74 protein-coding genes, 1 tRNA gene and 1 pseudogene are annotated in these 88,992 nt (G+C 65.9%); 29 read left to right on the plus strand and 47 right to left on the minus strand.

What is annotated here, in order from left to right; genetic code table 11:
- From FJ386_01770 to FJ386_01780, 3 genes are all read right to left on the minus strand, one after another.
- On the minus strand, window positions 1–216 hold a 216-nt coding region (locus FJ386_01770), incomplete at its 3' end, for a type II secretion system protein (GenBank protein ID MBM3875431.1).
- 242 nt (window positions 217–458) lie between these two features.
- Window positions 459–833, minus strand: coding sequence for a hypothetical protein (locus tag FJ386_01775; GenBank protein MBM3875432.1), 375 nt, complete (start codon window positions 831–833; stop codon window positions 459–461).
- Window positions 834–942: 109 nt separating this feature from the next.
- A complete protein-coding gene (locus FJ386_01780; protein ID MBM3875433.1) occupies window positions 943–1,344 on the minus strand; it encodes a hypothetical protein in 402 nt (133 codons plus the stop codon).
- 334 nt (window positions 1,345–1,678) lie between these two features.
- On the opposite strand from FJ386_01780, the pseudogene FJ386_01785 reads away from it, so the two are divergent.
- Window positions 1,679–1,750, plus strand: a pseudogene (locus FJ386_01785) (single-stranded DNA-binding protein).
- Window positions 1,751–2,892: 1,142 nt separating this feature from the next.
- Here FJ386_01785 and FJ386_01790 read toward each other — a convergent pair.
- The 9 genes from FJ386_01790 to FJ386_01830 all read right to left on the minus strand — a co-directional run bounded on the left by FJ386_01790 (window position 2,893) and on the right by FJ386_01830 (window position 12,460).
- The gene (locus FJ386_01790) at window positions 2,893–3,678 is read right to left on the minus strand and encodes a hypothetical protein (GenBank protein ID MBM3875434.1); all 786 of its coding nucleotides are present in this window, start codon (window positions 3,676–3,678) and stop codon (window positions 2,893–2,895) included.
- 118 nt (window positions 3,679–3,796) lie between these two features.
- Window positions 3,797–6,514 carry a hypothetical protein gene (locus FJ386_01795; GenBank protein MBM3875435.1) on the minus strand — a complete coding sequence of 906 codons (2,718 nt, stop codon included), beginning with the start codon at window positions 6,512–6,514 and terminating at the stop codon, window positions 3,797–3,799.
- A gap of 39 nt (window positions 6,515–6,553) precedes the next feature.
- The gene (locus tag FJ386_01800; GenBank protein ID MBM3875436.1) at window positions 6,554–7,966 is read right to left on the minus strand and encodes a 5-methyltetrahydropteroyltriglutamate--homocysteine methyltransferase; all 1,413 of its coding nucleotides are present in this window, start codon (window positions 7,964–7,966) and stop codon (window positions 6,554–6,556) included.
- A 104-nt stretch (window positions 7,967–8,070) separates the two neighbouring features.
- Window positions 8,071–8,430, minus strand: coding sequence for a sulfur reduction protein DsrE (locus FJ386_01805; protein ID MBM3875437.1), 360 nt, complete (start codon window positions 8,428–8,430; stop codon window positions 8,071–8,073).
- Window positions 8,431–8,476: 46 nt separating this feature from the next.
- Window positions 8,477–8,722 carry a sulfurtransferase TusA family protein gene (locus FJ386_01810; GenBank protein MBM3875438.1) on the minus strand — a complete coding sequence of 82 codons (246 nt, stop codon included), beginning with the start codon at window positions 8,720–8,722 and terminating at the stop codon, window positions 8,477–8,479.
- A gap of 388 nt (window positions 8,723–9,110) precedes the next feature.
- On the minus strand, window positions 9,111–10,190 hold the full coding sequence (locus FJ386_01815; GenBank protein ID MBM3875439.1) for a transglutaminase domain-containing protein: 1,080 nt from the start codon (window positions 10,188–10,190) through the stop codon (window positions 9,111–9,113).
- 30 nt (window positions 10,191–10,220) lie between these two features.
- Complete coding sequence (locus FJ386_01820; protein ID MBM3875440.1) at window positions 10,221–11,597, minus strand: hypothetical protein; 1,377 nt, start codon at window positions 11,595–11,597, stop codon at window positions 10,221–10,223.
- Between the two features lie 62 nt (window positions 11,598–11,659).
- Entirely contained in the window at window positions 11,660–11,875 is a 216-nt protein-coding gene (locus FJ386_01825) for a hypothetical protein (GenBank protein MBM3875441.1), read from the minus strand.
- A gap of 309 nt (window positions 11,876–12,184) precedes the next feature.
- Window positions 12,185–12,460 carry a hypothetical protein gene (locus FJ386_01830; protein MBM3875442.1) on the minus strand — a complete coding sequence of 92 codons (276 nt, stop codon included), beginning with the start codon at window positions 12,458–12,460 and terminating at the stop codon, window positions 12,185–12,187.
- Window positions 12,461–12,722: 262 nt separating this feature from the next.
- Here FJ386_01830 and dnaB point away from each other — a divergent pair, with 262 nt between their 5' ends.
- Window positions 12,723–14,156, plus strand: a complete 1,434-nt coding sequence (dnaB, locus tag FJ386_01835; protein ID MBM3875443.1) for a replicative DNA helicase — start codon at window positions 12,723–12,725, stop codon at window positions 14,154–14,156.
- 40 nt (window positions 14,157–14,196) lie between these two features.
- Here the strand turns inward: dnaB and FJ386_01840 are convergent, their stop codons facing one another.
- Window positions 14,197–14,931, minus strand: a complete 735-nt coding sequence (locus FJ386_01840; GenBank protein MBM3875444.1) for a prepilin-type N-terminal cleavage/methylation domain-containing protein — start codon at window positions 14,929–14,931, stop codon at window positions 14,197–14,199.
- A gap of 175 nt (window positions 14,932–15,106) precedes the next feature.
- On the opposite strand from FJ386_01840, the gene FJ386_01845 reads away from it, so the two are divergent.
- From FJ386_01845 to FJ386_01865, 5 genes are all read left to right on the plus strand, one after another.
- Complete coding sequence (locus FJ386_01845) at window positions 15,107–15,451, plus strand: NADH-quinone oxidoreductase subunit A (protein MBM3875445.1); 345 nt, start codon at window positions 15,107–15,109, stop codon at window positions 15,449–15,451.
- A gap of 85 nt (window positions 15,452–15,536) precedes the next feature.
- Window positions 15,537–16,967, plus strand: a complete 1,431-nt coding sequence (locus FJ386_01850; protein ID MBM3875446.1) for a phosphoglucomutase/phosphomannomutase family protein — start codon at window positions 15,537–15,539, stop codon at window positions 16,965–16,967.
- A 70-nt stretch (window positions 16,968–17,037) separates the two neighbouring features.
- Entirely contained in the window at window positions 17,038–18,927 is a 1,890-nt protein-coding gene (locus tag FJ386_01855) for a CocE/NonD family hydrolase (GenBank protein ID MBM3875447.1), read from the plus strand.
- A 142-nt stretch (window positions 18,928–19,069) separates the two neighbouring features.
- Window positions 19,070–19,861, plus strand: a complete 792-nt coding sequence (locus tag FJ386_01860) for an MBL fold metallo-hydrolase (protein ID MBM3875448.1) — start codon at window positions 19,070–19,072, stop codon at window positions 19,859–19,861.
- The gene (locus tag FJ386_01865) at window positions 19,825–21,576 is read left to right on the plus strand and encodes a TIGR03790 family protein (GenBank protein ID MBM3875449.1); all 1,752 of its coding nucleotides are present in this window, start codon (window positions 19,825–19,827) and stop codon (window positions 21,574–21,576) included. The genes FJ386_01860 and FJ386_01865 overlap by 37 nt, the downstream gene beginning before the upstream one ends.
- A 31-nt stretch (window positions 21,577–21,607) precedes the next feature.
- Here the strand turns inward: FJ386_01865 and glnD are convergent, their stop codons facing one another.
- Window positions 21,608–24,397: a [protein-PII] uridylyltransferase gene (gene glnD / locus FJ386_01870; GenBank protein ID MBM3875450.1), complete on the minus strand. Its 2,790-nt coding sequence runs from the start codon at window positions 24,395–24,397 to the stop codon at window positions 21,608–21,610.
- 267 nt (window positions 24,398–24,664) lie between these two features.
- Here glnD and FJ386_01875 point away from each other — a divergent pair, with 267 nt between their 5' ends.
- The gene (locus tag FJ386_01875; GenBank protein MBM3875451.1) at window positions 24,665–25,528 is read left to right on the plus strand and encodes an MBL fold metallo-hydrolase; all 864 of its coding nucleotides are present in this window, start codon (window positions 24,665–24,667) and stop codon (window positions 25,526–25,528) included.
- Window positions 25,529–25,609: 81 nt separating this feature from the next.
- Complete coding sequence (locus FJ386_01880; GenBank protein MBM3875452.1) at window positions 25,610–26,824, plus strand: mandelate racemase/muconate lactonizing enzyme family protein; 1,215 nt, start codon at window positions 25,610–25,612, stop codon at window positions 26,822–26,824.
- A gap of 99 nt (window positions 26,825–26,923) precedes the next feature.
- On the opposite strand, the gene FJ386_01885 is transcribed toward FJ386_01880, so the two are convergent.
- Window positions 26,924–28,264, minus strand: a complete 1,341-nt coding sequence (locus FJ386_01885) for a DUF1501 domain-containing protein (protein MBM3875453.1) — start codon at window positions 28,262–28,264, stop codon at window positions 26,924–26,926.
- Between the two features lie 152 nt (window positions 28,265–28,416).
- A complete protein-coding gene (locus FJ386_01890) occupies window positions 28,417–29,139 on the minus strand; it encodes a hypothetical protein (GenBank protein MBM3875454.1) in 723 nt (240 codons plus the stop codon).
- A gap of 126 nt (window positions 29,140–29,265) precedes the next feature.
- Here FJ386_01890 and FJ386_01895 point away from each other — a divergent pair, with 126 nt between their 5' ends.
- The gene (locus FJ386_01895; GenBank protein MBM3875455.1) at window positions 29,266–29,472 is read left to right on the plus strand and encodes a hypothetical protein; all 207 of its coding nucleotides are present in this window, start codon (window positions 29,266–29,268) and stop codon (window positions 29,470–29,472) included.
- A gap of 45 nt (window positions 29,473–29,517) precedes the next feature.
- On the opposite strand, the gene FJ386_01900 is transcribed toward FJ386_01895, so the two are convergent.
- Window positions 29,518–30,012, minus strand: a complete 495-nt coding sequence (locus FJ386_01900; GenBank protein ID MBM3875456.1) for a hypothetical protein — start codon at window positions 30,010–30,012, stop codon at window positions 29,518–29,520.
- A 122-nt stretch (window positions 30,013–30,134) separates the two neighbouring features.
- Here FJ386_01900 and FJ386_01905 point away from each other — a divergent pair, with 122 nt between their 5' ends.
- The 3 genes from FJ386_01905 (at window position 30,135) to FJ386_01915 (ending at window position 33,390) form a co-directional block, all read left to right on the plus strand.
- The gene (locus FJ386_01905) at window positions 30,135–31,244 is read left to right on the plus strand and encodes an aminopeptidase (GenBank protein MBM3875457.1); all 1,110 of its coding nucleotides are present in this window, start codon (window positions 30,135–30,137) and stop codon (window positions 31,242–31,244) included.
- A gap of 71 nt (window positions 31,245–31,315) precedes the next feature.
- On the plus strand, window positions 31,316–32,110 hold the full coding sequence (locus FJ386_01910) for a type II secretion system protein (protein MBM3875458.1): 795 nt from the start codon (window positions 31,316–31,318) through the stop codon (window positions 32,108–32,110).
- A 1,203-nt stretch (window positions 32,111–33,313) separates the two neighbouring features.
- Window positions 33,314–33,390 (plus strand) — tRNA-Arg (locus tag FJ386_01915).
- Window positions 33,391–33,448: 58 nt separating this feature from the next.
- Here FJ386_01915 and FJ386_01920 read toward each other — a convergent pair.
- Together FJ386_01920 and FJ386_01925 are read right to left on the minus strand one after the other, a co-directional pair.
- On the minus strand, window positions 33,449–37,126 hold the full coding sequence (locus FJ386_01920; GenBank protein ID MBM3875459.1) for a DUF1553 domain-containing protein: 3,678 nt from the start codon (window positions 37,124–37,126) through the stop codon (window positions 33,449–33,451).
- The gene (locus tag FJ386_01925; GenBank protein ID MBM3875460.1) at window positions 37,020–38,417 is read right to left on the minus strand and encodes a DUF1501 domain-containing protein; all 1,398 of its coding nucleotides are present in this window, start codon (window positions 38,415–38,417) and stop codon (window positions 37,020–37,022) included. The genes FJ386_01920 and FJ386_01925 overlap by 107 nt, the downstream gene beginning before the upstream one ends.
- Window positions 38,418–38,724: 307 nt before the next feature.
- Here FJ386_01925 and FJ386_01930 point away from each other — a divergent pair, with 307 nt between their 5' ends.
- Window positions 38,725–39,588, plus strand: coding sequence for a histone deacetylase family protein (locus tag FJ386_01930; protein ID MBM3875461.1), 864 nt, complete (start codon window positions 38,725–38,727; stop codon window positions 39,586–39,588).
- On the opposite strand, the gene FJ386_01935 is transcribed toward FJ386_01930, so the two are convergent.
- The 4 genes from FJ386_01935 to FJ386_01950 form a co-directional block, all read right to left on the minus strand.
- Window positions 39,566–40,495: an ROK family protein gene (locus FJ386_01935; GenBank protein ID MBM3875462.1), complete on the minus strand. Its 930-nt coding sequence runs from the start codon at window positions 40,493–40,495 to the stop codon at window positions 39,566–39,568. The two genes, FJ386_01930 and FJ386_01935, sit on opposite strands and share 23 nt — an antisense overlap.
- An 88-nt stretch (window positions 40,496–40,583) precedes the next feature.
- Window positions 40,584–41,234 carry a bifunctional 4-hydroxy-2-oxoglutarate aldolase/2-dehydro-3-deoxy-phosphogluconate aldolase gene (locus FJ386_01940; GenBank protein MBM3875463.1) on the minus strand — a complete coding sequence of 217 codons (651 nt, stop codon included), beginning with the start codon at window positions 41,232–41,234 and terminating at the stop codon, window positions 40,584–40,586.
- A gap of 307 nt (window positions 41,235–41,541) precedes the next feature.
- Complete coding sequence (locus FJ386_01945) at window positions 41,542–42,237, minus strand: tRNA (guanosine(46)-N7)-methyltransferase TrmB (protein ID MBM3875464.1); 696 nt, start codon at window positions 42,235–42,237, stop codon at window positions 41,542–41,544.
- Between the two features lie 44 nt (window positions 42,238–42,281).
- A complete protein-coding gene (locus FJ386_01950) occupies window positions 42,282–43,967 on the minus strand; it encodes a Gfo/Idh/MocA family oxidoreductase (GenBank protein MBM3875465.1) in 1,686 nt (561 codons plus the stop codon).
- Between FJ386_01950 and FJ386_01955 the strand changes: the two genes are divergently transcribed.
- On the plus strand, window positions 43,966–45,021 hold the full coding sequence (locus tag FJ386_01955; protein ID MBM3875466.1) for a hypothetical protein: 1,056 nt from the start codon (window positions 43,966–43,968) through the stop codon (window positions 45,019–45,021). The genes FJ386_01950 and FJ386_01955 overlap by 2 nt on opposite strands.
- 6 nt (window positions 45,022–45,027) lie before the next feature.
- Here the strand turns inward: FJ386_01955 and FJ386_01960 are convergent, their stop codons facing one another.
- Window positions 45,028–46,905, minus strand: a complete 1,878-nt coding sequence (locus FJ386_01960) for a hypothetical protein (protein ID MBM3875467.1) — start codon at window positions 46,903–46,905, stop codon at window positions 45,028–45,030.
- Window positions 46,906–46,951: 46 nt separating this feature from the next.
- Here FJ386_01960 and rsmB point away from each other — a divergent pair, with 46 nt between their 5' ends.
- On the plus strand, window positions 46,952–48,319 hold the full coding sequence (rsmB, locus tag FJ386_01965) for a 16S rRNA (cytosine(967)-C(5))-methyltransferase RsmB (protein MBM3875468.1): 1,368 nt from the start codon (window positions 46,952–46,954) through the stop codon (window positions 48,317–48,319).
- Window positions 48,320–48,407: 88 nt separating this feature from the next.
- Here rsmB and FJ386_01970 read toward each other — a convergent pair whose 3' ends face one another.
- Together FJ386_01970 and FJ386_01975 are read right to left on the minus strand one after the other, a co-directional pair.
- Complete coding sequence (locus tag FJ386_01970) at window positions 48,408–49,919, minus strand: hypothetical protein (GenBank protein ID MBM3875469.1); 1,512 nt, start codon at window positions 49,917–49,919, stop codon at window positions 48,408–48,410.
- Window positions 49,920–50,280: 361 nt separating this feature from the next.
- Window positions 50,281–51,120 (minus strand): radical SAM protein, encoded by an 840-nt coding sequence (locus FJ386_01975; protein ID MBM3875470.1) that lies wholly within the window; start codon window positions 51,118–51,120, stop codon window positions 50,281–50,283.
- A gap of 213 nt (window positions 51,121–51,333) precedes the next feature.
- Here FJ386_01975 and FJ386_01980 point away from each other — a divergent pair, with 213 nt between their 5' ends.
- Window positions 51,334–53,295 (plus strand): hypothetical protein, encoded by a 1,962-nt coding sequence (locus FJ386_01980; GenBank protein ID MBM3875471.1) that lies wholly within the window; start codon window positions 51,334–51,336, stop codon window positions 53,293–53,295.
- A gap of 136 nt (window positions 53,296–53,431) precedes the next feature.
- On the opposite strand, the gene FJ386_01985 is transcribed toward FJ386_01980, so the two are convergent.
- Window positions 53,432–55,024 carry a glucose-6-phosphate isomerase gene (locus FJ386_01985; protein MBM3875472.1) on the minus strand — a complete coding sequence of 531 codons (1,593 nt, stop codon included), beginning with the start codon at window positions 55,022–55,024 and terminating at the stop codon, window positions 53,432–53,434.
- 125 nt (window positions 55,025–55,149) lie between these two features.
- Between FJ386_01985 and FJ386_01990 the strand changes: the two genes are divergently transcribed.
- Entirely contained in the window at window positions 55,150–55,722 is a 573-nt protein-coding gene (locus tag FJ386_01990) for a LemA family protein (protein MBM3875473.1), read from the plus strand.
- 57 nt (window positions 55,723–55,779) lie between these two features.
- Here the strand turns inward: FJ386_01990 and FJ386_01995 are convergent, their stop codons facing one another.
- Together FJ386_01995 and FJ386_02000 are read right to left on the minus strand one after the other, a co-directional pair.
- Window positions 55,780–56,625: an ABC transporter substrate-binding protein gene (locus FJ386_01995; protein ID MBM3875474.1), complete on the minus strand. Its 846-nt coding sequence runs from the start codon at window positions 56,623–56,625 to the stop codon at window positions 55,780–55,782.
- 13 nt (window positions 56,626–56,638) lie between these two features.
- Entirely contained in the window at window positions 56,639–57,592 is a 954-nt protein-coding gene (locus tag FJ386_02000; GenBank protein MBM3875475.1) for a D-2-hydroxyacid dehydrogenase, read from the minus strand.
- A 132-nt stretch (window positions 57,593–57,724) separates the two neighbouring features.
- On the opposite strand from FJ386_02000, the gene FJ386_02005 reads away from it, so the two are divergent.
- Window positions 57,725–58,093, plus strand: a complete 369-nt coding sequence (locus tag FJ386_02005) for a hypothetical protein (GenBank protein MBM3875476.1) — start codon at window positions 57,725–57,727, stop codon at window positions 58,091–58,093.
- Window positions 58,094–58,106: 13 nt separating this feature from the next.
- Here FJ386_02005 and FJ386_02010 read toward each other — a convergent pair whose 3' ends face one another.
- The 7 genes from FJ386_02010 to FJ386_02040 form a co-directional block, all read right to left on the minus strand.
- Window positions 58,107–58,895: a prepilin-type N-terminal cleavage/methylation domain-containing protein gene (locus FJ386_02010; GenBank protein MBM3875477.1), complete on the minus strand. Its 789-nt coding sequence runs from the start codon at window positions 58,893–58,895 to the stop codon at window positions 58,107–58,109.
- Between the two features lie 64 nt (window positions 58,896–58,959).
- Window positions 58,960–59,403: an acyl-CoA thioesterase gene (locus FJ386_02015; GenBank protein ID MBM3875478.1), complete on the minus strand. Its 444-nt coding sequence runs from the start codon at window positions 59,401–59,403 to the stop codon at window positions 58,960–58,962.
- A gap of 37 nt (window positions 59,404–59,440) precedes the next feature.
- Window positions 59,441–60,709, minus strand: a complete 1,269-nt coding sequence (locus FJ386_02020; GenBank protein ID MBM3875479.1) for a glycosyltransferase family 4 protein — start codon at window positions 60,707–60,709, stop codon at window positions 59,441–59,443.
- A 101-nt stretch (window positions 60,710–60,810) separates the two neighbouring features.
- Window positions 60,811–62,076 (minus strand): NAD(P)/FAD-dependent oxidoreductase, encoded by a 1,266-nt coding sequence (locus FJ386_02025; GenBank protein MBM3875480.1) that lies wholly within the window; start codon window positions 62,074–62,076, stop codon window positions 60,811–60,813.
- Entirely contained in the window at window positions 62,073–62,651 is a 579-nt protein-coding gene (locus FJ386_02030; GenBank protein ID MBM3875481.1) for a hypothetical protein, read from the minus strand. Before FJ386_02030 ends, FJ386_02025 begins: the two co-directional genes overlap by 4 nt.
- Before the next feature lie 5 nt (window positions 62,652–62,656).
- Window positions 62,657–64,006, minus strand: coding sequence for a coproporphyrinogen III oxidase family protein (locus FJ386_02035; GenBank protein ID MBM3875482.1), 1,350 nt, complete (start codon window positions 64,004–64,006; stop codon window positions 62,657–62,659).
- A gap of 9 nt (window positions 64,007–64,015) precedes the next feature.
- Window positions 64,016–65,098 (minus strand): Pyrrolo-quinoline quinone, encoded by a 1,083-nt coding sequence (locus FJ386_02040; GenBank protein MBM3875483.1) that lies wholly within the window; start codon window positions 65,096–65,098, stop codon window positions 64,016–64,018.
- Between the two features lie 427 nt (window positions 65,099–65,525).
- On the opposite strand from FJ386_02040, the gene FJ386_02045 reads away from it, so the two are divergent.
- A complete protein-coding gene (locus FJ386_02045) occupies window positions 65,526–66,725 on the plus strand; it encodes a Gfo/Idh/MocA family oxidoreductase (GenBank protein MBM3875484.1) in 1,200 nt (399 codons plus the stop codon).
- A 102-nt stretch (window positions 66,726–66,827) separates the two neighbouring features.
- Here the strand turns inward: FJ386_02045 and FJ386_02050 are convergent, their stop codons facing one another.
- Window positions 66,828–67,673, minus strand: coding sequence for a sugar phosphate isomerase/epimerase (locus FJ386_02050; protein ID MBM3875485.1), 846 nt, complete (start codon window positions 67,671–67,673; stop codon window positions 66,828–66,830).
- Between the two features lie 195 nt (window positions 67,674–67,868).
- On the opposite strand from FJ386_02050, the gene FJ386_02055 reads away from it, so the two are divergent.
- From FJ386_02055 to FJ386_02075, 5 genes are all read left to right on the plus strand, one after another.
- Window positions 67,869–69,845, plus strand: coding sequence for a molecular chaperone DnaK (locus FJ386_02055; GenBank protein ID MBM3875486.1), 1,977 nt, complete (start codon window positions 67,869–67,871; stop codon window positions 69,843–69,845).
- A 71-nt stretch (window positions 69,846–69,916) separates the two neighbouring features.
- Window positions 69,917–71,239 carry a Gfo/Idh/MocA family oxidoreductase gene (locus FJ386_02060; GenBank protein ID MBM3875487.1) on the plus strand — a complete coding sequence of 441 codons (1,323 nt, stop codon included), beginning with the start codon at window positions 69,917–69,919 and terminating at the stop codon, window positions 71,237–71,239.
- Between the two features lie 93 nt (window positions 71,240–71,332).
- Window positions 71,333–72,088: a fumarylacetoacetate hydrolase family protein gene (locus FJ386_02065; GenBank protein ID MBM3875488.1), complete on the plus strand. Its 756-nt coding sequence runs from the start codon at window positions 71,333–71,335 to the stop codon at window positions 72,086–72,088.
- 89 nt (window positions 72,089–72,177) lie between these two features.
- The gene (locus tag FJ386_02070) at window positions 72,178–73,911 is read left to right on the plus strand and encodes a proline--tRNA ligase (GenBank protein MBM3875489.1); all 1,734 of its coding nucleotides are present in this window, start codon (window positions 72,178–72,180) and stop codon (window positions 73,909–73,911) included.
- Between the two features lie 48 nt (window positions 73,912–73,959).
- Window positions 73,960–74,781 carry an MBL fold metallo-hydrolase gene (locus FJ386_02075; protein MBM3875490.1) on the plus strand — a complete coding sequence of 274 codons (822 nt, stop codon included), beginning with the start codon at window positions 73,960–73,962 and terminating at the stop codon, window positions 74,779–74,781.
- Window positions 74,782–74,833: 52 nt separating this feature from the next.
- Here FJ386_02075 and FJ386_02080 read toward each other — a convergent pair whose 3' ends face one another.
- Genes FJ386_02080 through FJ386_02090 form a run of 3 tightly spaced genes read right to left on the minus strand, consistent with a single transcriptional unit; the run spans window position 74,834 to window position 77,688 of the window.
- Entirely contained in the window at window positions 74,834–75,826 is a 993-nt protein-coding gene (locus tag FJ386_02080) for a chitin deacetylase (GenBank protein ID MBM3875491.1), read from the minus strand.
- Window positions 75,823–76,884 (minus strand): isochorismatase family protein, encoded by a 1,062-nt coding sequence (locus FJ386_02085; GenBank protein MBM3875492.1) that lies wholly within the window; start codon window positions 76,882–76,884, stop codon window positions 75,823–75,825. The genes FJ386_02080 and FJ386_02085 overlap by 4 nt, the downstream gene beginning before the upstream one ends.
- A gap of 54 nt (window positions 76,885–76,938) precedes the next feature.
- Window positions 76,939–77,688: an SDR family oxidoreductase gene (locus FJ386_02090; protein ID MBM3875493.1), complete on the minus strand. Its 750-nt coding sequence runs from the start codon at window positions 77,686–77,688 to the stop codon at window positions 76,939–76,941.
- A gap of 109 nt (window positions 77,689–77,797) precedes the next feature.
- Here FJ386_02090 and FJ386_02095 point away from each other — a divergent pair, with 109 nt between their 5' ends.
- Window positions 77,798–79,375, plus strand: a complete 1,578-nt coding sequence (locus FJ386_02095; GenBank protein MBM3875494.1) for a methyltransferase domain-containing protein — start codon at window positions 77,798–77,800, stop codon at window positions 79,373–79,375.
- A gap of 140 nt (window positions 79,376–79,515) precedes the next feature.
- Window positions 79,516–80,790 (plus strand): DUF2088 domain-containing protein, encoded by a 1,275-nt coding sequence (locus FJ386_02100; protein ID MBM3875495.1) that lies wholly within the window; start codon window positions 79,516–79,518, stop codon window positions 80,788–80,790.
- Window positions 80,791–80,815: 25 nt separating this feature from the next.
- On the opposite strand, the gene FJ386_02105 is transcribed toward FJ386_02100, so the two are convergent.
- Both FJ386_02105 and FJ386_02110 read right to left on the minus strand, forming a co-directional pair.
- A complete protein-coding gene (locus tag FJ386_02105) occupies window positions 80,816–81,886 on the minus strand; it encodes a M42 family metallopeptidase (protein ID MBM3875496.1) in 1,071 nt (356 codons plus the stop codon).
- A gap of 71 nt (window positions 81,887–81,957) precedes the next feature.
- Window positions 81,958–83,214 carry a Glu/Leu/Phe/Val dehydrogenase gene (locus tag FJ386_02110; GenBank protein MBM3875497.1) on the minus strand — a complete coding sequence of 419 codons (1,257 nt, stop codon included), beginning with the start codon at window positions 83,212–83,214 and terminating at the stop codon, window positions 81,958–81,960.
- Window positions 83,215–83,322: 108 nt separating this feature from the next.
- On the opposite strand from FJ386_02110, the gene FJ386_02115 reads away from it, so the two are divergent.
- Window positions 83,323–84,621, plus strand: coding sequence for a sodium:proton antiporter (locus FJ386_02115; GenBank protein ID MBM3875498.1), 1,299 nt, complete (start codon window positions 83,323–83,325; stop codon window positions 84,619–84,621).
- 61 nt (window positions 84,622–84,682) lie between these two features.
- Here the strand turns inward: FJ386_02115 and FJ386_02120 are convergent, their stop codons facing one another.
- The 5 genes from FJ386_02120 to FJ386_02140 form a co-directional block, all read right to left on the minus strand.
- A complete protein-coding gene (locus tag FJ386_02120) occupies window positions 84,683–86,053 on the minus strand; it encodes an ascorbate-dependent monooxygenase (GenBank protein MBM3875499.1) in 1,371 nt (456 codons plus the stop codon).
- Window positions 86,050–86,619, minus strand: a complete 570-nt coding sequence (locus tag FJ386_02125) for a redoxin domain-containing protein (protein MBM3875500.1) — start codon at window positions 86,617–86,619, stop codon at window positions 86,050–86,052. The genes FJ386_02120 and FJ386_02125 overlap by 4 nt, the downstream gene beginning before the upstream one ends.
- 32 nt (window positions 86,620–86,651) lie before the next feature.
- Window positions 86,652–87,329 (minus strand): sigma-70 family RNA polymerase sigma factor, encoded by a 678-nt coding sequence (locus FJ386_02130; GenBank protein MBM3875501.1) that lies wholly within the window; start codon window positions 87,327–87,329, stop codon window positions 86,652–86,654.
- A 139-nt stretch (window positions 87,330–87,468) separates the two neighbouring features.
- The gene (gmd, locus tag FJ386_02135; protein MBM3875502.1) at window positions 87,469–88,485 is read right to left on the minus strand and encodes a GDP-mannose 4,6-dehydratase; all 1,017 of its coding nucleotides are present in this window, start codon (window positions 88,483–88,485) and stop codon (window positions 87,469–87,471) included.
- Between the two features lie 32 nt (window positions 88,486–88,517).
- Window positions 88,518–88,907, minus strand: coding sequence for a PAS domain-containing protein (locus FJ386_02140; protein MBM3875503.1), 390 nt, complete (start codon window positions 88,905–88,907; stop codon window positions 88,518–88,520).
- Here FJ386_02140 and FJ386_02145 point away from each other — a divergent pair.
- The coding region (locus tag FJ386_02145) for a 5-methyltetrahydrofolate--homocysteine methyltransferase (protein ID MBM3875504.1) at window positions 88,810–88,992 on the plus strand (183 nt) is incomplete at its 3' end. The two genes, FJ386_02140 and FJ386_02145, sit on opposite strands and share 98 nt — an antisense overlap.

The raw sequence follows: 88,992 nt of genomic DNA on the forward strand, positions 1-88,992 counted from the left end.
GGAGTAATCATCACCATACATCAGCCCGGCGTAGCTGATCTGGCGCGCATTGCCCAGGCACTTGATCGACTTGGCCCGCTCCTTGGCCTTGGTCAGTGCGGGCAGTAGAAGTCCCGCAAGGATGGCGATGATGGCAATGACGACGAGCAACTCGATCAAGGTGAACGCCGCAACGGAAACCGGACTTCTTCGCTTTGGAAATACCAACGGATTCATGGTGGTCTTTCTCGGAAACGGGATGCGGGCCGGCGGTGGTGCCAATGCGCGAAGAATCGGAAGCTGAGTCGAATCCCCGCGGCGGTTGCCGCCGGTCCCGCATCCCAGATTGTTCTCGCTTTGCGCCCGCCGTTCCCGTGGCTGGAATTTCAGCTCACTCTCGGAACATCCGCACACGCGGATCGCGGGACTTCGAAAATGCCACCGGGGCACACGCCGGCAGCCGACAATCGGGAGGCGATTCAGGCCGCGCGGGGAGGCGGCACCGGGGGGGAGAGACTGCGGGCTTGGAGGGCGCGAAGCGGGATCGGATACTGCGATTGGAATTCGGGAGGGAAGAGGATGACTTGCAGCGTCGCGGAGAGGCCATCCAGCGACGGACCGAGCTTCTCCACCTGCTTCTTTTGTTCGGCCTTGTGGGCTTCGAGGACGAGGTCGCAGATGGTGCAAGGGTGCTTGCCGTCAAAGGTCATCGCGATTGCCTCGCGAATCGGAACCTCGCGGGAGAATCGCACCGCCATGCCCGCCCACGCCACGGTTTGGAGGAACGCCCAGTGCAAGCCCAGCGACACCGCGAGCGCGGCGACGAGGCAAACTTTGGCGAGGCGATTCAGCACCGGCGAAAATGGAAAGTCACGGCCGCGATAATGTCAATGCGGCAGTGGGAAACCGCCGCTGGCGCCCGTCCCCCGCAGGAGGGGACAGGCGCGCAGCGACGGAGGAAAACTACTTCTTCTTGGCGGCGGGACGATGAACTTCGTGGCACGCCTTGCAGTTGACGGCGGCCTTGTATTTGTCGACCGCGCCGGCTTCTCCCTTGTCGAGCGCGGTGGCTGCGGCGACGAGCGCGGCGCACTTGTCGGCCCAGCTCTTTTCATCGCCCTGCGGCGGCTTGGCCTTCGCCATCGCCTGATACGCGGCGAGCATGCCCTTGATCTCGTCCTTGGAGGCGGCTCCATTGGAAGCCTTCTTGCAGACGGGGTCGGCGTCCTTTGTGGCGCCCTTGTGGTATTTCTGCATCGCCTCCTTGATGGGCGACTTGGCGTCGGCGGCGTAGTCGGACGTGACGAGCACGCCGAGGAACAAGGCAGCCGAAGCGGCTACGATGGGCAGGGTCTTCTTCTTCATGGGGTTTGTTTGGGTGTTGGGGTTTGCTGCGAGACCCGGCGCGCCGCACTGCGCGGTTGCCAGGCCAAAGGGTCAGCCGATTCGATCGTTCATGGTCCGCGGCTCAGGGTTGTCTTCCATGGCGTGATGTTGGCTCGATAGATACCCGGCGCGACGGAAAGGTTACGGCGCCAGGGAATCGATTCAACCACAAAGACACAAAGGACACGAAGAACGCGCGGACGAATGGCCTCTGCCCTCGCCGCCCTTTGTGTCCTTCGTGTCTTCGTGGTTTCACCAGCTTCCCTAGTCCAAGGTCTTCTTTGGCGGTGCAATGTTAATCTGTCCCGGCTTGGCCGGTTGCGGCGGTGGAGGCGGGGGCGGCTTGGCGCCGGGCGGGGGCGGCGGCGGGGGCGGGGGCGGTTCCTTGAGCCGGTTCACGACGAATTGCGGCAAGTTCTCCTGATACAACGCCGCGCCGTAAAACTCCCAGCCGGCGGGGATGCCGTAGCGGCTGCATTGCTCGCGCGCGGCGTGATACGCGGCGACGCCCGTCGGGTGCACCCAGAACCAGCACATCGCCTTCGGCCGCGACCGCAGCCGCACGAGTGTCTTCCGGAACTCCGAGTCCGCGTCGTCCACCTGCTCCGGGGTGTCGCCTCCGTCGGCGCGCGGCACCAGTTGCATCAACACGCGATCGCTCATGCTGTTCGTGTTGAGCGGGAATCGCACTTCGAGAAACTCGTCCGACAGCTTCTTCTCCGTGAGGAACGTGACCGTCTTGATGTGGTCGAAGACGGGTGTCATGCCCTTCTTGTCGGCGGTGGGAACGTTCGTGAGGATGAGGTCATACTTCGCCTTGTCCACCTCGGACCACGCGCGGGTGCGCCAGCCGAAGTCATTGATCCAATACACCTTGTTGCTCATGCACAGCACGCGGAACGTCTCCGCGCCCGCGGGTATGGGCTTGGCGACGGGCACGCGCACGTCCACGGGCGGCGGGCGGTTGGGCTGCGGGGTCTTGTCGAGCACGGCCTTGAGGTTGTCGCGCTCGGCGAAGAGCGTGTTGATCCTGGCCCGCTCCTCCTGCTCAGCCTTGCGCTGGTTGGTGAAGTCGTCCCGCAGCGTGTCGAGGTCACGGAGCTTGACGCCCTTTTGCTCAAGGGTGGTCTCGAACGCGCGCAGGTCATCGAGCTTGGACTTGGCCTCCTGGCGCAACTGCTCCTCGTTCGCGCCGGACTTTTGCGCGATGAGCTTGGTGGCTTCGAGTTGCTGCTTGGCCTGCTGAATCTGCTGCGGCGTGACCTTGGCGAGGCTTTCCTCGATCTGGCCGGCCTTCTCGTTGACCTGAAGCTGCACGATGATCAACACGAGCAGCAACGTGCCCACCACGTTGGTCATGTTATCCATCATGGAGTCCATGTTGACTCCCTCGTCCAGATTCTGTTGTTGCCGTTTGGCCATCGTCTTATCCCAAGTCCGTCGTCCACGGGTCTGGGGTCACACTTCTCCCAGCCACCCGCACCCTCACGGTCCCGATTACGCCCCACGCCGGACGCATTCGCAACCTCACTTCATGAACTTCTCGAACTCGCTCAAGTCCACCTTCCCCTGCCCGGGGATGGGCATCTTGCTGGTCGCCAGCTTGTATTGCTGCTCAGCCCAGCCCGCGCCGCGATTGTAGCTGTTCATCCCGTCCGTGCGGACCAGAAAGAGCACGAGATGAGTCTTCACGGCGGCGACCTCGGCGAGGAAGTCGTTGTAATCCTTGTCTGCGCCGATGGCCCCGGTGGCGATCCGAAACCGGTCATCCTTGCTGCGATGGATCACGATCGAGTCATTGTTGGCCTCGACCACGAACAGCCGCCGCCCCACCGCGAACCCGCTGCCGCCGCCCTGCACGCGCAGCGCGGGCCGGATATCCTCCGGCTTCATCTTCCGCTCCACGAGGTCTTCCTTCAGCCTCGCGATTTCCTTTTGCACCCTTGGCTGGTCGTCCTTCAGGTTCGCGATCACGATCCGCAGGTTTTCGATTTCCTTCTGCAGCCGCGTCCGCACGGCGTCCGTGGTTTCCGCGCCCTGCGCGACTTCCCGCAAGGCGAGCAGTCGTTTCTCAAGCTCCTCCACGCTCGAAAGCTGGTCCGTGATGCTGCGGAACTCCGCGAGTTGCGCCTGCACCTTCATCATCTCCTCGGCGAGCGGGTTTTTCTTGGCCGCTTTTGTCCCGGACGACGTCGCCTGAATGATCGTCAGGATGCAAATCATCACCACGAGCGCGCCGGACAGGCACGCGAGGATGCTCATGAACGGAAAGAGCGACATCGCGGGCGCTGAACTGGCTTTGATGCGGGCCATGGGGCGGCGGTGGGGCGTGGGCGAATGCGTCCGGATGGCGGCTCGCTACAGCCCTCGAACGATCATTGGGTCATTGGTTGTTCGGTGACTCAACTTTGAACCGTGAACGGCTGCCGCGCTAGCCCTTCCCCATCATGCGGCCGAAAAGACCGGCCTTGGGTTGCTGCTGCACGATGACTTGCTTGCCGTGCAGTTCGGCCAGCGTCTGGTTGAGCGCGGCGATGCCCTGCTGCAGGGACGCGAGGTGGCCGGCCACCGTCTTCATCGTGTCGTCCACGGCGCGCGTGGCGTCGCTGTGCAGCCGGTTCACGCCGGCCTCCATCGTGCGGGCGACGGAGGTCTGGTGTTCCTGCGCGTGCCGGTCGAGCGCGGCGACTTTGTCCGACGCGGCGCGCGCGGCCTCGCTGAGCGCGGAGAGTTGCGCGGCGGCGGGCTTCATCAACTCCTCGAGGGAGCGCGCGGTGTCGCGGCTGAGCTGGGTGACGGCCTCGTTCAACGCGCGCTGCGCGGCGGCCTGCTGCTCGCGTCCGGCGCGGTCCATGTTCTGAAGTTGCGTGATGGATTCCCGGACGGCCTCGGCGAGCGCGGCGACTTGCTGCGTCGCGGGCCGCGAGGTTTCCTCGACGGCGCGGGCGTTGTCGCGGCCAAGTTGCGTCACGGCTTCCTGCAGCAAGCGCTGCGCGTTCGCCTGCTGCTCGCGCGCCGCCTGATCGAGCGACTTGAGCTGGGCAAGCGAGTCCTTGACCGCATCGGCGAGCGCGCTGATCTGCTGCGTCGCGGGGCGGATGGTCTCCTCGAGCGAGCGGCTTGTGGCGCGCTGGAGCTGCTCCAACGAGGTGGTGAGGCTCTGCTGCGCCGCGCCCTGCTGGTCGCGCATCTGCCGCTGGAGGTCGGGCAGTTGCGCGGTCGCGGCCTTGAGGCTTTCGCCGAGCGAACCGACCTGCTGCGCAACGGGCCGGATGGCCTCCTCGACGGACTTGGCGAGGTCGCGCTGGAGCTTCGCCGTGGCATCGAGGAACGCCTGCTGCGCCGCGCTGTGCTGCTCGCGGGACTGGCGCTGAAGGTTGGTGGATTCGTGGACGGCGTTCTTCGCGGCCTCGCCGATGCCGGAGAGCTGGCTCACGGCGGGCTTCATCAGTTCCTCCATCGCCTTGGCGGAATGTTCGGCGGTGACCTTGATGGAATCGCCGAGCATCTTCGAGGCGTCCTGCTGGACGCGGGTGATGGATTCCTGCATGGCCTTGAGCACGCTGGCCTGATGCTCGCTGGACTGTTTTTCGAGCGCGGCGACGTGCACGGTCGCGGCCTTGACGGCGTCGCTGAGCGTGCTGACCTGCTGGACGGCCGGCTTGATGGTGCCCTCGATGGACTTGGCGGTCTCGGTGACGGCGACCTTGACGGCCTCGCCGACGACCTTGCTGGAGTCCTCGTGCAACTTGGCCAGGGATTGCTTCACGCTCGCGTCGATCTGCGCCTGCTGCGTCGCGGCGGCCTTCTCGAGCGAGGCGACCTGGTCGGCGGCCTTCTTGAGCACGTCGTGGAGCGAGTTCAAACTCTTGCCCGCGGACTGGCCGAGTTCGTCGAGCGTCTTGCTCGCGCTGTCGTTGAAGGCCTTGATCGACTTGTGGAACGTCTCCTGCACGGCCTTGGTGTTCTCCTCCGCGCGTTTCTCCAGCCCCTGCGATTGCTCGCGGATCAACTTCGACGCGCCGTCCAGGCCGGTGAGGAATTGCGTGTGCGCGCGCGTGAGCGAGGCCGTGAGCGTGTCCGCCAGCGCGCCCATGTCGCCGCCGGATGCGTTCGAGCCGTCGTTGAGCCGCGGCAGCAGGATTTCGTTACAGTAGGCGTCAATGTGGTTGAGGTTGTCCTCCTCCTGCTTCTGCATGGAGGACATCGGCAGGCTCAGAAACATCGCGTAAATCAGCGCGAGCAGCGTGGTGTCAAACGCCGTCGCCAGGCCGCTCGTCACGCCGCCCATGCTCGCCATCATGGCCTCGACGTCCTTGGCGCCGGACATGACGCCCTTGAAGTAGCCGATCGCCTGCGAGAGGCCGATGACCGTGCCGATGAAGCCGAGGATCGGGATCGCCCAGACGAAGACCTTGACCAGCGTGTAGCTGCCGCCGATGCGCGCGCCGTCGATGTTCGACTGGTTGCTCATCATCGTGGCGACCTCGGCGTTCACCGTGCGCACCTCGAACAGTTCGAGCGCCTTGCGGATGCGGTTCACCATCATGCTGTCCCGGAGCTTGAGGGGCAGTGAATACACGTGCGAGATGAACACGTGCAGGTTGGACTTGTTGATGTCCCGGCCCAGGTCCATCGGCAGCACGTCCAGCGTGAGCGCGCGCTGCTGGTGACGGAACTTGACGAACTTCAGAATCAGGAACGCCACGCCCCAGCCGAAGAGGAACGTCTCGGCAAAGTTCACCCAGCCGCGTTTCGCGAGGATCGCGTAGAAGAACGAATTCTGAAACGGCAGCGCGAGCAGGTAGAAGAACAAGAAAATCCCCGCGCCGATCCCGAGCGCGATCCACACGTTGGGGTTTGTCGGGTCGGTTTCCTTCCACGCCTCGCGTTGATTCGGCGAGCCCGCGGCGTCCGTGCCGCCCTCCGGCGCGGCGGGCACGGACAGGCTGGTGCCGCAACCGGGACAGCTCACGTTCGTGCCGGCAAATTCCGGCTCGACCATCAGCTTCATCGCGCACTTGGAACAATGGAATCGAATCATCGGGGGAAAGATAGTGAGGGTTGCTTTCGGAGACGATACTGCGCTGATCTTGTCGTCGCTCTTGCCAAGGGTGGGTTCGTGACTGCGGACATTGACACCCGGCATGGGGCGGAAATTCAACCCCAGAATCCCGCCCGGCTGTGATCAAGCTCCTCTCAAGGTGTCTCTCGCCGTCGCCACTGCCCGCAACTTTGCCTCCGCCACCTGCGCGCTGGCCACGGGGTTGTCGGCGAAGGTCGCGAAGCCGCAGTCGGGCGTGAACAGCACCCGCTCGCGGCCGAACAGGTCGAGCGCGCGCCTCATGTGCGCGGCGATGTGCGCGGCGGACTCCACCGAGTCGAGCTTCTGGTTCACCACGCCCACGCCGATGCGCCGGTCGGCGGGCAGTTCGCGAAGCACCTCCATCTCCCCCGCGCGCGGGGTGCAGAGTTCGAGGAACAGCGTGCCGACGTTCACCGACTTCAACAGGTCGAGCAGCGGACGATAATCACCGGTCAACGCCGCGGCTTCGTCACGCGTCCAGTTGCCGCGGCACATGTGAACCGCGACCCGCTCGCGAGGCAGTCCGGCCACGACGGCGTTCAACAGGTCGCGCGCGAAGGCGAGTTCCTCGCCCGCCGCCTTCTTCTCGCTGAGCGCGCCGCACATGAAGCTGCGCTGCGTCTTCGCGCCGGTGAACACCACCTCGGTCAGCACCGGCTCGTCGAATTGCACCAGCGAAGCGCCCGCAGCAAGCAGACCGTGCAGTTCCTCGCGCAGCACGCGGACGATGTCCGTCGCAAGCGCCTCGCGCGTCGCGTAAGGCCGGTCGGTCAGGCAATCCAGCCACATCGTGCGCGTGAGCAGATACGGACCGGGCAGCGCGACCTTCACCGGCTTGCCGGTGAGCTTCCGGACGAATTCGAGTTCGTGCACGGCGAACGGCCGGCTCCGGCCGAGCGGCCCGAACACGACCGGATGCCGCACGGCCGCCGCGGGCACGTCGAGCGCGCGCAGCTCCTTCTCGAACTTCTCCCGGTCGTCCACCATCGCCGTGAGGTCGGTGAGCGGGATGAGCTGGCAGTTGTCGAGCAACCCGCCGACAAAGCTGCTGTAGCTGTCGCGCCGCTGCTCGCCATCGGTCACAACATCCACGCCGGCGCGAAGCTGCGCCTCGACCGCGAGCCGCACCGAGTCGTCCGCCGTGGCCTGGTAGTCGGCCTCGGCGATGCGGCCTTCGAGCCGCTCGTGAATCGCCTGCAACATCCAGCGCGGCCGGGGCCAACTGCCGATGCCCATGATCGAGAGCGGCGCAATCGGCGGCGCAGGCGCGGCGGGAGGGAGGGACGCGGGAATGACTGGCCGGACGCGAAGCGACTTTGTGGAGGGGGGTTGCTGGATGGTGGATGGCGCGGCGGCGCGTTCGGCGAGCGCGCCTTTGCAGACGAGGTAGCTGCGCTGCCTGCCGGACTTGGTCCACGAGACGAGTTCGTTGCCCGTGAGCCGGCACCACGCGGGCAGGTCGCCCTCGACGGAGGTGTCGGTGGAGAGAATTTCCAGAAGCCCGCCGCGCGGCATCGGATCAATGTGGCGGCGGATGAGCAGCAGCAAGCCGCCGCCGCAATCCAAGTCGCCGCCGTCGAACGAGACATCGGGGCGCCGGGAGTGTGAGCCGGTCGCGTTCAATAGCTCACGCACGGACTCCCGCCCGCGAGGAATTCGACCAGCTTCGCCCCGCCGACGATGGCCGCGCCGGCGACGAGGTTGTTCTCGTCGAGCTTGCGCTTTTTGAAGCACGGCGAGCAGACGAAGATCTTCCCGCCCGCGCTGGCGAAGTTCGCCATCAGGTCCTTCAGCGGCGCAAAGCCCTCCTCGTGCACGCCGTCGGCGTAGCCTTTCTGGCTGAGGCGCACGCCCTCGATGCTCAGAAACACGAGCGTGTCCTGCCCGGAACCGAGCGCGGCGTTGGCGACGACGAAGGCGACGGTGGCGCGGTCACAGTTGTCCCTGGCGGCGGTGAGGGAGACGCAGAACTTAGACATGGTGGAGTGGGTGAATGCTGGGTGGTTGACTGATGGCAGGAGAACGTCACGGCTTGCGGCGAATCCAATAGACCGGATGCTGCGAGCGCAAGAGCGGATTGCCCGTCAACCCGCACCATGCCGGCAGGTCGGCCGGCGCGCCGGGGTCCCGGGCGGTGAGTTTGAAGATGGTTCCCGGCGCGGTTGCTTGCAGGCGGAGGCGCAATTCGAGCACGAGATCGCCGCAGCCCATGTCGCCGGCGTCCCACTCGGCCGTGAAAGGGGGCGCGTCACCGGAGACCGCAGGCGCCATGCACTGCGCCTGCGGCCCCGATGATGCCGAGTCCCGCGCAACACCCGCGGGGCTCGTGTGGGAGGAACAGCCGGGAAGTTCGTCCAAGCCCGCGCCTTCCTCGCGGCAGGCCCATTCCCAAGCCTCGCGAAAGCAGTCGTGGCGCTGGATGTAATCGTAAATCTGCGCGCCCAGCGCCGCGGATTCGCCGGTGAGCGCGGAGCCCAGGCACGGCAGGCAGCGTGGAGCGTCCTTGAATCCCATCGCGATGCTCATGAGGGATTCGCGAAGGCCGATCCCGCGGGAGGCGGGACACCCGGGGCACACCGCCGCGCGCAGCGCGCCGAGGTCGCGGATGAGCGACTCGGCGGTGCGCGGTTCGGCGGTGGGGGTCATTGGCTCGAGGCTTCTACTTCTTCTCCCTGAACGTGAGCTTCCGCGTCCAGACTTCTTTTTCCGCGCCGGGCTTGCCATCCACCTCGACATAGGCCTTCGCCAGCGCGTTGACCGGACCGGCGTCCTGCTTGGGGGAAAGCGTGAGATCGCGGCCGCGGCTCCACGTCACGCGGCGCTCGTCGAGGTTGCCGAAGTAGTAATCAATCTTCGACTTGTCGGCGTTGACCTTGCCGTCGCCGGTGGTGAGGCGCACGAGCTTGGCGTTCGCGTCGTTCACCGCGTAGCCGCCGGTGTAGAGGTCGGCCACGGCCACGTCATGCGGAACCCAGCCGACGCCCGGGGCGAAAAACTCCGGCCAGCAGTGATAGCTCTGGTCGGCGTCCTGCCCGTCGAGCTCGGCCTTGAAGAAGCTGCCGTAGATGATGCGTGTGGGAATCCCGCTGGCGCGGGCGAGCGACGCCCAGAGCGAGTGGAAGTCCGTGCAGTTCCCGGTCTTTGTCGTGAGGCAATAGTCGGTGCTGCCGACGGGCGACGCCTTCTTGGTGGCCGGGTCCTTCACCCAATACTCGATGTTGTCGAGCGTCCAGTCGTAGAGCTTGCGCGCGGCCAGCACGGGATTTTTCTCCGTGCCGACGATCTCAGCCGCGAGCTTCCTGATGCGGTCGTCGATGATCACGTTCGCGTTCGGCGCGAGCGACGCGGCGAACTTCGAGCGGTCGGCGGCGCTGATGGCCTTGGCCTTCTTCGCGTCCACGCCGCTGATTTGCTCGCGGCGCGTCACGCTGAAGGTCTCGACGATGGTGAACTCCTTGTTCAGGGGCGCGGCGACTTCGAGATAGACGGCCTTGTTGCCCTCGGAGTCGGTGGTGATGCGCGTGGGGAACGGGGCCTCGACCTTGAAGTCCGTGATTTGCTGGAGCGGGTCGTCCTGCGGCATGGTGAACCAGGCGCGGACCTTCTTCGCGCCGTCGGGAACCACGACCTTGAGCTCGTGGCGCGCCTCGAACGTCGCGGAACGCGGCGCGCTGGCGGCGAACACGGTGAACGACGCGGCGAGAACCGCGCCGATGCAGACGGACAGTGTGGTCTTCATGGCGGGAGTCAGTGGGTGTTGCGGTTCAGGTTAGAACTTGTAGCTCACGAAAGCTTGGAAGCGGTTGTTCTGCCCCTTGCCCTGCGGGCCGGTGATGTCCTTGAAGTAAGTGGTCCAGTTCACGTAATCCAGGCCCAGTTCCACGGGGTCCAGATACAACCGCGCGGCGAGATACCAGATGCTGTTGAGCTCGGGCGACGACACCGGCAGGTCGCTGCTGCGCGGGTTGTCAAAGAGATAGCCCGAGTGAAACGAATACCACTTCGCCGGCTTCAGCGTGAGCTCCGCCCAGCCGCCGGTGGCGTGGATCTCGCGCCCCGTGGCCACGTTCACGCCCTGCAGGATGCCGCCGCGCACGTCGTCGAGATTCTTCCCCGTCCAGCCTTCGCCGCGCAGGGTCACGATGTCCTTGTAGAGCGGCGTGGAGAAGTCAAACCCCCAGCCCTCGCTGTTGAAGTTGTTGCGACCGCCGATGGCGATGTCCACCTTCTCGCGCGCCTGATGCGTCCAGAGCGCGAGCTCGATGTTCTGCTTCTCCCAGATCGGGAAACGGTAGCCGATGCGCCCCTGCACGGTGGGCAGGCCCGACGCCTCGCCGTCGCGGATGCCGTTGGCGTCCAGGTCCCGGTTGTCATCGGCGCCCGTCAACCCCGCCATGCCCTGCACAAACGCAGTCCCGCCCCACAACTTCGGCGTCCACTCCGCGCGGAACTGCGGACGGCGGTCGCCCAGGTTGCCTGCGCCCCACATCACGAAGTCCGGGTTCACCGTGGGGAAATACTGCGAGATCAGGTCGCTCGTCTGCCCGGCGAGGAAGCTGGCGTTTTCCCACTTGAGCTGCCCGTAAGCGTGCCTCATGCGCAGGAACTCGCGCGACTCCGCGCCGCCGGCCACGACGTTGTAGAAATCAATCTCCAGCTTGCCGCCCGTCTTCGCGCCCCACAGTGTTTCCACTTCGGGCCCGGAGAAATCCACACCGAGCCGGGTCAGGCGCGGGTGAATGTCGAAGTTCTCGTGGTTCGGGCCGGGCGCGAGGTTGGCCGCGCCGCCGAGGCCGTTCTCCGAGAGGATGAACGCGGGCACCAGCGAGCTGTTGATGCCGTTCCCGCCGGGGCGCGAATCGTCGTAAATCATGTCCGCGCGCAGGTAGCCGTAGAGCTTGAAGCGCGACTTGCCGGTGATGAACTCGCTCCACTTCATCGAGTCGTCCGGTTTGAGCTTGTCGTCCCCCGCGACCGGGGCGGCGGGCGTGACGGGTCTCTCGGCGAGCTTCTTCTCAAGCTCGGCCATGCGGGCCTTGAGCGCCTGCAACTCGCGGAGCAGGTCGGCGTTGGACTGGGCCGGGGCAACGGTGGCACCGGCAAGGAATGCGGCGGCGACCGCCGCTGGGATGATGGGATGCTTCATGGTTTTGGTTTCGTTCGTGTTGATTGTTACCGAAGTGGTTTCTGCCAGTGGATTCGCCTAATTCAGATCTTTGAAACTCCAGTTCTCTCAGCCTGGACCGGTTTGCCGTCGGCCTCGGCGTGGGGGTTGAGGAAGTAGTTGATGGTTTGCACGGAGGAATCCTGCGGCACGGGCTTCAGGTAGTCGGGCGCGATGGATTGCTGCGCCGTCGCGCGCGCGGGCGCGGCGGACGCTGCGGACAGGTTCAGGTTTTTCATGGTGTCAGTGAGTCGTTGCATCAAAGTGATTTCTGGACCGCGCGCCGCACCGGAAACGCCGGGGCGGCGGATGAGGTGGATCTGGCGGGCAGAACGGCGCCTCAGGCGACCGTCACGGACTTGCAGCAGGGGTGGTTTGAAAGCAGCCGGGAGATGGACTCAGGCTGTTGAAGGAAACCCGTTACTGGGCGCCCGTGTGGAGAAATGGCCACGCCATCTCACACGCGTCGCACTCAGGTGAAGGGCTTGTTCGTGAAACGAACCCGGCGCACGAGGCAGGAGGGGTTGGCGCCGGACATGGGTGGAGGTAACGCCAAGCCGGGCGGGGCGTCAAGCGGGGATCTCGCCGGCAGGCGCAGGCTCATACTTCCAGTGCCCGCTCAACCCGACGGCGTGGGCGTCAAAGTGCTGGTGAGATTCGAAGCGGTAAGGCGGATGGACGGACCAGTGCCCGGGAAGTCCCCACTTGAGCCCGAGGGCCGCGCTCTGAAAGAGCCCCAAACCGATGAGGCCCTTGGTCAGCGATGCCGAGTTCTCATCCCCGGTGGAGTAGACCGCGCCGATCAAAGAGAGGCGGACGTGAGCCCGCCCTGCCACAAAGTGCATTGCGCCAGCTTGAAGCGCGGGCCGGTGCCGAGCGGGTTGCGGTCGCGCAGGACCTTCAGTTGGCGCAACGCGCCGGAGAGTTGCCCGCTGCGGGCGAGCCACCCGGCGCGAGGCGGTGTCGAGGTCGCCGTGTCCGTTCCGAGTCAGTAACTCCAAACAAGCAGTTTGAAACCCGGAACTGGGTCACGATCCCCCTGCCGTTGTCGGACCCCGGTGCGCACCATCAACGCCCGGTTCCGGAAACCACCAGCCCTCGCGCGCCATGCCCGACGACCTCTTCTCACCCACGCCGCGGCGCAATCCGCCGCCGCGCCCCGTCAACCTCGCCAGCATCGACCGCCACCCGCCGCACTCCATCGAGGCGGAGCAAGGCGTGCTCGGGTGCATCCTGCTCGCCGCGGATGATTGCGTGCCCCAGTGCCTGGAGATGCTTCACCACGACGCGGCGGCGTTCTACGATCTGCGCCACCAGACGCTCTACGACCAACTCCTCGCGATGCACGACGAGCATTTGCAACCCGTCGAGATGAGCCTCGTCGTCCAGCGGTTGCGCGATCGCGGCATGCTCGAGGGCGTCGGCGGCGTGGGCTACCTCGCCAACCTCGCCAACGCCGTCCCCTCGGCGGCGAACCTGCCCCACTACCTCGCCATCGTCCACGAGAAGCGCCTGCTCCGCCGCGTGCTCGCCGCGACCACGACGCTGGCGCAGCGCGTCCACGAAATGCAGGGCGACGTGAAGGCCTTCATGGACGACGTGGAGAAGGAATTCATGGCGCTGAGCGACGTGCGCATCACCACGGCGGCCTTCGTGATGAAGGACGTGGCGCACTCGGCCCTCGGCGAGATCGACGCGATCTACCAGCGGAACGGCGCGATCTCCGGGTTGCCATCGGGCTTCCCCATGCTCGACCGGATGACGGATGGCTTCCACGGCGGCGAGATGATCGTGATCGCGGCGCGGCCGAGCATGGGCAAGACCTCCCTCGCGATGAACATGGCCGAGCACGCGGCCATCGACCTGCGCATCCCCGTGGGCGTGTTCAGCCTCGAGATGACCAGCCTGTCGCTCGTGAAGCGGCTGCTCCTCTCCCGCGCGCGCATCAACCCGCGCGACCTGAGCCACCAGTTCGTGACCGACCGCGACTTTGAGCGGCTCAAACGTGCGAGCGAAACGCTGGCCGACGCGCCGCTGTTCATTGACGACGCGCCCGGCTTGACCGTGATGGAACTTCGCGGCAAGGCCCGCCGCATGGTGCTCCAGCATCAGGTCCGGATGCTGGTGATTGACTACCTGCAACTCCTTCGAAGCGACAACACGCGCGCCGAGAACCGCCAGCAGGAAATCGCCTACATCTCCTCCGGCATCAAGTCCCTCGCCAAGGAACTCAACATCCCCATCCTCGTCCTCAGCCAGCTCAACCGCGACCTCGAGCGCGAGAAGCGCAAGCCGCGACTCTCCGACCTCCGCGAGTCGGGCTCCATCGAGCAGGACGCCGACCTCGTCACCATCCTGTATCGCGAGAAGGAACCGGACAAGGAACCCGCCGCGACGACCGATCACGCGCCCGTGAACCTGCTCGTCGCCAAGCACCGCAACGGGCCGACCGGCGATGTTCCGCTCGTCTTCTTCAAATCGCACACGCGCTTCGAGTCCGGCACGCGCGTCGAGGCCGAGGACGTGCCGAAGGCGGCGTGAAACGCGACGTTGGGGGAGGCGAAGGCGCCGCGCCGCGAGATCACTTCTTGTCCCACAGCGCGAGCGGATGCCCCTCGGGAAACTGAAACCCGATGGCGCTGCTCTTCATCAACTCCGCGTGGCCGTCCACGTGCGCGGTCGCGGCGCGGCCCGTGTGCCGGTTCACCACGCGATACGGATCGGTGTTGTAGTCGGGCAGGTTGTTCGGCGTGCGGAAGACGATGCAATACGGGCTGGACGTCTGCTTGACGACCCAGAGGTCCGGATTCGGTTCGCTCGCGTTCGCCACATCCTGATCGTCCGCGAACGCCACGGTCGCGCCGGGAAACGCGACGTCCACCTCGCGAACGCGGTTCCGCGCGCCGTTCTTCTGGTCGCGCCAGACGCCGATCTCGATGTGGTTGATGCCGATGCCGAACAGGTTGGTGAGTCCGCCGCGGTTTGGGCAAAGCAGCGCCTTGGGCACGACGAGTGTCGGGCGCAGGATGTCCGGCCAGTAAGTGTAATTGGCGGCCGGCAACCACGCGCCCGGAGGCGCCGCGCCGTCGCGCGCCCACTGCACGAAGACGCCGTCGTGATCGTCCACGTAGAGCTTGGAGGCGAGCCCGATCTGGCGGACGTTGTTCAGGCACGTGATGCCCTTGGCGCGCTGCTTCGCGGACGCGAGCGCCGGGAGCAACAACGCCGCCAGGATCGCGATGATCGCGATCACCACCAGCAACTCGATGAGCGTGAACGCGCCCCGCGCTCGCGCAGAAATAGTGGAATGCCACATGGCGTGACGTGCTGTTGGCAGGCTCGGGCGACGCTAGGTCTGGCACGGCGGGGTGTCAAGATGCGCGCCCATCTCCACCCTTGCCAAAGCCGCGACCCATTCCTACCGTCGCCGCGTGGATTCGCAGTTGCCCCAGTATCTCCCCGTCCTGTTGCTTGGCGTCGTCGCCGTGCTCATGGCGGCGGGGATGATCGCCGGCTCGATCGTCGCCGGGCGGTTCTTCAACCGGAAGATCGCCGCGCGCACGACGCCCACGAAGGACGTCGCCTACGAGTGCGGGATGCTTCCCGTCGGCGACGGGACGGCGCGGCTGTCGGTGAAGTTCCACCTCGTGGCGATGCTGTTCATCCTGTTTGATATCGAGGTGGTGTTCCTCTACCCGTGGGCCGTGGTGTATCGCGAGTTGCTCGCGACGCCGCAAGCCGGGCTCGCGCTCGGCTCCATGCTCACGTTCATCGCCATCCTGTTCGTCGGCTACATTTACGCGGTCAAGAAGCGCGCCTTCGACTGGAAGGGTTGAGCCCGTGTGCCCGATGCGCGGCGCGTGAAGCCGCGTGTTCGCACCACCGGTTCACCCTCGACGCACCACCAATCACGCACCCCGGATGAGCATCAAGTTCGGCACGAGCGGATGGCGCGGCCTCATCGCGCGCGACTTCACCTTCGACAAGGTCCGCGTCGCCACGCAAGGCATCGCGGACTTCCTCAAAGCCGAACTCCTCAACCCGCAGTCCGCCATCTGCAACCGAAAGCCCGTCGTCATCATCGGCCACGACACGCGCTTTCTCGGCCGCGAATTCTCCCTCGCCGCCGCCGAGGTGCTCGCCGCCGCGGGACTGACCCCGCTGCTCTGCGAACGCGACGCGCCGACGCCCGTCATCGCGCACACCATCCGGCATCGCAAGGCCATCGGCGGCATCAACATGACCGCCAGCCACAACCCCGCCGAATATCAGGGGCTCAAATTCTCCACCAGCAACGGCGCGCCCGCGACGCCCGAGGTCACCAGGCAAATCGAAGCCGCGATCGCCCGGCGCCAGGCCGGGGGCTGGACGTTCAACGCCGCCATCGCCGGCACGTTCGCGTGCAAGACCATCGACCCGCGCCCCGATTATGTGAAGCAGTTGAGGAAGCTCGTGAACTTCGCGGCCATCCGCCGCGCCAAGCTCAAGCTCGCCGTCGAGCTCATGTATGGCACGGGCCGGGGCTATCTCGACACCTTGCTCGAGGAAGCCGGCGCGCGAGTGACCGTGTTTCACAACGAACTCAACCCGCTCTTCGGCGGCCATCATCCCGAACCGAACGCCGAGGGCATGGCGGGCGTGAGCCGGTTCGTCCGCAGCGGCAGGGCGCAGCTCGGCCTCGGGCTCGACGGCGACGCAGACCGGTTCGGCATCGTGGACAAGGACGGCGCGTGGCTCACGCCGAACCAGATTCTCGCGCTCGCGTTGTATCACCTGAAGAAGAACCGTGGCTGGACCGGTGCCGTCGTGCGGACCGTGCCGACGAGTCACCAGGTGGACGCCGTCGCGAACCTGCTCGGCGTGCGCCTGCACGAGACACCCGTGGGCTTCAAATACATCGGCGCGCTGATGGAGTCCGAGCCCATCATCGTCGGCGGCGAGGAAAGCGGCGGCTTGAGCGTCAAAGGCCACGTGCCCGAAAAGGACGGCATCCTCGCGTGCCTGCTCATGGCCGAACTCGTCGCCACCGAGCGCAAGTCGCTCGGGCAGATCCTCCGCTCGCTTGAGAAAGTCACCGGCGAATTCCACACCACACGCCTGAACCTCCGCATCGCGCCCGACAAGAAGGACGCCGTCGTCGCCAAGCTCGCCGCCGGGCTCGACAAGGTCGGCAGCGCCAAGGTGCAAAAGTTCATCATGACCGACGGCTTCAAATTCCTCCTGCCCGACGGCGAGTGGGTCGCGTTCCGCGCAAGCGGCACCGAGCCCGTCTTCCGCTGCTACATCGAGGCGAAGTCCGCGGCCCGGATGAAGAAGCACGAGGCGGCCTGTTCCAAACTGCTCGCGGCCTGACACCGGCTCCGTCACGCGCCGCGCGGAGAATGAGCTTGCGGCGCGGTGCCATTCGGCGACACCACTGGCCATGCACTCCCCACTGCGGCGGCTCGCGTCTGCGCTCCTCTTCCTGTCTTCCGTCGTCCTCGCCACGCATGCCCCGGCTGCCGGGCGCGAGGCGCCGTTCCAGGTCATCGTCCGCACGAACGTGATGGTCGCGCTGCGCGACGGCGTGAAGCTCGCCACGGACCTCTATCTCCCCGCGAAGGACGGCGCGCCCGTGGACGGCAGGTTCCCCGTCGTGCTCGTGCGCACGCCTTACAACAAGAACGGCGAGCGCGGCAACGCGACCTACTTCGCGTCGCGCGGCTACGTCTATGTCGCGCAGGACACGCGCGGCCGCTACGCGAGCGAGGGCGTGTGGCACTGGATGACCGACGACGGCCGCGACGGGTGGGATTGCGCGGCGTGGATCGGCCGGCAGCCGTGGTTCAACGGCCGCATCGGCATGATCGGCACGTCCTACGTCGGCGGCACGCAGCACGCGATGGCGATGGAAAAGGTGCCGCAACTCACCACGGTCATCCCCGTGGACGCCGTGTCGAACATGGGCCGGCAATCCATGCGCAATGCGGGCGCGTTCGAGATGCGCTTCTGGAACTGGATCATGCTCAACGCCGCCAACGGCAGCGCCGCGTCGCGCGATCCGGCCACGGCGGCGGTGCTGCGCGAGATGAGTTCCAACCGCCTCGATTATCTGAAACTTCTCCCCCACCGCCACGGCACCACGCCGCTCAAGCTCGCGCCCGATTACGAGGAATGGCTCCTCGAGGCGATGCGCCACGGCGCCAACGATTCCTTCTGGGAGCAGAACAACATCGTGGACCATCCGCACCGCTACAAGGACATGCCCGTGTATCTCGTCGGCGGCTGGTATGACTCGTGGGCCGGAAACACGACGGCAAACTTCGCCGCGCTCAACCGCACCATCCAAGGCCCGGTCCATCTCATCATGGGACCGTGGATTCACGGCGGGCAGGGCGCATCCGCGCACGGACAGGTGGACTTCGGCCGCGCCGCCGCCATCCCCGACCCGCTCGCGTGGCGCCTCGAATGGTATGACCGCTGGCTCAAGGACGCCGACAACTCCGTCGGCAAGTCCGCGCCGTTCGCGACCAAAGTCCGCATCTTCGTCATGGGCGCCGGCGACGGGCGCAAGACTGATGCGGGCCGCCTGAATCACGGCGGCTTCTGGCGCGACGAGCACGAATGGCCGCTCACGCGCACGCGACCCACGGCGTTTCACCTGCACGCGGGCGGCAAGCTCGCCACCGCGACGCCCGCGACCGGCAGATCCTCGACAAGCTACGAGTTCGACCCGCGCAACCCCGTGCCCACGCTCGGCGGGCAGACCTCGTCGCAAGTCGGCATCATGCATCAGGGCGCGTTCGACCAGCGTGGCGGCACCAACTTCTGGAACTGGCCCAAGCCCATCCCGCTCTCCGCGCGCAACGACGTGCTCGTCTTCCAGACCGACCCGCTGCCCGCCGACCTCGAAGTCACCGGCGAGATCGAGGTCAGGCTGTGGGCGTCATCGTCCGCCGTGGACACGGACTTCACCGCGAAGCTCATCGACGTGTATCCGCCAAGCGCGGACTTCGCGGGCGGGTTCGACCTGCTGCTCGGCGACGGCATCCTGCGCGCCCGGTTCCGCGAGACGCTCGCGAAGGAAAAACTGATGAAGCCCGGCACCGTGTATCCGATGACGATCAAGCTGTATCCGACCTCGAACATCTTCAAGAAGGGCCACCGCATCCGCGTGGACCTCTCGAGCAGCAACTTCCCGCGGTTCGACGTGAACCCGAACACCGGCGAACCGCTCGCGCAACACCGCCGGATGGAAACCGCCGTGAACACCATCTGGCACGACGCCTCGCGCCCGTCGCACATCGTGCTGCCGGTGATTCCGGCGAAGTGAAGGCGCAACGCGGGAAGGAGTTTCAGTGTCCCGTATTCAGATTTCAAATCGTCCGAGGGTTGGCACTCACTTCCGAACACTGAACACTGGTTGCCCTCCCCACTTTGACACCTGCGCCGCCGACGTGCGAAGCTGCGCGCGGATGTCCTTCGAACTGACCTTCCTCGGCACCGGCACGTCCGTCGGTTCGCCGCTGATCGGCAAGGATTACCCGCCCGGCTACCTCGACAATCCAAAGAACCATCGCACTCGCGCGTCCATTCACGTGGCGACGGACGCAGTCAAGCTGGTCGTGGACACCACGCCGGAATTCCGGATGCAATGCCTGCGCGAGAACCTCCGCCGGCTCGACGCCGTGCTCGTGACGCACGCGCACGCAGACCACGTGATGGGCATGGACGACTGCCGCCGCTTCTGCGACCTCGCAGACGGCAAGCCGCTGCCCATCTACGCGTCGGCGCCGACGATGGACGCGTTGCGCCGCGTGTTCCTGTATGCATTCCACGAGGGCCCGCATCCGAAGGGCTACTTCGCGCCCGACCCGCGGCTCATCGAGGGGCCGTTTGAACTGGGCGACCTGCGCGTCTCGCCGCTCGAAGTGCTCCACGGAAACATCCACACGCTGGGGTTCCTCTTCGAGCAGGACGGCCGCCGGCGGCTTGCCTACATTCCCGACGTGAAGGAAATCCCCGCGCCCGTGATCGAGGCCATCCGCGGCGTCGAGGTCGCGGTGCTCGACGGTTTGCGCAAGACGACGCACTGGACGCACATGAGCCTGGACGAGGCCCTCACCGCGGCGCGGCGCATCGGCGCGGGCCGGACCTTGCTCACGCATCTCACCGACTACTACGACCACGACCTCGACCAGGCCGAGCTGCCGCCGGGCGTCGAACTGGCATGGGACGGCTTGCGGGTGCGGGGAGGTTTGTTATGAGGCGGCGGCACAGAGACGCGGAGCCGCGGAGCCGCGGCAAGCGGGTGTTTTCACTGATGCTCCTGTGCCCCCGCGCCCCCGCGTCCCCGCGTCATTCCCCTGTCCCCTTTGCGCGTTCGCTCCTCGCCGCCCTCGTGTTCACCGCGGCATCGGCGTTCCCACTCGACGGCGCGGAGCCCGGCGAATCAGTCGTCGTCGTCTTCAATTCCAAGCAGCCCGAGTCGAAAGCCGTCGCGCAGCACTACGCCACGCGCCGCAAGGTGCCCGCAGCGCAAGTGATCGGCCTGCCGCTGCCGGCGGGAGACTCGATGTCGCGCGCTGACTTCAACGCGCAGTTGCAGACACCGCTGCTCCACGCGCTTGAATCGAAGAAACTCGTCACCTTCGGCGAAGGCAACAAGATCGTCGCGGCGAAGGCGCGGCACCTCGTGCTCTGTTTCGGTGTGCCGCTGAAGATCGCGCGCGATGCGACGCTCGTGGAGCCGGAGGTGGAGAAACTTCCCGAGCCGCTCCGGCGCAACGAGGCTTCAGTCGACGGCGAGCTCGCGCTGCTGCCGTTCGCCCGCGCGGGCTACATGCTCGCGGGGCCGCGGCAAAACCCGCACTTCGGCGCCACGAACGCCGCAGCGCTGCATCCGACCAACGGCCTCATGCTCGTCGCGCGGCTCGACGGCCCGACTGCGGACATCGCCCGCGGCCTCGTGGACAAGGCGATGCAGGCCGAGTCCGACGGCCTGTGGGGCCGGGCCTGGTTCGACGCGCGCGGCCTCACGAACGGCCCGTATGCCCCCGGCGACGCGTGGATTCGTGGCGCGGCGGCGGCGGCCGCGCGCCACGGATTCGAAACCGTGCTCGACGAACGGCCGGAGACGCTCCCGGCGGCGACGCCCCTGAGCCACGTGGCGCTCTACGCGGGCTGGTATGACGCGAACGCCTCCGGCCCGTTCGCGCGCGCGCAGGTCGAGTTCGTGCCCGGCGCGGTGGCGTATCACCTGCACTCGTTCAGCGCACAGACGCTGCGGACCGGCTCGGACCATTGGTGCGGTCCGCTCCTCGCGCGCGGCGCCACGGCCACGATGGGCAGCGTGAACGAACCCTATCTCGGCGGCACGCCGGACGTGCGGGTGTTCTTTGAGCGGTTCGTGGAGGCAGGCTTCTCCTTCGGCGAGGCGGCATCGGCGGCGCAAGGCTCGCTCTCGTGGCAGACGACCGTGATTGGCGACCCGTTGTATCGGCCGTTCGGAAAGTCACCGCGCGAGCAGCACGAGGCGCTCGCCGCGCGCAAGAGCCGCCTCATCGAGTGGTCGCACCTGATGGTCGTGAACCGCAACCTCGCGCGCGGCACCACGCCCGCCGAGATGGTGGGCTATCTCCGCGACGTGCCCGAATCGCAGTCGGGCGCGGTGCTGCTCGAAAAACTCGCGGACCTTCACGCGGCCGCGGCAAACGCGCCCGCGGCGTTGGAAGCGACCGCGCGCGCTCTCGAACTCCAGCCAAGCCCGCAGCAGAACATCCGGCTGCTGCTCGCGCTCGCGTCGCGCCGCGCCACGATGAGGGACGCCGCCGGCGAGCACGCCGCGCTGGAACGTCTGTTCACCGAGGCGCCCGATTACGCGGGCCGCCGCTCGTGCGTGGAGCGCCTGCTCGCGCTCGCGCAGCAACTCAACCGCCCCGCGGACTCGGCCCGGTGGAAGCTGGAGTTGGGAAAGTTCTAGGAACGGCATGACGCGGCGCGGCTCCACGCGTTCACGCCGCCGAGTCCAGGCTCAGGATGGCCGCGCGGAGCTTGCCTTCGATGGCGTGCTGGCGCTCGACGGAGGTGATTTTGCGCCCGTCATCTTCCGTCAGATAAAAACTGTCCACGGCCGCGCCCTTCTCCGTGTTGATCTTCGCGAGCGAGATGTCGAGACCGAGTTCGGACAGCACCTGCAAGATGACGAAGAGCAGCCCGACGCGGTCCTCGGCCTGGATGTCGAGCACGGTGCGCGTGTCGGAGCCGTCGTTGTCGAACCGCACCTCGGTGGGTAGGCGCTCGCCCTCGAAGGACTGGTAGAGCGGTGCGTTGACCTTCTGCCGCGCGATGAGCGGGCGGAAGTCCACGTGCCCGAGGAGTGACCGGACGAGGGCGGATTCAAACTTCTCCCGGCTCGCGGGCGAGGCGAGCGCGCCCGTCGCCGCGTCGTTCACGTGGAATGTGTCGAGGATGACGCCGTCGGCGCGCGTGAAGATGTGGGCACTGAGGATGTTGAGCCCCGCGGCGGTGAAGGAGCCCGCGACCTTGCTGAAGAGCCCCGCGCGGTCAAAGGTGCAAATCCGCATCGACGTGCAGCCGCGGTCCGGGTCGTTCGCCCAGCGCACGACGGGTTCGAGCGCCTTTTCCTCCTCCATGAGCTGGCGGGTCATGAACTGGTTGGCGAGCTCGAGGTCGGTGACGATGTCGGACGCCTTGTGAATCTGAAAATATCGCGGCGGCAGGTTGTCGAAGTGCGCGGCGACTTCCTCGTCGGGGATGGACTCCGGGGCGAGCTTGCGGACTTCGTCCGCGATCAACCCGCGCTGCCGCTCCTCGGCGCGCTGGAATTCCGCGCCTCCGGCGAGCGCCTCCCGCGCGCGGTGATGCAGCGTGAGCAGCAGCGTGTCCTTGAAGCCGTTCCACAGCTTGTCGCTCGTGCCCAGCGAGTCGGCGACGGTGTGCAGCGTGAGCATCGAGAGCGTCTCCGGCGATGGCACGAGCGCGGCGAAGTTGCGCGCGACCGCGGGATCGTCGAGGTCGCGCTGCTGCGAAACCTGGGCCATGTCGAGGTGATGGCCGATGAGCAGGCCGAGCGTGGCCGCGGTGATGCCGTCGAGGCCGAGCCGCCGTGAGACGCGCCGCGCGAGGCGGGCGCCAGCTGCCGAGTGGTCCTCGTTTTCGCCCGCTTTGCCGGCGTCGTGCAGGAGCAGCGCGAGGTAGAGCACCTCGGGATGCTCGATCTCGCGGAACAGTTCCGCGTAGGCGCTGAACGGCCGCACGGTCGCGTGGAAGAGCTGGTCGAGTTTCTCGATGCACACGAGCGTGTGCTCGTCGGCGGTGTATTGGTGGAAGAACTCGTGCTGCACGAGGCACGTGAGCTTGCCGAACTCCGGCAGGTAGCGCCCAAGGAAACCCGTCTCGTGCATGAGGCGGAGGATGGGCGCGACGTTCCCGCGCTGGCGCAACATCTCCAGGAAGGTGACGCGCACGTGCGGGTCGCGCAGGAATCCGGCGTTCACAAGCTCATCGAGGTCGCGGCGGACCCGCGCGGCGAGCTCGGGATGCAGCCGGAGGTTGCGCTGCTGGCAGAGGAAGAACACGCGCATGAGCCGCGCGGGCTGGTCCCTGAAGACGCGCGGCGACGACGCGTAGATGACGCCCTCGGCGATCTGGAAGCCGTCCGCCGACTGCTCCTTCATCCGGCGCCGGCCGGTGAGCAGGAGTTCGCGGAGGCTCGGGAGGCGGCGCGGCGCGGGCAGCAGCGCGAGGCGCTGCTCGACGGCGCGCGTGATGAGGTCGATCTGGCGCGTGTGCGCGTAGTAATCGCGCATGAGGCGCTCGAGGCGGCGGCTCGGCGAGCGCTCGTGGTGGCCGAGGTTGTGCGCGACCTGCGGCTGCACGCTCTTGGTGAGCACGTCCGCCGCGCGGCCGGTGTGGTAGTGGAGTTCGTTGCGCGTGCGCAGGAGGAAGTCGTAGGCCTCGTGCAGGTCGCGCGCGTCGCCGGGGCTGATGAGTTCGCGCGCCTCGAGGTCGGCGAGCGATCGTGTGCGATATTTCACAAACGCCATCCACAGCAGGTTTTGGTAGTCCCGCAAGCCGCCGCAGCCGCTCTTGATGTGCGGCTCCTGCATCAACGGCGAATTGCCGTGCTTCGCCCGGCGCGAGCACTGGTCCGCGATGCGCGCCGCGATGTAGGCGTCCTCGAAGCCGCGGATGCACTTGGTGAGCACGACGGCCTGCATGCGCTTGAAGAGCGCCTCATCGCCGGTGATCAGCCGCGCCTCGATGAGCGACGTCTTGGACTGCATGTCCTCGTTCGCGGCGCGCACGCAGTCATCCACCGTGCGCACGCTGGACCCGACCTTGAGCTTGAGATCGTAGAGTGAATAGATCAGCCCGCCCTGCCCCGAGAGCGCGGCAAGCAGCGCCGGCAGCTTGCCGCGCGCCGCCGAAAGCCCGTCGCTGTCGTGCAGCAACATGATGTCAATGTCGCTGTGGGGATTGAGTTCCGAGCGCCCGTAGCCGCCCGTGGCAACCACGGCGACACGCACCGCGCGTGCCGGGGCGGCGTGCGCGGCGCAAACCGCGTCAAAGATGTGACGCACGACGGCGTCGAGCACCGCGGCGCGCGCGCGGCATACGGCAAGGCCGCTGGAGCCGCCGCGGTGCAGCATCTTCAAGTGCTGCGTCTCGACTTTGAGGAATTTCTGGTAGCGGGCGAACTCGTCGGCCGGCAGCCGTCCCGCGGGCAGGGCAAGCTGCTTCGCGGCGTGCGCCGCAATCCGTTCTTCCAAGCTCGGCATCGTGAGTGCGGACGATAGGCGGTCCCGCGGGGGAGTTCAAAGTTCCAGTTTCAGCTTTCAGGCCGCGTCGGCCAGCAGGCCGGCTTGGCGACTTCCCGCTTCCATTCCGGGGCGGGCGGGTGTCCCATCCCCAGCCAGATACCCGGCTGACCGGTTGGACACGCTGCGCGACTCGGGCGGACGCGCCGGGGCTCAACTTCAAACTTTGAACTTCTAACAAACCCGCTACCGTCGCCCGCGAACTCCGACTCAGCACCAACCCGCGCCATGAAATTCACCGCACTCTTCGCCGTCACATTCGCCGCCGCCACCGCCGCGTTCGCGCAGCAGAACTTCGACGCCGTGCAGATCAAGGCCGCGCACGTCGCCGGCAGCGTCCACATGCTCGAGGGCTCGGGCGGCAACATCGGCGTCTCCGTCGGGCCCGAGGGACTGCTCATCGTGGACACGCAGTTCCTTCCGCTCGCGGGCAGGATCGATGCCGCGCTCGCCAAGCTCAACCCCGGCCCGCTCAAGTTCGTGCTCAACACCCACTGGCACGGCGACCACACCGGCGGCAACCCGCACTTCGGCAAGCGCGCCGCCGTCGTCGCGCACGACAACGTCCGCAAGCGCCTGCTCGCCGCGAGCACGCCCCTGCCCAAGGAAGCCCTGCCGCTCGTCACCTTCAACCAGTCCACCTCCGTTCACTTCAACGGCGAGGAAATCAAAATGATTTCGCTCGTGCCCGGCCACACGGATGGCGACGCGCTCATCCACTTCACCAAGTCGGGCGTGTTTCACACCGGCGACCAGTTTTTGAACCGCCGGTTCCCATTCATCGACGTCGGCAGCGGCGGCGACCTGCTCGGCTACATCCAGAACATCGACTTCATGGTCAAGACCATCCCGGCCGACGCGAAGATCATCCCCGGGCACGGCGCGCTCGCGACCAAGGCCGACCTCGAAGCCACGCAACAAATGCTCAGCGAGACCACCGCGCTTGTGAGGAAGGCCATCGCCGAGGGCAAGACGCAGGAGCAAGTCCGCGCCGCCGGCGTCCCCGAGAAATACAAGGACTGGGGCGCGGGCTTCATCAACGTCAACCGCTACCTCGACGCCGTCTACAACGCGCTCTCACCGAAGAAGTGAAGTGACGCCACACACCTCGGTGGCCCGCGGGCGCCTCGCAAGTCCGTGATTCACACAGCCCCCCACTCCAACCGGGAAGCCATGACCTCCGAAGCCGCAACCACCCGCCGGCGCGCACTCCTCACCGCCGCCGCAGCCGCCGGCGGCGCCGCGCTCATGCGCGAACTTTCCCGCGCCGCCGACAATCCCGCCGCCGCCGTCGCCGACAAAGCCTCCGCCATCAAGATCACCAGGCTTCGGGCCGTGCCCGTCGGCGGCTCCATCTTCATCCGCATTGACACCAATCAAGGCGTCTACGGCTGGGGCGAAACCGCCGGCATCGAGGGCAAGGTCGGCGCCGCGCTCGCCAACTCGCTCTTCGAGTTGCTCGACGGCGAGAACCCCACCCGCATCGAGCACCTCTGGCAGAAACTCTACCGCTCGCACCGCGACATCCGCGGCGGGCCCTTCATGGTCCACACCATCTCCGCGATCGACATCGCGCTGTGGGACATCACGGGCAAACTCCTCGGCGTGCCCGTCTATCGCCTGCTCGGCGGGCCCACCCGCGACAAGATCCGCGTCTACTCCACGCCCAAGGCGCAGAAAGTCCCGCCCCACGGCATCTACGAGCACAGCGGCGGCCCGGTGGACATCGAGCGCATGGTCAACGCCGTCGCCGAGGCCCGCAAACGCGTCGGGCCCGATGGCACCGTGATGTTCGATGCCCACTGCGCCGTGCCGCCCGCCACGCTCATCCAGTTCGCCAACGCCATCAAACCCTACGACGTGCTCTTCATCGAGGAAGTCGCCGTGCCCGGGAACATCGAGGTCTTCAAACGCCTCAAGCAATCCATCCACGTCCCGCTGGCCACCGGCGAACGCGACCGCACCATCTGGGAATTCATCCCCTACTTGCAGGAACGCTGCATCGACATCCTGCAACCCGACGTGACCCATTCCGGCGGCATCTCGCAGCTCAAGAAAATCGCCGCGCTCGCCGAGGCGTATCATGTGCCGCTCGCGCCGCACAACACCAACTCCCTGCTCGGCCTCGCCGCGGGACTGCACCTCGTCGCGAGCATCCCGCTCTTCCTCATCCACGAAGCCTACGGCTTCAACCCCAAGAACAAGGCCGGCCAGACCATCATCAAGGGCACGTGGGAAGTGGACAAGGACGGCTACGCGCCGCTCCCGCCCGGCCCCGGCATCGGCCTGGAGCCCGACGAGGCCGTGCTCGAGGAACTCTCGCGCGACACCAAGTTCAAGTGGCCCACCTACGGCCGCCTCAAGGACGGCAGCATCGCGGATTATTGAGACGCGAAGGGGTGAAGCAACCGCGATGAAGTGGGCCCGGTGGACGGGTTCGCGTTCCGTCGATTTTCGATTTGGAACTGCTCTCGCGACCGCGCAGGCTCACGCCAGCAACTTCTTCACCACGTTCCCGTGCACGTCGGTAAGGCGGAAGTCGCGGCCGTTGTAGCGGAAGGTGAGCTTCTCGTGGTCGAAGCCAAGCAGGTGCAGGAGCGTCGCGTGCAGGTCGTGGATGTGGACTTTGTCCTCGACGGCTCTTCCGCCGAGGTCGTCGGTTTTGCCGACAATGGTGCCAGCCTTGACGCCTGCGCCTGCGAGCCAGACGGAGAAGGCGCGGTGGTTGTGGTTGCGGCCGGGATTGCCCTGCGCGTTGCCGTCGGCGGCGGGTGTGCGGCCGAACTCGCCGCCCCAGACGATGAGCGTGTCGTTGAGCATTCCATTCTGCGCCATCTCGGTCAGCATCGCGGCGATGGGCGCGTCGCACTCGCCGGCCTTTTGCCGGAGCGCGGCGGCGATGTTGCTGTGGTGATCCCAGCCGCCGTGCCAGACTTGCACGAAGCGCACGCCCTTTTGCAGGAGGCGGCGCGCGATGAGGAGCTGCCGGCCGAAGGGGTTGTTCACGCCGTAGGCGTCGCGCACGGCTTGCGGCTCCTTGCTGATGTCGAACGCGTCCTGCGCCTCCATCTGCATCTGAAACGCGAGCTCGTAGGATTGCAGGCGCGCCTCGAGCTGGCCGTCTTTTCGGAGTTTCTGCGAGTTGAGTTCGTTGAGCTGGTGCAGCAGGTCGAGCTGGCGCCGCTGCTCGGGGATGGATGTGAAGTTGTTCTGGATGTTCTCAATGAGCCGCTCGACGCGCAGTTCGCGGGTGTTGACGGGCGTGCCCTGGAAGACACCGGGGAGGAACGCCGATCGGAGATTCTGCGCGTCCACGTTGCCGGGCGAAAGCGCGATGTAGCCAGGCAGGCTCAGGTTCTCGCTGCCGAGTCCATACACGACCCACGAGCCCACGCTCGGCCGCACGAAGCGCAACGAGCCGGTGTTCATGAAGATCGTCGCCTGATCGTGCGCGGGAATGTCCGTCATCATCGAGCGGATGATGGCAAGCTTGTCGGCGTGCTCGCCAAGGCGCGGGAAGACTTCGCTGATTTCGAGCCCGCTCTTGCCCTTCTTCTCGAACTTGAACGGCGAGGCGAATCCCGTGCCGCGCGCGTCGTCGGGCAGCGACCTGCCGTCGAACTCGGCGAGCCCGGGCTTCGGGTCGAACGTGTCGATGTGCGACGGCGCGCCTTGCGCGAAGAGGTGGAGGATGCGCTTCGCCTTGGCGGGGAAATGCGGCTGCCTGGGCGCGAGCGGCGAATAACTGTTCGCAGCGGCGCCACGGGCATCGCCACCGAGCAGGCCCATCGCGGAGAGCCCGAGCAGGCTCGTCATGCCGAAGCCCATGCCGGCGCGCTCGAGGAAGTCGCGGCGCGGGAGCGGCAGGCCGGGCCGTGCGGGGGACGGGGCGCGCGGCGGGAACATTGCGGGGCGCATGGGAGTCGGCGTTTGCGTTGATGGAACGTGGCACAGCGCTGCGCGCGTGACAAGGCTCCCGCTCAGTTGTCCTCGGTGATCTTCGCGAGCTTCGCGCTTGTGGCCCGGCGCTCGACCACGAGCGCCCGGAAGCGCCACGTCGCGCGCGGTTCCATGGACGCCGTGTAATCGGTTGCGGTCCCGACCTTCGCGCCCGCTGCGTCAAGGAGGTCAAGCTCCACTCGCACACCGTATCGCAGGAGGTCGGATTCATTTTTCACCGTGCCCGTGGCGTAAACGAGCCTGCTGCCCTTCGCGCCTTTCGGTTCCTCGACAGACACGGAGTCGCCAGCCCGCAAGTCGGCGATGGCCTTGGGCGGCTTCGCCTTCGGCGCAGGCGCGGGCGGTTTCGCCGGCTCGTCGGGCGACTTTGAATGGTGCGTCGCTGGCGGTTCCGCGCCCGGCAATTCCGGCGGCGCTGATTGCTTCCGGTGTTTTGCCAATCCCGCCGCGACGGCGAGCGCCGCCAGCAGCGCCACGCAACACGCACCGGCGCCGACGACCACGGCCACGCTCCGGCGCGCGGCCCGTTTCGGCGGCGTGGCGTGGACCTTGGGCGGAGGGACGCTGGGCGGCTTCGACGGGGGCGTTTGCGGAATGGGAGGCGCCGCGAAGGCCGCGGGCAGGCGGACCTGGTTGCCGCACTTCGGGCAGTTCATCACGCCGCCCACGGTGTAATCCGGATACTCGATCGGCCCGCCGCACTTCGGGCAGCCGCAGCGGAGATATACCTTCGGGGAGGACATGGCTCTGAGCGTCGGCCTGCAGGGTAGCAGGCCGCAGCCGGTGGCTCAAAAATTTTCCGGCTCAGACGGAGTATGTCCCAGCCCGCGGTGTAGGGTGTGGCGCAAAGAACAACTGAAAGGCAAACCATGATCCCGCGCCACCAAATGGAACTCGTGTTCGACAACAGCCACCTCCTGCCGAAGCCGGGGCACCGGGCGCGTCGGCTCCGGAGCGCCGCGTGGTGGTTTGAGCAGATGCACCGCGCCGTGGATCGCGCCACGCCGTGGGGCAAACCCGCATTCGTGCCGCGCCCGCATCAGGATTCCTTCAGCCTGCCGCCCGCGAACGAATGACGCCACCCCGCGGCTCCGGTCCTCCACTCTGCGGCGCGCGTGGAGTCAGAATTGAAGCCGGGCGTCAGACTTGAGCAAGTCGTCCAGCGCGGGCCACCTGATGTGGTTCATCGAGGCGAAGGCGTTGAGGTAGGCGGCAACCACGGCGGGCGGGTGCTTCGCAAGCGCGGCCTCGACCGCGGCGCGCACCTTCGCGTCGTCCATCGTCTCGGGAAGATGCTCGACCGCGCCGTCCTTGTGGGTGATGCCGAGGGCGTCGAGGAACTCCCTGAGCAGTGCCGCCTGGCGTTTGAGCAGCCAGCCTTGGAGCAGCGCCTGCGCGGCGGCGTCGAGGGCGGGCTTGGCGAGCGAGGCGGTCATGGTCGGGTGCCGCTGCGTGCGCGCCTGTTGTTGCAGGAAGACCGGGCGCACCTTGCGCGCTTGTGCGACAGCGGTGAGGGTGGCCTTGTAGAGCGGCTTGTCCTCGGCATAGGCGAATTCAAGGATTTCGCCGGACAACGCGGCGGGCATGAATCCAAACAGTTCGTGGGCGGTGAGCATGGTGGTTGAACCAACGGCGCGCGAGTGTAAGGACGGCCCGCGGATTGGCAAGGTGCATGCGCGGCGACGGGGGTGCGCCGGGGCTCGACTTTCACGGTTCGGCCGGTAACGTCGCCGCACCTATGACTGACCCACGGTTCACGAAACTCGCCAGCCTCCTTGTCAATTACTCGACCAAGCTCCGCAAGGGCGACGTCGTGTTGCTCGACATGATCGACGTGCCGGATGAGTTCAGCGTCGAGTTGATCCGCGCGGCGCGTGCCGCGGGCGCGATTCCGCTGGTCGAAGCGCGCCACACGCGCCTCATCCGCGAGATGCAGCGCGAAACCGACGAGGCGCACGCCACGATCGTCCGCGACATCGAGTTGTTCCGGATGAAGCGCTGCCAGTCCTACATCGCCATCCGAGGCTCGAACAACGCGAGCGAAACCTCCGACGTGCCCAGCTCCAAGCTCCAGCTCTACGCGCGCACACTCCGCCCCGTGCTGAACTATCGCGTCAACGAAACCCGCTGGTGCGTGTTGCGCTGGCCGTCGCCGAGCATGGCGCAGAGCGCGAACATGAGCACGGAGGCCTTCGAGAATCTCTACTTCGACGTCTGCACCATGGACTACGCGAAGATGGCCCGCGCACAAGTGCCCCTGTGGAAGCGCATGAAACGCGCCGACCGCGTGCACCTCAAGGCGCCGGGCACCGACCTGACCTTCAGCATCAAGCGTATCGGCGCGCAGATGTGCAAGGGCGACCGCAACATCCCCGACGGCGAAGTCTTCTCCTGCCCCGTGAAAACCAGTGTGAACGGCACGATTCAGTTCAACACGCCCACCCTTTACAGCGGGACGAAGTTTGAAAATGTGCGGCTCGAGTTCAAGGACGGCAGGATCGTCAACGCCACCTCGAGCAACACGAAAAAGCTCAACGAGATTCTCGACACCGACGCGGGCGCGCGCTACGTGGGCGAATTCAGCCTCGGCTTCAATCCGCACATCCTCTCGCCGATGTGCGACATCCTCTTCGACGAGAAGATCGCCGGCTCACTGCACTTCACGCCCGGCCAGGCCTATGAAGAGTGCGACAACGGCAACCGCAGCGCCGTCCACTGGGACATGGTGCTCATCCAGCGGCCCGAGTGGGGCGGCGGTGAGGTGTGGTTCGACGGCGAACTCATCCGCAAGGACGGCCTGTTCCTGCCCAAGGACCTTCAACCGTTGAATCCAAAGAATCTGAAGTAGCGGCCGCGCGTCGCCGAATGGCGGCTTGACACGCCCCCCACCCGTACGCACGGTGGAAATGCCCCAAGACCATGAAAGCGCCTTCGTGCCGTCACTCCCTGCGGGCTGGCTTCACTCTCATCGAACTGCTCGTCGTCATCGCCATCATCGAGATCCTCGCAGCGATGCTGCTGCCCGCCCTGAGCAAGGCCAAGGCGAAGGCCGCGCAAGCCAAGTGCATGTCCAACATGCGAAACTGGGCGTTCGCCAACCAGATGTATGCGGACGATTACGACAATTGCCTGCCGCCCTTCGGTTACGATTCGAACGACTACACCAAACCCTTCTGGCACATGGGCCTTGCGCCCTACGTCGCGCGGCAGACCCAAATGGGCGTGCTCTTCAGCAGCACCGAGGTCTACACAAACGACCTGCGCCGCTGTCCCGGAGGCAGCTTCGGCAACGCGCCGCTTTCGAACGTGTCCGGCCCGAACAACTGGAATTGCTGGATCGGCACCAACTTCGGCCGCTTCGGCAATCCGCTCAGCGGCCCCTACTACTACATCAACACCACGCGCCCGCTCCGCCTCGAGACCATCAACAAACCCGCCGACGCGATGACCTTCACCGACACCATCACGCACTACGTTTACTCGCCGGTGGACACGCAGTATTTCTTCACGCTCGACCTCGATCGCAACGGGCGCCTCGACACCATGCCCCAGTATCCGAACGTCGCCTACAACCACGCGCGCCCGACCGTCCACAACAACGGCGCCAACGTCACCCTCCTCGACAGCCACGTCGAGCGTGTGGACTTCCCGAAGCTGTGGGACATCGGCGCGAACAATCGCGTGACACACTCCTTCTGGTATTTGCTCGATTGAACCGCCCCGTGAAAGCCGGCCGCGCCGCCCTGTTCGCTGCACTCGCTGCGCTTCCCGCAGCCGCCCTCGCCGCCACGCCCGCCTCGCCCGGACAGACCACTCTCTGGACGGCAGGCCTCGACGGCTACCACACTTATCGCATCCCCGCGCTGCTCGTGACCGCGAGGGGCTCTGTGCTCGCCTTTTGCGAAGGCCGCAAGACCGGCTCCGGCGACCATGGCGACGTGGACCTTCTCATCAAACGCAGCACCGACGGTGGACACACGTGGTCTCCGCACAGCATCGTGCAAGAGGAAGGCGCCGACGCCCAAATCACCATCGGCAATCCGTGCCCCGTCGAAGACGCGAAGACCGGCACACTCTGGCTGCCGTTTACACGCGACAACAAAGCCGTGTTCGTCACCTCCAGCACTGACGACGGCAAGACGTGGTCCGCGCCTCGCGACCTGAGCGCGGCCACGATGAAGCCCGGCTGGACATGGGTCGCCACCGGACCCGGCACCGGCATCCAACTCACGCGCGGTCAACATCGCGGCCGGCTCGTCATCCCGTGCGACCACAAACGAACCCTTGCCGGCGGCGCACAGGAGATGAACTCGCACATGATGTTCAGCGACGACGGCGGCAAGTCATGGCAACTCAGCGCCCCGATCCAGACCGGCGGCAACGAGTGCCAGATCATCGAGCGCACCGACAGCTCGCTGCTCGTCAACGCCCGGATGCAAGGCGACTGGCAGGGCTCGCGCGGCGTGGCGACCAGCGCGGACGGCGGCTCCACTTGGAGCGCCCTCACGCACGACAAACAGCTCCCATGCCCCAAGTGCCAGGCCAGCATGATCCGCCTCGACGACCAACATCTGCTCTTCAGCAACCCACATCCGCCCGGGCCCAAGGACGGCAAACCCAGCGGCGCACGCGTGCGAATGACCGTCCGCGCCAGCACCGACGACGGCAAATCATGGCCCTTCGCACGCGAGCTGACCTCCGGTCCATCCGCCTATTCGACCTTGGCACGGCTCCCCGATGGCACCGTGCTTTGCCTCTACGAAACCGGCGCGCAACGCCCCTATGAAACGTTGCGACTCGCGCGCTTCAACCTCGAATGGCTCAAGGAATCCCAGCAGAAGTGATATCCGCGCGGGCAACCCGCGCTGCAGGCTTCCCAATCGGCGCGCGTTCGACTTCAATGCCGCCGCAGTGGCCGCGCTGGTAGCTCAATTGGATAGAGCTTCTGACTTCGGATCAGAAGGTTGCAGGTTCGAGTCCTGCCCGGCGCGCCATACTTGACTCCCACGAGGACGATGGACTGCCGTTGCTTGACGCCGCCGACGCCTTCGCCTAGTCGAGGAACGCCATCTCGTTCGCCAGCAGGAGGACCTGCGCGTATTTCTCCCAGGTGTTCAGCGGCTTCGCGGGGGCAGTGCTGCCGGCGCGGTTGAAGTCGGCGGAGGCGCGCCACTCGCTGGCGGCGGCGGGGTCGCCTGCCGCCATGTTGCCGGACATCATCGCCGGCGCACCCACGACGCGTATGGTCGGCGCCCATGTGAACGTGTCGCCCTGCCAGTTGCCGCGCGAGCCGGCGTCCACGATGAAGTCGATGGTGTCGCCTTTCTTGAGATCCACCTTCGCGACGGTGGTGGTGGCGGTTTTGGAGCGAACGTCGAGGTAGCGGCCGAGTTCGCCGCGACCCGAGGCTGCGATGTAGGCGTTGACGCCGTCGCCCTGCGCGTTGCGCATCAATTGATGGCCAACGGTGCCGTCGATTGCGACGCTCACATCGCGCGGGGCGGTCCAGCGGCGGATGACTGCGATCCCGCGCATCGTGCCGACGGTGCCGCCGGTGGCGTCGAGCTTGATCGGGCCGAGGGGCTTCGCGGTGTCCTTGGGGTCGCCCATCCACGCGCGCCCGTCGTAGACGGGGAGCGGGAAGAAGTTCACGACGCGGCGGTTGGCGGCGTCGTATTGGCCGTAGCCGTAACGCCAGACTTGCGCGCTGGCGGGGCCGGTGGACTTGATTCCTGATTGTTCCTCGAGGAAGCGGTGCCCGAGCTTGAGCTCGATGTCGGTGGGCGGCCGTTGGAACGCAATCTGGTAGATCTGCACGATGCGCTGGCGCTCATCCATGTCCTTCTTGAAGTCGGTGCGGTTGACGACTTCGCGTGCGAGTTGCGTGATGAAATCGCTGTTCATCATGTAGAGCGCCTGCTGGGGAACGGTGGAGTTGAAACGCTGGCCGGTGGTGATGTCGGGGTTTGCGAAATCGAATGTGCGGAACACCGTCGCAAGATTGCCGCGGTCCACCTTCGCATAGATCGTGCGCCGATACGGATCGAAGGTGTGAAGGGGGTCGTTGCGATTGGCGATGTTGACCGGCGGGCCGCCCATCTCGTCCTTGAGCTTGCCGCTGATCAGGAGCAGCGAGTCGCGGAAGGCTTCGAAGTCAAGGCGACGACGATTCATTTTCCAGACAAGCAGGTTCGCCGGGTCCACGGCCATGGCCTTGCCGCGGTCGTCGCTGCCCTGCTGGTAGACATTGGAGAGCATGATGAACTTGTGGAGCTTCTTGAGGGACCAGCCGTTCTCGATGAGGTAGGCGGACAGATAATCGAGGAGCTCGGGATGCGTGGGGTCTTCAGCGCGGACGCCAAAGTCGGTCGGGGTGCGCACGAGCGGCGCGCCGAAGTGGTTCATCCAAACGCGATTCACGGCGACCCGGGCGGTGAGCGGGTTCTTCTCGCTGGCGATGGCCTTGGCGAGTTCGAAGCGGCCGCTGCCGTCCTTGAACGGCTTGCGGTCGGGGCCGGAAAGGACTTCGAGGAAGCGCCGCGGAACCTCCGGGCCGAGGTTGCGCTGGTCGCCCTTGATCATGATCTTCGCGTTGACCGGACTGGGGCGATCCATGAGCGTCATGGCGCGTTTCGGGGCACCGGGGTGTTGGACCTCGAGTTTCTGGCGCTCGTCGTTGAAGCGGTTTTCGCCGTTCCGGATGCGGTTGTTGTTCAGGTTGGCGACCTCAATGTATCCATAAGCGGCTGGAGCGTTGCCCGTCAAATAGGTCTTGCGCAGCGCCTCCATCGCAGCGTCGGGCAGCGCCTTGAGGTCGTCCACCTTTTCGCCGTCCTTCGCGGTGGCCTTCTTCTTTTCGTTGAGCGTGACGGCCGCAGACCACGCCTTTTCCGCGTCGGCGAAGAGTTTGGCGTAGCGCTCGGCGACGACCTGCATGTTGGCCGCGGGCGTGGAGAAGGCGCGGGCGACGAGCGCGTTGAACTTCTTGCTCGCGTCGTTGCTCGGGGAGAATTTTGCGGCGATGTCCTTGCCCTTGGCCGCGAATTCCTTGTCGTCGAGCTTGTGATACGAAGCCCACGGTCCCCAGATGGGGTCGGCCTCCTGGGTCTTGCCGCGGAGGTAGGTGAACCAACGGTTCATGACGAACTGATCGAGCTTATACATGCGCTCGAATTCCTGCTGGTCGGCGCGGTTGCCAATCCGCTTTTCGGGATCCTTCTCCATGATGTGCGCGAGTTGCATGTAGCGCGCGGTGTTCGCGCGCGCGTCGCCGAGGTGCTTGGCGAGGTTTGAATTGCGGTATCCCTCGAGGTCGGCGTCGATCTTGGCCATCTGGCGGAGGAAGTCCTTGTATTCCGGGCTCTCAGTGTCGGCCTCGACGACGGGCCGCTCGCCGGGTTCGGCGCAGCTTTGGAACACGCCGTAAAGTGAGTAGTAATCTGCCGTGGGGATGGGATCGAACTTGTGGTCGTGGCAGCGCGCGCAGTAAACGCTGAAGGACATCATCCCGCGGGTGATGACGTCGATGCGGTCATCGATGGTCTCGATCGCATTCGCCTGACGGCTGAGCGTGAGCAGGCCCATCGCCGCAAGGTGTTTCTTCTCGGTCGTGGCCTTGTCGGCTGCGATCTGGTAGGTGAGGAAACGGTCGTAGGGGAGGTCGTCGTTGTGCGCATTCACCACCCAGTCGCGGTAGGTGTAGGCCTGGGTCATGACATTGCCCATGCGCTGGTTGTTGTTGTTTGCGCCGCGGGTGTCGGCGTAGCGGGCGACATCGAGCCAGTAACGGCCCCACCGTTCGCCGTAATGATTCGAGGCGAGCAGCTTGTCGATCACTTTGGACCATGCCTCCGGGGATTCGTCGTTGATAAACGCCTCGACTTCCTCGGGTGACGGCGGCAGGCCGATCAGGTCGAAATACGCGCGCCGGATCAGGGTCCACTTGTCTGCGGGAGGTGTGGGAAGGAGCCCTTTCCCTTCGAGCTTGGCGAGGACGAAGATGTCGATGTCATTTTGAATCCAAGACTTCAAGTGGCTCTTGGGCTTGGGAACCTCGGGCTTCTTGATAGGCCTGAAGGACCAGTGCTGCTTGGCCTTTTCCTTGTCGGCGTCGGACTTGAGGATGCCGACGGCCTTGCCGGTGCGCGGGTCGGGCGCCCCCATGCGGATCCAATTCTCGAAGTCGCTCACGATGTTGTCGGGGAGCTTTTCTTTCGGTGGCATTTGGAGGTTCGGATCCGTGTAGGTGACGGCCTTGTAGAGGAGGCTCTTCTGAGGGTTGCCGGGCACGACCGCGGCGCCGGAGGAACCGCCCTTGAGCAGTCCCGCCTTGGAGTCGAGCTGCAGGCCGCCCTTGATCTTGGCGTCCTTGTCGCCGCTGTGGCACTTGTGGCAGTGCTCGATGAGGGCGGGGCGAATCTTGGTCTCGAAGAACTCGAGTTCCTCGGGTGTGAGGGGTCGGTCCTGTGCGGGCGCGGTGCCGGCGGCGAGCGCGAGCGCGAGCGCTGCAGCGGGATGCAGAAGCAGTCGGGTCGTGGTCTTCATAGTCTTGGTCCCCGCTCGGTTGTCACAAGAAAAAGCCGCCGGGTGCGCGAGCACACACCCGGCGGCGTGAAATCCACCGTCAGGCGAACAGTCCCTTGACCGGCGTGGCGCCCGACACGTCGGTGAGCCGGAAGTCGCGCCCGCCATTGCGGAACGTGAGCTTCTCGGAGTCGAACCCGAGCGCATGCAAGATGGTTGAGTGCAGTTCGTGCACGTGCACCTTGTTCTCGGCGGCTTCGCTGCCGATTTCGTTGGTGGCCCCGTAAGCCTGGCCGCCCTTGATCCCGCCGCCTGCAAGCCACGACGCGAAGGCCTTTGCGTTGTGATTGCGGCCGCCGGGGGCGTCCTCGGTCGAGCTGCGGCCGAATTCCGTGCTGCACACAATGATGGTGTCCTTGAGCAGGCCGCGCTGCTTGAGGTCCTTGATGATCGCGGCGCTGGGTTGGTCGATCGCGCGGGCGTTGTTGGCCATGGCGGTGACGATGCCGCCGTGGTTGTCCCAACCGCCCTGCCAGACTTGAACGAAGCGGACGCCTCGCTCGAGCAGTCGGCGGGCGATCATGAATTGGCGGCCCTGCGGCGTCTCGCCGTAGAGCTTCTTCATCGTGTCGGGCTCCTTGTTGACGTCGAACGCCTCGACGGCGTCGGTCTGCATGCGGAACGCGAGCTCGAAGGACTGGATGCGGGCGTCGAGTTGCGACTCGGCGGCGCGCTTTTGCTTGTGCACCTCGTTCAGTTGATAGAGCAGGTCGAGCTGCTGCCGCTGCTCCTTCGAGGAGGTGACGTTGTTCTTGATGTTCTCGATGATCTCCTCGATGCGGGTGTTGCGGGAGTCAACGAACGTGCCCTGATACGCGCCCGGCATGAACGCAGACTGCCAGTTTTTCTGGCCGCCGGTCGGAAAACCGCCGGGGTTCATCGAGACGAAGGCGGGCAGGTTCTGGTTTTCCGTCCCGAGACCGTAAACCACCCACGAACCCATCGAGGGCTTCGGCAGGCGGAAGTCGCCCGTCGTGCCAATCAATGTGGCCTCCTCGTGCGCCGGGACATCCGTGTGCATCGAGCGCACGACGGCGATGTCGTCAATGATCGAGCCGAGTTCCTTCCAGATTTCGCTGACCTCAACGCCGCTCTTGCCCTGCTTGGCGAATTTGAATTGCGCCGGGAGGATCCTGCCGCCTCGCATTCCCTTGCCGCCCTCGACGGTTTTGCCCTCGTTGCTGGGATTGACGAGGTCGGGCGCGGGATTCCACGAATCCTGCGAAGCCTGGCCGCCGGAGAGCATGATATGCAGCACGCGCTTGGCGGTGGGCTTGAAGTGGGGTTCCTTGGGCGCAAGCAGGCCTGCGTTGCTCGACTGCGCGTGGCTGCTGCCGACGAGTTCGGGATACAGCATGCTGGCGAGGGCGAGCATGCCGAAGCCGGTGCCGGCCTTGTTCAAAAACTCTCGCCGTGTCGCGTATTGCTCGGGATACATCCCGGGGTGGTTCTTGCAGTTGAGGACCATAAGTAGATGCGTTGGATGGGCGTCAGTGGTGCTGGTTCTTCGCCGCTATCGAGTTGACGAACAGCCCGGGCATTAATTCAACCCGAAGGGCTTGAATCCGAGACTCGCGCGTCTTCACTGGCGCGAACCTAGCATCACCCGCCCGGCGCTCAAGCCAATAGTCCGCCCGCCGGGCTACGGAAGTTTACTTGCCCCGACCGCTCGGCTGGACCTCTGCCGCCGCGCGCGGTTGCATCGCGCCCGGGCTCGCGCCACACTGCGCGCCAGTCCGACCCTCATGAAGATCATCACCGACGAACGCTGCGCCGGTTACGCTTCCGCCGGGCATCCGGAACGGCCCGCACGCATCACGCGCACCCTCGAGCGGCTCCGCTCCCAAAAGGACCTCGCGCTCGAGTGGGTCACGCCGCTGCCCGTCGAGCAAGCCTCGCTCCTGCGCGCCCACTCGCCCGAGCATCTCAAACGCCTCGCCGTCCCCGTGGATTTCGACGGCGACACGCCCGCCCACAAAGGCATCGTCGAGCACGCCTCCCGGTCCGTCGGCGGCGCGTTGCAGGCGCTCGCCACCGCGCGCAAGGGCGATCATGCGTTCAGCTTGCTCCGCCCGCCCGGCCACCACGCGACGCGCACAACCGCGATGGGTTTCTGTTACCTGAACTCGATCGCCATTGCCGCCCTGGAGGCGCTCGCGACGGGGTCGAAGAAGGTCTGTGTCTTCGACTTCGACGTGCATCACGGCAACGGCACCGAGGCGATCCTCGTGGACCGGCTGGGCTGCACGTTCACCTCGATCCACCAGCATCCGTGCTATCCGGGGACCGGCACGAAGAACGTCGGCGTCAATTGCTTCAACTACCCTGTGGCACCGCGAACGCCACGGCTGGAATACCGGAAGGTCCTTCAACGCGCTCTCGACGAAATCAAACAGCAGAAGCCCGACCTCGTGTGCGTCAGCGCGGGCTTCGACGCTTACGCGCGCGACCCGCTCGCGCAGGAAACGCTCGAGGCCGAGGACTATCACTGGCTCGGCGAGAACATCCGCAAACTCGCCGTCCCCGCGTTCAGCGCGCTCGAAGGCGGCTACAGCGATGACCTCCCCGACTTGATCCTCGCCTATCTCAACGGCCTCGAAGGCAGGTAGCCGCGAGCAGGAGGGCGCCCGCCGGCACCGCGTCCTCGCCGAGCCCCGCCAGCGCCACGCGCGGACCGGGCCGAAACACTTCCATCACCCACCGGCGCAATGCCGCCTCGACACCGGCCCGCAGCGGCTCGCCCAGCAGCGACAATCCGCCGCCGACCACGATCACTTCCGGGTGCATCAAGTGCGTGACGTGCGAAAGCGCGAACGCGAGGTCGTCCGCCGTCTCGCCGAGGATTCGCCGCGCCGTGGCGTCGCCCGCCGCAAGCGCAGGCGCGAGATACCTTGCCTCGCCGCGCGTGGCTCCCGCGACAAGCCCCGCGAGCAGCCCCGAAGGCTCGCGCCGCGCCGCCTCGCGCACGCGCCGGTCCACCGCCCAGCCCGAACAACGATTTTCGACAACCGTGCCGTCGCGATCCAGGCGCACGTGGCCAATCTCGGATTCGCCCGGTTTCGCGCCGTGAAAAATCCGCCCATCCACTACAAGCCCGCCGCCCACGCCACTGCCGAGCGTGACGTAGAAAACCGGACTCGCCCCGTGCCCCGCACCGCAGCGCGCCTCGCCGAGCGCCGCGGCGTTCGCGTCGTTTTCCACCACCACGGGAACATCGCAAAGCCCTTCGAGCCAGCTTCGCAATCCGAAATCCGCCCAGCCCGCCACTTGATGCGAGCAACAAATCCTGCCCGTCCCGGCTTCCACCGGCCCGCCGAAACCCACGCCAATGGCCGCGGGCTTCGTCACAGGCAAAATCGAGCCGAGCGCCGCGGCGAGTTGCTTGCGAATCCCCCCGCCACCGGACGTCGCGTCCACCTGGAACCGGTGCCGCTCGCGGATGCAACCGTCTCCGCCGCCGACGGCCAGTTGCAGTTTGGTGCCGCCGATTTCGATTCCGAGGAAAGTGGAGTTCATCGCGCAGGCTTCACTCGATGGGACTCACGGGACCCAGCAGACCCGGGCGGCTCATCCGACCCGTCCGATTCGCGCAGCGCCTCCCCCATCACGCCTCCTTCGCCGCGCGCGCCAGCGCGACAAACTGCGCCGCCTGCCGCTTCAACTCGCCCCAGTTGTTCTCCGCGAGAATCCGCGGCGTCATCAACGGCGAGCCCACCCCCGCCGCGACGCAACCGGCCTTCAGGAAGTCCGCGATGTTCGCCTGCGTGACGCCGCCCGTCGGCACGATCCGCAAGTGCGGCAGCGGGGCGAGCAGATTCTTGATGTAGCCCGGCCCGAGCGTGTCGGCCGGAAAAACCTTGATGAAATCCGCGCCCGCCTCGTGCGCGAGCTGTGCCTCCGTCGGCGTGTAAGCTCCGAGCATCACCGGGCAGCCCGACGCGCGCGCCACCGCGGCCACGTCCGGCCGCAACACGGGCGTGACCACGAATTCCGCGCCGGCGTCGATCGCAGCCCGGCATGTGGCGGCGTCGAGCACCGTGCCCACGCCGACGACCGCGCCGGCGCCGAGGCGCGCGCGCGCGGCGCGAATCGCGTCGAGCGCGCCCGGAGTCGTCATCGTGATCTCGATCGCCACCACGCCGCCGGCGACGAGCGCATCGCAAAGCGGCGGCACCTGCGCGGCGCTCCGGGTGCGGACCACCGCGATCACGCCAGGATGGGTGAGCAGGTTTTCGATTTCGGGTTTCGAGCGCATCCGGATTTCGCGGGAGCGTATCGGACCATCCGCGCGCGCGCGAGCAGAAGGAACGTGCCGGCCGGCGACCGGGCTTCAGCGGAGGTCGAAGACGACGTTGACCACGGGCGACTCGCCGCGTTTGACCTCAACGACTTGTTCCTTGCGCCCGGCTTTGCGGTGGACGGCTTCCAGCGCAAACGTCCCCGGCGGCGGCAGCGGCACGCGGTCACTCAAGACTGTGTGCTGAAGTGGGGCGCGCCGCGTGCAACGACTTGTCGCGCTGTGAAACGCCTGGCTTCGCCCGGACGGGTCCACCCTGACCGAGTCAGGCGAGCCGTCGCCACGCGCACCGCCGGGTGGCGATGCCTCGGGCGTTGAAGTCGCGCTCGAAATCGGTCACGACGGCGGCGAGGTCTGCGGGCGTCTCGGCGGGCGTGAAGTCCGGGTTCGCGCCGAACGCCTCGATCACCTGCGCGAAGTAATCCGCGTCATCCGTGCGCAGATACGCGACGCCGCCGGGCGCGAGCGCCGCCGCGGCGATCCCGGTGAAGCGCGGGTTGACGAGCCGGTGCTTGCGATGGCGGCGCTTCGGCCACGGGTCGGGGAAATAGACGTGCAGCGCGGTCGCCCCGCCGGGCGGCAGGAGATATTCGAGCCCGTAAGCCGCCTCGATGCGCAGTGCGCACAAGTTTGTGAGCCCCGCGCGCCGGCCTTTTTTGTCGACCTTCCGCAGGCGCCCGAGCAACCGCTCGACCGCGATGAAGTTGCGCCCGGGATGCGCCGCCGCCCACTGCACGATGAACGAGCCGTCGCCGCTGCCGAGTTCGACTTCGAGCGGCTGCCGTTGGGGGAAGATCGTCGCGAGGTCGAGCCGCTCCAGGATGCTCGCGGGGCGATGGATGAGGGAATGCGGCGCGCGGACCGCGGATTGCCGAGTCTCGGAGAGATGTTGCACGGGTTGGCACGCGGCCTCACCGGACCCGCCGCGGGTGCCCGCGGCAGCGGCGAGGGTGTTTGTCATGGCCGTTGCGGGTGAAGAGCGCGCGAGCGCGGTCTGCCGCCGCGTTACGCGACGTCGAAAAGTTCCTTCGCGATGTCGAGCCGTTTGCGGGCGACGACGGCCTCGTTCGCCTTGATGGCGAGAATCGTCGCCTCGTAGCCCTCCTTCCATCCGGCGCCGGGCAGCAGCTTGAGGTCGGCGAGGTATTTCGCGAGCGCGGCCTTGTCGTTGGGATTGAAGGTGGCGACGAAATCCTCGACGGCGCCGCCGACTTCGTTGGCGTTGGCGAGGAAGTTTTCGAGCGCGAAGTTGATCGGCAGCTCGGTGAAGCTGGTTTCGGCCGCCGCGCTTTCACCGACGGCCGCGAGTTTCGTCGCGTCCATCACGAGCGCGATGCCGGTTTCCTTGTAGAAGATGTCCTTGCGCGCGTAGACCTCCCAGCCGAGCAGCGGCGCGTCGGTCTCCTTGAACATCCACGCCTTCTGGCCGCGGATCATCACGGCCGCGTCGGTCCCGTAAATCATGTCGTAGTCGTTGTCGAAGGAGTTCGCCAGCGTGGCGTCGTAGGTGAAGTGGACGCCATTCGGGAATTCAAACACGGCCTGCGCGGTGTCGGCGACATCGCGGCCGTCCGCCCAGTGAACGATGCTGCCAAATCCGGTGATCGCCGCCGGCCGGCCCCGCAGGAACCACGCCGTCGCGTCGATCTGGTGGATGCCCATCTCGCCGACGAGCCCGAGCGAGAGTTTCTTGTCGAGGCGCCAGTTGATGGCCTTCACGCGCTCGTCGTTGCCGGAGGTGAACCGCCAGCTCGTCTTCTTGTGCCACTGCGCGTGCGCCGACGCGAACTTGCCGCAGGCCCCCGAGCGGACGAACTGCAGCAGGAACAACCGCTGCGGGTCGGAACGCGTCTGGAGGCCGGACTGGAAGTGAACCTTGCCCGCGGCCTTCGCGGCGCCGGCGATCGCGCGCGCATCCTCGACCGTGTGCGCGAGCGGGACTTCGCAATAGACGTGTTTGCCGGCGGCGAGCGCGTCGAGCGCGATTTGTTTGTGGAGGTGCGTGGGCGTGGCGATGATCACCGCCTGCACGGTCTTGTCCGCGAGGATTTGCCTGTAGTCCTCGACTTGCTTCGCGTCGGGCGCGTTCGGTGCGGAACGGCGGAGCATGGCGGGATAATTGTCGCAGATGGCGACGACTCTGGCTTCCTTGCGCCGGTTGAGCGCGGCGAGGAGTTCGCGGCCCCACGTGCCGAGGCCGATGAGCGCGACGTTGATGGTGAAGTTGGGCGCCTTGGCGTCGATTCCGCCGGGCTTCTTGGCGTCCTGCGCGCGGAGCTCGACCGCGCCCATCATGCTCATGAGCGCGGCGAACGACCCGCCGCGGAGGAAGTCGCGGCGGTTGACATCGGGAGCGGGCGAATCGGCCGGCAGCGGCTGCAAGTTCATCGTGGCGGGATTGTTGCCAGTGCCCGCGGATGAACGCGAATGATTTTTTCCACGTCGCGGTCCAGAGGCACGCCGACGAAGTCGAGCGCGTTGCGGATCGCCGGCTGCGTGTTGTCGTCGCCATCCGCGCCGGGCACCAGCACCCCGAGGTCGATGACCGGGCTGGTGACCGTGGCGGCCAAGGCGCCGCGGGGGCGCGAGGGCGAGTGGCGCGGCGGGCGTGAGCCCCGCGAGGGACTTGAGCCACTGCGGGCGCGACGGGCGGTTCGGCGCGGCGTCGGGGGCGGTGGATTGTGGATTCATGGCGGGTGTCTCCTTCGTTTCCGTCGGGCGTTGGTTGCGTTGCGCCCGCGGCCCTTGCCAAATCCGCCACCCGGCGCACAATCTCCTCGCAATGAACCGCGCCTTGGCCACCGCAGTCTTGGTTTCCACGCTTGCCGCGCTCGCGTCCGCGTGTCGCGACGCCACGCCAGCAGCAGCGACACAACCGCCGGCCGCTGCATTGACGAACGCGCCCGCCGCTTCGACCCTTCACACAAACGCCGCGTCCTCGAACAAGGTTTTCACCGTCAAGGGCATCGTGGATCACCTCAAGGAAAACGGCCGCATCGCCGTCATCAAGCACGAAGCCATCCCGGATTACATGGAGGCGATGACGATGCCCTTCACCGTGAAGGAGCCCGCCGACCTGCGGAACCTGTTGCCGGGCGCGACGGTGCTTTTCCGCCTCGTGGTCACGGAGGACGACAGTTGGATTCAGGATGTTGCGCTGCTTGGCGGGAGCAAGCTGCCCGAGACGCCCGCGCTCAAGTCCTTCCGGCTCGTTCGGGATGTCGAGCCCCTGAAAGTCGGCGACGCGATGCCGGACTACCGCTTCACCAACGAACTCGGCCGCGCGGTGAGTTTCGCGGACTACAAGGGCCGGCCGTATGCGTTCTCGTTCATCTTCACGCGCTGCCCGCTGCCGGATTTCTGCCCGCGGATGAACCAGAATTTCTCGAAGGCGCTCACGCAATTGAAAGCCGGACCGGCCGCGCCGACCAACGTCCATCTCTTCTCGATTTCGTTCGACGTGGGCTTCGACTCGCCGGCCGTGCTGCTCAACTACGCGCGCCGCCACTCCGGCTACGACCCGCAGCAATGGAGTTTCCTCACCGGCGCGCTCATCGACATCGACGCGGTCACCGAGCAGTTCGGCCTCGTGTTCCGGCGCGAATCGGGACGGATCGATTTCGACCACAACCTCCGGACGGTCGTGGTGAACTCCGCGGGAAAAATCCAGGCGATCCTCATCGGCAACACGTGGAAGCCCGACGAACTTGTGTCGGAGCTTGTGAAAGCCGCAGCGGTGAAGTAGCAGGACCTACACGCTGGCGACCGGCTCGACGGGCGTCTCCGCGACGGGCGTCTCCGCGGCGGGCGCGGCGGGCGGGATCACCACCTCGATGTGCTCGATGCGGTAGCGCTTCTTCGCGCCGTCGAGTTCGAAGTCCACTTCATCGCCAACGCGGTGGTTGAGGAGGGCCTGCGCCAGCGGGCTCAGGTAGCTGACGATGCCATGCTCTGCATCGAAGTCCCACGCGCCCATCAACGCGTAAGTCTCCGCCTGCTGTGTGTTCAGGTCGGTGACGCGCACCCGCGTGCCGATGCCCGCCGCGTCGGCGCGGGCGTCCGTGAAGTCCGTGCCGCGGGCGCGGCCAAGCTGGTTCTCCAATTCGTGCTTCCGGCGCATGAGGACCTTCTGCATTTCCTTGGCGGCCTTGTATTCGTGGTTCTCGCGCAAGTCGCCGTAGCTCCGGGCGATGGCGATGTCCTTCGAATTCGCCGGGATCTTTTTTTGCACCAGCTCGGTGTATTCGTTGCGGCGCCGGTCGAGGCTGTTCCATGAGACAACGAACGCGGCGTCCTGCTTGGTGTGCTCGCCGCTGATGAGCGGCTGGATCACCGGATAGGCCTTGACGATGCGCGCGAGCAGCGAACGCTTGTCCATGTCATCAAAGCTCGGCGAATGCTGCAGCGCGCGCGTGAGGTCCTTGATGACCTCGATGTCCGCGGACTCGATAAGTTCCACGAGCAACTCCTGGTCGCTCATGATGAAGTCGCGCAGCCGGTTGGACTTCTTCTCGTTGAACTGGTCGCGCTCGATCGCCGTGACCATCGCACGGAAAACTTCCGGCCCGAGGATGTCCGCAAACGTGTCGGATCGCTCCTTGGCGAGCCAGAGCAGCAACTCGCTGCTCGCCTGGTGCTGGCTGATGAGCCGCGCCAGGCGGTCCTTGAGCGACTGCAACAAGCCGTCCGCGTTGAGTGCGTTGACGCATTCGCTGCACGTCTTGGCGGAGACGTTGTTGAGCAGGTCGAGCACGGCGTCGACCCAGCCGGGGTTCGCGGTGCGGATGGCTTGCAGCGCTCGCTTGTGCTTCGCCGCGGGGAGTTGGTCCAGCAACTGCGTAAGCCGCGGGTTCTGCCGAAGGATCGAATCGGAGGTGACCTCTCCGGCCACGGGCTGCTGCCCGGCCGCGCCGCGCAGGTCGTCGCGCATGAACACCGCCTCGAGCGCGAGCGCGGGTTGCGTGCGCTGGTGCGACACGATCTCGGTGTTCAGCAACGCAACCGCCTCGTTCACGGACGCCGCGCGGTCTGCGAGATCCGGCACGCCCTTGAGCAACTCGGCCGCGACCACGAGCCGCGCCTTCAAGCCCTTCGCCCCGCGGAATTCGCCCATGAGGCGGTCCTGCACCGACACTTCGGCGGCCTGATAGGTGACCGGGTCGGTCTTCTTCAGCGGCACGACGAAATGGCCGTCCTTCTTCATCTCGCGTTTCGCGACTTCGAGCCACTTCTTGTAGTCCGAGGTGATCACATCCGGCACGAGCACCTGCTGGATTTGCTCGAGCGTGGCCTTGCCGCCGAAGCTCTCGATCACGAGCTTGATCAAGTCGAGGTGATGCAGCGCGGCCATCTGCCGCAACGCGCCGAGGTCGGCGGCCTTGCGCGCGAGGATGTGCTCGCGCGGGATGGCCTTGAGCGACTCCGCCGCGAAGGTCAGGTCCATCGAGTGGCCCGGCTTGGTCTGGAAATCGATGGTGAACCGCGCGAACACCGTGTCCACCGTGGTGATTTTCCCGAATCCCCAGCTCCGGTGCATGCAATAGCTGCCCCGGGCGAGCACCACCAGCGGGTCGATGTGCTTGGTGTTGATCTTCCCGGCGGCGGCAAGTTTCTCAAACTCTTCTCTCATAACGTCCTGTTTTCCTCGCGCCCCTCATGGGGTTCGCTATTCTTAGGTGGTGCCGTTTCAAATACCAAGAGAAAATCCGGAATCGCGCCGCGCTCCCGCACCGCCCGCGCGTCCGTCCCCGCGGCAACTCGCCTTCGAGGTGCTCGTCGAGCGCGAGCGCGGGACGGACTTCACCGAGGACCTGCTCGAGGACGCCCTCGATTGCGCCCGGCTCGCCCCGCAAGACCGCGCGCTGTGCCAGGAACTCGTCTTCGGCATCGTCCGCTGGCAGGCCGCGCTCGACTGGCTCATCGCGCACAAGACGCAGGGCCGCCGCCAGCTCCTTCCCGTGCGCGTCATCCTCCGGCTCGGCATCTATCAACTCTTCTGGCTCGACCGCATCCCGCAGCACGCCGCCGTGAGCGAGAGCGTCGAACTCGCCCGATCCAACGACCTCGAGCCGCAAGCCAGCTTCGTCAACGCCGTCCTCCGCACCTTCACGCGCGAGATCGAACCCACGCGCCTTGCGCTCGACGACCTCAAGGCCCGCGAGCCCCACCTCGGCTGGTCGCACCCCGCATGGCTCGTCCGCCGCTGGCTCGCGCGGTGGAGCGCGGACGATTGCGCCCGCCTCTTCGCATGGAACAATTCCCCGCCTCCAACGTTTGCCCGTGTCAACACCCTCAGGTGCGACCCCGGCACGCTGCTCGAAAAATGGCGACACGAAGGCGTCGAATACGACTTTGTCCGCCGCGACTGGGTGCGCGAGAACTTCCTCTTCAAACTCAAGTCCCACCCGCCGCTTGGCCGGCTCGAGAGTTTTCTCACCGGGTGCTTCTACGTGCAGGACCCGAGCACGCTCCTCGCCGTCACCGAGCTCGCGCCGCAGTCCGGCGAAACCATCCTCGACCTCGGCGCCGCGCCCGGCGGCAAGACCACCGTCATCGCCGCGCGGATGAACAACGCTGGGCGCATCTTCGCCGTGGATGACTCGCCCGCGCGCATCAGGTTGCTCAACGACAACTGCCGACGCGCCGGCATCAACTGTGTCGAGACGACCTCCGATCCCACGACCGCCACGTGGATCGCCCGCCACGGCTTGTTCCACCGCGCGCTCGTGGACGCGCCGTGCTCGAACACCGGCGTCCTGCGCCGGCGCGTGGACCTTCGCTGGCGTCTCACCGAGGCCGACCTCTCGATCCTTCGCGCGACGCAGCTCGAACTGCTCACGCGCGCCGCCTCGTGCCTCAAGCCCGGCGGCACACTCATCTACAGCACGTGCAGCCTCGAGCCCGACGAAAACTCCGAGGTTGTGAACGAGTTTCTCTCCGCGCACAAGGAGTTCACGCTCGAACGCGAGCGGGAGTTGCTGCCCTTCCGCGACGAGACCGACGGAGCCTACGTAGCGACGCTCCGGCGCCGTGGAGGCGGGTAGCCGGCGGGTTCCGAGCGCACTTTGCACTGCGTTGCCAGTGCGGCGCGGCGACACCGCGTCCGCCAAGGCACCGTGCGTTCAAAAGATTTCACCTCCACTGCGACCACCACTCTTCGAATGACTCACGCTCACGCGCGACGACGATCTTGCCGTCTTCGTGCCAGAGCACCGCGGCAAGCCCGTGCGAAAAACGTGTCTCCCACGGCACATGATACGCGCCCGCCTCCATCCACACCAGGTGATCGCCCGCGCGCAACGTGTCCGGCAACTCGAACCGCCCGAGTTGATCGAACGCCATGCACGTCGGTCCGTGCACCGCCGTGGGCACGCGCTTGCCGCGCCGGTTCGGAAGCGTGAACACGCGATGCCGCTCCCAGTTTGACACGAGCGCGCTCAACGTGCGCCCGCCGTCGCAGATGAGCTGGCGAACCCCGCCGCGCTCCTTCACGTCGAGCACCTGCACCACCAGCACCCCCGAACGCGCGAGCACGAACCTCCCGTTCTCCAGCCACAACTCGCGCAAGCCGGGAAACAACGGCAGCGTGCGCTGAAACACCGCCGCGAGTTCGCGCAGGTCGAACCTCGCTCCGAACGCCCTCCCGTCGTGCGCCCAAGTAAACGGCGGGGGCAACCCGCCACCGCCGTCGAGATGCAACGGCTGGAATTTCGCCGCGCGGCAGACTTCCGCCGCCTCGCGAATGGCGCGCTCGTAAGTGCCCGCCCCCGCCACGTTCGTGCGCAGGTGAAAGTGCAGTGTCTCCGCTTCAACGCTTGAACGCTTCAACGCTTCGACGGCCTTGACCAGTTCCGCCCGCTCCATCCCGAACTGCGTCGGCCACTTCGGATTCTCCGGGTCGTGTTCGAGGCTCGTGCGCAAGCGGACGCCGCAACGCCAGCGGTGTTGCTTCGCGAGCGGAAGCAGCGCCTTGAGTTCGGCGGGCGAGTCGAAGTTCACCCGCAGCCGCGGCGCGGCGTGTCGCGGGAGCCAGTGATGCTTCGCCGGGCCGTTGAGGAGAATCTGGTCCGTTTCGAATCCCTCGCGTCGCGCCGCAAGATACTCGAACTCGCTCACGACCTCGATGGGCCGGCCCTGTTTGCGCCACCAACGCAGCAGCGGCGCGACCGGCTGCGTCTTGCACGAAAGCCAGTGGCGGACAGGGAGCGCACGCGCCTCGCGTGCGACGGCCGGCGCCTCGCCGACCGTTTTGCCGCGGCGAGACGCCGTGGTGTGCAAGCCGGAGGCTTGCGCTCCCCTGCGTGCTTCCGGCCCGAGCACGCGCAGTTCGTCGAGCGCCTCCCGCACGGGGCCGGCGGAAAAGAGATAGAACGGTGTCGCTTGAGACGAGACCACGCTTGCAGCCAGTGTGCGCCAGAAGCGGACTTGGGGATCAACGGTCGCGCCAGTCTCCCTGTCGCGATTCATGGCGCGAGAACAAGGTTCTTCGCGCTCGCGCGGTCCCTTTGAAGGATGACGAAAGACATCCAAAGCGAACTGCCGGGCGGTGGTGGCTTGCTGCATGCGATGTTGATTGCGTAAGCGCGACCCGGCTTGAGCAGGTTGACGAGCCTGGGCCCGGTTGGTGAATTGTTCAAAATCCATGCGTTTGGCAACCGGTGCCTTTGAAGCCAGTTGCGTTGCTGTGCAGCAGGCACCTCGAACTCAGAGACCAATCTCGTGCCCTCAAGGACACGCCCCGTTCCCGAAAACAATCTGCCGGGCTTTGGGTCTGATTGCGGTGATTGCACTGAAGCTTCAGGAATCCCCAGCACGAAGTGGAAGGTTCGCGCCGGTGGCATTCGGAAGGACGCGACGAAGCTGCCAGAAGAAGTGACCGCCAACTTTTCCGGCAAGACCAAATGTGCGTGGTCGTATGCCAGCTTGAACCAGGCGCACGCAGCCAAGAGCAAACCACCGACGACAAGCGTCGGAGCATGCTTGCGAAGTTTGGCGCCGGCTTGCATCACTCAAACGCCACCACCGCCAGCCCCGTCCGGCTGCGGATGACTTCCGCCATCGCTTCAAGTTCGCCGCGGGTGAGCTTGGTCACGTAGGGCTCGGGCGTCGGGCGCGCGATGGTGTAGGCATGCACTTCCTTGATCTGCGCGCCGTCGCGCTTAAGTTCGCTGAGACGGTCGCAGTAGGCGGCGAGTTCGGCCGGCGGCATCGGCTCGCCGCGCACTTTCATGAAAAGGCTCTGGATGATGATGGGCCGCGCGCGCGCCGTGAGCAGCAAGTTGTGCAGGATGCGGTCGAAGCGCACGGTGGTCCGGTTGATGAGGTGGAAGTAGCCCTCGGTGCCCGCGTCGAGTTTGCCCCAGACTTCGCCGTTGTTCGCGTCCATGACGTCGAGGCCGCGGCGCACGTCGGCCTTGTCGAGGCCCGCGGCGTCCGTGATGAGGACGATCTTGGTCCGGTCAAGTCCTTCGGACCGCTTCACGTCAGCGACCGCCTGCACGCACTCGGCGAAGTTAGCGATCATCGTGGGCTCGCCGTCGCCGCTGAAGGCGATGTCCTTGATGTTGCGCGTAAGGAAGGGCGGAAGCTCGCTGAACTTCGGTTCCTTCGCCAGGCCACCGTCGCGAGCGAAGTGGATCATCGCAGCCAATTCGTCGCGCATCTGGTTGAGATCCACGTTGGAGACCTTGCCGGGGATCTTGCGGTCCACCTCGCAGTAGATGCAGTCGAAGTTGCAGACTTTGTCAGGATTCAGGTTGATGCCGATGGAGAGTCCGCCCGAGCGACGCGAGATGACCGGATAGACAAACGTGAAGTCGCTGAACTGCCGCGCGTGATCCTGCACCGCGGCATAGGAGGGCTTGATTTGAACCGGTGCCTCGGCCACGGCGGAACTGTAGGCGGGAAGGCTCGCGGGGCAAGTTCCGAAGTGGCAGGCTGAGCCCGAACCCTTGCGGTCCGATCTGAACTCTCGGCTTGAGGGCGGCGGCATTGCTTGTGAGACTTCGCGTTGGGCACGCTTGCACTTCTGGTTCCAACCGTCGGCAAGGCCCTGTCCATGAAGAGACCTCCGCCACTCCTCTACATCGCGCTGATAGTCCCATTGCTGTTGCTGGGCGGATTGTATTGGAAAGTGGTGCGCACGGAACCAAAGGCCCAATCCGCCCCGAAGCGCGTAACCCCGCACGGCGCCGGTCGCCCCAAACCCGTCGACATGTTCATCATCCCGGGCTTGCGAGGTCCTACGAACCGCACAATCATCCCGCCGCCAATTCCGACGGATTGGAGGGCATACTCCGGTGGCACGACCAGCCGATTGGCGATTCTCCTCACCCAAACCAACTCGGCTTGGCTCGGATTGACGCACGGACTGGAGTCAATCGGCGTTCCATTTCGCGTAACAACTGACTGGCGGACTGCGTCGAAGCACGCTGTCGTATTTGTTTATCCTGAAGTTTCAGGAACTGTGCTTCAATATGATGCCCTTCAGGCACTTGCACAAATACCTCGCCGTGGAGGAGCGCTGCTTGCTTGCGGTGTTCTTGGAGGCGGATTGAACGAGACATTTGGTTTTGGAGAAGCGATCCCTTCGAAGTCTCATTCAGAGGTTCGATTCGCCGTTACGAACTTGCACACGGCGGAATTCACCGATCCCCGTGAGTGGACATTTCGGATCGCGAATCCAAGAAACTCACAGGCAACCGCTGGCAGTTACACCTTCATCGGCGAGGTGTCAGGCACAAAGCGGCCCAGGGAATCGAACTTTCAGCCACTCGCTGTCTATGAAGACGGAACCGCCGCGATCTCGCAGCGTCACTTTCCAGGCGGAGGCGCCGCCTACGCGTTCGGTTGGGATCTCGGGAACATCATCTTGATCGGACACAACAATCGCGAGGAAGGCATCGCTCGCGCTTACGTCAACCAATTTGAGCCTAGTTTGGATGTGCAACTAAGGTTGATCCGCAGCATTTATCGGCACGGACAACCCGGCGCCGTGACACTCGGGACCGTTCCATTCAATCGCTCGCTATCCATCCTGCTTACGCACGACGTCGATTACTCCAAGTCGCTCTCGAACGCCATCGAGTTTGCATCCGTCGCCAAGTCGGCCGGAATCAAATCAACCTTCTTCGTCCAAACGAAGTATGTCCGGGATTACGAAAACGACATCTTCTTCCATGACCAGGCAATTCCGCTGCTGAAGCAACTCGTTGGAATGGGGATGGAGGTTGGCAGCCATTCAGTGGCTCATTCACCTGTTTTCGCAACATTTGAATCCGGAACTGGATTGGAAACATACCCGGACTATGCGCCATTCGTGCGTGACCGAAAGACCACTCGAGATGGCACAATCCTCGGGGAACTCCGGGTCAGCAAGTTTCTTCTCGAGTCGGCAACACGGACCGCAGTCCGATCCTTTCGCCCAGGTGAACTGTCAAATCCGTATTCCTTGCCCGAATCGCTCCATGCCGTCGAAATCCTTCACTCATCTTCGGTCACGGCTAACAGTTCGCTAACACACTTCCCGTTCAGGGTGAACTACTCCCGCCGACAAATGACCGAGCTACCAATTGTTGAATTTCCAGTATCAATTGAAGATGAAGAACTTCCTAGGTTAATTGATCGGTCCGATCAGGCCATGGCCTTGGCAAGGCGACTCGCAAGATACGGTGCGATCATGGTTCTGCTTGTTCACACGGATTCTGTAACTCACAAACTGGATTTTTCGAGCTCATTTATCGATCGAACGAAATCGGCAGCTTGGTATGACACTATATCGGGATTTGGAACATGGTGGACTGCTCGAAGTGGGGCGCAAATTGACATTTCAATCGAAGCTGACCGGTGCGTTGCAACGTTGACCAGCAGTCCATCGGCGAAAGGCCTCACAATCTTCAATCCAAATGGTTTTAGGTTCGACTCCGCTGTCCCACCAGATGCCAACCTCACAATCTACGAGAATCAGGTTGTGATCCAATCTGCAAATCAAACTCATTCACTCAGGTTTAAGCGACGTTGACCTATCCTAGGTTCGGAATCACGTCGTCGGACGGTCGAGCATCCAAAATCTCCGTGCTTGAAGTTCCACGTGGAACGGAAGTCGATGTTTGCCGCCACTTGACTGGTTTTGGCTCTGGATTCCAAAAATGCGAGATTCAAGTGGAGCAGAACCTAGCGTTAATGATCGGGCTGCCTTGGTCCCTGTCGACAACGATACGGCCGCTTGCGGCAAGTTGAACGCATATTCTGAGCACAGCTTCCACATCCGCATCGGTTCCGAGCTTGGATGCGATATCTTCAACCGTAAGCCATTTGGATTTGCACCCGGTGAGCAACCTTATCACATTAACCTGCGTCTCGAGGTATCGTGAAGCAGCCTGCTTCCCGGCCTCAACACCTGGCTGATGGTAGGCGTTCACATCAATGATCGAAGCGTATAGCCCAACCGCGCGTTCGAAAAGTGCGATTAGCGATCCGATCGTTCGGGCGTTAGCTCGATTCAAAGTGATGGTCACGGATTGCCGTCCGCCGTCAGTGAGTGCTTCTCGCGTGCCGTGCATGAACCCTGAAAGGTAGTCAACTGATCTGATCATCGGGTCAACCTCGATTGATGCTGAATCATTTGGTTCCAGCACTTCAATGAACGTCACAAAAAAATTGTCAATGCCATCTCTAAGTTGTTGAATATACGCATGTTGATCAGTTGATCCCTTGTTGCCGTAGACCGCAATCCCTTGGTTCACCGGAGTCCCAGCTCGCGTCTTGGATTTCCCAAGAGACTCCATCACAAGTTGTTGTAGATACCTCGAGAATAGCACAAGCCTGTCTCTGTAGGGCAAAACAACCATGTCACGCAACCCTTGGCCATTGCCTGATGCAAACCACATCGCTGCGACAAGTGCTGCTGGGTTCCGCATAACGTCCCGGTGCCGAGTAAGTTGGTCACAATCTCGTGCACCCGCCAGCAAACCAGTGACGTCGATGCCTTGAAGCGCTGCGGGAAGCAGTCCGACTCCCGACATCTGGCTCGTTCTGCCACCTACCCAATCCCACATTGGGAATCGAGCGAGCCAACCCTCACCCTCTGCAAACTTGTCGAGTTCGCTCCCGGCCCCGGTTATGGCAACGGCGTGCGGGGAGAAACGCAAGCCCTTCGATCGATATCGGGCCATCGTTTCGATCATGCCATTTCGCGTCTCCTTCGTGGCACCGGACTTGGAGACTACCAAGCACAAGGTGGTGCCGAAATCTCTAATCGTCGAGAACACACGTTGCAATCCATCGGGGTCAGTGTTGTCGAGGAACGAGATTCCCATCGGCGAACTGGCTGGCTCGCAAAGCGCGTCTGAAACGAATTGAGGCCCCAGAGCCGAGCCGCCGATTCCGATCAGAATCACGTGATCGAAACGACCATTGGTTCCACGAATTTCACCCCGGTGGACTTTCGCGGCGAATTCGATGACTTGCGCCTGAGTGCGCGTGATGTTTTCCGCGATGGATTTGGTCGGCGCGAGTTCCGGCGCTCGAAGCCAGTAGTGGCCGACCATCCGGTGCTCGTCCTTGTTCGCGATGGCGCCTGCTTCCAACTCGGCCATCTCGTGGAATGCTCTCTCGAATCGCTGCATCATCGACTCCAAGAAGGAATCGTCGAAGTGCATTCGGCTGATGTCGAGTGAGAGCCCGATCTCCGGATACTCACGGTAATACCTTTTGAATCGCGCCCAGCGCTCGTGGTTTTCGATTCTCATGATGCGGTCAGGCTACCGCACGGGCCGCCATGCGTGAACTTGAAACTTGCGCGCCCTACAAACTGCACCCGGACTTGTAGGATCGCCGCTGTTGCAAATCCAGCTGCAGCGCCTACTATCGCGCCATGTCCACAATACCAATACTCCTCGTTGTCGTGGTGGCCCTCGTCGGCCTGGCAATCATCATCGGCCTCTGGCTCATGGGCTGTTACAACGGACTCGTGAAGCTGCGCCAGGTCGTCCGCAACGCCTGGGCGCAAATCGACGTCCAGCTCAAGCGCCGCCATGACCTGATCCCGAACCTGGTCAACACCGTGAAGGGCTACGCGGCGCACGAGAAAGACACGCTCGAGCGCGTCATCAACGCGCGATCCCGCGCCACGAGCGCGACCACACCCGCGGATGCCATCAAGGCGGAGGGCGAACTCACCTCAGCGATCGCCCGGTTGCTTGTCGTCTCGGAAGCCTATCCCGAGCTCAAGGCGAACCAGAATTTCATGTCCCTTCAGGGCGAACTCTCCTCGACCGAAGACCGCGTCGCCTTCTCGCGGCAAGCCTACAACGATTCTGTGCAGCAACTGAACACGGCCATCCAGACGTTTCCAACGGTGCTCATCGCGGGGATGTTTGGCTTCAAGGAAGAGCCGTTTTTCGAGACGCCCACCGAGCAGAAGGAAGCGCCGAAGGTTCAGTTCTAATCCAGCGAGCGCCGGAGGCCGCGCGCGGTCGTGGGCGAGAATCCGCTCCTCGCGGCGTCATTCCACGAACTCCAGCGCCGGCGCGCGCGGAATCAACCCGCGCTCGTGCGCCCGCGTGAGGAATCGCCGGATGCTCTCGCGCCCGCGCGGACCGTAGTCGAGCGTCCAGTGGTTCACATACATCCCCACGAACTTGTCCGCCAGATCGCGTCCCATGTCGCGCGCGAATTGCAACGCGTGCTCCACAGCCTCCGCGCGATGGGCGAGTCCGTAACGGATGCTGTCCGCGATGATTCCAGCGACTTGCCGGCGCACTTCCGGCGTGTGCCGCTTGTGCACCACGTTGCCGCCGAGGGGCAGCGGCAGCCCGTCATTCTCCGCGCCCCACCACAGGCCGAGATCCGCACAGCCCACGAGCCCCTCGTTCTGGAACGTGAGTTGGCCCTCGTGGATGATCAGCCCCACATCCGCGGCGTCCGAGCGCACCGTTTCGAAGATGCGGTCAAACGGAACGACCACGTGTTCGAATTCCTCCGCGCGACGGCCGAGCCAGAGTTGCAACGCGAGAAACGCGCTCGTCATCTTTCCCGGCACAGCGATGCGCAACTTGGAAATCTCCCGGCGCGAATGCCGCCGCTTCGAGACGAGCATCGGCCCGTAACCATCACCCATGCTTGCGCCGCTCGGCAGCATTGCATACCGGTCGCACACGTGCGCGTAGGCATGGATGCTGATCGCCGAGATGTCGAGCTCGCCGCGCGTCGCGCGTTCGTTGAGCGTCTGGATGTCCTGCAGGATGTGCTCGAACTTCAGCCCGTGCGACGGCACGAGCTCCTTCGCCATCGCGTAGAACATGAAGGCATCATCCGGATCGGGCGAATGGCCGAGCGTGAGGGTGTTCATCGCGCGCGAGGCATCAGTTCACCACATTCCTCGGCGTGCCCGCGAGGAACGCGCGCACGTTGTCCATCGCCGTGCTCATCAACCGCGACCGCGCCGCGCGCGACATCCACGCGTTGTGCGGTGTGATGATGCAATGCTTCGCCGTGAAGAGCGGGTTCCCGGCGGGCGGCGGCTCCGTCGAGAGCACATCAAGTCCCGCGCCGGCGATGCGGCCCGTGTTCAGCGCATCCGCGAGCGCCGCCTCGTCCACGAGCGGCCCGCGGCTGGTGTTGAGCAGGAACGCGCCTGCTTTCATCCACCCGAGCCGGGTCGCGTCCACCAGTTTGTCCGTCTCCGGTGTCAGCGGACAGTGCAGGCTCACCACGTCGCTTTGGCGGAATAGTGTTTCAAGATCCGCGAACTCGACGCCCGTCGCCGGCTCGCCCGGCGGCGTGCGCGTGAACGCGAGCACGCGCATCCCGAATCCCCGCGCCAGCTCCGCCACGGCGCGGCCGATGCGGCCAAATCCCACCACACCCATCGTCAATCCATCCAGTTCCACCAGCGGGAAGTCCGCGAACGCATAATCCGGGCACGCCGCCCAGCGACCCTCGCGCACTGATGCCGCGTGATGACCCGCGCGGTTCGCGAGTTCAAGCAGCAACGCGAACGTGTGTTGCGCCACGGACCGCGTGCCATACGCCGGCACGTTGCAGACGGGAATCCCGCGCTCGCGCGCCGCGGCGGTGTCCACGATGTTGAAACCCGTTGCCAGCACGCCCACGTAGCGCAACGCCGGCAGCGCGGCCAGGCTCGCGCGCGTGAGCGGCGTCTTGTTGGTCAGCACGAGTTCAGCGCCCGCGGCGCGCTCCACCACGAGCGCGGGCGCCGTGCGCTCATGAATCGCGCACTCTCCGAACGCGCGCAACGCGTCCCAGCTCAAGTCGCCTGGGTTCAAAGTGTGGGCGTCGAGGACGACGATTCTCATGCGGGCGCGAGAGTAATGAAGTCGCGCGAGAACGCAACGACTGCAAAACACGCTGAACACGGCCGCCAGCGCCACCGTGCTTCGCCGGGAGAATTCCGTTGAAGCACTGCCGGGCAATTGTAAGATGCCCGCATGAAGTTGCTTCGCACTGCGATGCTCCTCGTGGCGTTCGGCGCGTTGGCGTGCCGCGACAATCCGGGTTCCACCCCGGCCGCGCCCGTCGCCGCGCCGCCGCCCAAGAATGTGCCGACCGTTCCGGCGGCTGCGCCTGCGGCCCCCGTGGTTTCGCCCGGGGATTCGAAGCCCGCGAAGGATGAGAATCCCGACCTTGCGGCGCTCAACGCCGCCTACAAGAAATTCTGGCAGGAAACCCAGAGCCCGCCCGCCAACTTGGAAATCCTCGTCAAGCGCGGCTACTTGAAATCAATGCCAGTCGCGCCGAGGGGCAAGCGCTTCGTGCTGAGCTGGGAGAAGATGGAAGTCACGCTCGCGCCGGAGTGAGCCGCGCGTCGGCTCACAAGTTGCGCGGAGTGCCGTTCACGTTGCCGAGGAAGTTGAACTTGTTCGACCGGACTTCGGGGTAGGTCCACGACTCGGCGTGACCGTCGATGAAGGTCATGTTGCACCGAAAGCCGACGTGCCTCGCGGCGGGTTGCTGCTCGGGTTCTCCGGTGCCGGTGTTGATGGTCCACACGGTTGGCGCGCCCACCCACGGGCCGGTTGCATCGAGCGCGCCCCCGCCCCGAATCGCAATCCACGGCTTGTAGCCGGCCTTGGGATTATTCTGGGCCAGCGCGCGCCCGGCATCACCCATCAGCCAGATTTGCGTCGTGCGAAGAATCTCGTCGAGCCGCCGGCTCCCGAGTCGAACCGTGCTTGGCGGTGTGTTGGAGGCGTAACGAATGATCGTGTCCTCGATGGGCGCGTAGCCCTCCCATGTCCCTCCCCAACCCGCGCGAATCTGCTCATCGGTCGCCTCGGGACACCGCCAGATGCCGTTGCGATTCGTGAACGCGGGGAGATATCGCATGGGCACCAGGGTCTCGTAATACCACTGGCCCCCTGCAACGCCGGGTGCAAGGGAGTAGAGGTTGATGAGCTTGTTGTCAAAGTCATCCGCATACAGCAGGAAGGTCGTGCCGATCTGCTTGATGTTGTTCATGCACTTCGTGGACTTGGCCTTTGCCTTCGCCGACGCCAGCGCGGGCAGCAGCAGTCCCGCGAGGATCGCGATGATGGCGATCACAACGAGCAGTTCGATGAGCGTGAAGGCCTCGCGGCGCGGTTGGTTCGTCGGATGCATGATGGACTGGAGCTTCTATTCACCGTCAATCGTAGGGTGGAGGTGGCGGTTCGCAATTCATTTCTCACTTCAACGCCTCGGCGGGCGCGACTTCGATTTGCGCCGCGATGAACTCCGGGATCGGCGCGGCGCTCATCTTGCCCGTGGCGTCGCGCGTCACGCACACCACCGTGAGCCGTCCGCGCGCGACCTCCAATTGCGGCGTCGCGTTGAGTTTGCGGAAGCGAAATTCGTAGGTCAGCGCCTTGGTTTTCTTCTCCGCGACGAGCAGTTGGATTTCCACCTCGTCCTCGAACCGCAACGGGTGCCGGTAGTCGCAGGTCACGTGGACGCGCGGCCAGCCCGCCGGCGAATCCGTGTCGCGCATCACGATCGAAAACCCGAGCGAGCGGAAAAACGCGTGCTCCGCCGTCTCCATGTAGCGGAAGAAATTCGAGTAGTGGACGATGCCGGCCATGTCCGTCTCGCTGAACTCCACGCGGCGCACCGCTTTGAACTCGTAGGGCATGGCTGACGTTCAAAGTTCGGGGTTCAAACTTCAAGGTTCAAAATTTCGCCGCGTCCTGGAACACCTTCACCATCTCGCGCGCGAGGTGCCCGACGCTGAATTTCTCGTAAACCGCGTGGCGGCCCTTGTCGCCGAGCGCCCGGGCGTGCGCGGGATCCAGCAGCAGCGACTCGATGCCGGATGCGAGCGCGGACGCGTTCGCATCGCACACCACGCCGCCGCCCGTCGCCTCGATGAGTTCCGGGAAGGATGCCGCGCGCGGTTGCACCACGGGCACGCCCGCGGCCATGGCCTCGATGAGATACAGCCCGAATGCCTCGCCGTAAACCGCCGGCACGCTGAACACCGATAGTGCGTGGAAGAAATCCAGCTTCCGCTCTCGGTCGAGGTTCGGGAAGAACTCCGCATCCGCGAGCACGCCCGCGGCGCGCAGCTTTGCCGTCTGCTCCTGCACGAAGCCCTCGTCTCCCGGACCGCAGCCGCCGCCGATGTGCAGGCGCAGGTTTGGCACCTTGCCCCGCTGCTTGATCGCGATGAAGGCGTCCACCAGCACATCGAGCCCCTTCTCGCGGCACATGCGCGCGAAGAAGCCCAGCACCGGCGGGCCCGCGCCTTGCACGTGCGCTTCCGACTCTCGCACCATCGCGTAGCCGTCGAGGTTGATGCCGTTGTGCACCACGCGCACGCGGCCGCCGGGCAGGCCGAGCCGCCCGGTCATCCGGTCCGCAAAGTAACGGCTCGGCGCCACGAGCGCATCCGCCTCTCGCGCGCGCTCCGCGAGCGTGCGCCACACGGCCGTGCGATGCGGCTCCGGCATCGCGTCGAGAAAGTAGTCCTCGCCCTGCAACGTCACCACCACGGGACAGCGCAGCTCGGACTTCAGCCTGCGCACGAGCCCCGCGAGCATCGCGTTGGACAGGCAGATGGCATCGGGCCTGGGCTGCGACTTGAGGAACGCGATGAGTCCGTCAAGTTCGCGCGCCTGGTTGCCCTCCTCGCCGCGCAACATCGAGAGCGTCAGCTCGGCGACATCCTCGGGCCGCGTCTTGGCCGCCTTGCCCGCGGCCCACTTGAGCAGCACCGGCGAGGCGAGCATGCCGTGAAGCCACGCCGGCGCGCGGCGGAAGAACGCGGTCTTCTGCTCCAGATACACGTTCACGCCGCTGAAGAACATCGGCGTGCCGCGCGACTGGTCGTCCTCGTCGAGCGTCATCGGCAGGTAGAGCGGGATCATGAGCACGTCGTGGCTCATGCCGCGCAGCGCCGCCACGAGCGCGTTGTCGCGGAAACAGTTCCCGCAATACATCCCGCCCGCGCCGGGGGTGATTTGCACGAGGGTCATCGGCCGTAATGAGTAACGAGTAATGCGTCCATGGGCAACCGGCGGTTGTAATGACGCGCCAGGCATTACTCGTGAGGGATCGGCAGAGCCGGCCCACCCACAGGCAGGTCCTCCGGCAGGGGCGCGAATTCCCTGACTTTGTTCCAGAGGCTCGTGAAGTCCTTGTTCACATCGCCGCTCAGGCAATCGGTGATTTCTCCGGCGGCGTCGGGGTATTTCATGATCACGTCCTTGAAGGAGAACGCCGGATTGTAAAACGCGTAAACCAGCTTGCGCATGTTCTCGACGCCCTGGCGCAGCGTGGTTGCGTAGGGCGCGAAGCGCGATGGCGAGACGTCGCGCGCGAGCAGCGCTTCGTGCACGGCATCGCCGGCCATCACGCCGCTCTTGAGCGCGAGCATCAGCCCGCTGCTGAACACGGGGTCGAGGAACGCAAACGCGTCGCCGACGAGCAGCAAGCCCTCGCAGCCGCAGTGGCGCGAGTGAAAGCTGTATTCGCTCGTGACGAAGTAGTCGCCCTCCGATGCGCCGATGGAGAGGTGGTCCTTGATCCAGAGGTTCTCCTCCACCTCGCGGTGGAAGATGGCCTTCAGGTCCTTCACGCCGCCGCGCGTGAGATACCTGCCCTCGGCCACGACGCCGACGCTGACCCGGTCGTCGTGCATCGGGATGTGCCAGAACCAGCCCTTGTCCGGCACGAACGCGACCGTGGTCTGCCCCTCGTCAATGCCCGGTTCGCGTTTCGAGCCGCGGTAGTAGGTCCACACGGCGACCTTGTTGAGATACGGATCGTTCATGCGCCAGCCGTTGCGCACGGCGGCGAAGGCTTCTTTGCCGGTGCAGTCGAGCGTCATCGGCGCGCGGAACTCGGCGGTCGCGCCGGACTTCAACAGCGCGCGAACACCGGCCACGCGGCCGTCCTCGCAAAGCAGCTCCTTCACCGTGGTTTCTTCCAGCACCTGCGCGCCGCGGTCGCGCGCGTGGTCGAGCAGCATCTGGTCGAACTCGCTGCGGAGCACCTGCCACGTCTGCGCGACAGTCTCGCGGTCGTAGCGGTTGAAGAAGTAGAAGGGCTGGCTGGCCTTGCCGTCGGGCTGCACGAACACGACGCTGTATTTCTTCTGGAAACACGACGCCTTCATCTTCGGGATGAGGCCGAGCCGCTCGAGCGGGCCGTAGGTGAACGGGATGAGCGATTCGCCGATGTGGTATCGGGGAAATTTCTCGCGTTCGAGCATCAGCACGCGGTGGCCGTGCGCGGCGAGGATCGCCGCCGCGCTCGAGCCCGCGGGCCCGGCGCCGATAATGAGCGTGTCGAAGCTGGCGTTCACTTCAACGCGGGCGGGAGGATTTCCACGATCTCGGCCAGCGGACGCTGCTGCGGGTCCCAATGCGTGTTGCGCCGGCCGAAGAGCGTGTGCGGACCGCCGAGGCCGAGCACGGAGTTGATGAATGTGTCGGACTGCACGCGCAAAAACGCCTTGGGCCGGCTCTCGTGCGCGACGGCGCGTTCGTCGAGGATGCGCCCAAGCGGCACGCGCTCGGCGAGGATGTCGGCCTTCGCCGCGGGCGGGAACAGCGCGAGGTTGATCTTGATCGCGCCGAACTCGACCGGCCGCCCGTCCTTGTCCGTCACGAGCAGGACCTCGCGGAAGTAGAAGTCATCGCGCTGCTGGCGGCGCAGCACGCGGATGTGGATGGTGTCGCCGTGGAACTTCTCGAGCGTCGGCGTCATGTCGTCCTGATGCACCAGCAGCGTCCGGAACGGCTCCGGCACCTCGTCGCCCCGGACGGCCTCGATGACCGGCAGCGCCAGGCCCGCCTGCGTGTAAAAATCGTCCAGAGGATACGCGAGGGGGAGGGCGACTGGAGTCGCCGGAGAACCGGATGTCGTCTGGTTGGTCATGGCCGCTAGACGTAGCGCGCGATGTTGTGCTCCGGCTTGAAGAATTCGTGCAGCAGCTTGTCCACCTGCAGCAGCGCCTCGCGCGTGAGCACGATGCGGTCGCCTTCCACGCTGAGGAAGCCCCAGTCCTTCAATCGTTGGGTCGGTTCAGCGAAGCGCTCGACCGGGTCTGCGCCGAATTTCGCCTTGAAGTCGCTGCGGCTGTTTGAGCCAAGCTTGAGTTGCAGGATGAACTCGCGGATGAACCGTTCGTCGTCTGTCGGCGTGAGTGCGCGGAAGATGGGGAACTGTCCCGCGTTCACCTGCGCCACGTAGGGATCGAAGTCCGCGTGGTTCTGGTAATGCACACCGCCGATGTGGCCGAAGCTCGCCACGCCGACGGACAGCAAATCCGCGCCCGCCCACAGCTTGTCCCGATAGACGAACTTGGTCTTCGCCTTGTCCTTCACCGCCGTGTAGGCGCTCGCGACGGTGTAGCCCGCGCGCTCGAACGCCGTGAAGGCGTCGTTGACCCAGCGGCGCTTGGTCGCCCAATCGGCCACCGGAGCGACGAGCTTTTCCTCGGCCTTCATGCGCTGGTAGATGGTCGTGTTATACGGAATCTCCATCTCGTAGATGGTCACCGAGTCGGGCGCGAGTTCGAGGGTCTTGCGGATGTTCTCGCGCCAGTTGGCCTCGGTTTCCTCGACCATGCCCGCGATGAGGTCGATGTTGATCTGCGGGAAGCCCACGCTGCGCGCAAACGCGTAGGCGCGGGCGATTTCCTTGCTGTGATGTGCGCGGCCGTTGATCTCCAAAATGTGGTCGTCGAAGTTCTCCACGCCGAGCGAGAGGCGCGTGACACCGAGGTCGCGGATGGCCTTCAGCTTGTGGTCGGTGAGCGTGCCCGGCTCGCATTCAAAGGTGACTTCCTCTGCCGCGTCCCACGGCAGCAGCGCCTTCATGCCGTCGGTGAGGTGCCGCAGCTGCTCGACCGAGAGGTAGCTCGGCGTGCCGCCGCCGAAGTAGATGAAGCCCGGCGTGCGCCCGCCAACACAGGGCCTGGCCGCGTGCAGCGCGAACTCGCGCAGCACGGCGTCAATGTAACCCTTGATGGCCGCGGAATCCTTGTCGGTGTAAACCTTGAAGTAGCAAAAGTGGCAGCGCTTCCGGCAGAAGGGAATGTGGACGTAGATGCCGAGCGGCGTGCCGGGCTTGGGCGGGCGCTGCATCGCGTCGAGCACCTGCGGGACGAACTCGGGTTTCCAGAACGAAAACGGCGGGTAGTTCGAGACGAAGTAGTTGCCGGCGGTCGTCTCCTTTTGGATGGGAGGTGTGGAGGGTCGGGGCGCTTCGAGAGTGGCTGGCTGGCTCATGATGCTGTGCTACTCCTTCGCCTTTGCCGGCGCGCCACGAGGCGGGCGCGTGAGTGGGGGCGCGAACGCATACACGCCGCCGTCCTCGCTGCCGATGACCACGAGGTTCTCGACCACCGCGGGCGAGCTGGTGATCCCCTGGCCGATTTCGTAATTCCACAGCTCCTTGCCATCCGCGAGCGAGACGACGTAAAGCCGGCCGTCCTCCGAGCCGAACACGACCTTGCCATCGGCGGTCACCACGGGCGAGCTGTCCACCTTGCCCTGTGTCGGGAAGGTCCACACCGTGTCGCCGTTGTCGAGGCGCACGCAATGCAGCCGCTTGTCGCGGCCGCCGAATAGCACGCGGTCTTTCGTGACCGCGGGCGAGCTGAAGTAGGCGAAGTTGCGCTCCTTGTAGGTCCACACGTTCGAGCCTTTCGTGAGGTCGATGCACTGGTAGGCGTTCTCGTAGTGGCCGAAGTAGGCGCGCCCGTCCACGAGCGACGCCGAGCCCGCCACGTAGGCGCCGGCCTCGATTTCCTTCACCTTCTTCCCGTCGGCGACGCTGATCACGTGCAGCATCGCGTCGCATCCGCCAAACACCGTCACGCCGCGGTCAACCGCGGGCGAGCCGTTGATGTAATTCCCTGTCTCGTAAACCCAGTTGCTCTTGCCCGTCGCCGCGTTGAGGCAGTGCAGCTTGAAATCGTAGCTTCCGACAAGCACCCACTTGGACTTGCCGTCAGGCGACGCGGTCCAGTTCGCTGCGCCGAGGATCTTGTCGCCCGTCTCGTGCTTCCACAGCGGCTTGCCCGACGCGGCGTCGAGCGCGTGCAGGAACGCGTCCGTCGAGCCGATGTAAACGCACCCGTCGAGCAGCATCGGCGACGCCTCGATCGGCCCGCCGGTCTTGTGCTTCCACAACTCGCGGCCCGTCGCCGCGTCGAACGCGTAGAGATGGCCGTCGTCCGAGCCGATGAACACGCGGTTCTCGCCGATGACGGCGGAGGATTTGACCGGCCCCCTCGTCTTCGCGCTCCACAGCAACGAGAGCGGCGTGGCGAGCTTCGCGCCGGAGAGCCCCTGCAAGTTCGGCCCGCCGCGGAACATCGGCCAGCCCGGCAGCGCGGCTTTCGCGGCGACGGGCTCGGCTTTCGTCTTGGCGGCAGCAATCGGTTGCTTCTGCGGATCGGCGCCGAGGTTGGGCAGCAAAGCCGCAGCCACGGCGACGACCGCGACCGAGGACAAAGTGATGAAGTGAGGCTTCATGGTCATTGGGACTGTCCGACGGAAACGGCGGTTCAAAGCCAGCCGTCGGGCGAATCCATTGCAAGGCGAGTATCCGGCGCGGGTGGGAGGAAGGCAACCACTTATTACCTACACGTAGTATCGTCGCGAGAAGCACCGCCCTCCGGGCCCGGCATGTCGCCGCGGGCCGTCCCGTTCAGGCCGGACCGGTGACGGGCAGTCCGCGGCAACTCTCCACTCGCCTTCGATTCGCCGGGGTGCATACTGCCGCCGAATTCCTTGCCGCGCCATGAACACGACACTGAACGGCCTGACGAACCCACCACCGCCACTTTCCCGGCGCGAGTTTCTCGGAGCCTCGGCGGCGCTGGCGGCGGTGACAGCCGCCACGCCCGCCTTCGCCGCGGAGGCCACGACGTTGCGCGCCGCCGTCATCGGCCACACCGGGCGCGGCGATTACGGTCACGGGCTCGACGTGCTTTTCACCGGGCGCGGCGATTGCGAGCTTGCGGCCGTGGCCGACCCCGATCCCGCCGGGCGCGCGAAGGCGGCCGAGAGAATCAAGGCGCCGCGCCAATACGCCGACTGGCGCGAGATGCTCGACAAGGAAAGGCCGCAGCTCGTGAGCGTTGCGATGCGGCAGGCCGACCAGCACCGCGAGATCTGCCTCGCCGCGTTGCGCGCGGGCGCGCACGTGTTCTGTGAGAAGCCTTTCGTCACCTGCCCCGCCGAGTCTGACGAACTGCTCGCCGAGGCGCAGAAGCGCGGCCTGCGCATCGCCGTCGCGCACCAGATGCGCAGCCTGCCCTCGATCGCCGCGCTCAAGCAGGCCATCACCGGCGGACTCATCGGCGACGTGCTCGAACTGCGCGCCTTCGGCAAGCAGGACGCCCGCGCGGGCGGCGAGGACATGATCGTGCTCGGCTCGCATCTGTTCGACCTGATGCGGCTCTTCGTCGGCGACCCGCAATGGTGCACGGCGCGCGTGCTGCAAAAGGGCCGCGACATCACGCGCGCCGACGCGCGCGTCATGCGCGACAACGTCGGGCCGATCGCGGGCGACGAGGTGAACGCGCAGTTCGGATTCGCCCACGGCGTCTTGGGCACCTTCACCAGCCGCGGACGCCAGCGCGAACTCGTGGCGCACTGGGGCATCGAGTTCATCGGCAGCAAGGGCGCCGCGCGCATCCTCATGAACATCCCGGCGCAGGTGTTCGTGCTCAAGCCCGGCGCGTGGAAGCCCGACGGCCGCGCGGACACGTGGCAGAAGTTCGAGGGCACACCCGCGGGCGTGGACAACTTCCCGTCCGCAAACACCCGGCTCGTGGACGACTGGCTCGCCGCGATCCGCGAGAAGCGCGACCCGGAATGCAGCGGCCGGAACGGAGCATGGGCCGTGGAGATGGTGATGGCCGTGTATCAGGCCGCGCTCACCGGCCAGCGGACGACCTTTCCTCTGAAGTCGCGAACCCATCCGCTGATCGCGTGAGGCGAGGCGCCGAAGCCATCCGGAGGATGACTCGGCCGGCGACCAGCAGCCCCCCATCCGGGCGTAGCAACTGCGAGGGGGGCGCCCCGCGCCGCCGGCAGCCTACTTGAACGCCCGCTTGAGGTGTGCGAGGCCCTTCACGGCGATGTCGTTGCGCTTGGGCTCGATCTTGCGCCAGATGGCCGCGGCGCGCGCGATCACTTTCACGTCCGTGGTGAAGCTCTCGATCACCACGTCCTTGTCGTAGCCGACCTTGCGGAGCGCCTTGACGATGGGCTTCCAATCAATGTGGTCGCCGCCCGGCGTGCCGCGGTCGCTGCCGCAGGCGTGAAAGTGGCCGAGGTGCCGGCCCGCCTTGAGAATCGCGGCAGCCTGGTTCTTCTCCTCGATGTTCATGTGAAACGTGTCGAGATGCAGCTTCACATTTTTCTTCCCGACGGCCTTGATGAGCTTGAGGCCCTGGTCACACGTGTTGAGGAAGTCCGTCTCGAACCGGTTCAGCGGCTCGATGCACAGCTCCACGCCGCGCGCGGCCGCGTAGTCGGCGAGTTCCTTGAGGTTCTTCACCACGAGCGCGAACTCGATTTTCTGCTGCGCGGGTTCGACGGCGTCCGCCTTGCCGACGACGGAATAAATCGGGCCGATCATGCGGGGGCAGCCGAGCGCCGCGGCCTGGTTGGCCAGGGCCTTGCAGTAAGCCATGCCGGTCGCCTGCTCCTCGGGCGTGCCGCGGAAGTCGCGTCCCGGCCCCATGCACGCGCAGATGGAGCCGATGGCGATGCCGGCTTTCCCGGCGGCGGCCCTCACCGCCGCGGGTTCGATGTGCTCGGGCGCCTCGATGGGAATCTCCACGGTGTCGAAACCCCACTTTTTGAATTGCGGGAAGAGCTTCACGCTCGCGGTGGTGAACGGCGAGGTGAACAGGAAGGAGTTGATGCCGAATCTCATGGTGTGCGGGGGGAGGGGTTGGGTTGAAGTTCGCGCGAAGGCTAGAGAATCACGCTGCCGAGGCAAGTGATTTTGCGGTGGCTGAAGCCGCGCGCCCCGCGGCGCGAAGCGCGCCCAGCGGATTTGATTCGCCAACGCCACGCCGGCTGGTTACGCAGTCCGGCGCGAACCCGCCGCGCCGCCGCGGTTCACGCCATGAGCAAGATCGCCGGCATCGACCTCGGCACCACGAATTCCCTCGTGGCCACCGTTGATTCCGGCATCCCATTCGTCATCGCGGATGCCGACGGTCGCCGCCTCACGCCCTCCATCATACACGTTGCGGGCGAGGACGCCGTGCCGATGGTCGGCGAGCCCGCGCGCCGCATGCGATCGCTCAACCCCGCGGCGACCGCGTATTCCGTGAAGCGGTTTATCGGGCGGCGCGCCATGGAGATTCCGGCGGAGGAACGCGACGTCGCGTTCGCGGTCACCGGCGACGGCGGCGGCCCGGCGGTCATCGAGATGCACGGACGCCGCTTCACTCCCGAGGAACTCAGCGCCGAGGTGCTCAAGAAACTGAAGCGCGACGCCGAGGCTGCGCTTGGCGAACCCGTCACGCGCGCGGTCATCACCGTGCCGGCCTACTTCAACGACGCGCAACGCAACGCGACCCGCCGCGCCGGCGAACTCGCGGGCTTCACGGTCGAGCGCATCATCAACGAACCGACCGCGGCCGCGCTCGCTTACGGGCTGGAACGGCTGAAAGAAAAGTCGCGCGTCGCCGTTTACGACCTCGGCGGCGGCACGTTTGACCTCTCGATTCTCGAACTCAACGAGGGTGTCTTCCAGGTGCTCGCGACGAGCGGCGACACACGGCTCGGCGGTGACGATCTCGACCGGCGGGTCGTGGAGTTTCTCGTTGCAAAGGTGAAGGCATCAGGCGGACCGGATTGGCGCGACGCGGTGCGTGGCGCGCGGCGCGTGACCGGCACCGAAGCGTCCGGCGCGAACTCGCGGTGCGCGGAGCACGCAGCACTCGCCCGCCTGCGCGAAGCCGCGGAGGACGCGAAGATCCGGCTGTCCAGCGAGCCCGAAGCCGAGATCGCGCTGCCGTTTCTCACGCCGGAGTTCAGCTTCAGCTGCAAGCTCACGCGCGACGAACTGGAGCGGCTCACCCGCGACCTCGTCGAGCGCACGCGGGCGCATTGCCTCCGCGCGCTTGCCGACGCAACACTCGAGGCGAGGCAACTCGACCAGGTCATCCTCGTCGGCGGGCAGACGCGCATGCCGCTCGTGCGACGGCTCGTGGCGGAATGGTTCGGCTGCGCGGAGTTCGACGAGGACCGCGGCGGCGTCCGGCTCGGCATGGGGTTTCACGAGCGCAGCGGACCGCGGTTGAACACTTCGCAAAACCCGGACGAAGCTGTCGCGCTCGGCGCGGCGATCCAGGCGGCGATTCTCAGCGGTGAGTTCAAGAACCTGCTGCTGCTGGACGTCACGCCGCTCTCGCTCGGCATCGAGACGTTTGGCGGGCTGATGAATGTGATCATCCCGCGCAATTCGACCATCCCGGTGAAGGCGGGCGAAGTCTTCACGACGGCGGTGGATTTCCAGCGCGAGATGCTCATCCATGTGCTCCAGGGCGAGCGCGACCGGGCGAAGGACAACTGGAGCCTCGGCCGGTTCACGATCGCATTCGCAACCGCGCCGCGCGGCGTGCCGCGGGTCGGTGTGCAGTTCGAGATTGATGCCGACGGCATCCTGCACGTGCTCGCGCGCGACCTCGCGACCGGCCGCGAGCACGTGGTGGAGATGAAGTCCGCGGTGGACGTGGACGATGCGGCGGTGCAGCAGATGGTCGAGGCATCCGTCGAGCACGCGTTCGAGGACCGCGCCGCGCGCGGGTGGATCGAATCGAAGCTCACGGCGCAGGAAGTTCTCGCCGCCACCCGCCGCGGCCTCGCGGAATGCGGTGAAGCGCTCGAAGCCGGGACGCGGGCCGCGATTGAGCAGGCCGCGCTCGCCGTCGAGTCCGTGCTTGCGTCTGAAGACCCGGCGTCGAAAACCGGCCCGGCGTCGCAACTCAAGTCCGCCGTCGCTGCGCTGGATGAGGCGACCAAGCCGCTGGCCGAGGTGCTCATGGACAAGGCGATGGCGGCGATGCTCCGCAAGCGCGGGGCGATCCCGTGACGCGGGAAACCGCGCCTTGCGCCCGCGCGCCGGCTCCGCTACTGAGAGGGCAACCGACCACCCGTCACTTCATGAACCCGACGTCACGCAGGATCTTCCTCCGCAACACCGCGCTCGCCGGCGCCGCGATTCCCGCGGCGCCGTTCGCGCGTGCCGCCGAACCGCGCAAGCTGCGCACCGCGCTCATCGGCTCGGGTTGGTGGGGCAAGAACATCCTCAAGGAGGCGATGGCTTCGGGTCGTTGCACGGTGGCGGCGCTCGCGGATTGCGACTCGCGCGCGCTGCAAATCGCGGGCGAGCAGGTGACCGACCTGAGCGGCGACAAGCCCAGGCTGCACCGCGATTACCGCGAGATGCTCGCAACGGAGAAACCCGATGTGGTCATCATCGCCACGCCCGACCACTGGCACGCGCTGCAGTCCATCGCGTCGGTCAACGCGGGCGCGCATGTGTTCGTCGAAAAGCCCACGGGGCACACCGTCAACGAGAGCAAGGCCATGCTCGCGGCGGCGCGGAAGACCGGCAGGATGGTGCAGGTCGGCCTTCACCGGCGCATCGGTCCGCACCACGTGAACGCGATGAAGTTCCTCCGCGACGGAAACGTGGGCAAGGTCGGCGCCGTCCGGCTGTTCGTCCATTACCGCGGCGAGCGGGAATTGCCCCGGCCGAACAGCGCGCCACCGGCGACGATGGATTGGGAGCTGTGGTGCGGCCCCGCGCCGAAGCGGCCCTTCAACACGAAGCTGCACCCCGGCGGGTGGCGGCAGTTCCTCGACTACGGCAACGGCCAGCTTGGCGATTGGGGCGTCCACTGGCTCGACCAGGTGGTGTGGTGGAGCGAGGAGAAGTATCCGAGGCGCATTTTCTCAAGCGGCGGCCGGCCGATCGCGGGCGCGCCGGTGAACAACGACACTGAGATGACCACCGACTCGCCGGATCATCAGGTGGCGACGTATGAGTTCGAGCAGTTCACGGTGACGTGGGAGCACCGGAAGTTCGCCGAGAACAAGGCCGAGAAGCACAACGTGGGCGCCTACTTCTACGGCACGAAGGGAACGCTGCACATTGGCTGGCGCGACGGCTGGACTTTTTATCCCGCCGACTCGAAGGCGAAGACGATTCACGAAGACTCGCAACTGCAGGAGCCCGACGGCCACAACTTGAAGCTGCTGTGGGCGGACTTCCTCGCGGCGATCGACACGGGGCGCAAGCCGGTGGCGGACATCGAGAGCGCCCACCGCTCGTCCGTGCTGCCGATGCTCGGCATGATGTCCCTCAAACTCGGCCGCAGCCTGCAGTGGGACGGGGCAAAGGAGCAGGTCATCGGCGACGCCGAGGCGAACACGCTGCTCAGCCGGCCGTATCGTGCGCCGTGGCAGTATCCCGCCGGGTGACGCGCCGGCGCGATTCGCGCGGAAGCCTCGGGCATTTGCCCGTTTTTCACCTTGCGACGCCCTCCCCGGAAGTGTTACTAGAATGCCCGACCTATGGCAGCCATTGGCCGGTTTCAGAAAGGCGACGACGTTTTTTTTGCAAAGGTGGTGGACGGAGATCTGTTCCGCCTTCGGGGTGACGTCTTTGGTTCCCCCTCGTTTGACAAGAAGGCGATGTCGGTGAAGGGCGTCAAGACGCTCACGCCCGTGCAGCCCTCGAAGATCATCGCGGTCGGGCTGAATTACGCCGACCACGCGCGGGAGTCCGGCAAGCCCATCCCCAAGGAGCCGCTCTTCTGGCTCAAGGCCACCACGTCGTTGCTGCCGGACGGCGGCAAGATCGAGATCCCGTTTCCCGCGCACCGCACCGACTACGAGGCCGAGCTGGCGATCGTCATCGGCCGGCGCGTGCGCAACGTCACGCCGGCTGCCGCCGCGCGCTACATCTTCGGCTACACCTCGGCCGAGGACATCAGCGACCGCACGATCCAAAACTCCGAGAGCCAGTGGGCGCGCTGCAAGAGCTTCGACACCTTCACGCCGCTCGGGCCTTACGTGGAGACGAAGATCGACCCGCACGACCTGACCATCCAGCTCTTCCAGAACGGCCAGCTCCGGCAGAACTCCAACACGAGCCAGCTCATCTTCAACTGCTACCAGCTCGTGAGCTTCATTTCCACAAACATGACGCTGCTGCCCGGCGACGTGATCGTCACCGGCACACCCAGCGGCGTCGGGCCCATCGAGAGCGGCGACCGCCTCGAAGTGCGCATCCAGGGCCTCGCGCCGCTGGTGAACACGGTGAAGTGAGAGCGAACTCGTGAGCCACTTCGTCACCCCGCGCCCAGAGACGCGCGGATGATGGCTCCCCCTTCACCCCTCCGGCTTTTTGCCTTTCCATGCGCTGGTCCCAAACCCTCATCCCCACCCTCCGCGAAGCCCCGGCGGACGCGGAGATTCTCTCGCACAAGCTCCTGCTCCGCGCGGGGCTCGTGCGCAAGCTCGCCGGCGGCATCTACACCTTTCTCCCCACCGGCCTGCGCGCGCTGCGCAAGGTCGAGCGCATTGTCCGCGAGGAGATGGACCGCGCCGGCGCCATCGAGGTGCTCATGCCCGCGCTCCAGCCGCCGGACATCTGGCAGCAATCCGGTCGTTACGAGACGGCGCGCGACGTGCTTTTCAAGGTCAAGGATTCCGCCGGCCGCGAGTGGGTCCTCGGCCCGACGCACGAGGAAGTCATCACGCTGCTCGCCGCCGCCGAGATCAACAGCTACCGCCAGCTCCCGAAAAACTTCTACCAGATCCAGGTGAAGTTCCGTGACGAGATCCGCCCGCGCTTCGGCCTGATGCGCGCGCGCGAATTCATCATGAAGGACGCCTACAGCTTCGACGTGAGCGACGACGGTGCGATGGCAAGCTACAGGAAGATGTATGACGCCTACGCGCGCATCTTCGCGCGCTGCGGGCTGAAGTCGTTCCCCGTCGAGGCCGACACCGGCGTCATCGGCGGCAGCCACTCGCACGAGTTCATGGTGCCCGCCGAGACCGGCGAGAACGAGGTCGTCTATTGCGAAGCCTGCGGCTACGCGGCGAACATCGAGAAGGCCACGAGCGGCATCCCGAAAACCGCCGCGCGCGACATCGGCGCCGCTCCGGAGAAGTTCGCCACGCCCGGCGTCGTGACCATCGAGGCGTTGAGCCAGTCACCTTACAGCGTCCCGGCCAACCGCCAGATCAAGACGCTCGTTTACATCGCCGACTCGAAGCCGGTCCTCGTGCTGATCCGGGGCGACGACCAGATGAACGGGAACAAATTCATGGCCCGCGCCGGCGCCGCCGCCGCGCGCCCCGCGACCGCCGACGAGTGCGCTTCCGCGCTCGGCGCGAAGCCCGGTTCACTCGGCGCGGTCGTGAATGTTCCCGACCACGCGAGGGTCTTCGCCGACGAGCGCCTGCGCGGCGCGAACGACATGACGACCGGCGCGAACGAGGACGGCTTCCACCTGCGCAACGTTTCCATCGAGCGCGACATCAAGGTCACATCCTGGTTCGACCTGCGCACCGTCACCGCGGGCGAGCCGTGCGTGAAGTGTGCGAAGCCGCTGAAGATCCGCCGCGCCATCGAGGTCGGCCACTGCTTCAAGCTCGGCACCAAATACAGCGAGAAGCTCAACGCCACGTTCCTCGCCGAGGACGGCACGCGCAGACCGAGCGTGATGGGCTGCTACGGCATCGGCGTCACGCGCACGCTGCAAGCCGTCATCGAGCAATGCAACGACAAGGACGGCGTCATCTGGCCCGTCAGCGTCGCGCCCTACGAAGCCTGCATCACGCCGCTCGCCGTCGCGCCCGGCAGCGCGGGCATGAAGCTCGCCGAGCAACTCTATGCCGGACTCACCGCGCGCGGCATCGAGGTGATCCTCGACGATCGCGACGAGCGTCCCGGCGTGAAGTTCAAGGATGCCGACCTTGCGGGCTTCCCGCTGCGCATCGGCATCGGCGAGAAGTCGCTCGCGAAGGGTGAAGTCGAGCTCAAGCCCCGCGGCGGCGCGATCACCTTTGTGAAGTCCGGGGATGCCGTGGCGCAAGTCGTGGAGTGGATTGAAACCGAGCGCAAACGGTTGGCGAGCTAGAGTCCTTTCACTCGACGCCCCATTTCGCGCTCGTTACGCTGCCGCGCCATGACACTCGAAGACCATCTCGGCGACATCCTCCGCAAGGCCCGCATGATGACGAAGGTCGACCCCGCCGCCGCCGCCAAGGCCGCGGGATTGACCGAGGCCGAACTCGCCGCGCTCGAGGACTCCGGCACGTTCACCCGGCGCCCCGATCTCCCGGCGCTTTCCGCGCTCATCGATCTGAGCGCGACGAAGGTCGAGGGCATCGTGAACCACTGGCTTCCGAAGCCCGTGGACCTCACGACGTGGCGCGAACTCCGGCAGATCACCACCGAGGACGGCATGAGCGTCCACGCCTACCTCGCGTGGGACGAGGTCACCCGCGAGGCGGCGGCGTTTGACACGGGCTTCACCGCGGAACCGATCTTTGCGCTGCTCGCCGGGCACAAGCTCGACCTCAAGCACCTCTTCATCACGCACACGCATCCCGACCATATCGCGGGCGTCGAGGCCATTCGCGCGAAGTTCCCGCAGGTGCGCATCCACACCGATGCGAAGAGCGCGCCGCCGCAGCACAAGAACCGCCGCAACGACTGCATCCACCTCGGCAGCCTGCGCGTCACCAACCGCGACACACCGGGCCACGCGGAGGACGGCGTCACCTACGTCATCGGCAACTGGCCTGACGACGCGCCGCACGTGGCGATCGTCGGCGACGCCATCTTCGCCGGCTCGATGGGCGGCGCGAAGGACCATGGTCCGCTGGCGAAGTCGAAGGTGCGCGACCAGATTCTCTCCCTGCCCGCGACCACGCTCATCTGCCCCGGCCACGGCCCGCTCACGACCGTCGGTGAGCAGCGGGAGCACAATCCATTCTTCCATTGAAACCCGGAAGCGGAGGGTCACTTCGCCGGCCGCTCGACATTGGAAGGCCGGGCTACGGGGCGACCCGCGAGGCGACCGCGTCCAAATCCACGATCGCCGCCCGATCCCCGGCGCGTTGCGCGAGGTCGCACATCAAGTCGATCGCGCGGAACTCGGGGTCCATCGCGGAAAGACACGCGGGGTGGCCGAGAAAATCGAAGAGCGCGCGCTCGGCGATGCACCACTCCACGGCGAGGCGGATGGCCTTGAGAAACCACTCCAGCTTCCACCGGCCGTTTCGAAACGCGCCGATGTCGCTGATGGGCGCCATGGGAATCTCCACGAGCCCGCTGCTGTAGCGGGACGGTTGCGCCGCGGCCTGCGCCTTCACGATGCCGTCGAGCACCGAAGCGCCGGGTTCTTCGCCCGGCCTGGAGTTTGGGTGAGTTGGATACTTGCCGCTGCACCACTTGAATCCGAGGTCGAGGAGCATCCGCTGCAAGTGCGGGGAATCCTCGAGACCGTTGCTGAAGCCGCCGGGCGTGCGGAAGCCCGCGGGCGCGGCGCCGAGGCGCGACTTCATGGCCTCCGTGCAGAGCGCGATGTTCTCGCGCACGATTTGCGGCACGGTCCTGCCTTCGATCAACCAGGGCGCCCGCTGGAACCGAAACTGCACCTCCGCCGGCCTGGTCGCCTTCATGTGGACGTGGTCGTAGGTGTGGTTCCCGATGCGGTGGCCGGCGGCAAGCAGCTCCTTGAGCCAGTCCACGTTCTCCTGCTCGAGCGCGCGGCCGACGAGGAAGAAGTGGATCACGCCGCCGCGGGCCTTCACGCGGCGCGCGGCCTCGAGCGCGTAGCGTTTCGTCGCCGCGTCGAGGTTGCCCTTCTCGTAATCCCACTGCGTGTCTTCCCAGCGCGGGAAATTGCGCGCCATCTCCAGATCCAGCGAGATGGCGATGTGCGCCTTGCGCGGGCCTTCCGCCGCGCCCGAGCGGAGGTGCGCGCCCGCCGCGGCGAGCGCGGTGCCCGCAAGGAACTCACGGCGTGACGCGGCGCGCGCGTTCATCGGGACTTGGGCGCCGGGTCCAGCCTCACCCAGCTCACTTGCGTGACGAGGTTGTTGAGCGCGGCGAAGCTGATGTGCGCGTTGGTCGCGTGGCGCGGCGATTTGTTCGAGGGGAACGTCGCCAGCGTCGCGTCGCCCACGAGGAATACATTGAAGTCCTTGCGCAGGTTCTCGAAGCCCGCCGTCGTCCGGGCGTAGCACATGTCCGTCGCGTAGCCGACAAGCAGCACATGGCGCACGCCGTGGTCGGCGAGGAACTTCCGCAGCGGCTCGTAGCCGGCGGCGTCGTAGATGACGACATCGTCCGCGTGCGGCGCCGCATCGCGAGTCACCGGGATCGGCAGGTCCCAAAAGCCCGCGCCGTTGTAGCGGGCGCCGGCGTCGAGCCCGGGGAACTGCTTGAAGTAATCCACCACGGGCTTGTCGGCGGAGAGCGTGAGCGTCGCGGGCAGGGGCTCGCCGCGGTAGTTGAAGCCGTTGAGTTTCGCGTCGAGTTCCTTCACGCCTTCGGCCCGCTCCGCCGCGGACGGCGTGCGCGTGAAAGAGCGATACAGCTTGCGGCGGATCGGATCCTCGGCGCCCGGCAGCGAGTGCATCACGAACTTCACGCGGCTTCGAAGCGACTGGATGAACGGCACGATGACTTCGCGCGTGTGCCGGCCCCCGAGCCTGTTTTTTTCAAGCGTGCAGAAGTCCGCCACGCCCGCGGGCTCCGGCGTGCGCCAGCCCTGCCCGTCGTCGATGCCCCAAGGATGCACGAAGATGATCGCGGTCGCCCCGGCGCGGAGGTCGTTGGGCATCTCGATGATGCCGCGCGCGTTGTAACTGAAGCGCCACGCCCGCACGTGCAAATCCGCACCCTCATCCCGCACCAGCGCCGGCGCCTCGAAGCGCGTGAGCTCCTCGACGGGCGCTACGAATTCCGGATGGTCTGCGAGCAGCGGCCCGGGGTTGGCGCGGCGCGTGAGCGTGTTGGAGAAGTTCCGGATGGCGCCGTCGCCCGCAAGCGCCGGGCCGAAGCCGAGGAGAACCGCGAGGAGGACAAGCCTTGAGTGCATGCGCCCTTATCGCGCCCCGGCGCGCGCGTGTCAAACGCCACCACCACACGGGCCTCAAGCGATGCGCATCGTCAGGCCGCCGTCAATCACCACGGTCTCGCCCGCGATGTAGTCGTTCTTCACGAGCATCGTGATGACGTCGGCGACCTGCGCGGTCGTGCCTTCGCGCTTGAGCGGGATGCGGTGGTCGAGGTTGAGCCGCTTCTGTTCCTCGCTCATCGTCGCGTGAAAATCCGTGCGAATGACGCCGGGCGCGACGCAGTTGATGCGGATGTTGTCGCCCGCAAACTCGCGCGCGAGCGCGCGCGTGACCTGCGGCACCGCGCCCTTGGCCGCCTGATACGCGACGTTGGTGACGAGCGCGCGGATGCCGGCGGTCGAGGAAATCGTGATGATCGCGCCTTCCTTCTTCGCGCGCATCCCGGGGATCACCGCGCGGCACAGGTGGAAGATGGCGTGGACGTGCACGTCAAACGCCGCCATCCATTGCTCCTCGGTGATCTCGAAAAGCCTGCCATTCACCGGCCCGCCCGCCGAATGGACCAGCACGTCCACGACGCCCAGCCTGGACTCGGTCTCGCGCACCGCGCGCGCGCAATCCGCGGGCTTGCCGAAGTCCGCCGTGATCAACTCGCAGCGGCGGCCCACTGCGCGCACGGCGTCTCGCGTCGCCTTCGCCTCGGCGTCATCGCGCCGGCCGGCGATGGCGACGTCCGCGCCTTCCCGCGCGAAGGCGAGCGCGGCGGCGGCGCCAATGCCGCGGGTGCCGCCGGTGACGAGTGCGATCTTCCCGTTCAGGTTCATGGTGCGCGAGGTGGTATGCGTGTTGCCGCGCGGAGTCAATGGCATTGGAATGGGACGCGGCTCCCTTCTCCGGCTTGCTCTCTCGCGCCGCAGCCCGTAGAACCTCCGCGTGCAAAAAAAACCCGCGCCGCCCGCCGCCGGGCCGGAATTGTCCGCCGGACTGCGCCGATACCTCTACGCGACCGCCGCGCTCACTGGCGCAACCATTCTCGTCGTGGAAATCCTCGGCGCCAAAATGCTCTCGCCCTACGTCGGCACGTCGCACTTCGTGTGGACGGCGCAGATCGCGGTGACGCTCGTCTCGCTGGCGGTGGGCTACTGGTTCGGCGGCCGTCTCGTGGACCGCAACAGCAAGCTCGGCCGGCTCTACACGTGCATCCTGCTGGCCGGAGTATACCTGTGTCTGAGCGTGTTCATCTGCGAGCCCGTCGCGTTCTGGGGGCTCAAGTTCAACCTCGCCACGGGCGCGCTGGTGTCCTCGGCCGTGCTGTTCTTCGTCCCGCTCACGCTGCTCGCGACCACCGGGCCGTTCCTCGTGCGCGTGCTCACGCAGTCCGTGAACGTCGTCGGCAGGCAGATGGGAACGCTCTCCGCGGTCAGCACGCTGGGCAGCGTCGCGGGCACGGTGCTTGCCGGCTACGTGCTCATCCCGTTCCTGCCGAATTCGCAAACCATGTTTCTCGCGGCCGCGGGGTTGTTCGGAGTGGCGGGCGGATACATCTTCGGATGGGGCCGGCGGGCGCAGAGCCCGGTGGCGGCCGCCGTGGGCATCATCGGCGGCGGACTCGTGGGCTGGGCCGGCATCGCGCAGGACGCGCGCGGGAACTTCGCGGAAGGCCGGCAGATTCACCGCAGCAACTCGAATTTCGGGCAGTTGCAGGTCATCGAGGCCCGCGGCGGCACGGTGCGCTACTACCTGAACGACTACCTCACGCAGAACGGCTACGACCCCGTCGCGAAGCAGAGCGTCAACCTCTTCACCTACATGCTTCACGGCCTCGGCCGCGCCTACACCGAGCGCTCCGACGACGTGCTCTGCATCGGGCTCGGCATCGGCATCGCGCCGATGCAGTTCGCGCGCGACGGCGCCCGGGTGGACGTCGTGGAGATCAACCCCGCCATCGTTCCCGTGGCGGAGAAGTTCTTCGACCTCGAACCGGCGAAGCTCAACATCCACATCGGCGACGGGCGCGCCTTCCTCAATCGCGCCACCCGGAAGTATGATGCCGTGATCCTCGACGCCTTCCTCGGCGACTCCACCCCCGCGCACCTCATGTCACGCGAGGCCTTCGACTCGATGCGCCGCGTGCTCAAGCCCGGCGGCGCCCTCGTGATGAACTCCTTCGGCGACCTTGCGGCGGGGAACGACTACTTCGCGGCGTCGCTCGACAAGACGCTCAAGTCCGTCTTCAAGAGCGTGCGCATCCACGCGGACGGCTGGGGCAACACGTTCTTCGTGGCGAGCGACCGGCCCGACCTCACGTTCGCGCGGCAGCCCGAGTTCACCGGCATCCACCACACCTGCCTCTCGCGCGTGCAGGACACGTATCTGGCCGTGCGCGAACTCTTCTCGACGAACGGCATCGTGCTGACCGACGACTTCAACCCCGTGGAATTCCACGACGCCAAAGGCCGCGAATCCATGCGCCGGCGCCTCGCGATGTCGATGCGGCGGGTTTCGCCATAGGCGCCAGCGGGTTGACACAACCGCGCGCCCTCCGGCCTTGCGTTTGCCGCCGCGACCAGCGATGAACGTCCCGCGCGAAGCCAGCCTCGCGGGGATGGGCTTCGCGACACACGAAGCACGTCCTCCTCGCCCTCCACTTCATGAGCACACCCCTTCCCCTCATGCTCGGCGCCCGGCAGAACTTCGAGCGCACGCCGCCGGTGGACGTCCCCGCGACGCTGCGGCGCGAACTCGCCACCGTCCTCCCGCGCGTCAAACCCGGCGCGCGCATCGCGGTCGCCGTCGGCAGCCGTGGCATCGCACGCCTTCCGGAGATCGTCGCGGAAGTGGTTCGCGTCCTCCGCGACGCCGGCGCGCAGCCCTTCCTCATGCCTGCGATGGGCAGCCACGGCGGCGCGACGCCCGAGGGACAGGAGGGCATCCTCGCCGAATACGGCGTGACCGCGGCCACGTGCGGCGCGCCCGTGCGGCCTTCATTGGAAGTGAGGCAGGTTGGTTCCACGCCCGACGGCGCGCCCGTGTGGTGCAGCACCGTGGCGCTCGGCGCGGACGGCATCATCATCGTCAACCGCGTCAAGCCGCACACGGACTTCGGCGGCAGCTTCGGCAGCGGGATCATGAAGATGGCCGTCATCGGCCTCGGCAAGATCACCGGCGCCACCGCGTGCCACGCGGCCGCCTCGCGGCTCGGGCTCGCGCACGTGATCCGTTCCATGGCGCGGGTGATCCTCGCCGAGGCGCCGGTCCTCTGCGGCGTGGCGATCGTCGAAAACCCGTTCCACGAAGTCGCGCGCCTCGCCGTGCTGCCGCGCGAAGACATCGAGCGCCGCGAGGAGGAAATCTTCGTCGAGGCCAGACGCCTCATGCCGCTGCTGCCGTTCGCGGACCTCGACCTGCTCATCGTGGACCGCATCGGCAAGAACATCAGCGGCGCGGGCATGGACCCGAACGTGATCGGACGCGGCGTGCAGGGCTATTCGTCGTCGCTCGGGCGCGTCGAGGCGGGGCCGCCCGTGATCCGGCGCATCTTCGTGCGCGACCTCACCCACGAGACGCAGGGGAACGCCATCGGCCTCGGCCTCGCGGACCTCACCACGACGCGCGCCGCGCTCGCGGTCAACAAGCGCGTCACCTACCTCAATTCCCTCACGTCGCTCACGCCCCACGCGGCGAAGATCCCAATCCACTTCGACACCGACCGCGAATGCATCGAGCGCGCGCTGGCTTCGCTCGCGCGGGAGGACACCGCCGGGGCGCGCGTCGTCCGCATCGCGGACACGCTCTCGCTCGCGACGATGGAAGTGAGCGAGGCGCTCGCGCCAGCCGTGAAGACCGACGCGCGGCTCACGCAGACTCACGGCGCGGTCGCGATGGACTTCGACGGCGCGGGGAACCTGAAGCCGCTGCGGGAGTGAAGCGCGGCCGCCGCCGCAACCTGCATCAAATCCTCACCTTGAACTGCTCGCCGCGCCTGAGCGAGAGGGCGAAGCCGGCCATGAGCTCGGGGATTTGCTCGAGGTCGCGCAGGTTCACCAGCTCGACGGGCGAGTGCATGTAGCGGTTGGGCAGGCTGATGAGCCCGCAGGGGATGCCGCCGCGGGTCCAGAAGATCACGTCGGTGTCCGTCCCGCTCGTGGCGGATTGCGCCTCGTGCTGGACCTTGATGTTTTTCTTCACCGCGACTTCCTCGATGCGCTCGACGACGTCGGGATGGTTCGCCGGGCCGTGCGTGAGCGTGGGACCGCCGCCGAGCGTGATGTCGCCGTGCATCTGCTTGTTCACGGCCGGGTAATCGGTCGCGTGGGTCACGTCCACCACGAGCGCGGCGTCGGGCTTGAGCGAATAGGCAATCTGCCGCGCGCCGAGGAGGCCGACTTCCTCCATGATGTTCGACACGGCGCAGATCTCGGCCTTGAGCTTCTTGCGGTCGGGATGCAGCAGGCGCAGCGTCTCGGCCACGGCGAAGGTGCCGATGCGGTTGTCGAACGCGCGCGCGACCGCCACGTCGCCGCGCAACAACTCGAAGCTGTCGTCGAGGGTGATGGGGTCGCCGACGCGGACGAGCTTCTGCGCCTCGGCGCGCGTCGAGACGCCGATGTCAATGAAGAGCTCGTGCAGTTCGGGGACCTTGCGCTCTCTTTCGAGCTTGGTGAGGTGCGGCGGGACGTTGCCGACGACGCCCTTGACGGGGCCGTTGCGGCTGTGGATGACGACGCGCTGCGCGCGGGTGATGGCGGGGTCGATCCCGCCGAGCTTGCGCACGTAGATGAAGCCGTCGGGATTGACGAAGTTGACCGTCATCGCGATTTCGTCCGCGTGCGCGGCGAGCATGAGCCGTGGCGAGCCGCCCTTGTTGAGCACGGCGACGGTGTTGCCGTGGGCGTCGGAGAAGGTCTCGTCGGCGTAATGGCGCGCGTAGTCGAGCCAGACGCGCTGGCCGCGGGCCTCGTGTCCGGGCGGGCTGGGGGTGTTGACGAGGCGCTGCAGGAAGTGAAGGGAGGCGATGCGCATGGGGCACTATGCGCGGGCCGGGCGCGGAGATTGAAGCGCAAACTGGACGCGCCGGACGCGTCCGCGCCCGGTCACGGGAACAACCCGCGCGTCTTTTTCGCCTCGTGCACGCGGCTGATGCCGATGCTCAACGCGGCCTGGCGCATGGTGAGCTTCTGCTTGCGGCTCATCGTGAGCGTCTGCATGAACGACGCCTCGAGAATGCGGAACAACTTGTCCATCACCTCGGTCTCGGTCCAGAAGAAGCTCTGCAAGTCCTGCACCCACTCGAAGTAGGAGACGATCACGCCGCCGGCGTTGCAGAGGATGTCCGGGATGATGAAGACCTCCGGCCGCTGGTCGAGGATCAGGTCGGCGTCGGGCGTGGTCGGCCCGTTGGCCGCCTCGGCGAGGACGCGGCATTGGATTTTCGCCGCGTTCTGCCCGGTGATCTGCCGCTCGAGCGCCGCGGGCACAAGGATGTCGCACGGCGTGAGCAGCAACTGTTCATTGGTGACCGGTTCCGACCCGGGAAATCCTGTCACTGTCCGGTGCTTCGCGACGTGGCGGTCGAGTTCCCACAAGTCGAGGCCGCGCCGGTTGAGGATGCCACCCTGCACGTCGCTGACGGCGATGACCTTCACGCCGAATTTCGCGAGTGAGAACGCCGCGATGGCGCCGACATTGCCGTAGCCTTGCACAACGGCGGTCGCGTGGGGCGCGTGCAAGCCGATGGTGTCGAGCGCGCGATTGATGAGGTAGCCGACGCCGCGCCCCGTGGCCTCGCGCCGGCCCAATGAGCCGCCGATGCCGACAGGCTTGCCCGTCACGATGCCCGGCGTGGCGCAGCCCATGTGGACGGAATACGTGTCCATCATCCACGCCATCGTTTGTTCGTTGGTGCCGAGGTCGGGCGCCATCACGTCCATCTGCGGGCCGATGAAGGGAATCATCTCCTGTGTGTAGCGGCGCGTGACGCGCTCGAGCTCGGTAAGCGAAAGCTTGTGCGGGTCGCACGCGACGCCGCCCTTCGCGCCGCCGTAAGGCAGCCCGGCAAGCGCGCATTTCCAGCTCATCCACATCGCGAGCGCGGCGACTTCGCCCAACTCCACTTCGGGATGATACCGCAAGCCGCCCTTGGTCGGCCCGAGCGCAAGGTGATGCTGCACGCGGTGCCCGGTGAAGACGCGCGTCGAGCCGTCATCCATGTGGACGGGCAGCGAGACGGTCATCGCGCGCTTCGGCAGCTTGAGCCGGTCACGGTCGTCGCGCGGGATGTTCATCCGGTCGGCGACGAGGTCAAACTGCCGGCAGGCCATTTCGAACGTGGGATGTCCGTAGACGTGCATCGCGGCGGATTAGACCCGCGGGGCGCGCCAAAGTCGAGCCGCGGCCCGCGGGCGTGCAACAAACCGCTTGCCACCGGGGCGGGCTTCTTTAGTATGCACACGTATTAAATGAACCCGACCGCCATCGAACATCATCTCGGCCTGGTCCTGCTCCAGTGGATGGTCATCATGGCCGCCGCCTGGTTCTTCGGCCGCGCGGGGCAGCGGCTCGGGCAGCCGCTCGCGGTGGGTGAAATCTTTGCGGGCATCGTTCTCGGGCCGTCGTTGCTCGGGCTCGTGTGGCCTTCGATTCACGGGGCCCTCTTTCCCGGACAGCCGTTCTTCGCGCTGTTCCCGGACGAGACGCAGCAGTCGCTTCAACTGCTCGGCAAGCTCGGCCTCATCCTGCTGCTATTCCAGGTCGGCATGGAGTTCGATTACGGCCACCTGGCGTCGCGCTCGCGCGCGGTGCTGGCGGTGTCGGCGGCGGGCATCGTCGCGCCGGTCGCGGGCGGGCTGCTCATCGGCCCGTGGCTGCACCGGAACTTCGCGCCGGAGACGCCGTTCGCCGGGTTTCAGATGTTCGTCTGCATCGCGCTCTCGATCACGGCGCTGCCGATCATGGGGCGCATCCTGCTCGAAATGCGGCTCGAGCGCACCGCGCTCGGCGCGCTGGGCATCAGTTCGGCGGCGATTGACGACGTTGTGGGCTGGGTCGGGCTGGCGGTGATCTCGGCGCTGGCGAAATCGCAGTTCGAGTGGATGCCGTTCCTCGGGCAGGTCGCCGGGGTGCTCGTGTTCTTCGGCGGGCTGATGACGCTCGTCGGGCCATGGCTGCGCGGGCGGTGGCAGAAGAGCCGGGGATTCGCCGAGGGCCGCCTCGGGCCGGGGTTCATGACCGTGCTGCTGACGGTGCTGTTCACGTGCTGCCTGATAACGAACAAGCTCGGCATCTTCTCGATCTTCGGCGCATTCCTGCTCGGCGTGGCGCTGCATCAGGACACGTCGCTCGTGAAGGCCTGGCGCGAGAAGTTCGCCGACTTCGTGCTCGTGGCGCTGGTGCCGATCTTCTTCACGAACACGGGGCTGCGCACCGAGATCGGCTCGCTGAACACGGGCACGGCGTGGCTCGGCGCGGTGGTCGTGCTCGTGGTGGCGACGGCGGGCAAATTCGGCGGTTGCTGGGCCGCGGCGCGGTTCACGGGTCAGCCGCAGCGGGAGTCGCTGTGCGTCGCGGCCCTGATGAACACGCGCGCGTTGATGGCGCTCGTGGCCATCAACATCGGCTTCGAGCTCAAGCTGCTGCCTCGGGAACTCTTCACGATGTTCGTGCTGATGGCGCTGCTCACGACGGCGATGACGGGGCCGATGTTGCGCGCGTGGCTGCCGGAGGATTTGAAGAAGCTGGTGCCGCGGGTCGGAGGGTGAGTCGCAGGTTGGGAGAATCGGGACGCACCGCACCGCGCACTCGTCGCTTCCCTTGCCCTGCCTACTTCTTCTTCCGAAACTGCTCGCCCAAGTCGCGCAAGATGTCGCTCACCCCGTCCACCTTCCGGCCCTTCGTCAGGCTCTCGCCGTCGTGGGTGAAGTTCAGATAGGCGAGGCACATCTCGTCGTTGGTCTGCTCGCCCCAGCGGATGGGGCGCGGCGGGTTGTTTGGGTTGTTCGGATTGCCGGTCGAGTTGTCGTAATGCGCCTCCATGTGGATTCGTGAACCGCGCGGGAGTTTCACCGGGTCCGCGAAGGCGTAGGTCATCTGCCAGTTGAAATCCCACTTCGGCACGTGCACGAGCGGGATTTCCCTGCCGTCGGGCAGCGTCGCCGAAACCTTCATCTCGCGGCCGACGAGGTGCATGTGCGGCATGACGCTGTGCAGCGTCGAGTCCGTCGGCACCGGGATGGTGCTGCGCGTGACGTAATCGGGGTCGCCGGCGGGGATGCTCAGCCGTGCGACGAGCGGGAACGTGTGCCAGCGCTGGTCCACCCGGCCCTTCACGAAGTGCAGGCCGATCTTCGTGCGGTCGGTCTCGGGCTTGCCGCTTTTGTTGTAGTGGACTTGCAGCACGATGTCCGCGTTCTTCGGCAACAGCCGGCCGACACCGGCGGGCGCGAGCCGTGCGTCGTTGCCGGGCGCCCAGCCGCCGATTTGCGAGCCGCGGAACCCGATGCCGCCGCCGCCGCGCCCGTAACCGGGACCGGGGTCGCGCGCGTCAAGCTCGCGTGCCTGCCCGCTGGTGTCGTAGTGGACGATCACGTGATGCACGACGCTGCGATTGCCGGGATGCACTTCGACGGCCGCAAGCCAGCGGTCGTCGGTGAGCCTGGTCGGAATCACAAAGTTGCGATACACGTCACGCCCCTCGGCGGCGATGGAGTAGGCCTCGGGCATCTCCAGGACGAGGTCGGGCGTGCCGAGTTTCCAGCCGGACGCGAACTTCGGCAGCGGCGGCAGGTCTGACACGTTTCCTTCGCGCGCGCCCTCGGCGGCCCATTGCTTGAACATGCCCACCTGTTCCGCGGTCAGCACGCGCTCATCGTGATAGCGCTGCACGGGCGCCGCTTTCCACGGCGGCATCGTGCCCTTCTCAATCACGGAGGCGATGGTCTTGGTGCGCTTGGCGACGTCCTGAAAACTCGTGAGTGTGAACGGCCCGACTTCGCCGGCGCGATGGCACTCGGCGCAGTTCTTCCAGACGATGGGCGCGATGTCCTTGGTGAACGTCAGCGTGTTCACGGGGCGCGGCGTGTAGACGGCCGCGGCGGGCTTCGCCGGCGAAGGCTTGTCGTTCGAGCCGGCCGTCGCGGAAACGGCGATGAAGCACGTGAGCGTGGCGGCGGGGAGCAGGGTTTGCAGGTTCATGGCTTGGCGGGTTGTCTATCAGATGGCGCGGTGGAAATAAAGCAGCCAATGGCTTTGGGAAATGGCGTCGCGACGGGCTTGCCGGTGAGCACGGCGTCGAGCGCATCGCGCAAGTCGCGCGTGGTCGGGCGCTGGCGGCGCTGCCCCAGGTCGGCGAAGCGGTCGTCAATGCGGCCGCGATAGAGCACCCGTCCGCCGGGCGCCAGCACCACGGCCTCGGGCGTGACGGTCGCGCCCGTGTGCTTCACAAGCGCATGCGACGGGTCGAGCAACGCCGTGGCGGTGAAGCCGAATTCCCTGGCGTGCTTGCGCGCGGCCTCGGGCGCGAGGTCGGGCTCAACGTAAACGAGCCGCACGCTGAGCGGCCGCTTCGCGTAGTCGGCGGTGATGCGGTTGATCTCCGGCGCGAATGCGTTGGCGATGGGGCAGTCGCTCATCAGGAAAATGAGGACGACCGCCTTTTGCTCCGCACCGAGCTTGAGCGGAGTATGCGTCTTGCCGTGGATGTCGCGCAGCTCAAGCTCTGCAGCCCCGAATGCGGGACTGAGGAACAGAAGCAGACACAAGGCACCGAGTTCCAACCTTGATCCGGCTCGATTCACTTGCCCTCCTTTTCTCCCGGCGGCCGGCCAAAGAACGGTCCGGGCGGGCGCTTGCCCTTTGGTGGCGGCGGCTGGCCGTTGGCGGTGCGGTCGGCCAGGCGCTGCCGTTGCTCGCGGCGGAGTTCATCGAACTTCACAAGCTGTTCCGGCGTGAGCTCGCGCGCGATGTCCTCCTGCGCCGTGCGGACCACCTGCGCGATCTCGGCGACGGGGCGCTGTTCGAGGTCGAGCAGGTGGATGACGAGGCGGTCCTCAGCGCCGAGGGAATCGAGGAGCTTCACCGCGAGTTCGCGCGCGGCCATGCCTTGCGAGGGGTGTGGTTCGGACTCGTTGTGCAGCACGGCTTCGAGCACTTCGGCCTCGGCCTCGCCGAGGTCGGCCCAGCGCCATTCGGGACGGCGCTTCTGCGCGCGGAGACGGTCGAGGCATGTGCTCACGGCCACGCGCGAGACCCAGTGCTCGACGGGCACTTCGCCGCGGAACTGTTCGAGATTGGCGAACACTTTCATGAAAATCTCCTGCGCCAGGTCTTCCTCATCGAGCGCGCGCGGCAGGTGCGCGCGGACGATCTTGATGACGAGGGGCCACAAGTGCGCCACGAGCTCGCGCGCCGCCGCCTCGTCGCGCCGGCGCACGCGGTCCAGGCAGGCTGGCGCATCAAGGCTGTCGGCCATAAGTCACTGCCGATGCCGGCCCGGCTGGAAGGGGTGACGCCGTTTGCGGGCCGCGGTTACGGGGAAGTTCGGGCCGGAGTCCACGTCTGGTATGTGCGGCAACCGTGCCGCCTCTTCAAGGCGCAACACGCCGCGCGGATCATTCGTGCCGCGGCTTGACCCTGCCCGCGAGGCGGTCTTCGAGCACCTTCAAGTCGGCGTCCACCATGAGGCGGGCAAGTTCGGCGAACTTGATGCGGGGTTCCCAGCCGAGTTTTTGCCGGGCCTTCGAGGGATCACCGATGAGCAGGTCCACCTCGGCGGGCCGGTAGTAGCGCGGGTCGATTTCGACGTGCTGCTTCCAGTCGAGCGCCGCGTGCTCGAAGGCAACGTCCAGAAACTCCCGGATGCTGTGAGTCTCGCCGGTGGCGATGACGTAGTCGTCCGGCCTTTCCTGCTGGAGCATGAGCCACATGGCCTCGACGTATTCCTTCGCAAAGCCCCAGTCGCGCTTGGCGTCGAGGTTGCCGAGGAAGAGCTTCTGCTGGAGCCCCAGCTTGATGGCCGCGACCGCGCGGGTGATCTTGCGCGTGACGAACGTCTCGCCCCGGCGCGGCGACTCGTGGTTGAAGAGGATGCCGCAACTCGCGTGCAGGCCGTAGGACTCGCGGTAGTTGACCGTGATCCAGTGGCTGAAGACTTTGGCGCAACCATAGGGTGAGCGCGGGTAAAAGGGCGTGCTCTCGCGCTGTGGAATCTCGACGACCTTGCCGAACATCTCCGATGAGGACGCCTGGTAAAAGCGCGGTTGGATGCCCGTCTCGCGGATCGCCTCGAGCAATCGAATCGTCCCGGTGGCTGTGATGTCCACGGTGTATTCGGGCGCGTCGAAGCTCACCCGCACGTGGCTTTGAGCCGCGAGGTTGTAGACCTCCGCAGGCTGTATTTTCGCCACGAGACGCGCGAGCGCGCTCGCGTCGCTCAAGTCGCCGTGGTGCAGGAAGAGCCGGCTCCGGCCGGAGTGCGGATCTTCATAAATGTGTTCGAGGCGCCCGGTGTTGAAGCTTGAGGCGCGGCGGATGATCCCGTGGACTTCGTAGCCCTTGCCGAGGAGAAGTTCGGCGAGATAGGAGCCGTCCTGCCCGGTGATGCCGGTGATGAGCGCCTTCTTCGCCATAGGTCGGGGCGCAGCTTCGGCAACGGTGCGCGTCATGGCAAGACCGGAAGCGAATCGCGACGGGCGCGAAGCGGCGCATCGCCCCGGTCCGTTCGGCAGTTCGGCGGGCAGCGTCGCGCGGCACTCGGGGCAAAGTCCGTGCTAGAACCGGGCTGCCGCTCGAACGCCGGGTTCACATACTCGATGTGCCTGGTGCGGTCGGTGATGATGATGTGGTCGGCCGTCTGCTCGACAACGCTCGACAACCGGCGAAGCGCGGCCGCGCGCGAACCGGGGTTCCGATTGAGTTTTGACTGCTCCAACCGCACACTTCCCGCGTTGAAGATGGCCAGCACCACCGCCCGATCGGATCCCGGCGACACACTGCGCCGCCTGCTGCGCGAGCGCATCCTCGTCCTCGACGGCGCAATGGGAACGACCATCCGCGCCTACGGGATGAAGGAGGCGGACATCCGGGGCACACGCTTCGCCGGCGCGAAGAAGGACCTGCTCAACAACGGCGACCTC

Source organism: Verrucomicrobiota bacterium (assembly GCA_016871675.1).
Lineage (GTDB): Bacteria > Verrucomicrobiota > Verrucomicrobiia > Limisphaerales > VHCN01 > VHCN01.

Excerpts from the sequence above, each read along its gene's own strand:
- FJ386_01780 (MBM3875433.1), bottom strand. The coding sequence starts at position 1,344 with ATGAAGAAGAAGACCCTGCCCATCGTAGCCGCTTCGGCTGCCTTGTTC.
- FJ386_01790 (MBM3875434.1), bottom strand. The coding sequence starts at position 3,678 with ATGGCCCGCATCAAAGCCAGTTCAGCGCCCGCGATGTCGCTCTTTCCG.
- FJ386_01795 (MBM3875435.1), bottom strand. The coding sequence starts at position 6,514 with ATGCCGGGTGTCAATGTCCGCAGTCACGAACCCACCCTTGGCAAGAGC.
- FJ386_01800 (MBM3875436.1), bottom strand. The coding sequence starts at position 7,966 with ATGCCGCGCGGCGGGCTTCTGGAAATTCTCTCCACCGACACCTCCGTC.
- FJ386_01805 (MBM3875437.1), bottom strand. The coding sequence starts at position 8,430 with ATGTCTAAGTTCTGCGTCTCCCTCACCGCCGCCAGGGACAACTGTGAC.
- FJ386_01810 (MBM3875438.1), bottom strand. The coding sequence starts at position 8,722 with ATGGCGCCTGCGGTCTCCGGTGACGCGCCCCCTTTCACGGCCGAGTGG.
- FJ386_01815 (MBM3875439.1), bottom strand. The coding sequence starts at position 10,190 with ATGAAGACCACACTGTCCGTCTGCATCGGCGCGGTTCTCGCCGCGTCG.
- FJ386_01820 (MBM3875440.1), bottom strand. The coding sequence starts at position 11,597 with ATGAAGCATCCCATCATCCCAGCGGCGGTCGCCGCCGCATTCCTTGCC.
- FJ386_01825 (MBM3875441.1), bottom strand. The coding sequence starts at position 11,875 with ATGCAACGACTCACTGACACCATGAAAAACCTGAACCTGTCCGCAGCG.
- FJ386_01830 (MBM3875442.1), bottom strand. The coding sequence starts at position 12,460 with ATGCACTTTGTGGCAGGGCGGGCTCACGTCCGCCTCTCTTTGATCGGC.
- dnaB (MBM3875443.1), top strand. The coding sequence starts at position 12,723 with ATGCCCGACGACCTCTTCTCACCCACGCCGCGGCGCAATCCGCCGCCG.
- FJ386_01840 (MBM3875444.1), bottom strand. The coding sequence starts at position 14,931 with ATGTGGCATTCCACTATTTCTGCGCGAGCGCGGGGCGCGTTCACGCTC.
- FJ386_01845 (MBM3875445.1), top strand. The coding sequence starts at position 15,107 with ATGGCGGCGGGGATGATCGCCGGCTCGATCGTCGCCGGGCGGTTCTTC.
- FJ386_01850 (MBM3875446.1), top strand. The coding sequence starts at position 15,537 with ATGAGCATCAAGTTCGGCACGAGCGGATGGCGCGGCCTCATCGCGCGC.
- FJ386_01855 (MBM3875447.1), top strand. The coding sequence starts at position 17,038 with ATGCACTCCCCACTGCGGCGGCTCGCGTCTGCGCTCCTCTTCCTGTCT.
- FJ386_01860 (MBM3875448.1), top strand. The coding sequence starts at position 19,070 with ATGTCCTTCGAACTGACCTTCCTCGGCACCGGCACGTCCGTCGGTTCG.
- FJ386_01865 (MBM3875449.1), top strand. The coding sequence starts at position 19,825 with ATGGGACGGCTTGCGGGTGCGGGGAGGTTTGTTATGAGGCGGCGGCAC.
- glnD (MBM3875450.1), bottom strand. The coding sequence starts at position 24,397 with ATGCCGAGCTTGGAAGAACGGATTGCGGCGCACGCCGCGAAGCAGCTT.
- FJ386_01875 (MBM3875451.1), top strand. The coding sequence starts at position 24,665 with ATGAAATTCACCGCACTCTTCGCCGTCACATTCGCCGCCGCCACCGCC.
- FJ386_01880 (MBM3875452.1), top strand. The coding sequence starts at position 25,610 with ATGACCTCCGAAGCCGCAACCACCCGCCGGCGCGCACTCCTCACCGCC.
- FJ386_01885 (MBM3875453.1), bottom strand. The coding sequence starts at position 28,264 with ATGGGCTTCGGCATGACGAGCCTGCTCGGGCTCTCCGCGATGGGCCTG.
- FJ386_01890 (MBM3875454.1), bottom strand. The coding sequence starts at position 29,139 with ATGTCCTCCCCGAAGGTATATCTCCGCTGCGGCTGCCCGAAGTGCGGC.
- FJ386_01895 (MBM3875455.1), top strand. The coding sequence starts at position 29,266 with ATGATCCCGCGCCACCAAATGGAACTCGTGTTCGACAACAGCCACCTC.
- FJ386_01900 (MBM3875456.1), bottom strand. The coding sequence starts at position 30,012 with ATGCTCACCGCCCACGAACTGTTTGGATTCATGCCCGCCGCGTTGTCC.
- FJ386_01905 (MBM3875457.1), top strand. The coding sequence starts at position 30,135 with ATGACTGACCCACGGTTCACGAAACTCGCCAGCCTCCTTGTCAATTAC.
- FJ386_01910 (MBM3875458.1), top strand. The coding sequence starts at position 31,316 with ATGAAAGCGCCTTCGTGCCGTCACTCCCTGCGGGCTGGCTTCACTCTC.
- FJ386_01920 (MBM3875459.1), bottom strand. The coding sequence starts at position 37,126 with ATGCGCTCGGGTTCGACTCCGAGAAGCTCACGTTCCGCAATGGCGGGC.
- FJ386_01925 (MBM3875460.1), bottom strand. The coding sequence starts at position 38,417 with ATGTATCCCGAGCAATACGCGACACGGCGAGAGTTTTTGAACAAGGCC.
- FJ386_01930 (MBM3875461.1), top strand. The coding sequence starts at position 38,725 with ATGAAGATCATCACCGACGAACGCTGCGCCGGTTACGCTTCCGCCGGG.
- FJ386_01935 (MBM3875462.1), bottom strand. The coding sequence starts at position 40,495 with ATGAACTCCACTTTCCTCGGAATCGAAATCGGCGGCACCAAACTGCAA.
- FJ386_01940 (MBM3875463.1), bottom strand. The coding sequence starts at position 41,234 with ATGCGCTCGAAACCCGAAATCGAAAACCTGCTCACCCATCCTGGCGTG.
- FJ386_01945 (MBM3875464.1), bottom strand. The coding sequence starts at position 42,237 with ATGACAAACACCCTCGCCGCTGCCGCGGGCACCCGCGGCGGGTCCGGT.
- FJ386_01955 (MBM3875466.1), top strand. The coding sequence starts at position 43,966 with ATGGCGGGTGTCTCCTTCGTTTCCGTCGGGCGTTGGTTGCGTTGCGCC.
- FJ386_01950 (MBM3875465.1), bottom strand. The coding sequence starts at position 43,967 with ATGAATCCACAATCCACCGCCCCCGACGCCGCGCCGAACCGCCCGTCG.
- FJ386_01960 (MBM3875467.1), bottom strand. The coding sequence starts at position 46,905 with ATGAGAGAAGAGTTTGAGAAACTTGCCGCCGCCGGGAAGATCAACACC.
- FJ386_01970 (MBM3875469.1), bottom strand. The coding sequence starts at position 49,919 with ATGGATTTTGAACAATTCACCAACCGGGCCCAGGCTCGTCAACCTGCT.
- FJ386_01980 (MBM3875471.1), top strand. The coding sequence starts at position 51,334 with ATGAAGAGACCTCCGCCACTCCTCTACATCGCGCTGATAGTCCCATTG.
- FJ386_01985 (MBM3875472.1), bottom strand. The coding sequence starts at position 55,024 with ATGAGAATCGAAAACCACGAGCGCTGGGCGCGATTCAAAAGGTATTAC.
- FJ386_01990 (MBM3875473.1), top strand. The coding sequence starts at position 55,150 with ATGTCCACAATACCAATACTCCTCGTTGTCGTGGTGGCCCTCGTCGGC.
- FJ386_01995 (MBM3875474.1), bottom strand. The coding sequence starts at position 56,625 with ATGAACACCCTCACGCTCGGCCATTCGCCCGATCCGGATGATGCCTTC.
- FJ386_02000 (MBM3875475.1), bottom strand. The coding sequence starts at position 57,592 with ATGAGAATCGTCGTCCTCGACGCCCACACTTTGAACCCAGGCGACTTG.
- FJ386_02005 (MBM3875476.1), top strand. The coding sequence starts at position 57,725 with ATGAAGTTGCTTCGCACTGCGATGCTCCTCGTGGCGTTCGGCGCGTTG.
- FJ386_02010 (MBM3875477.1), bottom strand. The coding sequence starts at position 58,895 with ATGCATCCGACGAACCAACCGCGCCGCGAGGCCTTCACGCTCATCGAA.
- FJ386_02015 (MBM3875478.1), bottom strand. The coding sequence starts at position 59,403 with ATGCCCTACGAGTTCAAAGCGGTGCGCCGCGTGGAGTTCAGCGAGACG.
- FJ386_02020 (MBM3875479.1), bottom strand. The coding sequence starts at position 60,709 with ATGTATTGCGGGAACTGTTTCCGCGACAACGCGCTCGTGGCGGCGCTG.
- FJ386_02030 (MBM3875481.1), bottom strand. The coding sequence starts at position 62,651 with ATGACCAACCAGACGACATCCGGTTCTCCGGCGACTCCAGTCGCCCTC.
- FJ386_02035 (MBM3875482.1), bottom strand. The coding sequence starts at position 64,006 with ATGAGCCAGCCAGCCACTCTCGAAGCGCCCCGACCCTCCACACCTCCC.
- FJ386_02040 (MBM3875483.1), bottom strand. The coding sequence starts at position 65,098 with ATGTTCCGCGGCGGGCCGAACTTGCAGGGGCTCTCCGGCGCGAAGCTC.
- FJ386_02045 (MBM3875484.1), top strand. The coding sequence starts at position 65,526 with ATGAACACGACACTGAACGGCCTGACGAACCCACCACCGCCACTTTCC.
- FJ386_02050 (MBM3875485.1), bottom strand. The coding sequence starts at position 67,673 with ATGAGATTCGGCATCAACTCCTTCCTGTTCACCTCGCCGTTCACCACC.
- FJ386_02055 (MBM3875486.1), top strand. The coding sequence starts at position 67,869 with ATGAGCAAGATCGCCGGCATCGACCTCGGCACCACGAATTCCCTCGTG.
- FJ386_02060 (MBM3875487.1), top strand. The coding sequence starts at position 69,917 with ATGAACCCGACGTCACGCAGGATCTTCCTCCGCAACACCGCGCTCGCC.
- FJ386_02065 (MBM3875488.1), top strand. The coding sequence starts at position 71,333 with ATGGCAGCCATTGGCCGGTTTCAGAAAGGCGACGACGTTTTTTTTGCA.
- FJ386_02070 (MBM3875489.1), top strand. The coding sequence starts at position 72,178 with ATGCGCTGGTCCCAAACCCTCATCCCCACCCTCCGCGAAGCCCCGGCG.
- FJ386_02075 (MBM3875490.1), top strand. The coding sequence starts at position 73,960 with ATGACACTCGAAGACCATCTCGGCGACATCCTCCGCAAGGCCCGCATG.
- FJ386_02080 (MBM3875491.1), bottom strand. The coding sequence starts at position 75,826 with ATGAACGCGCGCGCCGCGTCACGCCGTGAGTTCCTTGCGGGCACCGCG.
- FJ386_02085 (MBM3875492.1), bottom strand. The coding sequence starts at position 76,884 with ATGCACTCAAGGCTTGTCCTCCTCGCGGTTCTCCTCGGCTTCGGCCCG.
- FJ386_02090 (MBM3875493.1), bottom strand. The coding sequence starts at position 77,688 with ATGAACCTGAACGGGAAGATCGCACTCGTCACCGGCGGCACCCGCGGC.
- FJ386_02100 (MBM3875495.1), top strand. The coding sequence starts at position 79,516 with ATGAGCACACCCCTTCCCCTCATGCTCGGCGCCCGGCAGAACTTCGAG.
- FJ386_02105 (MBM3875496.1), bottom strand. The coding sequence starts at position 81,886 with ATGCGCATCGCCTCCCTTCACTTCCTGCAGCGCCTCGTCAACACCCCC.
- FJ386_02110 (MBM3875497.1), bottom strand. The coding sequence starts at position 83,214 with ATGCACGTCTACGGACATCCCACGTTCGAAATGGCCTGCCGGCAGTTT.
- FJ386_02115 (MBM3875498.1), top strand. The coding sequence starts at position 83,323 with ATGAACCCGACCGCCATCGAACATCATCTCGGCCTGGTCCTGCTCCAG.
- FJ386_02120 (MBM3875499.1), bottom strand. The coding sequence starts at position 86,053 with ATGAACCTGCAAACCCTGCTCCCCGCCGCCACGCTCACGTGCTTCATC.
- FJ386_02130 (MBM3875501.1), bottom strand. The coding sequence starts at position 87,329 with ATGGCCGACAGCCTTGATGCGCCAGCCTGCCTGGACCGCGTGCGCCGG.
- gmd (MBM3875502.1), bottom strand. The coding sequence starts at position 88,485 with ATGGCGAAGAAGGCGCTCATCACCGGCATCACCGGGCAGGACGGCTCC.
- FJ386_02140 (MBM3875503.1), bottom strand. The coding sequence starts at position 88,907 with ATGGTCGTTCCCATTGCGCCGTCGAGGACGAGGATGCGCTCGCGCAGC.